Raw genomic sequence first — 115,343 nt, 5'->3', positions numbered from 1 at the left:
GTTCATGAAAACCTCATCATCATTGGCAAATTCAGACAGCAGCATTCTGTGGAGGTCTCCTTTATTGGACATATCTGAAATCCCTCCGATGGGCTGTTCTCCGGGAGAAAGGTGTCGCATAGGAATTCTCAGACCGCTCCAGATTCTTTTGATCAGGCTTCCTACCTGAAACGTTTTGGGCTCTTCAATTAACTGCTGAACAAAATCTTTATCGGTTTCTACAGTTGTTTCTTCTTCTACGACTTCGTTATCCAACTCCAGTTCATCCAAGTGATCCCGCATAGCATCAACAATAGACTGGGCTGTCGGAAATTTTTCATTCAGGAGATTGAGTGTACTCAAGTCCCTGTTAATGGCTGAAGGACCGGCATATTTTTTTTCAGCACTTGCGGTCAGCATATGAGGTCTTCTATAGTAATGCGTCAGGATCATTTCTGCCTTTCCGGGAGCTGTCCTGTTGTGGGAATCCTGGAAGAGTGTCTGAAGCAGTACAATTCTGTTCTGGCCCTGTTTATAGATTTTATTTAATGATTTCAGCTTTTCAAGGAACGCAATGCTCTTTTCTGCTGTAAAATCAAAATTTCCGATGCTATGAAAATTGGCGGTATGTTTCAAAGGGCCCGCAAAATCGGTATAACCATCCTGCATTGCATATAAAACCATCAGCAATGCTCCAAACGGAGGCCATCCCTGTGGCTGAAGTTCTTTGAGGATCTCCATGACATAAGGTCTGTAGGCTATAGCCCCAACACCGGGAATAGAGATGAGGTTATAATCATGGTATCCGGAATCTCCGGCGACATCCTCGTCGGTTTCCCACTCCCAAAAGTAGTTTTCGTATGACTGGAAATATTCGGTTAAATCCATTCTTTCGTTTTTTCAGTAAGACGGAATGAACTTACGGACAATGGCCGAAAATCTCCCTTTTTAATGGAAAGATAAGTGCCGTCTTCGTTCCACAGTAACCATTTGTCTGACTCTTTGTTATATTGCTGCTGTAAAAGGGAACTCAAATTTTTAAATTCAAAGTCAAAGCCTGCGGGTAAAAGGTGCCCGTCTTTGGTCCAGTATGTCTTTCCGGGCAGGCTCAGCAGTGGCGTTCCAAGGAACAATGCTTTATCACTAATAACTGTCCATTCAAGTTTTTCCAGCTTAAATTTCGGCTGTACCGGAATACTTTCTTTTATGTCTTCAATTATACTTAATAATGCCACGACAGCATGTTCTTCATTCCCTAGCTTTAATCTCACCTCAACTTTTTCGCTGATTCCGAAATAATTATGGTTCGAAGCCGGAAAAGTAAGGTGTAAAGCTTTATCTATCGGTGACCAAAGTAGGGCCGTTCTCATTTTCTTACTTGGTACCAGTGCCTCTTTTTTGAATAAAAGTCCTTCCCGTAATTCGTATAGCATAAAACCAGGCAGCTGCTGGATCTCTGCGGATATGACCTGTTCCTCAGTGAAACCTTTCAGCCAAACTGTTGCGTCGTCTACTGCAATCTGTACATTTTTCCAGTCCCGGATAGCACCCAGAAAATCTTCATCAGCCCGGGGAAGTTCTGCCCAGAATTCTTTTACACACTTTGAAGGATCTTCTGCCATAAGCTTTCAATTTCTTGCTGGATATATTGCTTCTGCTCCGGATTTCTGATCCAGTCGCAACGGGTCTGCAGGTATCTCAATTTATCTTTGATTATGTTCTGTTCTTCAAAACTCAACGTTCCGCTGTTCCATTTTTCCACGAGAATTTTTACGTCCTTCATCACTTCCTCCGGATTCGGAGTTTTGTTCTGCATTGCCTGTGGATGGGATTTCGGGTTATCGTCTTTTTCAATGGTTCTGTTGATGATGCCTTCCAGAATTTCTATCTGCTCTTCTGTGTCCCAGATATGCTTCAGTACCCAAAGGTCGGAAAGCACAGCTTCATTTCTTCCGCAAATAAGGGCGCTTGCTGCGATCAGATTCTGAAGTTTTACGGCTCTACGGTCGGAAATGGTAATTCCTGTATTTCTCAGATTGATAATTGTATTTAAATAGACTTCGTAAATAGGCCTCAGATCCATGGTTTTGCACAGGTTCTGAAGTTCCCTGATCTCATCTGCATGAATTTCAGGAATATTGGTTTCCGTTTGGTTTTCCAGCTTTCTTCCGGCCAGAAGTACCTGCTGAAGCAGTTCAGGATTTACGTAATCGACATTAATTCTAACCAGAAAACGGTCAAATAATGCGTTCAGGGATTCATCTTCCGGAAGTACATTACTGGCACCAACGAACATGAGGGCCGGGAGATGTTTTGTTTCTTTTCCTCTTTTGAAGATTTTTTCATTCAAAGCGGTCAGCAGTGAATTCAGGATTGCAGAGTTGGCATTGAATATCTCATCGAGGAAGACCAATGAAGCTTCGGGCATCATGCCTTCGGTGTTGGTGAGAAGTTCCCCTTCCTTTAATTTACGGATGTCAAAAGGACCGAAAATTTCGTTCGGCTCTGTAAATCTGGTAAGTAAATATTCAAAGTTTTTTCCATCCTTTACTGTTTTTGACAGTGTTCTTACGATGGCCGATTTTGCAGTCCCGGGAGGTCCATACAAAAAGGCGTTTTCTTTAGCCAAAAGGCATATTCCAAGCAAGTCTACGACATCGTTTTTTCCTACGAAAGTATCTTTTACGTAGTTGAGGACGGTATTCAGTTTTGTAATATTTTGTATCATTAATTTTCTTCGGTTATTATTTTTAATTCTCGCCAGAATATCTCTTTATACAGCCCGAATTCTGCTATAAGCAGTTGATTAATATAGGGGATTTCAGCCAATTCATAGGCTTTTTTTTCTATGATTCTTTCGAGGTATAATTTCCGGTATGTTTTGTCTTTAAGTTCTTTTTCCCAGTTTACTTTTTCCAAATTAAGGTTATATCCTATCCCGGAATAATGAAACTCGGTAAGAATATCTTCCAGAATCTTCACCAACGGATCGTGAGGATCAACAGTATGCAGCAAAGATGTTATCTGGGGAAGAAATCTTAATGACAGATCAGCAGATAAAACAAAGGAAGTATCGGGTGTTATTTTCAGCTTTGGGATCAGCTTATCCAGATTGTTTGCTGTGTTTTCACGGATAAGATAGAGCTGTGCACTGTAATAAAGGATTTTCGCTGCCCAAACTGCAGCTTCTTTATGGCAATGGATTTCTGTAGATAAAAATTCCAGTCTTTCTTTTTCAAATTCTGCTTCAAAATAATCACCGGCTTCCTGTTCTTCTTTTTTTGAGATCTCATGCAAATTTGAAAAAACGGTAATACAGCCGCTTTTCCGAAGCAGAAAAATAGTGTCTAAAAATGGTGATCTGGTTTCCATCATCTAACAAAAATAAAACTATTTTGCAGAGAATAAAATTTTTTAGGTGAGTGATTGGCAGCTAAATAATCTTTACGATAAATAATTCACAAAATGCCTATTAATTATGACTTAGATATTTGATGTTGTATTTTTACTCTCACAGATTTAGCAGATGGCGTTGATATTTGCTCCTGTGAAAACCTATTTTACAAATCAATCTGTTATTTCGATAATATTGTTTTCGGGATCCAGAATAACACTTTCATAATAGCCGTCGCCTGTTGTACGCGGTTCTCCGGCTATGGCGTAGCCGTCTTTTCTTAAAATTTCTGTCAGCTCATCTACTTTTTCTTTGCTGCCTGTCGAAAATGCCAAGTGAATCATTCCATATTGCTGAGCGTCGTAAGAATTTCCGCTTTCCTGGATATCCGGTCTGCTCATAATCTCAAGACGGCATCCATTGTCAAAGCTTAAAAAATAAGACTGAAACTGTTTTACAGAATTGTGGTATTTTTCATTGGAAACAGCTCCAAAATATTTTTGATAGAATTCTCTGATCTTTTCCAGATCTTTTACCCAAAAAGCAACATGCTCAATTTTCATTATGATTATCTTTTACTTTGCTAAAGTAAGGAGGAGATTCTTCAAATACTTCTTCTGTGTTATTCTTTTTTGAAACTGTATTGGCAATACTAAGCTTATTTTCTCCCACAGATTTCACAATGATTCAATCTAAAAGTTGTTATCTTTGTCGCTTCAAAATAACATTATGAGTATTCACATCAGTGCAAAAAAAGGAGAAATTGCCAAAGTAGTATTGCAGCCGGGAGATCCGCTTCGTGCACAATATATTGCTGAAAATTATTTGGAAAACGCTAAACTGGTCAGCAAAACAAGAGGAATCTTTTATTATACCGGCCTTTATAAAGGTAAGGAAATTACTGTAGGCGCCAGCGGAATGGGCTTTCCGAGCATCGGGATCTATTCTTTTGAATTATTTACAGAGTATGAAGTAGATACCATCATCAGGATCGGAACTTGCGGAGCTTATACAACAGATCTTAAGCTTTTTGATATTTTAAATATTGAAAATGCAGCGAGTGAAAGTACGTATGCAAAGTATGCATGGGAAATTGAAGATGAGATTCTTCCTCACCAGGGAAATATCTTTGGGACGATCAATGAAACTGCTCAGGAGCTTTCTTTAGCCACTAAAGCCATCAATGTACACAGCAGTGATATTTTCTACAGAAAAGACCCGAATGTACCTGCTATCGCTACAAAATACAACTGTCCGGCAGTAGAAATGGAAGCTTTCGGATTATTCGCAAATGCACAACATTTAGGAAAAAATGCAGCGACGATCCTTACGGTAACCGATATTATTCCTACCCACGAAAAAATTTCTGCTGATGAAAGAGAAAGAGCCCTTAAACCAATGATGGAACTGGCTTTGGAATCGGCGATAAAAAGTCTTTAATAGAAAAACTAAGTTGCAAGTTTGCAATTTGACCATAAAAAAGAGCTTTACCTGATGAGTAGAGCTCTTTTTTATAGTTTGAAAAATTTTCTGGTGATTTTCTTCCAGTAGGTAATCTTTTTATGCAGGACAATTTATACTTCATTCATTGATAAATACTTCCAGAAAACCGATCATGTGTTTCCCACCGTGACTCCAGCGAATCCCGTGACCTTCTTTTTCTCTGGCTTCAAAAACAAGCTCATGCTTGTAATGATAGAAAACGTTCCACCAGGTTCTGTTGTCCAGAATATAGCTGATCTTCTCCATAACTTTTTCCTGTTTCTGCAGGTTATTTCCCTTAATTTCGCCCCAAAATTCATCCTCCATTCTTCCGATATGCTTTTCCCAGGCTCTCTGCGCAATGGTAATTTCACTGTTAAAAGGTTTCCGGCAGGCTTCAAGCAAAATATCCTTCAAAGGCGGAACAGCATTTTCGTCACGAATGCTGGCAGAAGTCAGGCGCTGTCCTAAAATATTCAGCCAGTGTTCTAAGGGAATTAGTTCAAGATGAGCTGCTTTTACCTCATCAGTATCATTGCTTTGAAATATATCGATAAAAAGATTAAAACTTTCTTTTCTGTCTGTTTTAATTTCTTCGTTAAAATATGGCAGCTCCCATTCCATGCTGTTGTTCTGAAATTTCAGGATATTATTTTCCATGGTTTGCAGGTGCTCTCCGGCAAGAACAGCCCGATATTTTTCTTTCCATGAATCGGAAATCAGTGGAATATAGGGTTTAAACATATTCATTTACAGACAATTTTAAAAGATTGACATCCAGATTTTCTTCTATGATCAAATATCCGATAAGATTGAACCATTCCCCACAGTTATCCAGTATCCATGCATCTGAAGATGCTGCTATCCGTGAGTTTTCTGTTAAAAATTTATCCGGGCTGTACTCCAATCCGGCTTCCCAGTTGAGGCTGTTTTCCTGAGCAAAATCAAGAATAACTTGCTTGATTCTTCCGCTGTTGGAAACCGGTTGATCAAAAATCCAAACTAGCTTTTCAAGGCCGGCTTTGTGGAAAAATTCTGCAACAAGTTCCACTGCTCTTTGAGTCTGGTTTACTCGCTTATAAGTTCCGTAAACTCCTGAAAGATCACGTACACATCCGTCTAATCCCTCAAAGACATAGGCTCCCGAAAGCAGGCTTTCCAATAAAATCAATATGTTGAAGCCATCCAAGTAAACGACTTTATCCTTCAGGGCCGATATTTCCAGCTGTCTGATTTTTCTATTCGTAATTTGCTCTTGCGATGCAGAAGCCCCACGTAGGGCCTGGATCTGACGTGTTTTCAGTTTATACCGATTTCCTACGAGTTCGGAGGAAGCTCTTTCAGGATAGTCACGGCTCAATAAATACAGCATGTCCTGAACTGCCATTTTCAGCTTATCAACCTGCTTTTCTGAACCGAACAGCAAATCATCGGCTGTATTTTTTCCACGGTTTCTGTTATTCATCCTCAAAAATAGTTTTTTTAGGCGGATATAATTAAGGCCGTCTACCTTTATCATTATATTTTCTATTGATTTACCAACATCTTGAATGTGGGGTTATACATTTTACAACAAAAGAGATATTTCGTACAACATTTTGATTTTCATAAGAGATATGTTTGCACTGAATAAAAATATCAATTATGAATATATTGAAAAAATTATGTTATCTGTTTACAACGGTCTTTATGTCTGCTGCATTTGTATCCTGTTCTGATGATGATATGACTGCGGAACAGCTCACTCCTTCACAAGTTCTTTCTTCTACTCCGTGGGAAACTACAGCAGCCAAAGATAAAAACGGAAATTCTGTAGCTTTGACAGATGCAAATGTAGCAGGCTTCGTAGGTTTTGCTTATTTTAAAGCTGATGGAAATTTTGCCATCTACAGCCTCAGCGATATCTTAAGATCCAGAGGAACATGGTCTGTGGATCCAGAGGGAAAAACCAGGGCTATTACAGCGCTTAATCCTGACGGAACTTCGATTTTTAGCCGTACTGTAGATATTCTTGTATTGAACAGCAATGAATTCACCTACAGAATTCATACAAACCCAAATGATCCTTCTGTTTATTATGATATCATCCATACAAAAACAGCCCATTCCGAACCAGCGAACGGACAGCTTGCTCTGGCTTCTACCCCTTGGGAAACTACAGGTGCAAAGGACAAGAACGGAAGTCCGGTAGCTTTAACGGATGCAAGTGTAGCAGGTTTTGTGGGCTTTTCTTATTTTAAAGCAAACGGCACCTTTACGATTTACGGATTGAATAATATTCTGAGATCTCAGGGAACATGGTCTATTTCTCCGGACGGAAAGAAAAGAACGATCACAGCCCTGGATGCAAATGGAAATGTGCTTTTTACCCGGATTGTTGATATTCTTGTTCTAAACAACACGGAATTCACCTACAGAATTGCTCCTGATGCTGGTAATCCTTCTGTTTATTATGATATTATCCACACAAAAGTGGATCACCTGGAACCATAAATGTTTTTAAATTAGTGGTTGATCATGAATGTAAAACCCCGGCCCGAATTCGGGCCGGGGTTTCTTTTTAACATACCTATGATCGTTTGATTCAATAAAATCATTGGAGCAGAATTTCAATTGCTTGATTTTACATAAACTCTTCCCACCATTTTTTCCAGGTTATTTCTCCCAGCTGATCGAGATCTACTTTTTCTCCAATCATAGGAAGTGTAACAGGAATACTTTTTTCTTCTGCATATTTTGAAACGAGTTCCAATGGCTCAAACCAGGGATGCTGGGCTAATTTAAATTTAGAATTATGGACAGGAATAAAGTTTTTAGCTTTCAACTCCTGCACTTCTTTGATGATCTGTTCAGGAAGACTGTGAATGTAAGGCCATTTTTCATTGTACTGACCACATTCCATTACCGCAAGATCAAACGGTCCGTACTTCTCCCCGATCTCTTTAAAGTGATCTCCGTAACCGCTGTCACCGCCTAAGAACAATTTTTTAGATGGAGTCTGTAATACAAAGGAAGTCCACAGGGAGATATTCCGTGTCAGGAGTCTTCCTGAGAAATGTCTCGCAGGGGTCAGTGTAATTATGAAACCATCTGCTAAATGAATGCTGTCCCACCAGTTTTTCTCAATAATTTTCTCGGTATCCCAGCCCCAGTACTCGAAATGCTGCCCTGTCCCCAGTCCGCATATAACCTGACCTACTTTGTCTTTGAGAGCCTTAACAGTGGAATAATCCAGGTGATCCCAATGATCATGAGAGATCAGAAGGAAGTCTATGTCCGGTATATCTTCCGGCTTGTAATGATCTGATCCGGAAAAGGCCTTTATGGAACCCGGCATTGGTGAAGCGTTGCCACTGAAGACAGGATCTACAAGGAATTTTTTGCCATCGATCTGGATAAAGTAAGAGCTGTGTCCGAACCATACAAGAACATTTTCTTCAGGCTTAAGGTTTTTCAGATCTGTGATCACAAAGGGAATGGATGATTTAGGACTTGTATTCTCTACTTTGCATAGTACCTGCAGGAGCAATTTGGTCATGCTTTCTCCTTCCAATAACGCAGGTGTGGGAAGTATATTCTGAAATTTTCCGTTGGTATAGTTAGTCAGCGTACTGAAATAGGTCTTTCTTTTTTCGTTGGGAAACTGTCCCATTTGCTTCTTTAAATTCATGCTATTATTTTTGGTGCTCTGAATCCTGGTCATTGAGATTTAATCAGATGAATAAATATAAGAATAGATTTCTTATTATATGAATCAACGAATAAAGGGAGTATTTTACTTTATATGGCACAATCTTCTTTTACACAAGCTCTCCTAACTTTAAAGTATAATTTTCATAAAAACTTAATCATATGTGAATTTTTTATTTATTTTTCAGATGTGATGTAACAAACCTCCTGTAATAACTGTCTTATTGGTGAAATATCACTTTGAATGAAAATAATTATATCTTCCGCTGCATTATTAATAGGTTCTTTAACATTTGCGCAAGTAAAAAATGATACCATCAAAGAGAAGGAAAATCAGATTGAAGGCGTTACGTTAACGGCAAGAAAACCGACTGTAGAATCTAAGGTGGACAGAACGGTGTTTAATGTGTCCAACAGCTCTATCCTTGCAGGAAATACAACCTGGGATGTCCTTAGAATGACACCGTTGGTGAGTATTGATAATAATGATGCTATAAAAGCGGAAGGTGAATCGGTGACGGTTTATATCAACGACAGAAAATCTGTTTTTACAGGGAAAGAACTAAAGGAATACCTGAAAACCATTCCTGCGGATAACCTGATGAAAATCGAGGTGATTACAAGTCCGTCATCCCGTTATGAAACAGCCGGATCGGTCATCAATATCGTGCTTAAAAAGAGAGATGATGAAGGAATGAAAGGCAGTATAACCTTCAATAACAGACAGAATACTAAAAACTCTCAGTATACGAATCTTAATCTTAATTATCATAAGAAAAATTTCACACAAACCTTTGTCGGAAGCTACAGCGACAATACATGGGCACAGAAAAGCCTCTACATTAACTCGCTGTATAAGGATAATGACGTTACCCAAACCAACAATGAAAGTATAAGCAGAAATAAAAGTCCTTCTATTTCCTCAACATCGGAATATGAACTGAATGATAAAAATAATATAGGACTTATCCTTGAATATTATCAGAGCAAAAGTTCCACAACGTCAGATTCTGACTTCATCAGATCGAAAAATGATGTGCTGTTTGATTCTTATCATCAGGATCAGGATGCTACAGGACGATACCGCACACTGGGAACGAATGTTTTTTATAAATATTATGATAAAGAGAAAAACAGGATATTGGATGTCAATTTAGGTTCCAATTACAATTCTCAGGAAAATACAAATGAGTTTTTAAAAACATCCAACATAACACCAACAGTAAGCCTGCTAGGCTTGAATTCTCATGAACAGACCCGAAACTATTATCTGAAAGTAGATTATACCCAACCGCTCGGAAAGGGCGGAAACTTTGAAGTAGGTGGAAAAATGGATTTCAACAACAATGTGATCCCGAATAATCTGTCCGGGAACAATGCCGAAAATCTCCGTCCGAACGATGTTTTTCACTATGAGGATAATATCAATTCCCTGTATGTGAACTACAGCAAAACCTTCTTTGAAAAGCTGGAAACAAGAGTGGGAGTCCGTTATGAACATATCGATTATAAAATGAGACAGGATGTAGCCGGTACGGAAAGAAAAGATTCTTACAGTACTTTACTTCCCAATCTATTGGTAAAATATTCTTTTTCGGATAAATACGATCTGAGTCTTACTTATAACCGTAATCTCTGGCGTCCATGGTATTCGGAATTTAATCCTTTTCTTGTTCCTACCAATGACGGAACGTACTCTCGCGGAAACATGGACCTGGAACCTAACCCCAGCCACAGGCTCTATATGAAATTCGGGATTCTGAAAAAATATTTTCTTTCAGCAAGATATATGTATACTGACAGGGATTACTGGACATCCATTGCGGAGGAAAATGGCAGAACGGTTAGCCTACCTGCCAATTTCAACGGAAAGGTGCAGAAATATTATCTGTTTGCGAATACCAACCAGACTTTCCTGAAAAATAAAATGAACGTGAATGTAGGAGTTGGATGGTATTATATCGACAATCATGATTTCAACGAGGTTAATGACCTTAAGGGTAAAAATTACATAAGCTATCTGGGTGCTTCAGCTAATCTGTCGTACACCAACCTGTTTAACAAAAATATTAACTTAAGTGCATGGGCAGAGCTTTCCAACCAGAACAACGGAAACTCATATGCGAATAAAACAAATATTTTCCACAATATCTCTGCGACCAAAATATTCCCTAAAACACAGATGGAGATAAGTCTTCAGCTGATGAATATTTTCAGCAGACCCAATTTTGATTCCACCAGCTTCAGCCAGGTCGGAACTACCAGAAGTTCTACAAGATCCGACTGGTATGGGTTTTCACTTACTTTTGTGAAACGTTTTGGAAATCAGAAGGTGAAAGGAAATACCAAGACGGATGTGGAGAAAAGCAGCGGTGGAGGTAAATAGGCAAGAAAATCAGTGCTGACAGTCTGTTTGCAACAGATAAAATAACAAGAATAACAGCTAAAAAAGACACTTGCATTGATGTAAGTGTCTTTTATTATGCATGAAGAATAACCCTTAATTCAGGATTTCATTCATCTGTGTTAAAATAATAGGTTTTCCATCCGTCACTACAATGGTATGTTCGTGCTGTGCCATATAACCGCCTTTGTTCCCTACCATAGTCCAGCCGTCATTGAGCTCTAGAGCTAGGTTTGAAGATGTTGAAATAAATGTTTCGATGGCCACCACAGAATTCTTTTTGAACCGTCTGGAATCGAAACGGTTTTTATAATTAAACAGCTCATCAGGTTGCTCATGTAAGCTTCTCCCAACCCCGTGCCCGGCAAGATTCTTAATAACTTTAAAACCTCTTTTTTGGCTTCAGTTTCCATGAGAAATCCAATATCAGCTATTTTCACACCTCCTTTTATAGAATTGATGGCTTTTTGTAAAATATCTTTGGAAGCATTTACCAGTTTTTGGTGGGAATTAATATCTTTTCCAATAACAAAAGAACCTCCGTTATCTGACCAATATCCGTTAAGTTCTGCTGAAACATCAATATTAATCAGATCGCCTTCCTTCAAAATCCGTTGATCAGTTGGAATTCCGTGGCAAAATTCATTATCCACACTGATACAGGTCCAGCCCGGAAAACCATACGTTAAATAAGGAGCTGATTTTGCACCAAAGTCTGAAAGGATCTTCGCCCCGTACTCATCAATTTCTTTTGTCGTCATACCGGGTTGGGCATAATCAATCATCTCTTTTAAGGTATAGGCTACAGCTTCACTCACTTTCTGCATTCCTGCCAATTCATGTTCATTCGTTATTGACATTGTTATTTCTTTTGGTTATACGTGGAAAATATTTTTCAGGAGTTCAATACCCTTTGAAAACGACAAAGTTAAGGATTTGAAATATTATTTACCACGCGTATAAGTTCATAATTTCCACCACAGAGCCAAAACAAATATTCATATATAAAAACCTATTGAGATTGAAACTAATAAAAAAAACCGTCTCACCTTTGATGGTGAGACGGCTTCCTGTAAAAATATCAACCAATATATTTTAGTTAATAGGCATAAAAAGGGATACCTTCTGATACATAATTAATTGGAGTTCCGGGATAAGTAGAATAATAATGATCTCTTTCACTTCCACTATAGAATTGATAAATAGGTTTTTTTGAACTATCCATTGTTGCATAAAATGCAATTCCTTCATAGGCATAGTGGATAGGCGTTCCAGAATGAGTAGAATAATAGTGATCTCTTTCACTTCCACTGTAAAACTGATAAACAGGAACAGTATTCGGAGCTTTATAGCTATATGCTTTAAACTGCTCGCCTTCAGCCTGATAATTATAAGGTGTTCCAGGAGAAGTTGCGAGGTAATGATCTCTGTCGCCAGGACTATAAAAACCGTAGACCGGAACAGGAATATAATCTAAGAAAACTTTATTATCAATCAGATATTGATTAACATATGCCTGAAGCTGAGCTTTTTTAACCGGGTCTTTCACCAAGTCATAAATAAATACCAGCCCATTGTTTCCAAAATCTACCAAAACAGCATTATTTACAGTAGAACTGTTTTGCCAGTTGGCAATATTGATTTTAGGATTGGATTGGTCCAGGTTCAATTCACCGATCAGGCCTTTTGAAGGATCTCCTCCTCTTGTTCTATACGATAATTTCCTGGAGAAGTTTTTGTGTGATTCCGCTGTATTTACATCATTCTCTACGTTGACATCAAAGATACCTTTCATCCCAACTTTAACACCGATTCTGGCTGCACGTTCACGGGATTCATTAGTTGTTTCAGATTGGAATATAACATCCATTTTAGCACCCGTATAAATGTCTACCGTTACGTGTGTACCATAATCCTGGACAATTTGCTGAGGTGTTTTTGTCTGTAAATCCTGCGTAAATTCAGGAGTCAGGTAGTCTCCCAACATATCTGTTGTTGCATTGAATCTCAATCTTCTTTGTTTGATTAAAAGATTGTAACTTCCATAAATATATTTTGCATCAAACTTATTGGTGTTAGTCACTGCAGAATTAAAGCCTACCGAAAGTGTTTTCTTAAATAATGGGATACCAGCCGTTACATCTACTTTGGTCGACACCATTTTAGAATAGGATTCAGCATTTTCACCATACTCTTCAACATAATCTTGTGAAAGTGTATTTTCAGCAACCAATCTGGGACCTTGCTCAGCTTTGAATCTGTCAATATCAATTACTTTAAAACCTGCTGCACTCGCATTTGCATATTCACCCGCGGCATTATAACCGTGTCCCAGAACATCATATTGCCCATCACCTGCAAATTTTCCGGCGGCTATACGACTCTCTTTTCCAGGATTCTCAGATATCACTTCAGTATTCAACTCTTCCGAAGAACATGAAGCCATGAAAAGCAACAGCAATGTGCTGAAGCAAAGTAAAATTTGTTTTTTCATAGTTATTAAAATTTTCAACAAAAGTAATATTCAACACATGGTGAAAAAAGTAAAACAATATGATATATATCACTAATTAGGGATTTTAAAAAGCTCATGAAAGGCCATTGTAAATGATAAATAGAAACAGCTTAATTAATCGGTAACATATATATCTTCAACATTTACTGTCTGTTTAAATTTTAGGCATGCTCTAAATGTTTTTAAAAATTTGATATATATTTATCTAAAATTTACACATGTTAGAAAATTTCGAATTCTATCTTTTTTTGGTTCTGCTCATCACCATGCTTATTATGCTGGCGAAAAAAATTAAGGTCGCCTATCCTGTCTTGCTTGTGTTGGCGGGGCTTTTAATAAGTTTTATTCCGGGCGTACCACCCATAAAAATAGAACCGGAATTAATATTTATCATTTTTTTACCGCCCTTATTGTATGAAGCAGCCTGGTCAACTTCATGGAAAGAACTTTGGCGATGGCGCAGAATTATTTTCAGTTTTGCTTTCGTAGTCGTGTTTTTCACCGCGTTATCGGTTGCCATTTTCGCTAATTATTTCATCCCGGGATTTTCTTTAGCTCTAGGCTTTTTATTGGGTGGAATTGTTTCTCCACCCGATGCAGTAAGTGCCGGTGCGATTTTAAAGTTTGTAAAAGTACCCAAAAGACTGGCTTCCATTCTAGAGGGCGAAAGTTTACTGAATGATGCTTCTTCTTTAATCATTTTTCGGTTTGCCATGATTGCTGCTGCAACCGGACAATTTGTATGGCATGAGGCAGCAGGAAGTTTTGTTTGGATGTGCATTGGCGGTGTAGGAATAGGACTTATCATCGCATATATTTTTCTGAAAATGCACAAGATTTTACCCACCGATTCAAACACTGATATTTTACTGACTTTTATTGCGCCCTTTTCGATGTATCTGGCAGCAGAACAGCTTCACGCCTCCGGAGTTCTGGCGGTGGTTAGTGGCGGCTTATTCCTCTCTTACCGCAGCCACGATTTTTTGAGCAGTGCCTCCAGAATACGCACTGTAACCGTTTGGGAAAGTTTTTGCTTTTTGCTAAATGGAATTGTTTTTATGCTTATTGGCTTAGATCTTCCCGAGATTGTTTCCGGTTTAGGTGACACCGATATTTACACAGCAATCGGTTATGGAGTTGCGGTTACTGCAGTTCTGGTTATTGTAAGAATTTTTGCCGGCTATGCAGCAGTGATTACAACCTTAATTATGAGAAATTTCATCACCGTTGCAGATGCACAATCTCCCGGCTGGAAAACGCCCATGATCATTGGCTGGACGGGAATGAGAGGCGTAGTCTCTCTGGCTGCTGCACTTTCAATTCCCATGACTTTAGATGACGGAACACCTTTCCCACAGAGAAATCTGATTCTTTTCATCACATTTGTCGTGATTCTTTTAACATTGCTTGTTCAGGGACTTACGCTTCCTTTTTTATTAAAAAAATTCCCACCTATAGACCGTGATTTTGTAAGAAGCGAAAAGGAAATCGATTACGAAATTCAGAACAGCCTTGCCCAAGTGGCCGTTGATAAAATTCGTAAAGATTATGCTCATAAAATAGAAAGCTTCCCGGCATTAAAAGATCAATTACAGAAATACGAAAAACAACTGAGCAGTTCCGAAATTATCATTAATTACACTGAGTACAGAAATATTTATATTGACATTCTTGAAACTCAAAGAATCTGGCTTATTAATAAAAACCGCGAAGAACTTTTGCTGGATGAAGAAATCATCAGAAAACATCTTCGCTTACTCGATCTTCAGGAGGAAAGATTGAATATGAAAAGTTAAATATTCCTCCATAGAAAAATAAAAACCGTAATACTCTAATAAAAGTATTACGGTTTTTTGTTGTGGTCCCACCTGGGCTCGAATATTTTTTATTTTTCCCTTTATTTATTGGGATTTCAAGCAATTATTTTTACAAAGGGGAAAGTATAGGGGAAATATTCCATTATTAATTAAATATTATTTTGAATTCATCATAATAACGGTTGTGGATTTAAAACGAATATTTAGTAATTAAAAATGTAGTCATTTTTTCAACTTCTTCCTATAAATAATTTTAGTTTGTATTAACTAAATTGTCCTACTTTAATAAAAACATTGATAGATGATTCATATCTTTGTTATTAGCAATTAATATGTACACTTTTTATGGATATAAAGGAAATTTTTGAAAATAAAATTAAAATTGAGGCAAAAGTTATGTCAATCGACAGCCTATTTTATAATCCTGACCGAGTTAAAAATACAGACTTCAGTCCATCGTACCAAAGGAACTATGTTTGGGATGATGAAAAAGCAACATATTTTATTGAAAGTATTTTACTTGGTACTGAAATTCCACCGCTTGTATATTTTAGAAATTCCGATAAAATAGAGGTTATCGACGGGAGACAGAGATATCAGACGATTTTAAGATATAAAAATAATACTCTGAAACTTAAAAAAGGTGGATTACAAAAACTAGGTAATTCAGGGGTTGCAAATATCTTTTTTAAGGATATTGATATGGAACTACAGGATCTTTTCCGTGATACAAAGTTAAGAATCATTGAATTTAGTTTTCATTCCAGAGAGGGAATAAATGATGATATTGAGGAAATTGTAAAAAAGGAAATTTTTAAAAGATATAATTCTGGGATTACACCTCTTAAACCTACCGAAATTAATAATGCGGTCTACTTTGATGATGATGTAAACTCATTTTTTAAAAGAAAATTGCAAGATGATGAAATTATTTATAGGAATATTTCCAATATATTTCATTTTGAGAAAAACAATATTGAGGTCATGTTAAAGCTAATAAGACAGCTTTTGGTACAACATGAAATTCCCATTAAATATTATTCAACAAAAAAACAAACAATTATATCAAAATTTTATGATGGATTGTTTGATAAAATTGATATTTCACAAATAGAACATATTTATGCTAGCTTCATAAGCAAAATTAATTTATTAACTCGAATAAAGGAAGAGTTTAATAAAGTTACAGATCAAACATATAACAGGCTAATATCGGAATCCCTATTTTGGGGGTTATCTATTCTAGAAAATGAAGAAGTTGAACATTCTAAGATTAATAATAACAATTTTATAAAAGACATTGTAAGATTCGTAATTAATAATATAGCAGTTTTTGATACTTATAGAAGTTCTTTTTCAAAAGAGCTATATAGTAGATATTCTTCTCTTGCATCATTTCTCGAAACACGTTTCAATTTAGATCTAAAAATTTATTTAGATTACTCCTTAGACTTTAAACAACGTAACAAAGATATTTCTCCAGAAAATGAGGAAAGAATAAGCTTTGATGAATTAAGAATTAATAAACCCGAACCATCTTCAATAGCAATTATGGATGTTTGTAGGCAAATGGAACGGCAAAAATTTCTTATCCGTCCACCGTATCAAAGAAATGAAGTTATAAATCAAAAAAAATCTTCATCAATAATTGAAAGTATTATTTTGGGTATAAAACTCCCTCCGATATTTGTTTACAAGAGAGAAGATGGCATTTCCGAGGTTTTAGATGGTCAACAAAGATTGTTAAGCATATTAGCTTTTATGGAAAAGACATATCTTGACGAGAATAATAAGATTAGGAAATCAAATAAAAATGGCTTTACTTTAAATCTAAAAAACCAAATCCTTAAAGACTTGCATGGAAAAAAGTTTCAAGCACTAAGTACAGAAAATCAAGAAAAAATTAAAAATTTTGATCTTTGGGTAATAGAAATTGATTATAAAAATAATAAAAACTTTGAACCAGTTGATTTATTTGTCAGACTAAACAATAAGCCTTACCCAATCAAAGATGACACATTTGAAATGTGGAACTCATATATATCAAGAGATATTATCAGTACTATAAAGTCTGTTCATCACAACCATTCACCGTGGTTTTATTTTAGAAAAAATAATTCCAGAATGGAAGATGAAAATATATACACAGCCTTAGCATATTTTCAATATTGCTGGAATAATAATATCGATTACACTTTAGATTTATTCAATAATTACTATCCTGATGAAATTGATATATACAAAGTTGGAAGTAAAATAAATTTTAGAGTAAAATCCAAGGTCGAAATCACACGAGTCCTAGAAAATATAGATGCCAAAGAAGATTTTATCAAGGCAATAAACTATTTAGAGTTTGATTTTATAAAAAAATTAAAAATACTATTAACTGATGACGATCAAAGTTCAAACTTAATTCTCAGTAAAAATCTTGATGAGATATTTATGATTGGAAATGCTAGAAGAACTCAACAAAGTTTCTATGCATTATGGTATTTTCTGTTTGATATACCTATACAAAATATCATCAACAACAAGGCGGATATACGTAATTATCTCAAAAACTTATTCGCAAATATGAGTAGTATTAAAGATAAATCTACTTTCGAAAAAAATGTGAAGAATTTTAAAAATAAATTTTATCAGGAAACTTATACAACAAACAAAATCACTGCATATCTGAAAGAAATTGCTCACATTAATTTGGGACTTATGCCTCAAAGAGATATTGATGATAACAAAAATCTTCACCCATCAATTAATTATAAATATTTATATAACCTTGACTTTAAAAACCTAAAAATTAATGAGGGAGATTTAAGTCAAATAAAAATAGATGAAGATTCGAGTTTAAGAAATATTTTTGATTCAAAATCAAAAATACTTTTATCAAGAATTTATAACTATACAGATCGTTTTAATGTTGCTCTGGTTAATGAAAAACTTGCATTTAGTAATCAAATAGTAGGTATTGTAGTTCATAGGGTTTCTATATTACAAGAATTTATTTTGGCACTACTAAGTAGTAAGTACTATTATTTTAGATATTTCAAAAACAAAATAAGTGGTACAAACTCAAATATTATTCAATTAACTATGTCAGATATTAATAATATTGAAATACCTATATTGAGCATAGATGAGCAAAAGCCCTTCAAATTAATAACTGATTATATAAAAAACAGTGAATTAAATTCTAAAATTAATTTATTTTATAGAAGAGTTTTAGATGCTATGGTTTATGAAATATTTTACAAAAACGAATTTGAGGGTTTAAATATAAACATCATAAAGTATATAACTGAACTTACAGATATTAGCAGCCTAGATTACATTGACATACAACAAAATATAATTGATTTTTATGAAAAATTAAGTAGTCCTCAGCATTTATTAGGTGCACATTTAATTCAAATAATGAATATTGCAAATCTTAATGATATTGAATCTAGTTTATAATTATGGAAAAAAGGATCACAAAAATTCATTTAAATAATTACAAAGGTTATTTTGGCGAATATGAACCAATTTCATTAAATAATGGTGAAAATGTATTAATATATGGAGAGAATGGTAGCGGAAAAAGCTCTCTATATAAAGCAATAAACCATTTCTTTCTAAGTTCAAGAGATAATTCAATTATATTTGCAAAAAATAAACATAAAGACGGAGAAGATGGAGAAATAAAAATTGAATTTTCTGATTACGACATTATAAATTCAAAAGTTATTGAATCGTCGGAAGTAAGTTACAATTTCACAAATAATACCTCAACCAATAGGATTCAATTTATTCAAGATGCTGCTTTAATAAAAGGCTTCCTTGATTATACTGATTTATTAAAAATATACTTTAATGACGATCCTAATCCTAACTTATTTGAATTAATTGTTTTAACAATTTTAGGAGATCATATACCAGTCAGTAGTGGAGGTAATTTTAAATTTAAGGAAAGATGGAATCAACTTCAGGATGATTTAAAATTGAATTGCTATACCCGAAATGATGCAATACATAAAACCGCGCTTAATCTTTTACCTACATTCGAAACACATCTTAAATCAACTCTCGATGACATTTTCGAAAAAACAAATTTATATCTACAAAAATATTTCATTGATTTTAATATTGAACTAGGCTACGATTTATTACCATTAAATTTCCATTATGAATATTATAAATCTGATTGGTATACCGATGCTGATCTAAAGTTAAAAGTTAAAAAAAATGGTTTGGATTATAATGACGGCTATAGTGATTATCTAAATGAAGCTAGACTTTCAGCGATAGCAATTTGCATGTATCTATCATCTTTAAGCATAACAAATAATAATTTTGATATTAAAATTTTATACTTAGATGATGTATTTATTGGTCTTGATTCAGGGAATAGAATTCCTATTTTGAAAATATTACAAGATGATTTTTCGCAATACCAAATTTTTATTTCAACTTATGATCGTCATTGGTTTGAACTAGCGAAGCGTCAATTTCAAATTTTCAGTGATAAATCTTGGAGCTATTTAGAAATTTTTGTTGGACATGATATTGACGCCAATGGAATTAAAATTAATAAACCTATTATAAATAAAGGAAAATCTTATTATGAACGTGGAACCAACTATCTACATCATGATACTCAACCTGATTATCCTGCTGCTGCAAATTACTTCAGAAAAGCTTTAGAAGAATTACTCGGAACTGAATTACCTAGCTATGAATTAGTTGACAATGAATTTACAAGAATACCAGAGTATAAACTAACTAAGTTAATTACTATTTGTCATGATTTTTTAAAAAAGATAAACAATAGCACACTTCATATTGATACAATCAACAGTCATCTCTATACTCTTTTGCACCCATTATCTCATCATGAAATAACTACACTTATCTATAAAAGAGAATTAGAATCAGTTGAATATTCATTTTATAAACTGAGAGAACAGCTAAAAACTTTAGAGATAAATAAAAAATATCAATGTATAAAAGGTAAAAATAGTCGTTTAAGAATGGGGTTTACTATAAGTGCACAACCTCACCAAATTTTTTATTACGAATTTAAATTGCAAGAATCTTTATTAATATATAAAAATGCTAATGGATCTTTGGGAATTACAAATTCGAAATGCAATATTATAAAACTTGAAAGCATAACCGATGGTAGATCTACATACAAAAGAGATATTAGTAAAAAAGACAAAAATTATTATTATAAATCCATATCTGAAGCTATTAATAAAACCCACCATCACATAGTTAATGTTAACAAGCACAATATTTCTTTACCAAGTAATGAAATTGATTTGATAGAACATTATAATGGGACTGCATGGGAGCCCCTCCAAAATATTACGATTTGGAAACAATAGATAATAGATAAAGATTTAAAATTTTATGCAAAATTCCATTAACACAAATTCACATAACATTATCTTGTTATTAAAATTTGGGCAGGAAAAATATATGAAAGATCTATTTTACAATGGTGATCTTTTTTTCAACTCTATTCAATTTTTCAGAAAATTTGAAGACAATGAATTAAGAGGAGATAAATACGAAGGAGTAAGTTCTATACGAAATTTACCATCAGGTACAATTGAAATTCCTAAATTAAATTACAAAGGAAATTATATTTCAATGCACCTGAGAGAATCCTATGAACATGTTTTAGGAAACATTTATAGTTTGTATTGTATTTCTTCTCATGGTTGGAAAAACCCTAATGATGTCAAAATTGATCGAAGAAATAAAGATTTTGGATCTCACTGCGTAATGATCAAAGATCTCCCTAAATTCATGAGTTTAATTAAAGCAAAATTAGGTGAAATGCAATTAGATTTCGAACATGGATTAATTGATTATTATGATAGGGAAAAAGTAAATAAGAAAATTACATTATTTGAAAAACCATTAGAATTTGAGTATCAAAAAGAATTTAGATTTTATATTCATCGTGAATCTGAAGATCCTATAAAAATATCGATTGGAAGCTTGGAAGAAATTGCGGAATTACATACAACTAAAGATATAGTTGAAACATTGAAACTTCAGAATAAAAGTCCATTATAGAGAACATTAAAAAAATATTAAATGGTAAAATTGGTAACAGAGGGAAACTATAAAAAAATTATAAAAAATCCTGAAAAATATGGCATTGAAATGTCTTTTTCCCAAGAAGAAAAAGCATACTCGTTAGATAGAGAAACTATTTCTGAAATGTTCCATGGTGCATATGCTAATTTTGCAAAATTAAAAGTTGATGAAAAATATTTTATTGATATTAAATCAGTCTTCAAAATAATCTGCGAATTGGAGAAAGTTTCTCTAATTGACAAGCACAATTCAATTTCAATTGAAAATATTAGAACATTTTACATTAAGGATTATTACCTCATCACTAGAGATAAATTCAATGGAAATATCAAGCATAAAATATCAGATTTTTTGGTAAGTTGCGGACATATAAATAAGGGTAGGCTGGAAAATAGAGGTCTGTACTCTACACAAAATTCTTACAAATCCTATCAATACTATAATGGTATAAAAACCCCGAAAGATCTATTTCATCCAATAAAATTAGGAATTAATGACACTTTCCTTTCTAATCAATTTGCTATCGACAACTTTGAATTACAATCAAACATTATCATTCAGGATTAATTAAATTACGAATAAATGAAAAATGTCATAATCAGAAAACTAATTATGACATATTTTATTTAATGGTCGAAAATTCTCTTTTAAATACCATAATAGGAAAATATATTACTAAAAAAAGAACATCGAAATTTGCCTTATTAATTAACGTCATCATGGTTATTAATTTGGCTATAGCTTGAAAAGTAAATCAATTAGTGAGCTATTGCAAATCCCCTATCTTATTCTTTAAACGATAGCCCAATATTATTTTACTTGATTAAACAAGAAACTTCCTTGCTTCCTTATACCCTATTCCTATATATTATATTTTATACCTAATTTAAGTATTATATTACTCTTTATACTAAGAGCTTCTGAGTAATGAATCAATTTTCTCGTCTAATTTAGCTCGAAATTCTTCCTTGAAACCATGTCTGAATTTGCGCTCATAATTATTATAAAAGTCTCTGTACTCTTTTTTAAATTTTGATTGCTTTTCCTTCTTCATCTGAGGCAACAATTCCTCGAAAAAAACATCTGGTGTAATATTTTTAATTCCTTGAAATTTCAATAGATTATCCATCGGCTTTTTTTCTTCGCCTTTAATCAGATCCATAACTTCTGGAGATACGACATCAATAAATTTTACCTTTTCATATAAGTGTGCTATCGAATACAAAAGATGATTCCAATTATCTTTTATTTTAAATAGATTGTTAATCTTATCATCAAAATTTTTATTGTAAAATCCACTTACTTTATCAACTTTTAACTCAAATCTTAAGAAATAATTTTTCTTAGTTACCTTATCTTTTAATTTTTTCTTGTTTTTGGATTTAACGAACAATTCATTGTTATTTTCCATTTTTACTATTTTATCATAGAACGAAACTGAAAAATTACTTCCAATAAAACTTACTCCGTTTTCACTATATATATTTTTTTCGGTCAGCCCCTCAAAACTTTGAAAGCAACTTAATATACCTTTCATTTTTACGGGTAAGCGAAGAGTTACACCTAGTTCAATTTGGGTAATTCTAGCTTTCCATAATAATTTATTATTTATTTGAAATTCTTTGCCATATCTATTAATTATTCTCTCAAACGATTTAGAGGCTAAATCGCCCAATACTCCAATTCCATACCAATCCTTTCTGATATTTCTGTGAATAATTAATTTATTTTTGACATTATAGTCCACATTTGGTAATCTCTTCGAGATTTTATATTGAACATACTGAATATATAAATATTTGCTATACTTACTGGGCAAAACTCCCATATCGTCATTCGATTCATCTTCGTTAATATCATCATCTTGAATATAATTATTCCGATAAGTATAAACAATATCACCGTTTTTATTTGGTTTATTTTTAAAGAATTTTTTACTAAGAATTTCCTCGCTTAATGCTGCATTATCTACAACAAATTTTATTCTATCAACCATTTTTTATTTATTTAAGAATTTTTCAACATCGATTTTTTTTACATAAATTTTCGCATTAGGTTTTTTCTGAATGGTCTTTAGTCCCATATCTTTGTATCGGTAAAAAGTTTTGTGACTAAACCCAAAATGCTCACAGGCTTCTTTCACTGTCAATAATTCCTTAAAATTACATTTTTCATTGATAAGATTTCTGAGCTGCTTAATTTCTTTTTTTAATTTTCGATTTTGTTTGAATACATACAATGCTAATTTTTTATCCATTGCCTTAATTTTTTTTGTTAAACAGTATTTATTTTAATTAACTGCAGTAACATTAAAACGATAGTTATTTCATATAGTCATTTGATACCAAAAACAGAAAACATTGATTTTCAGTAACAAAAATTTCATATTAAAAAAGCGACCAAATGATCGCTTTGTCATATTATACCTAGATAAGGCTAATTGGCTATTATAAGCTCAATAAATAGAGAAATCAACAAAAAAAATACACTCAATTAATTTTTTAGGTAGAATCTTAGTGAGTATCAATCCAAAAGAAATATTTAAACATTCTTTCTTTTATCCATAAGGTAATTTAAATTCCATATTAATTCGCATCACCTTTAATTACATCATCTAATAAATAAACTTTATACAAATGATTCTTACCACAATTACAATAGTCCGTGGTTGTTAATTCAACAATAACATATTTATCATTTACATATTCAATATCAATAGACTCAAGATGTTTAAGGTTTTTATAAGTATCTTTTAAGTCATTTTTTAAAAAAGCAAAATTTAATAAATAATCATAATTATAGATAGGTGGGAAAGCTATAACTGTAGTCATTAAAAATATAAAAGCTATTTTGACAAAATTATTATTACTAAAAAGAAAATGAAAATTGGGGCGTATTTGACTTATTGTAGATAAAAAATAGATTACCAATACACCAATAGGAGAAGCAAGTACAGCGAAGAAAATATTAATTAAATTAAATTCTTTTTTTAGATTTCTGAACGCATTTACAAATACATAATTATCCATAACATAATCTTCAATTCCAATCAAGAAAAGAAGTATACTTAAACTTAAAAGAAACATTCCTATTGAATAAATTTTAAATTTCTCAGATAGTAATAATAGCATATAATAAAGCCTAATCCAGAGATAAAATATAATAAATAATAATGTTGTCATTATAATTATAGCCAATCCATCAGGAATAACCTGAGAAACAGAAAAGAATCTCACCATCTCAGGCTGAATCATAAATAACCTAAGCAACTGTTCTAACCCTCCTAATACAGAAGGGATAACTACAATTAAAGCTATGTTCTCTTTAATTAGAGTATAAAAGTTTCTGACATCTAATCTGAACCCTAAAAACCTCTCAATCCAATTCATAATTATTTGTTTTCAATAAATTTATAAATATTTTGAGTTAGTTTTTCAATGGCTTCACTTTTACTTAGAATTTCCCAAGAAAATTCTTTCTTTGCTACTAATTCACTTAATGCCCTTTTATTCTTTAAAGTCCCTATATTGCCTTTCTCGCCTACTTCATATTCAGACTGATTTAAAATATATTTTCCATCAATTTTTCCCATATTAGCCCTGATTTCATTTAAGAACTCTCCAATATATCTTGTAGAATAATCACTACTATTTACATTTTTTAGAGTTTCATTGATTCTTTCTTTAATTATCGAATCATCTCTATTAACAAGGGTTTTATTACATAGTGAAATTAAAACATCTTCCCAAACTTCGTTCGGTAAAAAATTTTCGATTTCTCGATGAGTTCTAATTATTTCGGGATAAAAATTATTAGATTTAGCACTTTCTATTCTAGCAAGTCTCTTTCCTTTACTAGAATCTGGGTCTACATTATCACTATCAGCAAGCAAGAAAATTCTATTTGATAATGACATCGCTTTAATGTTATTTATTATTTTTTCTTCTTCAATTTTTGTTTCTTCCCCATCTACACCTTCATCAAAGAAATAATGATCTAAATTAGTACCAGCATATTCAAAAAATGCAAAATCAATATCTTCTTTTGGAAATCTTTCCCCAATGTGATCATAATAAGATTTTAAAAAACCTTTAATATAAAGTCTATCAGAGACTCCTTCAACCCAAATACTTGAATTTGCCATAAATACAGATGAATTATTTACACCTATATTTTTTAAAACATCATTGTCTCCTGCATTAACATTTTTAATTATTAATTGTTTACCTTCAGAATCTAATTTTGAATAAAATGAATAAATAGAAATATCATTTTCTTCAAGAGTCAAATCAAGAAAATGATTAGAGTGGGTAGAAATAAAATAAGTAATATTTTTCTCTTTCAGATTAGGATTAGAAGTGATTTGTTCTAAAAATAATCTCTGCATTCCTGGATGAAGATTTATTTCAGGCTCATCTATAAAAAAATACGAGTTCTTCTCTGCCATGAAAATTTTATACATCAAAACTATTAAGGATTGAATGCCATCTCCTAGCTGATATAAATATAAATCTCCCTCTCCTTCAATATGAATTCTTATATTTTCTCGACTTTTATCTCCACTTCTGCTATAATCCAAATTAAATTCTGCGACAATATCTATTTTTTTTTCGTTAAAAAAGTACTTACCTACAAAATCTTCAAAATTACTAAACAACTCTCTATTATATCTATCAGAGTTTCTAGCATTTAATATATCTTTATACAGATCAATTCCAGTAAAAATATTTACATTTTCCTCTAAACCATAATTTTTCTTTAAAGTTTGCAAAAATATATCACTCTCAATCTTATGATATTTGTAAGCATCCCTTCCGTATTCATCTTTTACTAATTCTCCTTGTTCAAATAAAGAATGGGCAGTTCTTAGAGTAGGTATATAATAAAAATTAGGCTTTATTTTTTCAGCTATTTTTGCTTCACTTCCAATTCTATCAATGAAGTATAGCATACTTCTAAGAGATTCAAAGTCTCCAATTACACCAGGATATTTTTTCAATTTAGACATCCTTTTTTGAGACCTATTATAGCTATCAATTTCCGAATTAATATTCCTAAAAACGGTTTCATCAAGGATGATCAATTCTTGCAGAGACATAATATCTCTCATAAACTTACTCTTCCCACTATTATTCGTTCCTATAAAAATATTTATATTATTTATATAAGGGAGATATTCTAAGGGCTTAATTTGATCGTTTTCTTCAAGATAATAACTATCTGATTTCTCAAATAGTAAAGTTTTCCAACTTTTCATAGTTTAGTTTTTTTATTATTAGCTTTTTACAATTGGCTAAATTTCAATAGTAAAAATTAATTAAAATTTCTTAATGGTCAAATAAATTTATTAAAGTAAGTTTTAAAATGATATTCGAGACATTCCAAATACTCAATGACATATTCGTTATCAAGATATTTTTAAATAATATCGTAAAATAAATTTTCAGCATTTTTAAAACATTTCACTTGTATTGCTTAGTCTCTAATAGACTTAAAAGTTGCGATTTCCTCTATTATCAGGACTTTTCCCCTTTCGGACTTCATAGTGCCTTTTTAGATACCCTTACTTGCTTCTTCTTGCATTCTGACTTATGCTTTTACTTGATTATTTCAGTGCCAAAATATCATGTTTTTACTTGCTTTCCTCTTGTTTTATTTTTCCTTTCAAACCTTATTTGTAATATTTGATTTTCTCAGCTTTCATAAATCCCTCCAAATTTCTGAAGGTGATTTTATCAGTTCTTTCAGCATTTTCTAATGCCTCCTTTTTACTTTTTTTACAATTGGGAGAATCTAAATCCACCTCTTTATCATTTTCATTGTAAAACTTATCAATTCTATATAATTTGAGATTTCCATAATTTTTATAAATACCACGGTATCTGATCTGCCATGCGCATTTATTATCTAAAAACCAATCCTCTTTTTTTACAGCTCCGAGCAAAACTCCTTTTTCATCAAAATAAAAATCCTGCGAACTATTCCAGTCACCCATGCCCCAAAAGCTATCAGATTTGCTGATGTAAATTATCTTATTATTATTTTTAATGATTCTATATGACATCATGATTTCACTATCGTCGTCCTCATTCTCATTATTAGGGTTAGTTTTTTTAAGAGTACCGTTAATCAGTTTATAATAGCTTAGGATTTTATCGGGATTATTTTCTATTATGTTATTGGCAAACTTCTCAGCTTCTTCGAGTTCCTGATTAATATTTTTCTGACTAAAAATTAGAACATAACTAATGAATGCAATGAATGTTATTAATTTTTTCATGATTAATTGATTTGTATTGAATCTCCCTGCTGATTGGGAGCGTTAATTTCAGTTTCAGAGTGCTGGGATACTTTATTTTTTTCTCTAATTTTAGCTTGTTCTTCATAATAATTATATCCCGTACTAGGTTTATACCTTTCGACCCTTGTTATATCAGTTCTTTTGGAATCGTGATCTGTGATATTTTTATTTTGCTTATTACTGAAGTTATCCTCTGCCAGGTTTTCATCACTGAAAAAGACTTTTGTAAATCCTAAAAACCCGTAAGCCGTAATTAGGTTTTCTTTGGAATCCTCGTTACGATACTCCAGTTTTCTTACCAAAACAAAATCTTCCTCATATATCCCAAGATTGGAATACCCTTTTTTAGAAAGTGTATTGGAAATAAAGTTTTGGGAATATTTCTCCGTCATTTCTTCTCCTAAAAAGAAGTTTTTCATCGTTTTAAAAATCTGAGGTTTTTGTAGTAATATTTTATCAACAATAGCATTCTGCATTTTAGCCCGATCAGGCTTTAAGAAAAAAGCAGAAACACTAAACAAGATGATTACACCAACGATTATATAAAATGAATAACTTTCTCCCGATTGTATTTTTTGAGTTATGTAAAGGTCATTTACAGCCTTTTTATTAACATCTTTATCACCTAAATCCCGAACCTCATCAGGAAACATGATCGAAATATCCCGTAATATCTCTAAGGCAAGATCATTATTGTATTGTTCAACGATTTTAGGAATTCTGAAGAGGTCAATAATTGCCCAGATAAAACAACCTCCTGCGGTAAGGATATATAATATCAGCCAACCCCATTTTTTAAGATAGGCGTAGTGCCATCCTAAAAGAAACCAAAGTAGGTAAGATATTCCTACAGATTTCTTTCGTCTTTCAAATTCGCTAATGAAGATTCGTTGTTGTTCTGAATTCAGCTCTCGAAATTTTTTCTGAATCAGATAAGAAAAGTTTCCCATGATTATTAGTAACCATTCAGTTCCAAAACGGCAGTTTAATTCATAGAAAAAGCGTGGAACTTTAAGCCAATCCGTACAAGAGGTACCGCTAAGAACCCGATAACCAGATATGACTTATCGCCCACGCCAATAGATGACACGGGCGTAAGCCTATCGAATTTGGTTATCTAAGAAGTTTAGCGGTTTTCCTGTACCAATGCGATAGCTTACGCTTTTATGTTAATTATATTTTTATCTTCTACGAAATTACGATTTTTTACCGTAACTAAAGTTTTTCATAGCATCTCTAAGTATGGAAAAATTAGAATTAGTATATATTAAAGTATTGGAAATATTTTTATGACCTAATAATTTACTAACTAAAGGCAAAGGAATATTGTACGAATTTACTAAGCTACTCCCAAACGTATGTCTGGCGAGATGAAAATGAACTCTTTTATTAATCTTAGCTAAATAAGCTAAATCCTTTAATTTATTATTAATAGTCTGATTAGTGATACTGGGGAAAATCTTCTCATCTTTCTTTTTACCGATTATATATTTACATAAGACCTTTTTAGCTTGTGCGCTAAAAGGAACTTTTAAAATATCATCAGTTTTCTTTTGAACGATTGAAATTACCGAATTATTTAAATCAACATTTTTAACTAATAATTGATCACAATCACTAAATCTCAATCCAGTATAACAAGAGAATAGAAACATATCTTTTGTTAATTTATACTTTTTAATTTGTTCTTCATCCAATTCTAGATTTCTTAAACGTACGACCTCTTCCTCGTGTAAAAACTCATCATTCACTTTTGGACCTTTAAACTTAAAGTTATTATACGGAGAAAAACTAATTTTCTGCATTAAGTAGATTTGATTAATAATAGATTTCAGACATTTGTGCATGTTGTAAACAGCACCACCTTCTTTCAGTTCCAACTTTTTCAAATATGAATCAAAGCCTTTCACAAAATTATAGTCAATATCTGAAGTACAAATATTCGACTTATAACTTTTAAGTCTTTTTCTTAATAACGAATATTTATAAGATGTAGCTTCTTTAAGCCCTTTAGCTTTGACAATTTCATCAAAAAGTTGATAAAAATCATTGTCACTTTTTCCTTTGAAATACCGATCAATTAAATCAAACGTAATAGATACTCCTCCAGCTTCTTTTAAGCTACAATGCGCTTCTAAGTCTGATTTTATTTTATTCAACTTAACATTTAAACTTTTAAATCCTTTACCAATAGCTTTGGAGTTTTTATCATCCCAAAACTTAGGATCAATAGATTCTTTTAAACCTATCTTCTTTGAACGGGAATTAATGATGATTTGTAAAATCAGTGGATTTTCTCCTTTAGCATTTTGTTTATCAGTTCTTCTGACAATTTTGATTGAATAGTTATTCATAACGAAAATATTTGTTTGTTTATATTCTCAATAACTATAGTAGAGATTTTGAAGAAGAAAAAATCAGCTAATTTAGGTATAATATTTCAAATATTAAAATTTAATTTACTGAAAATCAATATTTTACGTTTTTATTTTTATTTTTCAACCTAAATTGACAATAGGTCATATTATACCAGAATCAGGTAATAGCATTTCTTTTGAAAATACTGCTGTTTAATCTGAGGGGGAAACGATAGGGGAAAGTCATCTTGGGAACGATGACTATTTTTGTCTACAAACAATAACTTATAAATATAAAAAAACCCCTAAAATAGGGGCTTCTGAAATTTTCGAAGAATTGTCTATCTTCAAAACCGTGGTCCCACCTGGGCTCGAACCAGGGACCACCTGATTATGAGTCAGGTGCTCTAACCAACTGAGCTATAGGACCTCAAAACTTGGTTAAATTTTGTGATTGCAAAAATAGCAAAATTTCTTTCACCACAAAACTTTTTATTGCTTTTCTTGACAAAGTTCTACAAGAACTCCATTCGTGGATTTTGGGTGCAGGAAGACAACTAATTTGTTATCAGCTCCTTCTTTAGGTTCTTCGGAGATAAACTGGAAACCTTCTTTTTTTAATCTTTCTACCTCTTCAAGGATATTTTCCACACTAAATGCTAAATGATGGATACCTTCACCTTTTTTATCAATAAATTTTGAAACAGGGCTTTCCGGATTACTGGCTTCTAACAGCTCGATTTTGCTTTCTCCCGTTCCGTAAAAAGAAGTAACTACCCCTTCTCTTTCCACACTTTCTTTTTTATAAGATTCTTTTCCTAATAATCTGGAGAAAAGGTCGTCTGAAATTCCTAAAGATTTTACGGCAATACCGATATGTTCTAGCTTCATAAATAGTAATAAATATAATTAAATCGTAAATTTGATGCCCGGAGCTGAATTTCAAAGGTATCAATTCAAACAAAAGTACTAAATTTGCATAACTTATGGAAAGTAACAGACAAAGAAAAGTAGCACAGATCATCCAGGAAGACTTCGCAGAGCTTTTCCGCAAACAGGCTTCAGAAAGCAAGCAGAGTATATTGATATCCGTTTCAGATGTAAAAATATCGGCAGATCTGGGTATTGCTAAAATTTATTTAAGCATTTTCCCGCAGGAATTCCGTTCTGCGGTGATGAAAGAAATTGAAGAGAATAAGCCTCAGTACAGAAATTTTATCGGCCAGAAAATGGCAAAACAGGTACGTATAATTCCGCAGCTTAACTTTTATCTGGACACCGCTCTTGATGATGTTGAAAAATTAGAAAGAGAACTAAGAGGCGAAGGCGACAATCCGGTTTTATAGATCTTGAAGAATATTGCATTTTACATAGCATCCAGGTACCTTTTGGCTAAAAAGGGAAGCACCGCCGTGACGTTTATTACGTGGCTTTCGGTAGGTGCCATGACGGTTGCCGTGACTGCAATGTTCGTGATTATTTCAGTGTTCTCAGGCCTTGAAACCCTGAACAAAGACCTGATTTCCAACCTTCACGCTGATCTCACCCTGAAAAGTATTTCAGGAAAAACAGTGAAAGATTTGGATAAGGTTACTACAGTTTTAAAAAACAACAAAGCAATCAGCAGTTTTTCCCGGGTCATTGAGGAAAAAGTATATGTCAATTATAAAGGCAAAGGTGATATTGCTTATTTAAGAGGAGTTGATTCCGCTTATATAAGAGTTAATCCTATTGATAAAGATGTATTCTATGGAACTTACCCAAGTTTCGAATTTTCCAATGAAGTATTGATGGAAACGAACCTGCACAACAGGCTTTCGATTCCCATAGATTCTACAAGCAACTACGCTACAATCTTTATGCCCAAGCCGGGAACAGGTATCATTAACAAGGAGGAAGACATCTATAATAAAAGAGACTTTCTCGTGACAGGAGTTTTTCCGGGAAAAGAGCAGCTGGACAGTTATATCATTGCACCAATAGAACTTACCGAAGAATTACTCAGCCTTCCAAAAAAATCAGCGTACCAGATTGTAATCAAATTAAAAAATCCAGAAAATGCTGATGCCGTAAAGCAGAGTCTTCTTACTTCATTGGGGAAGAATATTGAAATAAAAACCAAGGAAGAAGAAAATGCAGCATTCTGGAAGATGATCAATACAGAAAAATTGTTCATCTATCTCATCTTTGCATTGGTGATCTTCATTACGACCTTCAATCTGGCCGGAGCAATTATCATTCTTCAGCTTGACAAAAGAGAGCAGTCAAGATCCCTTATTTCACTAGGTTTTCCGATCAGTCATCTAAGAATGACTTATTTCTATACCGGACTTCTTATAGTGATTTCCGGAGTGATCTCTGGGTTAATTGCAGGAACCTTACTCTGTTATTTCCAACTTTATACGGAATTTTTCAGAGCTAATGAAATACTCCCTTTCCCTGTAAAAATCGTTGGAAAAAATTATCTTATTGTAGCATTTACCGCTTCCCTATTCGGAATTATCATTTCGTGGTTCTTTTCCAAAATCAGCAAAGACTATATTACTAAAAGTTAACATATCCCGTTTGAAATAAAATCAGTCCATTTTCAATTTTTTGTACCTTTACGGCCCAATTTTTTTTAAATGAAACGAATTTTATCTTTTTTTCTGCTGGGTATTATGTTTATTTTTGCTTCAGCACAGGCTCCTCCCGGTTATTATAATGCAGCTGCCGGACATACGGGTGCTCCACTTAAAACTGCACTTAAAGGCATAATTGAGCAAGGCCATCAGGACAATGGTTACGGTGGCTTATGGACAGGCTACGCAACGACTGATCGTGACTTTTTTTACGAAAATGACGGAACTATTCTGGATATTTATTCTGAAAAGCCAAACAGTCCGGACCCTTACACATACACTCTAGGTACAAACCAATGTGGCAGTAGTGGGTATAACAACGAAGGAGACTGCTACAACAGAGAGCATATCGTACCTCAAAGCCTGTTCGATGAAGCCAATCCAATGGTATCAGATATTCATTTCATCCGCGCAACTGATGGAAAAGTGAATGGTATGAGATCAAACTACCCGTTCGGTAAAGTAGAAATTGCCTCTTTTACATCAGAAAACGGATCTAAACTCGGAAATTCAATATCTCCTGGATATGGAGGAACTGTATTTGAACCTATCGATGCTTTTAAAGGTGACGTAGCCAGAATGATCTTCTATTTTGTTACGAGATATGAAGCTGGACTTCCAGGTTTCAGTACCGGGAATATGCTGGGTGGATCTACCTATCCGGGGCTTCAGCCATGGGAGCTGAACCAGCTTTTGATATGGCATGCAATAGATCCTGTTTCTCCTGAAGAGATTTCCAGAAACAATGCATCTTATACTTATCAGGGAAACAGAAATCCATTTATTGACAATCCTTCTTATGCTGAACAGATCTGGGGAACACCGGTTATAGATACGCAGGCTCCAACTGCTGCCACTAATCTTATTACTCAGAACCCAACTTCGAATACTATTTCTTTAAGCTGGACTTCTGCTACAGATAATATTGGTGTTACAGCTTATGATGTTTATGCTAATGGAATACTGAAAACTACAGTTGCAGGAACTACAGCAACTGTTCAGGGACTATCACCGTCTACTACTTATACCTTCTATGTCATTGCTAAAGACGCTTCGGGAAACTCTTCTCCACCAAGTAACAATGCAAATGGAACTACGTTGGCAGGACAGCCTGGAAATACCAGCTGCGGGACAGAAAACTTTTCAAACATCCCTACCGCAAGCGGATATGGAACCAGAACATGGACAAACGCTGGTATTACATGGATTGCAACGGATGCTAGAACAGACGAAACCATTAACGGAAAAGCAATTACTATCAGAAACGGAAACTTAACAAGTTCATCCATTTCAGGAGGAATTCAAAGTTTAACCTTAACCACTCAGCTGAAATATTCAGGAACTGCCGGAAATCTTACCGTTCAGATAAACGATGTAAATGTAGGAACTATTCCTTTCAGTACAGCACAGACCACTACCACGATCAACAATATTAATGTAAGTGGAAATGTGGTGATTAAAATTATCAATCCATTACCTCAAACTGGAAACAGAGTGGCATTAGATGACCTTACATGGACATGTTTAGGTACATTAGGAACCTCTGATGTTAAGAAAGACAAGTCTGAATTCACCATCTACCCTAACCCGGTAAAAAACAACGAATTATTTGTAAAAGGTGAAAACTTAAGCAAAATCTTAAAAGCTGAGATCTATGACCTTTCAGGAAAACTGATTGAAATAATTGCAAATCCGTTTAAAGATTCAGATAAGATCAATATTAAAGGACTTACTAAAGGAAATTACATTCTGAAAACAGACCGTTTTTCTACAAAATTCATTGTAGACTAAACTGTAAAAAATATTTGATAACAAAGACCGATTTATTCGGTCTTTTTTTTATTTTTGATACATGGATTCCAATAAAAAACTAGGACTGATAGGAAAGAATATTTCCTATTCCTTTTCTAAAAAATTCTTTGAAGACAAGTTCCAGAAGCTGATGCTGAAAGACTTTACTTACGATATTTTTGACCTGAATGAAATTAATGAAATAGAACATCTCCTTACCGATCCGGAGCTTTTAGGGTTCAATGTTACCATTCCTTACAAGGAAAAAATTGTTGATTATCTTGACGAACTCAGCGATGAAGCAGAGAAGATTGGTGCAGTCAATTGTGTGCTGATCAGAGATGGTAAAAAAACAGGTTACAATACTGATGCTTTCGGTTTTGAAAAAACACTTTTGCTCCATAAAAAATCCCATCAGGACAAAGCATTGATTCTGGGAAACGGAGGTGCCGCAAAAGCTGTGAAATATATTATGGATAAGCATGGAATTCCATCAATTACCATTTCCAGAAATTCCGAAATCAATTTTAAGAATCTGGATAGCGAAACGGTCCTGAACCATAAGATCATCATCCAGTGTACTCCTGTAGGTACATTCCCGAATGTGGAAGACTGCCTGGAATTCCCTTTTGAAGGAATCACCCCGGAACATCTGATTATTGACCTGATCTACAACCCGAACTACACTCAATTCATCATTAAAGCCTCCGAAAAAGGAGCCAAAACAGTTAATGGTTATTATATGCTTGAACAGCAAGCAGAAAAAGCTTGGGAAATTTGGAATTTTCAAAAAAAATAAACTAAATTAGTACCTTAATTGGCTTTACTGCTATATACAAAAGGATATTAACGCCACTCACATAAAAGATTTGCTATGATTACAGAAAACAATCTTTCTGAAAACGAAGAAAACAAAAATTCTAACGAACTATCTCCAGAAGAAACACCCGAAACACCTGTATCTCATGGTGAAAGCACTCATGAAGATGATGCAGAACACCTGGAAGAGGATCATGCTGATGATATTTCTCTGGCTGATGCTTTAAAAGAAATGGAAACCATCATCAACTCGGCTAATGCCGGCGAGAATTTCAAAAGATTCAATCAGTTAAAAGAAAAAGCAAATCATTACATTCATGATGAGGTGGAAGACAAAAAGCATGAATATGTAGAAGGCGGAAATGCTCCTGAGAATTTCAGCTACGAGCATCCTTTACAGTCCAAATTCTCTGCTTTAGTTAATATTTTCAGGGAAAAACATGACAGCTACCAGAAATCTCAGGATGAAGAGCAGAAGAAAAACCTGGATCACCGTCAGAGCATTATAGAAAGACTTAAAAATCTTTATACCAATTCTGAACCAGGAACCAATCTCTTCAAATCCATTCGTGAAATCAAAGAAGAATGGTCAAAAGCCGGCCAGGTTGCAAAATCTGAATTCAAGATCCTTAATAATAATTATTTCCACCATCTGAACCAGTTTTATCAGATGCTGGACCTGAATAAAGAATTTCTGGAGCAGGAATTCAGTCATAATTTAGAGAAAAGACAGCACATCATTGCGCGTGCTAAAGAACTGGAAAGTGAGCCTGTAATTCAGAAAGCCCTGAACGAGCTTCAGTATCTTCACAAGCTTTGGAAAGAAGAAGCTGAACCTGTAGCAGAAGAATTCCGTGAAAAAACATGGGAAGAGTTCAAAGAAATCTCCAACAAGATCCACGAAAGAAAATCTGAACTTTCTGCAGCTATTGAAGGTGAACAGAATAATAATCTTGAAAAGAAAAACCAGATCATCGCAGAGATCAAAAAACTGTCTGAGCCTTCCGAAACTCCTAACCACAGCTACTGGCAGAATTCCATCAAAAGAGTTGAAGATCTTCGCACAGAATTTTTAAAAACAGGAAGCGTTCCAAGAAAACTTTCCAATCAGAACTGGAATGATTTCAAAACAACACTCAGAGCTTTCAATACAACAAAAAATAACTATTATAAATCGCTCAAAGGTTCTCAGCAAACCAATCTGGAAGAAAAATTAAAACTGATCCAGACTGCTCAGGACAATATGAACAATGAAGAATGGGACATCGCCGTTCCTCTGTTTAAAAAGCTTCAGGAAGACTGGAAAAAAATCGGGCACGTTCCAAAGAGCATGACCAATAAAATCTGGGACGAGTTCCGTGATGCATGCAATACGTTCTTCAACAATTACAGAGAGAAAAACAATGCTTCCAACGATAACTGGAAAGAGAACTATAAGCAGAAAAAAGAAATTCTTGAAGATCTGAAAACCGTTTCCAATGACGAAGGCAGTATTGAAAGAATTGAAGCAATAAAAACCGCCTGGAACAATATCGGAAAAGTACCCAGAGACAAAATCTCAATCAATACCGAGTTCAACAGAACGTTAAGAGAAAAGCTGAAGCTGAATAAGATCAACGAGCTTGAGCTGAAAGAGGAAGGCTTAACGGAAAACCAGCTTACAGACAAGGCCAGAAAGATCAAGAGCCAGATTTCTGATCTTGAAGGTGAGATTGTAAAACTTGAAAATAACCTGGCATTCTTTAACAAGCCGTCAAGAGAAAATCCTCTTCTTAGAGATACGTTCAATACAATCGACGAGAAGAAGGCTCATCTGGAAACTTTAAGACAGAATCTTCACAATATCATTGCCGGAGATTAATCTATTAAACAATATAAAAAGGCGGAGCAAAGAAATTTGTCTTCGCTTTTTCTTTTTACATTATGAACAACGACGAATTATACATAAAAAGATGTATTGAGCTTGCTCAAAAAGCACTGGGCAAAACCTACCCCAACCCTCTTGTAGGCAGCGTGATCGTCCATAACGGAAAAATCATCGGGGAAGGATACCATCATAAAGCCGGAGAAAACCACGCTGAAATTAATGCGATCAATTCTGTAGAAAATAAAGATCTTATACCGGAGTCTACTATCTATGTTTCATTGGAGCCGTGTGCCCATTACGGAAAAACGCCGCCATGTGCTTTAAAAATTAAAGAACTTGGTTTCAGGAAAGTTGTCATTGGCGCTATGGATTCTCATGATAAGGTGAACGGCAAAGGAAAAAAAATCATTCAGGATGCAGGCATAGAAGTTGTTTCAGGAATACTGGAAAAAGAATGTATTGAACTGAATAAAAGATTTTTCACTTATCATGAAAAGAAAAGGCCATACATCATTTTAAAATGGGCAGAATCAGGAGACGGGTTTTTAGATAAAGATTTTAAACCAACAGCTATTTCAAATTCTTTGGTCAATCAATTTGTACATCAACTAAGAGCGGACGAACATGCTATCTTAATTGGGACACAAACTGCTTTAAATGACAATCCAAGTTTGACCGTAAGAAATGCTGAAGGAGTAAACCCTGTCAGAATTCTTATTGATTTTGATTTAAAAATTCCTGGCAGTTTCAATATTTACAATAGTGAAGCAAAAACACTGGTTGTAAACTCTGAAAAAAAAGGTACCGAAGGGCATATCCAATTTATTAAAATTAACAGGGATAATTTCATTCCAGAACTACTGGAAGCACTATACAATGAACATATACAGTCTGTTATTATTGAAGGCGGCCTTTTTACATTACAGCAATTTATTAATGCTAACCTTTGGGATGAAGCCATTGTCATTAAAAATGAAAATCTGAAACTTGAAAACGGAACAAAAGCGCCAGAATTTAATTATATCGCTAACAGAATTGAAAGTTTGAGAGATAATACAATATCAATTTTTAAAGCAAAATAAAATCATTTTATCACCGTCAATTGAAATAATTTATTTACATTAGTTTTACAAAAAAATAATACTATGAAAAATCTAAAAAAAGTTTCAAGACAAGAACTTAAAACAGTTCAGGGTGGTATTTCTCCTCAATGCTGTTCTTACTATCCGCCTTCATTACAAAACTGCTGTGCAACTCCATCAAGTATGAGCTGCCCGCCACCGTGGATAGAAGGAACATTTCCATGTTAATATTAAATCGTACAAATTAATCAAACAAAAATATTACCATGAAAAATTTGAAAAAAGTATCCCGAGCCAATATGAAAAGCATTAAAGGAGGTGTTTTTGTAACATGTACATTACCTAATGGAGAACCTACCAGATGCAGAGACAAGTGTCCTCAGGATTTTTGCGGCCCAACAAGCTATATGTGCCTGATCCCAATCGATCTGTGCGGAGCTGAAATTTAAAAATAAGATTTTACATTTAAAAAATAGATAAGCCGTCAAGATTTGACGGCTTAATTTATGATCATGATGCAGAATATTAAAGCATTTTATACTTTTGCATTTATAAAGCCGGCTATAATGACGTTCGAGTATAAAACCATAGAAAAACCCATAGAGAACATTTTATTAAAAGAAAAAGGAAGCAAGTTCATCGGATTTGCCTTTCCAGTCAATAACGAAAGGGAGCTGAAAGAAGCATTGGAAAAAATCCGGACCGAACATCCTAAGGCTACCCATCACTGTTATGCATTCAGAATGGGCCTGGAAGGTGAAAACTACCGGGCAAATGATGACGGAGAGCCATCCGGAAGTGCCGGTCTCCCGATTTACAATCAGCTTTTAGCCCATGAAATCACCAATGTTCTGGTTATATCGGTCCGTTATTATGGCGGAACAAAACTCGGCGTTTCAGGACTTGTAAAAGCCTATAAAGAATGTGCAAAGATTACCCTGGAAGAAGCCAGTATCATTACAAAAGAGCTTGAAACAGAAATTGAAATCCAGTTCAACTTCAATCAGCAGAATACTATTTTCACTCTACTCTCTAAATTTGATGCTAAGGTTTTGAATTTTGATGCCGATGAAAACTGCATCCTCACCGCTTCTTTAAAATTAGCCCAAAAAGAAAGCATCTCGGATAAATTATCCGAGATGCAGTATGTTTCATTTGAATTTAAAGATTAATTTCTTCTTCCGCCAAGAAGTAACGAACCCCAATAAAGAAGCTGAGCCAGCGATCCGAGTGCTGCCACAACATAAGTTCTTGCTGCCCATTTCAAACTGTCCTGTACCCCGACAAATTCTTCCTGAGTAACTGTTCCTGTATCCCTAATCCATTTCATTGCTCTGTTACTTGCATCATATTCTACAGGAAGAGTTATAAAAGCAAAAAGTGTAGTCATCGCAAACATTGCCACACCTATCGCCAGAACTGTGGTATTTCCATTTGGATCATCGATTGATCTTGTTGCTGCCATGATCCCGATCCCTGCGATAAGGACAAACTGCATCAGATTTGAACTTATATTAACTACAGGAACCAGTTTTGAACGCAGATTCAGCATCGAATATCCTACCGCATGCTGCACTGCATGTCCGCACTCATGTGCTGCCACTGCAGCAGCAGCCGCATTTCTTTGCATATAGACTCCTTCTGAAAGGTTAACAGTTTTATCTGCCGGATTATAGTGGTCCGTCAGCTGACCGGGAACAGAAATTACCTGTACATCAGTGATTCCGTTATCTCTCAGCATTTTTTCTGCAATTTCTTTTCCTGAAAGCCCATTTCTAAGATGTACATTGGAATAGTATTTAAATTTCGATTTTAATCTGGACGAAACCCACCAGCTTATCAGCATTGAAAGACCGATAATGATATAATAACCCGTCATTTTATATAGATTTTTGTGTTTAAATTTTAAGCATAATGATGTAAAAACTGTGCCAAAGTATTACATTTTATTATCTATATTTGTTCTCTAATTATCCTTTTATCTATGTCTAAAGTTTCAGTTATTGAAGTGAAAAATCAAAGCGATTTAAAAAAATTCGTAAGGTTTCCAATGGATCTTTATAAAAATAACCCTTATTATGTCCCTTCCTTTATCAAAGACGAATTTAAGATTTGGGACGCAAAAGAAAATCCGGCTTTAAATTATTCAAAATCCAAGCAGTTTCTTGCCCTAAAAGATAATAAAGTGGTTGGCAGAATAGCCGTAATCATCAATCACAAGGAAGAAAAGGAATTAGGCATCAAAAAAGTACGTTTTGGATGGATTGATTTCATTGATGATAAAGAAGTCTCTCAGGCACTGATTCAAAAAGCAATAGATTACGCTAAGGAAAACAACATAGACAAAATTGAGGGTCCAATGGGCTTCACGAATCTTGATAAAGCAGGAATGCTTACCATGGGTTTTGATAAGCTGGCCACCATGATAGGAATCTATAATCATGAATATTACCCAAAACACCTGGAAGATCTTGGACTGACCAAAGAAAAAGAATGGGTGGAATATGAAATGAATTTCCCAAAGGTTTTACCGGAAAAAGTAGAAAAATTCAGTGGGTTAATTGCACAGAAATACAAACTTAAAGTCCTCAATTTCAAATCAAAACAGGAGATCCTTCCGTTTGTAGAACCTATGTTTAAGCTGCTTGACGAAACCTATAAGCACCTTTCAACCTACACTCCTATTTCGGACGAACAGATACAGACTTACAGGGAAAAATACTTTCCTTTTATAGACAAAAACTATGTAATCTGCGTAGTGGATGAAAATAACGAATTGGTTTCATTTGCCATCACAATGCCTTCTTATTCAAAAGCGTTACAGAAATCTCAAGGAAAGCTTTTTCCTTTCGGTTGGTGGCACTTCTTACAGGCAGGAAAGAAAAATGACCGTGCGAACTTTTACCTGATCGGAATTCATCCCGAATATCAAAGACGAGGTGTTACCGCCATTATATTCAAAGAAATTTTTGTACGTTTTACCAGCATGGGAATTGATTTTGCCGAAACCAATCCCGAACTGGAAGAAAATAAAAGCGTTCAGGTGCTTTGGCAGGACTACAACCCAGTCAATCACAAAAGAAGAAGAACCTATTCATTAACGATTAATGATCAGTGATAAAATGAGTTATTAGTGACTTATTTTAAACCGGAAGCTGATAACTCATACTTTCCGCTTTAAAAATGTACCTGAAAGCCTGAATTCTTTTCGTAAATTTACCCTATGAAACCACATCTTATTGTTTTTGCTGTTCTGATTGCAATATTTATCGCTTACAACTTCTTCTTTCAGATCGAAGACGACCGGATGAATACCGTAGTTAATATAACACTTGCCAGCATTCTTTTTGGATACATATCGTTCATGGCCTACTCTCTCCTCAAAAAAATGAAGAAATAAGTGCTATTTTTATTGATTCTAAATTACCGCTTTTCCCTATTTTAATCCCACTTTTAAGCTTATTAATTTCATGCTTTCTTGTTTATTCGCTAAATTTGCAAATTGAGATAATAATGCAAAAATGAATTTACCTGAAAGTTATATTCCAATCCTTATTCAAGCAGGTGTAGCTATCGCATTCGTAGCCGTTTCTTTGCTTGGAGCCCATTTTCTGGGACCAAAACAGAAAAAAGGAAATTCTGTAAAAAACCAAAGCTGGGAATGTGGAGTTCCTGTAGAAGGAAATGCGAGAACGCCATTCTCCATTAAATATTTCCTGACGGCGGTATTATTCGTGCTTTTCGATATTGAAATCGTATTTTTTTATCCATATGCTGTAAACTTCAGAGAATTCGGAATGGAAGGCTTCCTTGCTGTACTTACATTCGTGGCAATTTTCTTCATGGCATTTTTCTATGTCTGGAAGCGCGGTGCATTAGATTGGGATAAATAAAGAATAGAAATTTTAAATGACAATTTTAGATCAGGAAAATTAGAGTTAAGTTAACATTAACACCAATTTAGAATCTAAATTAAAATCATTAAATCAAAAAAAATGTCAGATCAAAAACCAGTAATAAGAACAGATGCACCTGCTCCCGAAGGATTTGAAGGAGAAGGGTTTTTCGCAACGAAACTGAGCAGTGTAATCGGGATGGCCAGAAAATTCTCTCTTTGGCCGTTACCATTTGCAACCTCTTGTTGTGGTATCGAGTTTATGGCTACCCTAAACCCAACGTATGACGCTTCAAGATTTGGTATGGAAAGAAACTCTTTCTCACCAAGACAGGCGGATATGCTGATGGTTTGCGGAACTATATCTAAAAAATTAGGACCTGTCCTAAAAGAAGTCTACACTCAGATGGCTGAGCCAAAATGGGTGGTTGCTGTTGGAGCCTGCGCTTCCAGCGGTGGTATTTTTGACACCTACTCTGTTTTACAGGGAATCGATAAAATTATTCCGGTTGACGTTTATGTTCCGGGATGCCCTCCAAGACCGGAGCAGATTATTGAAGGCGTAATGCAGGTTCAGGCTTTGGCAGAAAGCGAAAGCATCAGAAGAAGAGATATGCCTGAATACCAAAAATTGTTAGATTCTTACAACATTAGCAACTAAAACGGAAATGACGAACGAATTTGTATTAGAAGCAATCACAAGAGAATTTCCGGAATCTGTAATCTCTAGTTCAGAGCCTTATGGAATGTTAACTATTGAAGTAAAAAAAGATGATATCAAAAAGATTATTCATTATCTGAAAGATTCATCGTTGGGATTCAATTTCCTTACCGATATCTGCGGTATCCATTATCCTGAATTTCCGGACAAGGAAATCGGTGTCGTGTATCATCTGCACAATATGATGGCTAATGTCAGATTACGTCTGAAGATCTTTATGTCCAGAGAAAATATCGAAGTAGATTCTCTTGTAGATTTATTTGCCGGAGCCAACTGGATGGAAAGAGAGACGTTTGATTTCTACGGAATTAAATTTAAAGGACATCCTGACCTGAGAGCGATCCTGAATATGGAAGATCTCGGATACCACCCGATGCTGAAGGAATACCGTCTTGAAGATGGTACCAGAACAGATAAGGATGATAATATGTTCGGAAGATAAAAAAATATAAATGATTAATGATGATTGGTTTATGATCAATTATCGCTTATCGATTATCAATTATATATTATGAAAGATAACTCATTATCTAATATACTTAACCAATACGAAAGTAAGGAACAGATTGACGGGCAGCTTTACACCCTCAATTTGGGACCTACCCACCCTGCAACCCACGGGATCTTCCAGAACATCTTAACGATGGACGGAGAAAGAATCCTTCACGCGGAGCAAACAGTAGGCTATATCCACAGAGCATTTGAAAAAATTTCTGAAAGAAGAAATTATTCTCAGATCACTACTCTTACCGACCGTATGAATTACTGCTCAGCACCAATCAATAACCTTGGCTGGCACATGACAGTAGAAAAGCTGATCGGCGTTGAAGTTCCAAAGCGTGTGGATTATATGCGTGTTATTTTAATGGAATTGGCCAGAATCGGCGATCACCTGATCTGTAACGGGGTAACCGGGATGGACTCAGGAGCTATTACAGGTCTTACCTATATGTTCATCGAAAGAGAACGTATTTATGATATGTACGAGCAGATTTGCGGAGCGAGAATGACGACCAATATGGGAAGAATCGGAGGTTTTGAAAGAGATTTCACCCCAAAATTCCATGAGTTATTAAAAGACTTCCTGAAAACCTTCCCGCCAAGATTTAAAGAATTCTGTACTTTATTGGAAAGAAACAGGATTTTCATGGACAGAACCATCGGAGCAGGAGCAATTTCTGCGGAAAGAGCTTTAAGCTACGGTTTTACAGGTCCAAACTTACGTGCGGCAGGCGTGGATTATGATGTAAGAGTTGCGCAGCCTTATTCTTCTTACGAAGATTTCGATTTCATTATTCCGGTAGGAACTGCAGGTGATACTTATGACCGTTTCATGGTTCGTCAGCAGGAAATCTGGGAATCCCTTAAAATTATCAATCAGGCATACGACAACCTTCCTGAAGGACCATTCCATGCGGATGTTCCTGATTTTTATCTTCCTGAAAAAGCAGATGTTTATCAGAAAATGGAAGCTTTGATCTACCATTTCAAAATCGTTATGGGAGAAACCGATGTGCCAAAAGGAGAAGTTTATCATGCTGTAGAAGGCGGAAACGGAGAATTAGGTTTCTATTTAGTGAGCGACGGAGGAAGAAGCCCGTACAGACTTCACTTCAGAAGACCATGCTTCATCTATTACCAGGCATATCCTGAAATGATCACAGGTTCTGTAATTTCAGATGCGATTGTTACGATGTGTAGTATGAATATCATTGCGGGGGAATTAGACGCATAATAAAAATTATAAATTTTGGATTATGAATTTTAGATTAATCCAAACTAATATAAAAATTGAAATTTTTTAGAATTCAAAATCTAAAATTCAAAATTTAAAATTTAAAAAAGTGAGCGAAACAATAGCTTTTAAACCGGAAAGTTTAGAACAGGTACACAAAATTATCGCAAGATATCCTGAGGGAAGACAAAAATCTGCTCTTCTTCCTGTACTTCACTTAGCACAGAAAGAATTCGGAGGATGGTTAGACGTTCCTGTGATGGATTATGTTGCTGAATTATTAAGTATTAAGCCAATTGAAGTATATGAAGTAGCTACTTTTTATACCATGTTCAATATGAAGCCGGTTGGTAAATATGTTTTGGAAGTATGCAGAACGGGGCCTTGTATGGTTTGCGGAAGCGAAAAGATCCTTGATCATATCAGAACCAAGCTGAATATTAAAGACGGAGAAACTACTGAAGACGGTATGTTTACCCTAAAACCTGCTGAATGTCTTGGAGCCTGCGGATACGCACCAATGATGCAGTTAGGAAAATTCTTTCATGAAAATTTAACGATAGAAAAAGTAGACGAAATCCTTGATCTTTGCAGACAGGGACAGGTTGCTTTAGATTAATTAAAATATACGATGAGTAAAAAACTTTTACTTAAAGATGCACATATAGAAGGCATTCGCTACTTTGAAACTTACCGCAAACAGGGAGGTTACACTGCAGCAGAAAAAGCCTTGAAAATGACCCCCGATGAAATTCTTGAAGAAGTAAAAGCTTCAGGACTTCGTGGACGTGGTGGAGCTGGATTCCCGACAGGAATGAAATGGAGCTTTCTGGCCAAACCGGAAGGCGTGCCAAGGCACCTTGTTGTGAATGCTGATGAATCTGAACCGGGAACTTTCAAAGACAGATATCTGATGGAATTCCTTCCTCATTTACTGATCGAAGGAATGCTTATATCCTCTTTCTGTTTAGGTTCAAACGTTTCTTATATCTATATCCGTGGAGAATACTCATGGATTCCTGATATTTTAGAAGAAGCGATTGAAGAAGCCAAAGCAGCAGGATTTTTAGGTAAAAATATCATGGGAACCGGCTTCGATTGTGAAATTTACGTTCAGAGAGGAGGAGGAGCATATATCTGTGGTGAAGAAACTGCATTGCTTGAATCTCTTGAAGGTAAAAGAGGAAACCCAAGATTAAAACCGCCATTCCCGGCTGTAAAAGGACTTTGGGAAAGACCAACGGTGGTTAATAACGTGGAATCTATCGCAGCTATCGTTCCGATCATTGATATTACAGGAGCAGAATACGCTAAAATCGGGGTAGGAAGATCTACGGGAACGAAATTAATTTCGGCTTGTGGAAACATTAACAAACCTGGAGTGTATGAGATCGACATGACCATTACTGTTGAAGAATTCATCTATTCTGATGAATACTGCGGTGGTATTGCCAACGGGAAAAAGCTAAAGGCTTGTATTCCGGGAGGAAGCTCTGTTCCGATTGTTCCTGCCAACCTATTATTAAGAACCGTAAACGGAGAACCAAGATACATGAACTATGAATCATTGGCTGACGGCGGTTTCGCTACCGGAACAATGATGGGTTCAGGAGGTTTCATCGTTTTAGATGAAGATCAGTGTATTGTGGAGCACACCATGACTTTAGCGAGATTCTACAATCACGAAAGTTGTGGACAATGTACACCTTGCCGTGAAGGAACAGGATGGATGTACAAAATCTTGAAAAAAATTGAAAAAGGAGAAGGAAAAATGGAAGATATTGACCTTCTTTGGGATATACAGAGAAAGATCGAAGGAAACACGATCTGTCCGTTGGGTGATGCAGCAGCTTGGCCGGTTGCAGCAGCAATTCGCCATTTCAGAGATGAATTTGAATGGCATATTAAAAACCCGGAATTATCACAAACACAAAATTATGGATTGGCAAATTATGCAGACCCAATTCCGGCTGTTGAAAAAAATGCGTAGTTAAAAAATTGATGAAGAAGTTATTGGTTGTCGGCTTAATGATGTCGGGACTTGTTGCTTTTGGGCAAGTAAAAAAAGATACATTAAATAAAGAATATAAACTGGAGGTAGCTCCTTATAAAGATAAAACTGAAAAGAAACAGAAACCCAATCCTTTGAGCAAGAAAGGACAAGTGTTTGTTTTCTTTGGCTGGAACAGAGGAGCTTTTAGTAACTCGGATATCCATTTTACCGGAAACGGTTATGATTTTCAGTTGAATAATGTACAGGCAAGAGATAAACCTACAAAATTTGGGATCGTTTATTTTGATCCAAGCTGGTTTACCGTAACGCAGTACAATTTCAGAATAGGATATTTTATAAAAGATAACCTGGCCCTTGTTTTAGGAATCGATCATATGAAATATGTAATGAAGCAGGACCAGACGGTTGATTTTTCAGGAACAATTTCAGATCCTAAATATGCAGCGATGGTACATAACGGACAGGTAAATCTAGCAGATACAGAGTTCCTTACTTTCGAGCATACAGACGGACTTAATTATGAAAATTTAGGTCTTGAGAAATATAGAAATCTTATTCATAAGAAAAATATAGATTTGGTATGGTCTTATGGAGCAGGAATCGGGGTAATGTTTCCTAAAAGTAATGTAAGGCTTTTTGGGAATGAAAGAAGTGACCGTTTTCACGTTGCAGGGATGGGAACCGACCTTAGAACCAGTCTTAACATGGTTTTCTGGAAAAACTGGATGATCAGAGCAGAGGCAAAAGCAGGATATATCAATATGTGGGATATTAAAACTACATTAAATAACAAGCCGGATAAAGCCCGTCAGGATTTTGTTTTCGGACAGGTCCTTGCAGGAGTCGGATATACATTTAACACGAAGAAGTATAATTAAAATATAGCTTAACGCCTTAAAAGCATAAGCGAAAGCATAGAATATGAGCGAAGAGGTTAAAAAATTCAAAATAACTATAGACGGACAGACTACTGAAGTTTTGCCTGGAACTTCTATTTTGGAAGCTGCCAGACAAATCGGTGGAAAGTCTGTACCTCCTGCAATGTGCTATTACAGCAAATTGGAAACCAGCGGAGGGAGATGTAGAACTTGCTTGGTTGAAGTTTCAAAAGGATCGGAAGCAGATCCGCGCCCTATGCCAAAATTAGTCGCTAGTTGCAGAACTAACGTAATGGACGGTATGGAAGTAAAAAATCTTTCGTCTGAAAAAGCTCAGGAAGGAAGAAAAGCCGTTACCGAATTCCTATTGGTGAACCACCCTCTGGACTGTCCTATCTGTGACCAGGCTGGGGAATGTCATCTTCAGGACCTTGGCTATGAGCACGGAAATCTTGAAACCAGAACCGAGTTTGAAAGAAATACTTACGAAGCAGACGATCTTGGTCCGAATATCAAGCTGAATATGAACCGTTGTATTCTTTGTGCAAGATGTGTATTGGCTGCAAACCAGTTAACAGGTGAAAGAGAGCACGGGATTCTATTCAGAGGAGATCATGCCGAAATTTCCACCTATTTAAATAAAGCTTTGGATAACGACTTCATCGGAAACATTATTGATGTTTGCCCGGTTGGAGCCTTAACAGACAGAACTTCCCGTTTTGCAAGCAGAGTTTGGTTCACAAAACCAATGAATGCTACCTGCAAATGTGATAAATGTTCAGGAAAAGCCGTAGTTTGGATGAAAGGTGACGAAATTGTAAGAGTTACTGCCAGAAAAGATCAGTGGGGAGAAGTGGAAGAATTTATCTGCGACACTTGCCGTTTTGAAAGAAAAGAGCTTTCTGACTGGAATATTGAAGGTCCTAGACATATCGACAGACACTCAGTAATTTCATTGAACCACTACGAAAAACCTAAGGATGAGCTAAGAATTTTAGACAATCCTATGGCGAAAGAAATCAGTGAAAAAGACGAAAAATAATTAATCTTTAAGACATCAGATTTCAGACATCAGACATCAGATTTTAAATCTGAATCTGGCAACTGACATCTAGTATCTAAATTAAAATAAAATGGATTTACTAACATTTAAAATTATACTTGTACTGGCGCTTTTCCTGTTGTCTCTTACAATAGCGGCCTACTCTACCTGGGCAGAAAGAAAAGTAGCGTCTATCATGCAGGACAGAATTGGTCCCAACAGAGCCGGACCTTTCGGATTACTGCAACCTCTTGCCGACGGTGGAAAGTTTTTCTTCAAAGAAGACTTTACCCCTGCCAATGCTGAAAAGTTCCTTTTCGTATTGGGGCCTGCTTTGGTAATGTTTATATCATTAATCACAGGAGCGGTTATTCCTTGGGGTAAAACCTTGAATTTTGGTGGAGTTTCTTATGATTTACAAGTAGCAAATATTGATGTTGGTGTACTTTTCATCATCGGAATGGCTTCCATCGGTGTATATGGAATCATGATCGGAGGATGGGCTTCGAATAACAAATATTCATTATTAGGTGCTATTCGTGCTTCTTCGCAGATGATCTCTTACGAACTGGCGATGGGATTAGCATTGCTTTCTATTATCATGATGACGGGAAGTTTGGATTTAAAAGAAATTACGGAAAGTCAGACTAATGGAAAGTTATGGGGAGTTATTCCTTGGGTTTCCGGTTTAAACTGGAATATTTTCTATCAGCCGATTGCCTTCCTTGTATTTTTTGTAGCTGCTTTGGCAGAAACCAACAGACACCCTTTCGATTTACCTGAATGTGAATCTGAACTGGTAACAGGATATTCTACGGAATATTCTTCCATGAAACTGGGATTATATATGTTCGGTGAATATGTGAACATGTTTATCTCCAATGCTTTTATGGTTGTTCTTTTCTTCGGTGGTTATAACTATCCTGGAATTGAATGGGTAACTCAGAACTGGGGTGAAAACGCTGCAGGAATTTTGAGTATCGTAGCATTCTTAACAAAAACGGTAATCGGAATTCTGATCTTTATGTGGATCAGATGGACGCTTCCAAGATTTAGATATGACCAATTGATGCACTTAGGATGGAAAACTCTGATCCCAATGGCATTAGTAAACCTATTGATTACAGGTGCTGTAATTTTAGCATTTGCCAACTAGAATAATTTGAAAATGAGATGATGTGATGATGTGATAATATGGTGATGCGGGAACAAAAGCCCACTTCCATCTTCTAACATCTAACGTCTAACATCTAACATCTATAATTAAATGAAACTTACAAACAGATCAAAAGTTGTTTCCAAAAAAGAAATGACCCTTGCTGAAAAAATCTACCTTCCTGCTATTTTTACAGGGATGGGGATTACATTTAAGCATGCTGTAAGAACCGTGATAAAAGGTGCTCCCGCAGTATATTCATATCCGGAAGTACAGAAACCGAGAACTACCATCTGGAGAGGTCAGCACGTTCTGAAAAGAGACGAAGAAGGCAGGGAAAGATGTACGGCTTGCGGACTTTGTGCTGTAGCCTGTCCTGCAGAAGCCATTACCATGACGGCTGCAGAAAGAACAAAAGAGGAAAAAGGTCTTTACAGAGAAGAAAAATATGCATCAGTATACGAAATTAATATGCTGAGATGTATTTTCTGCGGGATGTGTGAAGAGGCCTGTCCAAAATCTGCTATTTATCTTACAGACAGATTAGTGGATGTAGAAACCAACAGAGGATCTTTCATCTATGGAAAAGATAAATTGGTTGAAAAAATAAATGAAAGGATTGATATTACGACAAGACAGTCCGAGAAACAAAAAAATGCGGTAAAATAATGGATCAGTTTTTATTTTTCTTGGTGGCGTTTTTAGCAGTGGCTAGTGCAGTATATTTTGTATTTGCAAGAAATCCTCTCTATGCTATTCTGTCATTAATTGTTACGATGTTTTCAATTGCGGGAATGTACATTCTTCTGAATGCCCAGTTCCTTGCAATCATTCAGATTATAGTGTACGCAGGAGCCATCATGGTATTATTCCTTTATATCCTGATGATGCTTAACCTTAATAAACAAGACGAAAGTAAGAAGAACAATACTTTAAAATTTGTTGGAGTTTTTACAGCCGGCCTTTTATTAATTGGAGTTTTAGGCGTATTCAGAGGTGTTCAGGACAATCACATTGTTGTTGAGAATGTAGACAAGGGTGTAGGTCTTACTAAAAATCTGGGCAGACTTTTGTTTAATCAATATGTTTTACCGTTTGAGCTTGCTTCTATCCTGATTTTGGCAGGTATTGTAGGTGCGGTATTAATCGGTAAAAAAGATTTATAAAATTATGGGAGAAGTAAATACATTTATACAAAGCGTCCCTCTTAACTATTTCATCATTCTTTCCTCAGTATTGTTTTCTTTGGGAGTATTGGGAGTATTGTTGAGGAAAAACGCTATTGTTATTTTGGGCTGTGTAGAGCTTATGCTGAATTCTGTAAACCTTTTATTAGCTGCTTTTTCAGCCTATAAAGGAAACGGAGACGGACAGCTTTTAGTTTTCTTCATTATGGTGGTAGCCGCCGCTGAAGTAGCGGTAGGTCTGGCAATTATTGCTATGCTGTATAGAAATACCCGTTCTGTAGATGTTAGTATATTTAATAAATTAAGAGGATAAGGAATGGAAAATTTAGTGTATGCAATAGTACTTTTACCACTTTTAGGGTTTCTTATTAACGGTTTATTCGGAAAAAATCTTCCAAAAATATTTGTAGGCTCTCTGGCTACAGCAATGGTTTTCGGATCATTCTGCATCGCAGTAAGTCTTTTCATGAAATTTGATTCTGAAAGCCAACCGATCATCGTAAAAGCATTTGAGTGGTTTACAGTAAACGGGGTTCAGATCAATTTCGGATTCCAGATCGATCAGCTTTCTTTAATGATGGTGATGATCATCACAGGGATCGGTTCATTGATCCATTTATATTCTATTGGATATATGAGCCACGATAAAGGTTTCTATAAGTTCTTTACTTATCTGAATCTTTTCATCTTCTCCATGCTGCTTTTAGTAATGGGAAGCAACTACCTGATCCTGTTCATCGGATGGGAAGGTGTAGGTCTTTGTTCTTACCTGTTGATCGGATTCTGGTATACCAATGAAGAATACGGTAAAGCAGCAAGAAAGGCTTTCATCATGAACAGAATTGGTGACCTTGCATTATTGATTGGTATCTTTATGATCGCTGCTCAGACTAATGCGGTGGATTACCTTACGGTAGCACAGAACTCTTCAAAATTTGAATTAGACGGAACAGTAATTATCTTTATTACAGCCAGTTTATTTATCGGGGCTACCGGTAAATCTGCTCAGGTTCCTTTATATACATGGTTACCGGATGCGATGGCCGGTCCTACTCCTGTATCAGCGTTGATCCATGCGGCAACGATGGTAACGGCAGGTATTTATTTAGTGGTAAGATCAAACTTCTTATTTACTTTGGCACCTACGGTTCAGGGAGGAATTTTATTCATCGGATTCTTAACAGCTGCTTTGGCAGGATTCTATGCACTTCGTCAGAACGACATCAAAAAAGTATTGGCTTACTCTACCGTTTCACAGCTTGGATTTATGTTCATTGCTTTAGGATTGGGAGCTTATACTACAGCGATGTTCCATGTAATGACACATGCATTCTTTAAGGCTTTATTATTCCTTGGAGCAGGTTCTGTGATCCACGCGATGAGCAACGAACAGGATATGCGTTTCATGGGAGGTTTGAAAAAATACATCCCAATTACCCACGCTACTTTCCTTATCGGAACATTGGCAATCTCAGGTTTCCCTTTATTATCAGGGATGATCTCAAAAGACGAAATTTTAGTAGCAGCTTTCGCTAAAAACCCTGTTTACTGGGTGATTTTATTTGTTTTAGCGGCCATGACTGCCACCTATATGTTCAGACTGTACTACCTGACGTTCCACGGAGAATTCAGAGGTACGGAAGATCAGAAACATCACTTACACGAAAGCCCGTCTAATATGACCCTTCCGTTGATCGTGCTGGCTATCCTTTCTGTGCTTGGAGGTTTTATTAACCTTCCTCACTTCATCGGACATGGTCATTATGCGAAACTAATGGAATGGCTGAAGCCTGTTCTTACAGAGCAGAGCTACAAACAAATGGAAGCGACTCTTTCGGGAGTTCCGTTTGGAACTGAAATGATCTTATTAGGGGCTACAGTGCTGATGTTCTTCTCCGTATGGTTTATCGTAAAAAATACCTACGTGAAAAAGAAAAAAATGGCTCTGGCAGAAGAAAGCTATACCGGATGGGAAAAACTTTCTGCTAAGAAATTATATGTAGACGAACTTTACAATGCATTGATTGTAAAAACTGTTGAAGGATTAGGACGCGGAGGAAAGATGTTTGATAAAGGGATCTTAGACCGTTTTGTAGACTTCGTGGGCGAAGGCGCTGAAGACAGCGGAAAAGCGATGAAGCGTATCCAGAACGGAAATGTAGAGACTTATATTCTTATCATGTCTTTAGCAGTGGGAATTATACTGATTGTTAACTTTATATTACAATAATGTCTGGTTTATTATTAACATTATTACTATTACCTCTAGTAGGTTCGGGATTAGTTTTTGCATGGAAAAATAAATCCAGCAAATATTTGGCGTTGGGAATTGCATTGATCCAGATGCTTATTACTTTCTACATCACGGCGGATTTTGATTTTAATCCAACGGTAGACAGTGTACTGCAGCACGAGATCAATTATCCTTGGTCGCAATTCATTAAAAGCTCACTTCATTTCGGAATAGACGGAATGAGTCTGCTTCTATTATTGCTGACCAATATTTTAACGCCGATCATTATTTTATCATCTTTCAACGAAAATGTAAGCTACAGAAATACATTCTACGGCCTGATTCTGCTGATGCAGTTCGGTCTTGTTGGGGTGTTCACTTCTTTAGACGGGCTGTTGTTCTATATTTTCTGGGAAGTAACTCTTATTCCTATCTGGTTCATTGCCGGACTTTGGGGCCAGGAAAACAAAAGATTTGAATTCACTACGAAGTTCTTCGTTTATACATTCGTTGGGTCATTATTTATGTTAGCCGGATTGATCTATGTGTACAATCACTCTGCATCATTTGCTTTAACAGATTTATACAATGCTCAGCTTAACGAGGTACAGCAGACAGTGGTATTCTGGTTTATCTTCTTTGCATTCGCAGTGAAGTTACCGGTATTTCCTTTCCACACATGGCAGCCGGATACGTATACTTACTCTCCTACTCAGGGATCCATGCTTTTATCAGGGATCATGCTGAAGATGGCAGTGTACGGTGTCATCCGTTATTTACTTCCTATCACTCCGCTTCCAATTGCCGGAATTTCGGGACAGATCGTCATTATTTTGGCCATCATAGGAATTGTTCACGGTGCGCTTATCGCAATCATCCAGTCAGATATGAAGAGAATTATTGCGTATTCTTCTTTCTCTCACGTAGGGTTAATGGTGGCAGGGATCTTCTCTTCTGCTGTGATCACTTTAAGAGGAACATTTAATATTGAAGGAGCTGAAGGAGCATTGGTTCAGACTTTTGCCCACGGTATCAACGTAGTTGGATTGTTCTACTGCTGTGATATCTTATACAAGAGATTTAAATCAAGAGACATCAGACAAATGGGAGGTTTGGCGAAAGTTGCCCCTAAATTTGCCGTGTTGTTCCTGATCATTATATTAGGTTCAATGGGTGTTCCATTGACTAACGGATTCATCGGAGAATTTATTTTGCTGAAATCGGTATATGATTTCAACGGTTTGGCAGCAGTAATTGCTGGTCTTACGGTAATCCTTGCTGCTGTATATTTATTGAGATTCTACGGAAAAGCAATGTTCGGACAGGGAAATGATGCAGTATTAAGTTCCGTAAAAGACTTATCTGCAGTAGAATTTTCCGTATTGGCAAGTATAGCGGTTTTTGTGATTGTATTTGGTATTTTCCCGCAACCGATAATCGATATGGTGAATAGTTCGCTGACGTTTATCTACACAGCGATGGCCAGCTAAAAAAATTAAAAGATTTAAAAATTAAAAAATTAAGAGATCAGAGAAGAGTAAAAGAAAAGAGACAAGGAGATTAGAGACAGGAGATTATTCCACTGAACTTTAAACCTTGAGCTTTAAACTCTCAACTCAAAATCTCACATCTCAAATCTATATTATGAGTGTTTTAATTATTGTTTTCCTAACGGCAGTTATTGCGTTATTTTCAGGAGTTTTCGAACAGGGAAAATTCGCAAGATACATTGGGATTTTAGGATTGATCGTCGCTTTATATGTAAGCTTCTTACCTGAATGTGCTTTCTTCGAAAAGTACAGACACATGTATGAATATACTGCAAATACAGCGTTATTCACCAAAATATCTATTGTAACAACCTTATTGTTATTCTTCCTGGGAGGTTTTGCGTTCAGCAATCACAGAAGCCACCAGTCGGAATTATATGCACTGATGCTTTTTGCATTATGCGGAGGAATTATTCTTTTTGGATTCCAGAATATGGTTACTCTTTTCTTAGGGGTAGAAATCCTTTCCATTCCGTTGTATGTAATGGCGGGAGCCAACAAAACTGATTTAAGATCAAACGAAGCTTCGATCAAGTATTTCCTGATGGGTGCTTTTGCAACAGGTTTCTTACTGTTTGGAATTGCATTTATCTACGGAAGCACCGGAAGTTTTGATTTATATAAGATCCAGGATTTCGGAGTTAAAAATCCTAAAGACGTTATGTTCATTTTAGGAGTTCTTCTTATTCTTTGTGCCCTGGCATTCAAAGTAGCATTAGCACCTTTCCACATGTGGAGTCCTGATGTATATTATGGAGCTCCTTCACTCATCACAGCATTTATGGCGAGTGTGGTAAAGATCTCAGGATTTTTTGCTTTATTCAGATTAATGACCATCGGGTTCGGTGGTGTTACTGAAGAATGGATTAATGTGTTTGGTGTATTCCTGATCATCACACTGCTTTTAGCTAACGTTATGGGTCTTGCCCAGACCAATGCAAAAAGGATGCTCGCCTACTCTTCTGTTTCCCACGCCGGATATATCGGGTTGGTTTTCTTCGGAATGACGAGCCTTTCTACTTATAATTTAGCATTCTATTTATTTGCTTATGCTTTATCAACCGTGGGAGTTTTCATGTGTTTAATTTATGTTGAAAAATTAAAAAGAGAAACCTCTTTCGGAGCTTTCAAAGGATTGGCAAAATCTGAACCTCTATTAGCCACAGTGGCAGCAATCTCTATGCTTTCAATGGCAGGAGTTCCGCTGACAGCCGGTTTCATGGGGAAATTTGCTTTATTCTCCCAGGCAATGAATTCAACGCACGGAGTTTTCTTAGTATTGGTAGCTGTATTAGGTTCTGCAGTATCTATTGCCTACTATTTAAGACTGATTATTTCAATGTTCTTCTTCAAAGATTCTACATTTAAATCTTCAGAAAAAGTAACCCTTACTTATAATATCGTAGCGGTATTTGTCATTGCTTCAATTATTGTGTTAGGAGTTTTCCCTGATCTGTTTGCAAGACAGTTCGGATTATAACATCCCAATATAAAATATATAAAAGCACAACTTTTTCAGTTGTGCTTTTTTTGTTACCAATAAGTGCAACGGCTCCGTCTATCTTAAAAATCAAATGAATGTTTTTTAAAGCCATATCTATCCTTGCGTTTAATTTAAGAAACTGCAGAGTTTTTCATAAAGAAAAAAAGTAACAGATAATGCTTTACCTATATCCGGATTTTGTTTAGGAAAAATAACAAAAGCCCTTATAAATGTGCCTTTCACTAATTTGCAATGCAGTTGGAAGTGATCTTTTTTTCATAACTTTACTTTAAATTTCAGCCATTGGCCAACCTTTACAAAAAAGACGCTCCATTTCAGGTTCTTATATCATTCAAAAAATATTTGGATGTGCTGGAACATATCCGTTACAACGACCGTTTGGAGTATAGAGTTAATTATGCTGAATCTTTAATTGAAAGGACAAAAAAATTTCCTGAGCTAAGAGAAGGATTTCTGGATGAAGCCCTTCTCAAAAAACATGAAGACCTCATCAGGCAGATTCTTGCAGACCTCTTCCCTACCGGCCTTACACACAATGAGATCAAAGCGGCCAGTGTTCCGCTTTCCAAGACCACTTTCAACTATACCGAAAGATTTAAAGGTATACTTAAAGATGCAGGAAAGGACTTTGAAATAGCGCTGAGGAATATCGGAGACGATGAATTTTATGTATTCTGCTGCTGTCTCATCCTGCAGAGCTATTTCAAAAGAGACATCAGGAGTAGCATGCCTCTTTATTATGATATTCCGAACAGACTGGGAATCATGAAACATTATAAGATCACAGTCAACTCAGATTTTACAGAAATATATCCTACTGAAAACGCAAAAATCCCGTCCGATGATGTGCTGGATATGCTGTTGGAAAACCTGGACGATTTTAAACTCTGGAAGAAATATTTCCCTTCAAAATCATGGGTTTTAAAAGGCTTCACGATTGTTTCCCTGGTAGACTGTACTTCTGAAGTGGCCCTGTCCGACCTTAAATCGAGCATGATAGAAATTGATCCTGAGGATTTGAGCCCGGATGAAAATCTTGTGGAAATTTTTAAATCCTATTTCGATGTCCCGGAACTCAATTTCGGGCTTATGCTTTTCGATAAGAAAGATCAGAAACTCGGCAAACTTCCAATCTACGAAAATGTTTTCACCCATCATGTTCTGGATTTCTGGATCAATGCATTTGATGAAGAAACCCGGAAAAATACTTTTACCAATTTAAATCATAATTCCAGGCCGATTGTCATCTCGAATGTTGAAAATCTGGAGGACAACATCAAAGAACTACCTTCTTTCAGTATTTTAAGAGACAACAATATCAACAGCTTCATGGTAATCCCGATCATGAAAGATAACGAGCTTTTGGCCATCATGGAATTTACCTCTCCGCAAGCCAATAGTTTCAACGGTTTAAAGCTGAAAAAAATGGAATTTTTCACCGATATGATCCTGTTCTCACTGAACAGATTCAGCTTTGAAAAAAACTACCAGATAGAAGCCATCATCCAGCGTGAATATACTTCCATCCACGACAGCGTGGTCTGGAAATTCAGAAATGAAGCCGAAAAATATTTCAATGCTTCGTTGGGGAAAAAAATGTATACGCTGAAACAGATCTCCTTCAAAAACCTGACACCCTTGTTTGGGTTCTCGGATATCCGTTCATCTTCAGAAAAGCGTTTTAATCTGATGCTTGAAGACCTCAACCAACAGCTTGAAAGCCTTCATGATATTTTCACACTCATCAATTCCGATTCAGAAAAATACCTTCTGGCTCTTGATGTTTTTGAAAATGAACTGAACAACGAGATCAAAGCTGATACGGAACAACGCCTTCAAAGGCTTTTGAGAGAGGAAATCCACCCTTACCTGCAAGGAAAACTGGAACTGAAAACCGACAGGGAAATAAAAAATAAGATCAAAGATTATTTTGTACAGGTTTTTACCCAAACCGACCTATTTTATGCCAAGAGAAAAAATTTAGATGATTCTATAACGCTGGTCAACAGAAAATTGGCCGATATGCTGGATGAAAGCCAGGTCAAAGCCCAGCAGATATTTCCGCACTATTACGAGAGGTTTAAATCTGATGGTGTAGAGCACAATCTGTATATCGGACATACTATTGCTCCGGATCTCAGCTATACCTCCAAAGTAGTCCACAAATTAAGATACTGGCAGCTCAAGACAATCTGTAGCATGGAACGCGAATTCCAGACCTTTAAAAAAAACCTGCCGATACAGCTTGATATTGCATCACTGCTTTTCGTCTATAACGAGAAGATAGATATCCGCTTCAGAATGGATGAAAAACGTTTTGATGTAGACGGTGCCTACAATTCGTATTATGAAATTGTAAAAAAACGCCTGGACAAAGCCCATGTCAAAGATTCTGCGGAAAGGATTACCTGCCCCGGAAAAATTACCATCGTTTATTTCGGTATGGAAAACCAGAAAGAATACCTGGAGTACATCAATAAGCTTCAGAAAAAAGGAATTCTGCAGAATGATATAGAGTTTTTAAAAGTGGAAGATCTTCAGGGAATTACGGGATTGCTGGCATTGAGGATCTCTCTTACCCAAGATTAATGATTAATCTATAAAATAAGAATCCGGTTTTTTAGCTCACCCTGTGGCATTCCCGCCTGCCCGAAAAAGTACTCAATCGTTCTACACATACTGTTCAGCACAAGAGCTATCAATGTAAAATAGTAGGATTAAGATGTACTTTTATAATCGAAAATCTTTCCTTAAAAAATAGATCAGCAAATATTAAAATAACACCCAGCTTAACAACAATTTTCTCCAATACGGAGCCTCTCCGTATAAACAACATTTTCAGTTAATTGTACGCTGTCTTACAATTTGTATTTATTTATATTAAAGCGAAAGAAAAGCATAGGCGAAAGAAAGTACGGAAATAATAATTCCTGCCATAAATATCTTATAGGTTACAGATAAAAGCTTGTATTTCCTGTCAAGAACTTTCCCCAAAAAATAAAGGTCTTTCACCATAGAATCATAAATATAATCTCTGTCTTTGATCAGATCTTTCATAGCATCATGATAATCATTGAACAGCATTTGATGAAAGTTTCCAAAAAACAGCAGGTTTACTTTTCTGTCTGCAATATCCTGAGCCGTAAAATTGGTTTTGGTCACATTCGGTTTTGTGGACAGGATCGCAAATATAATGGTCAGAACACTTGAAGTAAGCAGGACAAAACTAGGAATGATAAGGTGCGCATTCTTTGGGGTATCCAATTTAGGAACCAGTACGGAAAGACAAACTGAAATAATGATGGCATTAACCGAGAGAAGAATATTCGCCTTACTGTCAGCAATATCGCTTAGCCTTGTGTGATTGTTCAGCGTTACTCTGAACAGGGTATCTACGCTTCGGTCAGATTTTGGATCTTTGGGTTCTTTTTTATTATCTGCATTTTCTTTTTTATCCTCTTCCTTTTCAAGCTTTTTTTCTATTTTCTTTATATTTTTCTTTTTCAGAGGTTCCCAGTTCTCCTTGGCATATTCCGTGTAATAATGATGTTTATTTTTCAGCATTTCAAGATTTCCGGCGTTCCATTCGTCATTGGAGAAACATTTTACGTTGGTAAGCTCCCATTCTTTTCTCAGCGCATCGGAAATATCATTATAATCGTGGCTGGCAAAATGACTGCAGTCCGCATCTTTTACAATCTTTTCCAGAAGGTTTTGCGGTTCATAGGTAATTTTAGTAGCCAAGATTAATTGAGAAACATCCTCAATAAAGCTTTCAGGATAATTTTCCTGCTTCAGAAAATCGGTAAGGATGGCCACTCCTTTTTCTTCATGATTCTGTGCACATTCTACATAACCTGTATCATGGAACCACAATGCTAAAAGCACCTTTTCCTGATCCTCTTTGGAAACAGGTGTATTCCGCATGATCTCTCCGGCCTTATTTACCGTGTAGGTCGTGTGAATAAAATTATGATAAAAGTATACAGAAGATAACTTATCTTTGAATAAGATTTCTACATAATCTTTAGCTTTGTGTAAAATATTCATCCTGAATTTTTGTTAATGTAAATTTATGAATTTATCCTTTAAAACTCATTTAAAAAAAACTTCTATTGCCTTTCGAACAGTATTGTCTGCAGGAGTTCTCTATTCATGCGCAACATATAACGTAAAAAAGGGTAAAAACTTATTTGAAGTTAAAAATTCTGATGTAAAATCTGAGAATGATTTTAAAGTTTTCCTGATCGGGGATGCCGGAAATTCAGATGATCCTCAGGCTCAGAACACCTTAAATTTACTCAAAAACAAACTGGATTCGGCAGACAGCAACTCCATGCTGATCTTTCTGGGTGATAATATCTATCCCAACGGATTGCCTAAAGAATCTGATAAAGATTATGCACTGGCTAAGCAAAAACTGGAAAACCAGCTTACCATTACCAGAAATTTCAAAGGAAAAACACTGGTTATTCCTGGAAATCACGACTGGAACAGCGGGCTGGACGGATTAAAGGCTCAGGAAGACCTGGTGAAAGCCTATTTTAACGACAAGAAAGCTTTTCTCCCTAAAAATTCCTGCGGAATTGATGATATCAATCTTTCGAAAGATATTAAACTTATCGTCATCGATAGTGAATGGGCACTTGTAAACTGGGATCAATATCCCGGAATCAATAAAAACTGTACGATTAAAACGCGTGAAGATTTCTTCACAGAGTTTAAAGATCTTGTTACCAAAAACCAGGATAAAAGGATTATTGTTGCCTTGCATCACCCTGTGATCAGCAGTGGAACACATGCAGGATTCAATTCTGCAAAAGCCCATCTTTATCCGTTGAAAAGTAAGATTCCGGTTCCGGTGGTTTCAAGTGTGATCAATATTTTGAGAAGTTCTTCAGGAGCAAGTTTAGAAGACATTAATAATCAGCATTATGCAGATCTAGCCAACAGGTTGAAGAGCATCGTTCAGGATAAGGAAAATATTATTTTTGTTTCCGGGCATGATCATAACCTGCAGTATCATGAAGAAAGGAATATCAGGCAGATCATCAGCGGCGCGGGTTCTAAAACGGATCCTGCCACTATTGCTGAAAAAACTGATTTTTCCTACGGAGGAAGTGGATTTGCCGTTCTGAATATCAGAAAAGACCAGAGTACTGATGTAGAATACTTTTCAACAAAAGATAACAGCATTAAAAAGCTTGCCCATATTTCTGTGATCTCAAAACCGGATGTTTTTGTGAATAATTATCCAAAAGATTTTCCGGCCACGGCCACTTCAAGCATTTATCCGGTAAAGCTTACCCAAAAAGGACCTGTTTATCGTTGGCTTTGGGGTGAGCATTACAGGAAGTATTACGGAATTCCAATTGAGGCGCCTACGGCAGACCTTGCTTCCCTGAATGGCGGCTTTACCCCTTTCCGGGAAGGTGGAGGAAACCAGTCGAACAGCTTAAGACTGAAAGCGGCAGACGGGCAGGAATTTGTGATGCGGGGCGTGAAAAAAAGTGCCGTCCGTTTTCTGAATAATATGGCTTTCAAAAAGAGTACTTTCGGGAATGAGCTGAATAATACGTTTCCTGAAAAGTTTCTGCTTGACTTTTATACGACCACTCATCCGTTTACCCCATTTTCAGTAGGAAACATGGCTGATAAACTCGGCATTTTCCATAGTAATCCGAAATTATATTACATTCCGAAGCAATATACTTTGGGAGAATATAATAAAAATTATGGCGATGAAATGTACATGATTGAGGAACGCTTTTCTTCTGATCCTAAAACGCTGGCTTGGCTGGACAATGCTAAAGATATTGTTTCTACAGATGATGTTCTAAAAAATTTCACCAAAAACTATAAGTATTCCGTAGACCGTGAATCGTACATAAGAGCAAGAATCTTTGATATGCTGATTGGCGATTGGGACAGGCATTCGGATCAGTGGAAATGGGCGGAATACCAGGATGGTGACAAAGTTGTTTACAAACCGGTCCCGAAAGACAGAGATCAGGCTTTCAGCCGATATGACGGCGCTGCTTTCAAGCTCATTATGAATGTTCCGGCTATCCGTCATATGAAGACCTTTAAGGAAGAGATCAAAAATGTAAAGTGGATGAATATGGAGCCATATCCTTTGGACCTTATCTTTTTAAAAGGATCTTCACAGGAAGAATGGACTGCGCAAGCAAAATATATCCAGGAACATCTTACTGATGCGGATATCGATGATGCATTCAGCAATCTTCCTAAAGAAGTAAAGGATGAAACCATTGCTGATATCCAGCGTAAATTAAAAATCAGAAAAACAAAGCTGCAGGATTACGCTGCCCAATATTATGATGTGCTGCAGGAAAAGGTTCCTCTTGCCGGGACGGTGAATCCTGATAAGTTCGTCATTACAAAAACGGCCCATTCTATCAATGTAAAGCAGTATAAATTAGATAAAAACAAAGAGAATCCTGAATTGGTTTTTGAAAAAACGTATGAGGATTCCAAAACAAAGGAGCTCTGGATTTACGGTCTTGAAGATGATGATATTTATGAAGTGTCCGGAGAAGGAAGACCTAAGACGAACATCAGGCTGATTGGCGGTTACAATCATGATGTTTATAATATTGCGGACGGAAAAAGTGTGAAGATTTATGATTTTAAAAGTCAGAAAAATACATACAACGGCTCCGGAACAAAAAATATTTCTGATGATTACGACATCAATACTTACAATTATAAGCATCCGAAATATAATTTCTATGCCGGTTATCCGAATGCTGATTACAATCCGGATGATGGTGTGATCTTAGGGGTTCTGGCTAATTATACGGTTAATAATTTCATCCGCGCCCCTTATACCCAAAAGCATAGTCTTAAATTAAATTTTTATACTGCAACCGCAGGATTTAATGCGGCTTATAAAGGAATTTTTAAAAAAGCAATATCCGGATGGGATTTCAATCTTGATGCAGCTTATACAACACCCCGTTTTTCCAAGAACTTCTTCGGATTGTCTAATGAAAGTGAATACGACAAGGAGAACACGGAAAGAGAATACAACAGGGCAAGAATTTCCAAGTTCAATTTCGCCCCTTCTATCTCTAAAAAGAGCTGGATGAACCTTCAGCATCAGTTCCAGTTGACTTTTGAGGACAATAAAGTACAAAGAAACGGTGACCGTTTTGTAGACCAGTCACCTGATGTGAGACCTGAAGTTTTCAAAAGCCAGCAGTTTGCAGGGGCCAATTATACCTTCAGCTTCAAGAATCTGGATAATAATGCCTTTCCTACTTTAGGACTGGAATTACTGATGAACGCAGACTGGAAAACTAATCTTTCCGATACCAACAAAAATTTCTTTACCCTGAACGGAACACTGACGATAGACCACAGGCTTGACAAAAGAGGAAATTTTGTGTTTGCAAATTCCAGCAATGCGATGTGGATCAGCAATAATAATTTCGAATTTTACCAGGCAGCAAGCATTGGTGGCAACAATGGGATGAGGGCTTTCCGGAATGACAGGTTTTCAGGTAAGTCTTATTTCACCAACAATTCTGAGGTCCGCTGGGATTTCGGAAGGGTAAGAAATAATATTATTCCTGCCAATATGGGTGTTCTGGTTGGATATGACATTGGACGTGTCTGGAATGACGGTGAGAATTCTAAAAAGTGGCATCAGTCCGTAGGAGCAGGATTCTGGATGAGTGTTGTAGAGATGTTTTCCGCAAGACTGAATTATTTTTATGGCTCTGACGGAGGAAGGATTTCTGCGGGAGTAGGAATGACTTTTTAAATTTTTCTTATTTATATTTAATTCTATATTAATTATACAAAAGAGGGACAAAAAATTGTCCCTCTTGTTTTTTATTAATGCCAGATATAAGCTTTTGCAGCTGACATTATTTAGTTTTGGAGTCAAATTCAAATCTATATACATTTCCTCCTGTTTCCTTATCTTTTTCGTCTGCGATCAGCAGAGTTTTATCATCCAGGAAAACAACAGCTTCTTTTTGCGAATTATGATTTAAAGATACTTTCTCAATTTTAGCAGTATTAAAATTATCTGCGGTAAATCCGGAAAGCACATGAATATTTTTATGGGTAAGCAGAACGATTTTATCATTGTTACTGTTGATGGCTGCCGAAGTGATGGCAGCATCGCTGTACTTCCCTGCAAGCTTAAGCTTCCCTATCAATTTGGCTTCAAAATCGCCTTCTTTATTAGGAATCTGGAATACAAGGAAAGTTCCGTCAAAACCTTTGCTTCTGTTTTTGGTGAAGAGATAAAAGTTTCCGTTCATTTCTACGAAAGCTTCACAGTCATATAGCCAGTTCGATTTCTTTGGAGGAAATTCAGTTTGTCCTTCATAATGAAATTTTGTAGTCTGAATAGCTTTTGTTGTTTTTTGAGAAGCATCCTTCAAATCCAGTTTTAAAATGGCCAGATTCTGCCTGTTATTATCATTATTTCCAAAATCACCAAGGTAAATATTTCCCTGGGCATCTTTGGTAATATCTTCCCAATCATTGTTTTCAGCATTTTCTACCAGAACATCTGTTACCAGCTTGCCCTGCTTATCCAAACCGTAAACTACATTTTTATTTCCCTGGTCTTCTATCGCCCAAATGGTATTTTTATCCTGAGACAGAACGATTCCTGAAACTTCTTTCAATTTTTTCGGCAGAGTAAATTCCACTGTCAATTCATCGGTTTTATGAGTGTCCTGAGCTTTCGGATTACAGCTCCACAATAAAAAAGCGGATAAGGTAAGAATACGCAACATAGCTATTTTTTTAATTTTTTAAACTGAAAATACGAGTACCGTATATTTTTCTCTAAGGTATTAAATAATCTTGTTGATAACGAGATCTGTTTTTGGGTTCCATCAATCGTTAAGAATTAATCGGTTTGCAAGATCAAAGAACACGATGAGCCATGCAAAACCTATTCCAATAAGGATTCTCGGAATACTTCTATGTCAGGGCTTTACTTATGACAGCAGTTTTGCTTTTTCCCACAATACGTCCATTTCTTCCAAAGACATGTCGGCCAGCTTTAGATTTGATTCTTCTGCCAGCACTTCCATTTTCTGGAATCTTGAGATAAATTTTAAATTGGTCCTTTCCAGCGCAGAATCCGGATTCAGTCCTGAAATTCTTGCATAGTTGATGAGTGAGAAAAATACATCGCCCAACTCCAGCTCTTTTTTATCTAGATCAGTTTCTGCATGGAATTCCTGGATTTCTTCATCTACTTTTTTCCATGCATCTTCTGCATCATGAAATTCAAACCCAATTCCTTTTACTTTATCCTGAATCCTGTAGGCTTTTACCAAACTCGGAAGGCTTTTCGGAACACCGCCCAAAATAGATTTATTCCCTTCTTTCAGCTTCAGCTTCTCCCAATTCTGCTTTACTTCTTCTTCATCTTTTACTTCTGTATCACCATAAATATGAGGATGACGGAAAATTAATTTCTCGTTTAAAGAATTGATAACATCTGCAATATCGAAACTTTCTTTTTCCGACCCAATTTTAGCATAAAAAACAAGATGAAGCAGAACATCACCCAGCTCTTTTTTGATTTCCTTTAAATCTTCCTGCAGGATAGCATCCGAAAGCTCGTAGGTTTCTTCAAGAGTCAAATGACGGAGCGACTGCAGGGTCTGCTTTTGATCCCACGGGCATTTTTCGCGCAGATCGTCCATGATGTCTAATAATCTTCCGAAAGCTTCTAGTTTTTCTTGTCTGGTATTCATAATTGAGAATTCAAAGTGATGCAAATTTAGGGTAAATCTTTAATTATAAAGCTTAAGAGTTTGTCTTAAAATAAAAACCCTGTCAAATAATCTTGACAGGGCTTATATTTATAATTCAGGATAATTATCCTTTCTTAGTGTGTGTACTTTTTGGAGCTGCTTTGGCTGCAGAAGTAGCTTTCACTTTTGGAGCTGCAGGCTTTTCTGCTTTTGGAACTGCTTTTTTAGGAGCTTCTTTTTCAATGCTCACTTCTTCCTTTGCACCATCCAGTGTTTCAGGCTCTGCTTTTACGAAGCTCTCAGGAGTAATGTATCCTGCTTTCTGAAGAAGGTTATACCACTGAGCCAATTTCTTGATATCTGAAGCATATACTCTTTCTGTATCATAGTTAGGAAGAGAAGCTGTCATGAATTCTTTCAGAACATCGTCAGAAGATTTGTGAGAAATCGTTTCTTTATAATCGTAGTTTTTAGCAATATTTTCAAAAACCTCGAACAAAGGAACTTCTTTATCAAATGTAAACATAGCGATATTATCCAATAAACTCACCTGACTTGAGTTCCCAATGCTAACTTTTTTCTTAGTCGTAACATCTTCAATGATAAAACCGTTTCTTAGTTGAGAAACTAATTTGAAAAGTCCTGGCTTTCCAGAAATTGAAATTATTTTTTCTAACAGCATAATTTTATTTTTTGTAAATTCTGCAATCAGCACTTGGCTTTTTGCTTTTATTATTTTGTTTTTTAATCCTTGTTTAAATTACTTTGGAAATCTCATTTTATAGCTGATGCTTACATCACCCTGTGAGATTTTTGCCAGCTTACCTTTTACGAGTTTCTTCTTCAATACGCTCAGGTGGTCGGTAAACAGCACGCCTTCAATATGATCATATTCATGCTGAATTACGCGGGCTCTAATATCGGAAAAAGTTTCTGTATGTTTTACAAAATTTTCGTCATAATATTCAATAACGATCGTTCCTTTTCTCTTCACGTCTTCTCTTACGTCCGGAATAGAAAGGCATCCTTCATTAAATTTCCATTCTTCTCCGGATTCTTCAAGAATTCTAGCGTTGATGAAAACTTTTTTAAACTCAGCCAGCTCGTCTTTGATGTCTTCATAATCTTCATCATCTGCAAGCGGAGTCACGTCGATCACAAACAGGCGTAAGTCCAACCCGATTTGCGGTGCTGCAAGTCCTATGCCATTCGCACTGTACATCGTTTCGAACATATTATCTATAAGTTCCTGTAAACCGGGATAATCTTTGTCTATATCTTTTCCCACTTTTCTCAAAACAGGATCCCCAAAAGCTCTTATCGGTAAAATCATCTTATTCTTTGTTCTAAAAAATTCTGCAATATAATCGTTGCGCTTACTTTATCTATTAACCCCTTTTCCTGTTTCTTTTTTTTGCTTTTTCCACTTTGGGAGATAAAAAAAGAAGCCATTTTGGAGGTAAACCTTTCGTCTAAACGGTGGACCGTGATAGCTGAAAATTCTTTCTGAAATTCTTCAATGAATTTTAAAATATCTGTCTCCACTTCGGAAACATTTCCTTTCAAATCTGTAGGAAGGCCTATTACCACATCATCCACTTTGTTTTCAGTGAAGTATTTTTTTAAAAAATCCATCAAAAACCGGGTCTCAACGGTATCCAGGCCGCTTGCAATAATCTGCATATCATCTGTTGCAGCGATACCGCAGCGTGCCTTTCCATAGTCTATTGCAAGGATCTGTCCCATAAGTGTGCAAATTTAGTAAAATTTAATGATTTTATTCATAACGCAGTTTTTTTATAAAAATCATGTTTTATTCCATTATTTTTTTTATAATTTTAATCTTCCAAAAAAACGAAAATATGAAGAAACTCATCCTCGTAAGACATGCAAAAAGCGACTGGCCGGAAGAAACGGAGGACTTCGACAGACCTTTGGCAGACAAAGGATTGAAAGATGCTATGAACATGTCCAGATTCCTGAAAAGCAATAATATTTCTATTGATCAGTTTGTTTCCAGCCCGGCTGTACGTGCCCTGAATACGTGTAAAATCTTTAACCAAACTTATCAGCTTAATGTCTCTACAGAGGATAAGCTTTATAATCCCTCGGAAAGAAATTTTGAATCTGTGATCTATGACCTGGATGACAATGTGAGCTCTGTTGCTCTTTTCTCTCATAACAACGGAATTTCCAATTTTGCGAATTCCATTTCAGAAGATATTTTCCATTTTCCAACCTGTGGAGTTGCCGGTTTTGAAATAGACTGTAATTCATGGTCTGAATTTGATGGCGCCAAGAAAAAACTCCTGTTCTTTTATGAGCCGGGGAAAATATAATTATATCTTTCTATCTGCTTCTATTCCTTTTTTGGTGTGCTAGAAAGGAAAAGAACTATATTGATATATATTGGGGCTAAAGCCAAATTTTATTCATAAAAAAGCGGGCTAAAGCCCGCTACTATTGAATTATCTATTTTTTAGTTTACAATTTCACCTCATCATCTGCCTACTTTCTCTTAAGATCAAGATCATCAAAATCAAAGCTGAAATCTGTAATATCTGATATTGGTTTTAGCTTTGCAGACTCTGCTTTTCCATTTTCATTATAATTGAAAATAATATAGGCATCGGCATCATAGCTTCTGTCATCCCATTTTATAATGAAGGAATTACTGGAATAGGGAAGCAGCTCGCCTTTTAATCTTGGAGAGTTCTGGCAGGAGATTCTGTAGGTATTTCCCTGTTGAGAAATTTCTACATCTCCAAACCATTGGTCATTATACTTTCCAACAAACTGTTCGGCTTTCGGCTGAAGATTTTTTTCTTTTTTAAAGGCTTCTGATTTGGCGAAAGCTTCTTTTTTCTGCTTATCATATTCAGCATTTACTTTTGCCATTCTTTCACCATAGGTTTTCAGCCAGTTTCTGTCTGCTACTCCAAGATAAGAGTCTTTAACCGTGTTAGTAATTGTATTAAAAGCGGCCCCGGATTGTTGGTTTGTTAATACTACAATTCCCAATTTCAGGTCCGGAATCAGTGTAAATTGGGTAACAGTTCCTATTAAACCTCCCGTATGCTGAATCTGTTTGTGTCCTTTCACGTCACTCAGGAACCATCCTAATCCATATCCGTAAAAGCTTGTATCATAAGGATTTTTTAAAGCAACCCTATCTGGGATCTGTAAGCTCCATAACTGTTGTACGTTTTTATCTGAAACCAATTTTTTGCCGTCCTTAGTTGTAAAATTATTTAAAAGACAGTCAGCCCAGATGGTCATATCCTTAATATTACTCATAATTCCTCCTGCGGCATTTCCTGTTTCATTCCAGTCGTGGGGAACAGCAACAGCTTTCCCATCTACAGGGGCATGTGCATCGATTTTATTTGATACAGCCTTAGCTCTGCTGTAGCTTCCGAAGCTGGAGGTCATTCCGACAGGTTTCATAATTCTCTGCTCAATAAATTCGGCCCAGCTCAGACCGGAAATCCTGTGGATCACTTCTCCGGCTACGATGAACATAATATTGTTATAGTCCAGCGTCGTTCTGAAGGGATTTTCAGGTTTCAGATATCTTACATTGTGAACGATATCATTCACTGTCAGGTTTCCACCTTCAGGGAAGAACATCAGATCGCCTTGCCCCAAGCCTAATCCAGCTCTGTGCGTTACAAGATCTTTAATGGTTACGTTTTGGGAAACATAGGGATCATACATTTGAAATTCAGGGATGTATTTTGAAACTTTATCGTCCCAGTTTAATTTTCCTTCATCGGCTAAAATAGCCAGTGCAGTACAGGTAAACCCTTTTGAATTGGATGCAATTCCTACCAATGTAGTATCATCCATAGGTTGTTTGGTAGTTAAAGAACGCTGTCCGAACCCTTTGGAATAAATTACTTTTCCATCTTTTATGATTCCCACCGACATTCCCGGAACATCAAAGGTTTTTAAAGTATTCTGGATCAGTTCATCCAATTTCTTTTCTTCAACCTGGGCATTGAAAAGTCCTATTGCTAAAAGAAAAAGTAAAAGAGAAAATTTCTGCTTCATTTTTTAAATTTTCTCAAATTTAGTAAATATTAGGCGATGCCGGCTTCTCCTGTAAAACTTTGTGTATTTAAAATAATCTGATCCTTAAAAGAAAATAAATCTTTCCTAACTTTGCAAAAAAATTTCAGATCTTAATGACAAAAATTCTTCTCCTTTCCGATTCCCATTCTTATATAGACGACAGGATTTTAGAATACGCCCGTCAGGCTGATGAGATCTGGCACTGCGGGGATTTCGGAAGTATGGAAGTGATTGAAGAACTGGAAAAAATAAAGCCTCTAAAAGGGGTTTACGGTAATATAGACAACGCGAAGATCCGCGCCGAGTTTCCTGAAGTAAACCGTTTTTTCTGCGAAGATCTTGAAGTTTTGATGATCCATATCGGTGGATATCCCGGAAAATATACACCGCTGACGAACAGGGAAATTTCTACAAAGGCTCCAAAGCTGTTTATTTCAGGACATTCTCATATCCTGAAAGCTATGTTTGACCAAAAGAACAACCTACTGCATCTGAATCCCGGCGCCTGTGGGAAACAGGGATGGCATAAGACAAGAACAATGATGCGTTTCGTAGTGGAAGGTGAAGAGATCAAAGATCTGGAAATCATTGAACTGGGACCTAAGATTTAATTTTGAAATAATAAAAGAAGGAGCAAAATACATGAAAATCGGGGACAAAGTTTCTGTAGTAGATGAGGATTTAAACGGGATCATTACTTCCGTGAACGGCAATATTGTTGTTTTTAAGGACGAATACGGATTTACCTACCAATATCCGAAAGAGAAATTGGTTCCGAAAAACGCAGAGCTTTATGAAAATATCCGGGTAGTCAGAAAAGCGGAACCGAAGAAAGTAACTTCCAAAAAACATCAGAAAAATCATATGGTTCTGGATCTGCATTTTCATAATCTCGTCAGAAATCCCAGTGATTACGACAGCTTTGAGAGGCTCTTTATCCAAAAAGCGAAATTAATAGAAGTTCTTGACTTCTGTAGAAAGCATCATCTGAAGAGGCTGGAGATTGTTCACGGTATTGGTGACGGAACGCTGCAGAGAATGGTTATGGATGTTTTGGAAAGCCAGAGAGATATCGATTTTTATAATAAGGAAATACTTCATCATCAATCGGGTGCCGTTATGATAGAATTTCACTAAATTTGCAGCAATTGAAATATGAACGTACTTAATTTACTTTTTACCAAAGACGGATTAATCTACCAGATTGCAAAAAATAAAAGCATTCAGGAAGAAAAGTCTTATTTCGTTACTGAAGAAACTCCGGAGAACCTTATTGAAGATAAACTGGATGAAATTCTTCTTAAACAAAGGTTTGACGAAATCCATGTGATCTCGGCACTGAACCATTTCACCCTGATGCCTGAAGGGTTTTCTGAGCATGAGGCAGGATTTGAGCTGATTGCATTCAATGCTCCGGCTGACAGGGAAAAAGAAGAGCTCATGCTTTCTGTCAATAAGAAATTCGGGGTACAGTTTTATTATACATTTCCTAAAAACTTTTACAAAAAAATAAAGGAGCTGGCCATTCCGGTTCATTTTAATTTCTCGGGAGAAAAGTTTTTGAATTCACTCAACAATAAAAACAATAAGGAGATTCACATTAATCTATACCATAATCAATGTGAGTTTTTTGCTATTGATAACAAAAAAGTTATTTTATACAACAATCTGGATGTGAATTCTGAAGTAGATTTCCTGTATTTCGTGATGTTTACACTCAGTAAAATAGGTTTTGGAATCAATGAAACCAACTTTTATGCCTATGGCGAAACCACGGAAAATGAAACCTTCATTTCCGAACTTCAGAAATTCGTCAAAAATATGAGAATTGTTTTTGACAATATTCCCAATAAGAATTTTATACTTAATTAAAAGGGACCAAGAATTAGGGATGAGGGCTTAGGCCCGACATACCTTCCCTGATCCCTAATTCCTATCACCTAAACCCTAAAAAATATGTTCAGAATAATCTCAGGCAAGTGGAAAGCCAAAAAAATAGCCGCTCCTAAAAATTTTGATGTAAGACCTACTACAGATTTTGCCAAGGAAGCGCTTTTCAGTATCCTGGAAAACAAATATGATATGCAGTCGATTTCCGTACTTGATCTTTTTGCAGGTATTGGCTCCATCACTTTCGAATTTGCGTCCAGAGGATGCCAGGATATCACTTCGGTTGAGCTGAATCCAAAGCATACCAGCTTTATCAACGCTACGGCTTCAGAGCTTGATATGTCACTGCAGATCAATGTTCAGAGAGGTGATGTTTTTGACTGGCTTAAAAAGTTCAGAAATAAAAAAAGTTTCGAGATCATATTTTCCGATGCTCCATTTGAAATGGAAGAGAAGAAGTATTACGAGCTATTGTCTTTGGTTCTCAACAATAAATTCGTTAAAGAGAACGGCGTTCTGATTGTAGAACATCAGAGCAGAATGAAGCTGGAGCATCCCAACCTAATAGACACCCGAAAATACGGAAATGTAAGTTTCAGTTTTTTCGAAGCGAATAAAGAAAATAATCAGGAAATTTAATTCCTGATTATTTTTTTTACGGAAAGATCCGGTGCAGCAATTCCCCAGTTTGTAATAGCTTCAATGACGGGCAGCAATGTCTTTCCAAAATCCGTCAGTGTATATTCTACCATTAATGGTGGTTTTTCAGTATATACCTTTCTGTTGACGATATGATCTTCCTCTAGCTGTTTCAGCTGCAGGCTTAATGTTCTTTCAGTGATGGTAGGAATTAATTTCCTCAGTTCATTATATCTTTTGGCGCCGTCTGTAAGATGAAATAAAATGACAGCTTTCCATTTTCCTCCTATAAACTTCATGGTGACGCTGGTGCAACACGGGTATTCTTTGTTATCTATTGTGTACATTCTATACTATCCTTTTTTACCGTTATTGCAAAGGTAATAAACTTAAATTACTTTTGTAACTATAAAAATGATAGTATAATAATTTATGAACTTTTTAGAACAAATGAAAAAAAGATATACTGTAAAAAAGTATAATCCACAGGAAAAAATCAGTGCAGAACAGATTGCAGAATTGAAGGAAATCCTTAATCTGAGTCCTTCTTCGATCAACAGCCAGCCATGGAACTTTATTTTCGTTAATAAGCCTGAACTTAGAGAACAGCTGGCAGAAGCGTCTTATTTTAACAGGGAAAAGGTATTAGACAGCAGCCATATCATTGTATTCCAGGTGATAAAAAACCCTAAAGATTTTGAAAAACAGATCGAAGAAAATCTTCCTGAAGGTTCGGTTAATTACTACAAGAATATGGTAAAACCACAAGGCGAGGCTGGCATCCGGGCGTGGATGGGACATCAGGTTTATCTTTCACTGGGCATTCTTCTTTCAGCATGCGCTGCTATGGGAATAGATTCCACTCCGATGGAAGGTATTGAAACTGAAAAATATGACGAAATCCTTAAAAATGATTCTTATGAAACACTTTTTGCAGTAGCCATCGGGAAAAGAGACGAAAATGACAGCAATCATTCTGAAACGACTCCTAAAAGAAGGCTAAAAAGTGAAATGGTTATTTTAGAGTCTTAACAGTCAGACTTCATTTAAAATAAAAGCTGTTTCAGGTGAAACAGCTTTTTGTATTATAATACTTTCAATTCCAGGTCTATTGTCTTCCCAAAGAATTTCTTAGAGATCTTCTCAAAATTTTTCGTCAGATCCGAAAGGTAAAAATGATAATTCGGCTTTGGATTATTGTCATTCAGAAGATGGTATTTATCCAGTATGATCTTCAGGTGATTGGCCACAATATTTGGAGAATCAATCACACGGACCCTGTTACCATAATATTGCTTAATCTCATCGATCAGCAAAGGATAGTGTGTGCATCCTAGAATAAGGGTTTCAATATTTTTAAGCTTATTATTGCTTAAATAATTGTAAATGATGGCATGTGTAATCGGATGGTTCTTGAAGCCTTCTTCAATAGCAGGAACCAACAACGGAGTAGCGAGCTCATCAACCTTGATCCATTTATTATGTTTCCTGATGCTTTTCTTATAAAGCCCTGAATTGACAGTTGCTTTTGTAGCAATAACTCCAACATTATTGTGGATCTCATACGCTACTTTTTCAGCAACGGGATTAATAACGTCTATGACAGGAACTTTTCCATTCACAGACTGCATGACCTCGTTTAAAGCATTTGCTGTAGCCGTATTACAGGCAATAACAATTGCTTTACAGTTCTGCTGAAGCAGAAAATTGGTGATCTTGGTAGAATATTCTATAATCGCATCCTTCGACTTTTCACCGTACGGAAGGTGTTTGGTATCTCCAAAATAGATCAGGTCTTCGTGGGGAAGAAGCCGTTTGATCTCTTTGGCTACGGTAAGTCCTCCTACTCCGCTATCGAAAATACCGATAGGCTGGCTTGGTGAAAGATGGGAATAATCTTGCTTTTTAGTTTTCAAGTGAACTGAAATTTTATACAAAAATACGAAGATTTTAGATTCCGTATTCTAGATTGTGGACTTTATTATTGAAATACTAAGCAAGTTAAATTCTTAAACTTTTAGTTGATCAATTATAATTTAACTTTAGATAGGAATTTCATAATTATGCTTCGACTACGCTCAGCATGACATCTCTAATACTAATTTAATTTAAAATCAGCTAACATTATCATTCTTAAACATAATCAAAATATGTTTAAGAATGTTTTACTTATACTATAAATAAATCCGAAGCAATTCCATCCGCCATAAACCAATGTTTTTCCGGGATTTTCAAATGATTGTTTTCAGTGATTAAAATACCTTCTTCCATTTTAGATTTTATCTCATTTTGGAAATGTTCAAGAATCTTATCATTGAATTTATTCCTCAGGCTTTCAAGATCTACTCCCCAAATTGTCCTGAGACCAATCATAATCATTTCATTGAACTGATCATGCTGTGAAAGCAGCTCTTCTTCTTTGGCCAGAATTCCGGCATGAAGTTTTTTAATATACTGCTGATTATTGGCCACGTTCCAGCTTCTGACATCAAATCCGTTGTAAGAATGTGCGGAAGGACCGATTCCAAGATATTCTTTGTACTTCCAATAGGCAGAATTATGCCTTGAATAAAAGCCCGGTTTCGCAAAATTAGAAACTTCATAATGTTCAAAACCGTTATTTTTTAAGAAATCTGACAGATAATAGAACTCTTCATTCTGTTCTTCTTCTCTAGGACTGGCAACTTTTCCTTTCGAAATCCAGTTTTCTAAAGCTGTTTTGGGTTCAACAGTAAGGGCGTAGGAAGAAATATGAGGTACTTCAAGGGCAATTGTTTTCCTTAAATTCTCTTTCCAGATCTCCAGATTAGAAGTCGGTGAGCCATAAATCAGATCGATGCTTAAGTTTTCAAACCCGAAATCCTGTGCTCTTTTAATCGAATCTTCTGCTTCGGAAGCATTATGTGCACGGTTCATCAGTTTCAGATCTTCCTCAAAAAAGCTTTGGGTACCAATAGAAAGCCTGTTGACCGGAGATTGGGCAAGCTGCTTTAAAAAACTTTTGTCCAAATCATCGGGATTGGCTTCAAGGGTAACTTCAATATCATTGTCAAAACTGAAGTATTTCAGGACTTCATCGATTAGAGAATTGATTTCATCTGCTGAAAGAATAGACGGTGTTCCGCCTCCAAAATACAGGGATTTTAAACTTTTAGTCTGCAGCTCGTCTTTTCTAAGCCTGATTTCGGTCTTCATCGCACGGATCATTTCATCTTTAAAATTTAAAGAGGTAGAAAAGTGAAAATTGCAGTAGCTGCATTTCTGTTTGCAGAAGGGGATGTGAATATATATCATAAAAAAAGCCCTGAAAATTTCAGAGCTCAAATTTATTTAAATTAAATCAGATTAATATCTATATCCTCTATGATTAATAAAGTTATCAAAGTTATAACCTAAGCTGATCATAAAGCTGTTTCCTCCATAGGTCTGGATATCAGACATTCCAATGTTGTAGGTTGCTCCGATCATGAATTTATTAAATCTTACTTTAACAACCGGTGCAACCTGAAGCTGCTGGCTGTCAAATCTGTTCTGTACCGTTCTGTAGCTTACCCCGGCAGAGAATGAATTGATGTCATTAAAGAAAGTAGCCATTAGGTTATAGTCGATCATTCTTGTTGAATTGGTATTCAGGTTGATCAACGCTGATGGCGTTACGAAGATATTGTCAGCAAAATGCCAGTCATATCCTAAGTTTAAGAAGAATTTAATTGGTGAAGGCTCAATTCCGTTTACGATAGCCTTATCATTACTTAATGCGATATCATTTACAGAGATTCCTGCAAAGATATTTCTATAGGTAGCTGCTGCACCGAAGTTGGCATAAGCCATAAAAATATTTCCTTCTTTTCCGATCAACAAAGGATCGTAACCATCTTCAACGTTCACTGAAGTATAGTCGAAGTTCATATTATAAAATGAAACACTGGTACCGAAAGAGAACTGGTCTTTTCTGTCTCCCTCACTACTTAGTGGAATAAAGTATGAAGCTCCCGCTGTAATACCGCCTGCAGAAATAGGGCCATTGCTGTCTCTGAAAATAGAGAGCCCTGCTCCCACTCTGTCGAAAATGTTCCCGTTGATTCCTATAGACTGCGTATTTGGAGAATCGCTGAACTTGTCAAATTGTTTGTGGTAATTGGCATTAAGCTGCACGTAATCGGTCTTTCCGTACTGAGCTGGGTTGAACAGGAATTCACCATCCAAAAGATATTGCTGATAGTATGGTAGTGATTCTTGTGCTTTGTATGCATTTGACAAAAGAGCTAAACATACGATAGCATATAGTTTTCTCATAACAAATCTTGATTTCAATTCAACAAATATAAAAAAATTCTCAATATATTTTTAGTTTTCTAAATAATTTCTCCATTTTTTTACGGCATCCGCCATATCTTTGGGCATTGGGCTCTCAAAATATAATTCCTTTTTAGTGGTTGGATGTATAAACCCTAAAGTATGGGCATGGAGTGCATGTCTAGGAAGAATTTCAAAAACATTTTTTATAAACTGCTTATACTTAGGCAGATTCACTCCTCTGAGAGGCGTATGCCCTTCATATCTTTCGTCATTAAACAAAGTATGGCCAATATGTTTGAAATGAGCCCGGATCTGATGCGTTCTTCCTGTTTCAAGTTTACATTCTACCCAGGTCATATATTTAAATCGCTCTAAAACTTTATAATGTGTCACGGCGTGCTTTCCGTGGCTTCCATCCTCATAAACGGACATCTGCATCCTGTTTTTGGGATGCCTCCCGATATGGCCTCTTATTGTACCCTCATCTTCCTGAGGGTTTCCCCAGACAAATGCCCAGTATAATCTTTTTGTAGTTCTGTTAAAAAACTGTTTCGCTAAAAAGCTCAATGCATATTCGTTTTTTGCGATCACCAAAAGGCCGGAGGTATCTTTATCAATCCTGTGGACAAGCCCCACTCTGTCCAGATCAGATTTCTCCCCGCTCTTTTCAAAATGGAAAGCCAATGCATTTACCAATGTTTTGTCCCAGTTTCCATGACCAGGATGCACCACCATCCCCGGTTCCTTATCTACTACTACCAGATCATCATCTTCATAAATAATATTTACAGGAATATCCTGAGGAATGATCACATTTTCCCTCGGCGGATGGGCAAGAAGCACCGAAATCTGGTCACCGGGCTTCACACGGTAATTTTGTTTTACCGGAGCTCCGTTTACAACCACATTTCCGGCTCTGCAGGTCTGTGAAATTTTATTCCGTGAAGAGTTTTGTCTGTATATTAATAAGAACTTATCAATTCTTAACGGCTCCTGGTTTTTATCGACTTTGATATTAAGATGCTCATACAGTCCTTTATTTTCCTCATCAATATCGATGTTCTCCAAACTGTCGGAATCCAATAATTCTTCATCTAAAAAGTCTTCGTTATCTTCTGCCATTATTTTATTTTTTTACGCAAAAGGCCTCAACATTTTGCAGTTGAAGCCTATATTTTATATAATAAACCGTGATTATTCTACCACTACTTTTTTAGCCTTTGGCTTTTGGACCGGCTGCTGTGTTGCATTTCCTGTCGTTGTTGCCGGCTTACTTCCCGAACCCTGGCTGCTTGTTGCAGTGGATTTAGGTTTTTCTGTTACCGTTCCTGATGTCTTGGCTCCGGTAGCTGTACCGGTTTTGGCTGGTTCAGTCTTTGCCGGTTCAGGTTTAGGAGTTTCTTTTTTGGGTACAGGCACTACAGGTGGATCATAGCTTGGTTCCGGATAGCTAGGAACTTCATCATAATGTACCGGAGGCAGTGATGTATCTACTTTCATTCGGTAAATAGAGTTCAGCTGTTCTACTTTAGCTCTAAGCTCAGCAGGTGTTCTCTTACTTGCCCAAAGGTCAATCTGCATTCCCTGGTCCCTTACATCTCCGGAAGCCGGATCCTGGTAATAAATAATATCAGATTCATCTTTACTTCCATCTTCGTGTTCTACCAGACCTACTTCGAATAAACTTTTTGCGATAACCGCTTTGGCTTCTTTTACGGAAAGACCTACCACACTAGGAATTGAAATATTTCTCATAGGACCTGAGCCTACTACAACATCAATCACGGAGAATCTCGGAAGACGTGATCCCGGATTGACTGCATTACCTTTATATAATACTCTTAAAAGAGCATCTTTCTGAATACTCGGTTCATAGATAGTATCACCTATTTTAAGACCCACCTGATCCAGTCTCTGGAAAGCCAGTCCTGAATATTTATTGATCACATCAGGAATCGTAATAGGAGCCCATGTTCTGGGATTAACTACAATTCTTACCAGCGATCCCGGTTTTACACGAGAACTTGATAGAGGGTGCATTTTCAAAACCTGGAAAGGTTTATATTTAGGATTGTACTCAGCACTGTCTACTTCATATTCCAGCCCGGTATCCTCTAATATTTTTACGGCATCATAAACCGATTTGTTAATGACATTGGGCACAGGAATTTCCTGACCGTGGTTGGTATGGTATTCCAGCCAGCGGAAAGTAAGCCACACTAACCCCACAAAAATACCGATGGCTACTGCTAAATTCAGTAAAACTTTCCAATTGAAAAGTGATTTAAGCATACTTAAAAATACTTTAATTATAACGGCAAATATAGCTAATAATTTTAAATGTACTTTTATTTAACACAATTCATTTCAATTTTAAAATTTCTGAATTTCCCTTATTGCATTACATAAAATGATTAAATTTGCCCTAATTGATACTATAATGGTTATGAGCAAAAAAAGTGTTGCCGTTGTCATGGGAGGCTATTCGGATGAATATGTGGTTTCCTTAAAAAGCGGTCAGTTGATCTACGATTCTCTGGACAGAAATCTATATGATGTATATAAAGTGGTCATCCTTAAAGATGAATGGTATTTTTTAGGAGAAAATGATCAAAAATATGAAATCAACCGCGGAGATTTTTCGGTGACATTAGATAGTAATGAAAAACTGAAATTCGATGCCTGTTTCAACATTATCCACGGAACTCCGGGTGAAAACGGGATCCTTCAGGCTTATTGGGATGCTATAGGGCAGAAATATACCGGTTGTGATTTCTATCAAAGCGCCTTAACCTTTAATAAAAAAGATACATTAGCTGTCTTGTCAAAATATGGAATTCCTTCTGCTAAAAGCATTTATTTAAGAAAAGGAGAAGACATCAATACAGACGAAATCGTTGAAACTCTTGGTCTTCCGGTTTTCGTTAAGCCCAACCAGTCCGGATCATCTCTGGGAATCTCGAAAGTAAAGGAAAAGTCAGAATTAATTGCCGCAACTGAAATTGCATTCAACGAAGATGATGAGATCCTGATTGAAAGCTTCCTGGACGGAATGGAAGTTTCTGTAGGCGTCATAGATTTCAAAGGTGAAACCATCGTTTTAGGAATCACCGAAATCGTACCGACCAATGAATTCTTCGATTATGAGGCCAAATATGAAGGAGCTTCTGAAGAAATTACCCCTGCAAGAATTGACGATGCAACCAGAATCAGAGTAGAGGAAATTTCAAAAAGGGCTTACAATTCCCTTGGCATGAGCGGTTTTTCAAGAAGTGAGTTCATTCTTATGGACGGTATTCCTTATATGCTTGAAATGAATACCAATCCGGGGTTCTCCCCTGCCAGCATTCTTCCTCAGCAGGCAAAAATTTACGGAATATCCATCACAGATCTTTGCGGAAACGAAGTAGAAAAAGCATTGAATAAATAATAGAAGTTAGAAATCAGAGGTTAGAGAATGATTGAAGACAGGAGATAGAGGTAACAGTACACTAAAACCCTCTACTCCGAAACTCACGACCTAACCAGTAACTCGCAAACCATAACTCATCATAACACGTAAAACATGAAAATTGCTGTTTTCCCCGGATCATTTGATCCTATTACCCTGGGACATTATGATATTATTGAAAGAGCGGCTCCGCTTTTTGACAAACTGATTATTGCGATCGGACAGAACTCCCAAAAAAAATATATGTTTCCCCTGGAAAAAAGAATGGAATTTATTCAAAATTCCGTCGCTGAATTTCCCAATGTGGAAGTTGACTTTTTTGAAGGACTAACAGTAGATTACTGCTTTGAAAAAGATGCACAATACATCCTGAGAGGCTTAAGAAATCCCGCCGATTTTGAATTTGAAAAAGCAATAGCCCACACTAACAGAACTTTAGCCCATAAAAAACTGGAAACCGTATTCTTATTAACCTCATCCGGAAAGTCTTTCATCAGCAGCAGCATTGTAAGGGAGATCATCAACCATAACGGAGAATATGAATTATTGGTTCCGGAAGCCGTCAGGGTAGAACGATAAGTAATGTGTAATAGGTAATGAGTAATTTGGGAAATATGGATTACAATCAAGTTTTTCGGGAAAGAACTAAAAATTTTTCCATTCTTGTGATTAAATCTTTTTCATCATTACCTTATTCAGATGATGTTTCGGTCATAAGAAAGCAAATTATAAGATCTTCTACTTCAGTAGCTGCAAACTACAGAGCTGTTTCAAGAGCAAGATCTGAAAAAGAAAAATTTGCCAAGCTCTGTATTGTTGTAGAAGAAATTGATGAAACTCAACTTTGGCTTGAGATCATTAAGGAACTCGAATACCTAAGTCCTGAAAAAATGATTCATTTAAAATCAGAATGTGAAGAACTTGTAAAGGTTATGACTAAATATAAGTTTAGATTATCCCAACTTTAAATGGCATAATTTTTATTACTCATTGCCCATTACCTATTACTCATACATATATGCACGAACAGTTCAATTTTGCCATAGAGGTGCTCGGAACCATTTCCTTTACGATGTCGGGAAGTTTTGCAGCAATGCAGAAACGTCTTGATCCGTTCGGGGTACTGATTATTGCATTCGTCACTTCTGTAGGCGGAGGAACTGTAAGAGATCTTCTCCTGGACATTCCTGTTTTCTGGATGCACGACCTTTTAACATGTGCACTGATTTTAGGAACAAGTATTTTCGCCATGGTCTTCAAGTCTATTGAAAAGAACTTCAAGGTAACCTTATTTATTTTTGACAGCTTCGGGCTGGGATTATTTACCATTATCGGAGTTCAGAAAGGATTGAATGCAAATATTCATCCCCTGATATGTATCGCGCTGGGAACCATAACCGGCTGTTTCGGAGGGATCATACGGGATATCCTCCTCAACAGGATTCCACTGATTTTCAGGAAAGAGATCTATGCTACAGCATGTATTGTCGGAGGATCTGCATTTCTTCTGATGACTAAGTTTATCCCGCTTTCCTATACATTTATACAGATATTCACCATTATCCTCATTGTCGCGATCAGAACTCTCGCTGTAAAATATCACTGGCAAATGCCCAAATTTTATGGGTATGATCAGAATTCTGAGATGTAGCAGTAATGTATTCACATATAATAAAAAAAGCACCTGAATTCAGGTGCTTTTTTAGTTTCGTATGCTATTCTTAGAAAAATTTTCCTCTCTGTCTCATATTCGGATTGTGCATGTGTTTCTGCATGGAAGGCATCTTCAGCTGGTCTTTCATCATTTTTATCTGGTCCGTCATCATTCCTGCAGTGTCTAATCTTTTAGCCTCATCCAGAAGCTTCTGCCCTTCCTGTTTTCTTCCTTTAGAAATGGCTGCTGCTGCAAGATTCAATGTTGCCATCGCTCTGTCATGCTTCATATTCAGACCATATTCCAAAGCTTTTTTCATTAAAGGCTCCACCTTTGCCGGATGCTCCTGAGCCTGGGTAAGTCCCTGCAAATAGTGAAAATATCCATATTGGGATTTATGAAGCTGCGCCTGATAATTGGTGATTCCGTTTAACCATTGTGCGGCTTTTTCCATATTCTGTTTTCTCAGCTGCCAGAAGGCTAGGAGAATATATTCATTCTTGATGAAAAGTATAATAGGCAGTGCTGCAAGAAGGAATACTACAATTCCCCAGCCCAGACTTCTTGTGAAAATCATCATATAAAGTCCTAAAAGGATAAGAACTGCTGCAATTACAATTTTTATGTACTTATTCATTGTTCAGTTTTAGAAAGTGCAAAGATAGAAAATTTACAGGTTAGAAGCTAGAGGTAAGGAGTTAGAATTTCATAACTATTCGCTCTTGATCCGTTCAAATGTCTGAAAGCAAAAATCATATTGATTTTTTTCATCTTTTTCATGGCAGATCTCTGCTATTTTTTTCCAGACCTTCGGATTGATCTTTGGAAAGAATGTATCGGCTTCAAGATCGGCCTTCACTAAGGTAACCTCCAATTTATCAACAATTTCCATAGTCTGCTCATAGATATTTCCGCCACCGATAATGAAGATGTCTTCATCAATCTTTTTGGCAAATTTTACCGCTTCTTTAATGCTTCCTACGATCAGGATTCCTTCTTCGAACCAGTTCTTCTTTCTGGAAATTACAATATTGGTACGGTTAGGCAACGGTTTTCCTATACTTTCATAAGTTTTTCTTCCCATAATAACAGGATGTCCGGAAGTCATATCTTTAAAGTGTTTCAGGTCTTTAGGAAGATGCCACAGCAATTTATTTTCAAAACCGATCTCGTTCTTCTCTCCCATGGCCACCACTATTGTTGTCATTCTAATAATTTTTTACAAAATTAGCACATAATTTGTATATTTGATTAGCACAAAAAATTAAAAAAAAATAAACTATGAAAAATAAAGGCTGCCTTAGCGCAGGAACTATCGGTATTGCACTGCTTATCATTGTAGGTGTAATATTCTTCTGGGGTAAAAACGGGTATAATAATTTTGTTTCGAAAGAACAGAACGTAAATTCCAAATGGTCTAATATAGAAACCGTCTATCAGAAAAGGGCCAATCTTATTCCCAATCTGGAAAGAACTGTTAAATCGTATTCTAAATTTGAGCAGGAAACATTAACCAAAGTGGTTGAAGCACGTTCCAAAGCAACTTCCATCAACATCGACCCTACGAATATGACGGAAGCTGATATGGCGAAATTCCAGGCTGCACAGGGAGAATTGTCCGGAGCATTAAGCAGGTTAATGGCTGTAGTGGAATCTTACCCTAATTTGAAAGCGGACCAGCAGTATATTAATTTCCAGAGAGAATTTACGGCGATAGAAAACAGCATCAGAACCGAAACGGTTTATTATAATGATGCGGCCAAAGATTACAATACAACGATTAAAACATTCCCGAATAATATTCTGGCGAATTTTACAAACTTTAAAGAAAAACCTTTCTTCAAGGCTGAGGCCGGTGCAGAAAAAGCACCAGAAGTATTTAAATAATGAGCCGTTTTCTGACAAATCAGCAGATCGCTTCCCTTGTGGAAGCCATACAGTCGGCAGAAGAACATTCTACAGGCGAGATCAGGGTACACATTGACTCGAACACGGAAACAGAGAATGCACAGACCGCATTTGAAGTTTTCAAAGAACTCTGTATGAATAAAACCGCCGACAGAAACGCCGTGCTTTTTCATGTCAATTTTGAACAGAAATATCTGACCATCATTGGTGACATCGGAATCCATGATAAAGTACACCAGTCGTATTGGGATCACCTTCACGACTATATCACTGCTGAATTTGCCAAAGGAAATTATTATAAAGCTTTAAAAAGCGGCATCCTGGAAACCGGTCTTGAATTAAAAAAATATTTTCCTGTAGAAGGAAAAAATCCCAATCAGCTGTCTAATGAAATTACGTTCTCTTAAACCTGTATTTTCATTCATACTCTTCTGCTTTTACACTTTTGTATCAGCACAGTACACGGTTCCGCCAAAACCGGCTGTTCTGTATCCTGTATTTGATGAGGCAGGTCTGCTCACACAGCAACAAAAAGACGAACTGAACAATAAGCTGATCAAATTTGCAGACTCTACTTCCACGGAAATTGAAGTGGTCATTATCCCTTCCACTAAAGGAGAAGATGTGAATTTTCTGGCAACCATGTTCGGAGAAAAATGGGGAATCGGAAAAAAAGGCGTGGATAACGGAGTTGTTTTCCTGATTGCTACTGAAGACAGAACCATGTCTATCCAGCAGGGCAGAGCCGTAGAGCAATACCTTACAGCTTCTGTTGCAGGGCAGATCCTTGATTACATTGTCACTCCTAATTTCAGGCAGGGGCAATGGTATGAAGGCATCAACCGAGGCACATCAGCGATCATGGAGGCTGTGCAGGGGAAATTCAAACCTATGGAAACCTCAGCACCTTCAGGTAATGGAAGTGCTTTTAAGATTCTTATTATCGCATTTGTCATCTTTATCATTCTGGCCTTTATCTTCGGAGGCAGAGGCGGCGGACGTGGCGGTGGTAATAATGACGACGACGATGTGATCATCACCAGAAGAGGACGCAGAAATTATCCCGGCGGGTTTTTCCCATTCCCTGGCAGCTTCGGTGGCGGCGGTTTTGGTGGCGGCAGCTCCGGAGGAGGCGGAGGATTTGGCGGTTTTGGTGGCGGAGGAAGCTTCGGAGGAGGTGGCGCCTCAGGCGGATGGTAATTTAAAAGATAACAAAATTCAATACAATCGGGCTGAGTGCCCGATTTTTTATTTAATATATCAAAACCAGGTCATTTCTTTGATTTATTTTAATGTTAAGTTTAAACTTTCGTATTAAAAAGTTAACAAAGCCTCACAAAATCTGTTTTTTATTCAATTTTTTTTTATTACATTTACTAAAAACAGGATTATGAAAAAGACGCTGGTAGTTTTTGCACATCCCTATTTAGAGCACTCCAATTCAAATGTGGAGCTTATCAATTTCTATGTCCGCCACCAGCAGTTTATCCTTAGAGATCTTTACGAGGAGTATCCTGATTTTCATATTGCCGCATTCAGGGAGAGAAAAAGACTAAAAAACTATGACCGCTTTATTTTTCAGTTCCCGTTGATATGGTTCGGAATACCTCCTTTATTAAGATTATGGATTGATGAGGTTTTTGACAGGGACTGGCTCAAAGAAGGAAAAACCAATCCGTTGGAAGGTAAAGAGATTTATATTCTGATAACAACCGGAGGAAAGGAAAGATCTTTCAGTAAAAACGGAACTTATCAGTATACCGTAGAAGAACTGATCAGCGGACTGATTGTATCCTTAAAAGTTTTCAAAGCCGACATCAAACATATCAAGATTGTTTATGAGGCCAATAAACTCAGCAAAAAAGACATTATTTTACATAAAAAAGAGTTTGCAGAACTACTTAACCAATAGCATATGGAGTCCAGCTTAGCAATGAATACATTAATTTTTCTGGGTGTAGCCATTATTATGGTTCCGCTGGCGAGGAAATTTGGGCTGAGTTCTGTTATCGGGTATATTTTAGGAGGTATCATCATTGGCCCATATGTTCTAAGGTTTACCGGAAAGGATGTTAACGACATTATGCACGCCAGTGAGTTTGGAGTGATTATGCTTCTTTTCTTGGTGGGACTAGAGCTGGAACCCCGGAAATTCTGGGAAATGCGTAAGAAAATCATGGGACTTGGCCTTACGCAGATGCTGCTTTCCATCTCCCTGCTTTTTCTGGTTTTCATCAGTGCCGGATGGAGGATAGATAAGGCCGTTGCCATTGCAATATGTTTTGCTCTTTCTTCCACAGCAATTGTATTGCAGACTCTACAGGAAAAGGATAACCTGAAAACCATGGCCGGGGAAGCATCTTTCTCTACCCTTCTGTTTCAGGATATTGCCGTAATCCCTATTCTAGCTATTCTTCCGATCATTGCCAACTATAAGGCAAGCGCTCATGACAATGATATACAGGTTCTGATCCAGAAACTCCCGGAATGGCTGCAGGCCGGTACAGTGATTTTAGGAGTTGCTATCCTGATTCTTTTGGGAAGATATGTATTTGTTCCTTTCTTAAGATATGTTTCAAAGTCGGGAATGACGGAACTGCTTACTGCCTCGTCACTGTTCCTTGTGATAGGAGTTTCTGAGCTGATGGTGGTAATAGGACTTTCGCCGGCTCTGGGAGCTTTCCTGGCCGGGGTAATGCTTGCCAACAGTGAATTCCGGCATGAGCTGGAAGCACAGATCGATCCATTTAAAGGACTGCTTTTGGCTGTATTTTTTGTAAGCGTAGGCTCTACGATCAATTTTAATATTATCCAACAGGATCCTCTGTTTATTTTTTCTACTGTTTTTACAGTATTGGCCGTAAAATTTGTAGTTCTCTATGCCATCGGAAAGTTTTTTAAGATTGATACCCCGCAGAGTTTATTTTATGCATTTGCTCTTTCCCAGGTGGGGGAATTTGCTTTTGTCCTGATCAATTATGCTTCGGATCTTTATCTTTTAAGCCCGGAACTCAATGCACAAATGATGGCTGTTACTGCGATCACGATGTGCATCACTCCTATCCTCCTGATGATAAACGACCGGTTCATTACCCCTAAATTCATTAAAGAAATTCCTGATGAACAGAGTGATTTTAACATTCTGGACAACAATGTAGCTCAGAAGAAGATTATCATTGTTGGTTTCGGACATTTTGGAAGCACGGTGGGACGTCTTTTAAAAGCCAATAAAATTTCAGCAACGGTTCTGGACAGGGATTCCGATCGTGTAAAACTGTTGAGAAGTTATGGTTTTAAGGTTTATTACGGAGACGCTACAAGAATTCCCATCTTAAGGGCTGCAGGAATTGAAGATGCAGAAATCCTGGTTCTCTGTCTTGATGATCCTGATGATAATAAATTCATTGCTGAACTGGTCCGGGAACATTATCCGAAGGTGCGGATCTTTGTAAGGGCAAAAAATAGAATTGACGCCTATAATTATCTCAACAACGGTATTGAAAACATTTACAGGGAAACATTAGGAACCGCAGTAGATATGGCTGTAGATGTTCTTCATGAAACCGGCATGAGAAAATATGCGGCAAGGCGTATGGGGCAAAGATTTATGGCCATAGACAAAGCATCTATCAGAAGGCTGGCCAAAGCAAAGGATGATGACGAGATCCTATTGTTCACCACAAAAGAAATCCTTCAGCGTGAGGAGGAATTACTGGCTTATGACAATCTTAATTTTGACAATAAAAATTGGGAAGATTCCTCGTCAGTAGATGAAGAAAATGACGAGGAAATTCCTAATTGATTTATTGAATACTGACGCTTCCGCCACTGCTTTCTTCCTTGGTTACATTTTTAAGCTCGCCCTTTTTAGAAACATTTACACTTCCGCCTGAAGAAGCTTCTGCATGCAGTGAGGAAACAGCACTGATCTCAGCGCTTGCTCCGCTGGATGCCTCAGCTTTTACATAATCGGCAATAACTTCTTTTCCTGAAATACTACTGCCTGATGAGGAAGTAATATCTGCATTTTTAGTTTTTCCTGAAATAGTAATGCTTGCTGCTGATGAGGCATCAACATCAAGATCTACCGCCCACACCTTTCCGCTGAAGCTGCTGCTGCTGTCTGCCGAAATATCCAAATCATTGGCTTCCAGATCTCCGGAAACGCTTGCTGCGCTGGATATTTCAACATTCATTTTTTCCTGTGTGAATTTATCTTTTATGGCAACGCTTGCTGCAGAATTGGCAACAAGTTTAGAAAAATCTTTGGTGTAAATCTTGGCTTTCACATTATGACTGTTCATAACCCTGATGCCACGCTTATAATGGATATGAAGCTTTCCTCCACTGTTCTCCACAAGAATTTCATTAAGGATATTTTCCGGAGCAGAAATGACAACTTTTTCAGTTTCGGATTTAATTATCTCAGCATCAATAGCCTGGGAAACTTCTATTTCGTCAAAATCTCCGTTAAATACTTTCTCTTTGACCGGACCATTATCTGTGTCGATCACTTTATCTACCCATCCGTTATCATTATTACGGTCATTATTTTCATGGTTTCTTCTATCATGTTTTTCGTTGCATGAGGTTATCAGCGCGAAGGCTGACAATACAAAAAGAGTTGTCGATTTCATGTTTACTGCTTTTATAAATTAAGTTTTTAATATCTTTATACTTTAATAACAACTAATTTATGAAAAATATTTCATCGGTATTGTTAATTTCTGCGCTGGCACTTAATCAATCTTGTACTACAATGAAGAAAACCGATACTCAACAGGAGGCTCCGGTTACCGATCCATCCTTATCTTCAAACCCTTTTATGAAGAAAAGCAAGCTTCAATATGAGGCTCCGGAATTCGATAAAATTAAAAATGAACATTTTAAACCTGCTTTCGATTTTGGATTAAAACAGCACGATGCTGAGATCCTGAAGATCGCCAACAATCCGGAAGCCCCAACTTTTGAAAACACTATTGTAGCTCTTGAAAAAAGCGGCGAGGTTTTAAAAAGAGCCACTATTGTATTTTCCAACCTTACAAGCGCCAATACAAACCCTACTCTTCAGGCTTTGGATGAGGAATACGCTCCCATTTTTGCAGCACATTCTGATAAAATGTACCTGAATGAAAATCTATATAAAAGAATCAAGTCCATTAAAGAAGACGGCTTAGATTCCGAAGGAAAAAGACTTGTACAGTTTTACAAACAAAATTTTGAAATTGCAGGAGCAAATCTTTCTTCTGCTGATAAGGAAAAATTAAAGCAGATCAACCAGGAATTGGCTTCACTTTCTACGCAATATGCCAATAAATTATTGGAAGCAAGAAAGCAGGGAGGTGTATTTTTCTCTGATGCTAAAGAACTTGACGGGCTTTCTGCCGACGAGATTGAAGCTGCAGCCACTGATGCTAAAACTGCAGGACAGCCGGGAAAATATCTTCTTGCGTTGCAAAATACTACGCAGCAGCCTCTTCTTCAGAATCTGAAAAACAGAACTACAAGAGAAAAACTGTTCAAAGCGTCTTGGCTCAGAGCTGAAAAAGGCGACGGAAACGACACCCGTGAAACTATTGAAAAATTAGCTAAACTGAGACTTAAAAAAGCTCAGACCTTAGGCAAGAAAAGCTTTGCTGAATGGAAGCTCCAGGACCAGATGGCTAAAACACCTGAGGCAGCCACCAAGCTGATGAACCAGATCGCCACTCCCGCAGTGGAAACGGCAAAACGTGAAGCAAAAGATATTCAGGATCTGATCGATCAGCAGAAAGGTGGTTTCAAAGTAGAACCATGGGACTGGAATTTTTATGCCGAGCAGGTAAGAAAAGCGAAATATGATCTTGATGAGAACCAGATCAAGCCTTACTTTGAAGTGACTACTGTTCTGGAAAAAGGTGTTTTTTATGCTGCTGAAAAATTCTTTGGACTTACTTTCAAAAAAAGAACTGATCTTCCGGTTTACCATCCTGATGTGGTAACCTATGAAGTTTTTGACCACGATGGAAAATCTATCGCAATCTATTATCTTGATTTCTATACCAGAGATTCTAAAAACGGAGGTGCATGGATGAGTAATTTTGTTGAGCAGTCTTATCTTTTAGGAACAAAACCTGTAATCGTAAACTGCTATAATTATCAGAAACCGGCTCCTGGAAAGGCATCACTGATTAGCTACGATGATGTTTCTACAATGTTCCATGAGTTTGGACATTCCATTCACGGGATGTTTGCAAGCCAGAAATACCCATCACTTTCAGGAACAAGTGTTCCTAGAGATTTTGTGGAATTCCCGTCTCAGATTAATGAGCACTGGGCTTTAGATCCTGTTGTTTTAAAAAATTATGCAATCCACTATGAAACAAAACAGCCGATTCCCCAGGCTTTAGTTGAAAAAATTAAAAAAGCATCTACTTTCAACCAGGGATATATGACAACAGAACTTGTTTCTGCCGCAGCTCTGGATATGGACTGGCATACTGTAACCAATGAAAGCCAGCTTATTGAGGTTCTTGATTTTGAAAAACAGTCATTAGCCAGCCACGGGTTCACTTTAGCTACCGTTCCACCGAGATACCATACTCCTTATTTTGCTCATATCTGGGGTGGCGGATATTCGGCAGGATATTATGCTTATCTATGGTCTGAAACCCTTGATAATGATGCATGGGAATGGATTAAAAACAACGGAGGACTGACAAGGGAAAACGGTGATCGTTTCAGAAAATATATTCTTTCTGTAGGAAATTCTGTAGATCTTAATCAGGCATTCAGAGATTTCACAGGTCATGATCCGGATATCAAGCCTTTATTAAGAAACAGAGGTTTTATAAAATAATTTGTATAGAGAAGCATCCGATTGGGTGCTTCTTTTTTTGCTGAAGCCGTGGAATGATTGTATATCTTATTTAAATGGGCTTAAACCCATTTTTACTGAATAAATTAGTTTTTGAGATGTTCCTTATGTCATGGGCTAAGGCCGGTTCTATCAATAAAATCTTTATTTTTGTGGTTCAAAAATAAATTAAATATGGATTGTCCCTGCTGTTCAGGAAAATCGTACGAAGAATGCTGCCAGCCTTACCACAGCGGAGAAAAACATGCCCCTACTGCAGAAGCACTGATGCGTTCCCGCTTTTCTGCATTTGCGATTCCGAACGGAAAATACCTGATGGAAACTACATATCCGGCCAAAAGAAAATTTCACAATACAGAAGATCTGCAGGAATGGGGAGAAATTAATGAGTGGACAAAACTGGAAATTATAGATAAACCTTCTTCCAGCAAAGTTGAGTTTAAGGCCTTTTATACTGATGAAGAGGGCCACAAGCAAATCCATCATGAATTATCAAAATTCAAAATGATTCAAAACCGATGGTTTTATGTAAGCGGGGAGTTTTTAGAATAAATAAAAAAATGTCCGAAAAAATCCGGACATTTATTATAGTTTAGTGAGCTTCTGTTCCGTCAGCTCCATGAGCGTGACCGTGAGCCAGTTCTTCTTCTGTCGCAGGACGTGTATTTATAATTTCTACCTGGAAATCTAACACTTTCCCAGCCATTGGATGGTTAAGGTCTGCTATTACTGCTTCAGGTGTTACCTCTAATACGAATGCCTGGAAATTATTTCCCTGACCATCAGACAAAGGCAGAATAGCTCCCAAAGGCGGCGTTCCTGATTCCTGAAACATATCGATAGGCAACTGCACGATTGAGTTTGGATCTTTTTCTCCGTAGGCTTCTTCTGCCTGAATGATAAAAGCAGCTTTATCACCGGCTTTCAAACCCAGGATATTTTGCTCAAACTTTGGAATCATTCTTCCTACCCCATATAAAAATGTAAGAGGATTTTCTGCTGTTGTTTCTTCTACAAGAATCTTACTTCCATCTTCTTCGATCGTGTGAAGTATGTAACTTACTGCTACAACATGGTTGTTTTCAATTGTCATATTTTTTCTTTTTTTCGTGATATTTTTTCACGATTAACAGCACAAATATACTATTTTTGAAATGATTGACTGTGAGAAAGATATTTAAAAACAAAAATCTCAATACAGTATACCTTATCACTTCCCGTGCTTTGTTTCGTTTCTTTTTTTCTGTCTCAATACATAGAGATACAGGCTTTCTACCTTGGCTCTGGCCCAATCTGTTTTTCTTAAAAATTTCAGAGAGGAATTAATACTCGGGTTATCTGTAAAACATTTGATGTTGATCTGCTCGCCAAGCTTCTCGAAGCCTTCGTAGTATTCTATCAGTTCTTCAAGAATGGCATCGAGTCTTTTTCCGTGTAAAGGATCTTTGGACTGTTCCTGCATTGTTATTTTTTTGTAAAAGTAGAATATTATATGTTGATATGGAAATCTCACCTTGTATCTCGGAAACTGCTTATCAGAAAACAGTAAATTCAATCGCAATTATTTCAAATATTTCCACCTTCTTTTTTTACATTTTAATAATAAAAAAGACAGCAATTTCTTTCAGTAAATGATTCTTCACCGGTTATAAAATAAACCTCCGCAAAACAATCAGCGGAGGTCTTTTTATAATTTATAGATCCTGAATAACCGGTTTTACATTTTCACCGAACAGTTCAATGGATTTCATCATAATATCGTGAGCAGGATCACCGATATCCATATGACCGATGAATCTTGTAATTCCGAAAATTTCTTTCATGTAAGCAATTTTATCCGCAACTTCTGTGGGGCTTCCAATAAATAAAGCACCTTCTCGTGCTCTTCCGCCATCATACTGCATTTTGGTATAAGGAGCCCAGCCTCTGGTTGCCCCGATTCTGTCCATCTGAGATTTATAGTTATTGAAATACCCGTCCACAACAGCCTGATCATTACTTACAAAGGTGTGCGAATGAATGGCAATCTGCATTTCGGATACATCGTGTCCTGCTTTTTGATATTCCTGTTTATAAAACTCTACCAGATTCTTAAACTGTACCGGCATTCCTCCAATGATAGCTACCACTAAAGGCATTCCTAATTTTGCAGCGCTTAAAACAGATTGTGGAGTTCCGCCTACCGCTCTCCAGATAGACAGCTTTCCGTCGTTTTTTGCTCTTGGATAAACAGTCTGGTTCTGCATCGGTGCACGGAGCTTTCCTGACCAGGTTACATTTTCCTCTGAATTGATCTTTAGCAGCAATTCTAATTTCTCATCAAAAAGCTCTTCGTAATCATTCAGAGAATAGCCGTAAAGCGGAAAAGATTCAATAAAGCTCCCTCTTCCTACAAATATTTCAGCTCTTCCGTCTGATATCAAATCTAATGTTGAAAAATCTTCATATACTTTTACCGGTTCTGAAGAACTCAAAACCGTAACACCACTTGCCAGCTTTATATTTTTAGTGATACTTGCTGCTGCTGCCAGTATCATTTCCGGTGACGAAACTGCATAATCCGGACGGTGATGCTCTCCCATCGCAAAAACATCAATTCCTACCTCATCCATCAATTTTACCTGATCCAGTATTTCACGGATCTTCACTCCTGCATCTCTATATTTTCCGGTTGCCTGATCAAAAGCCAGATCACCAAACATTCCTATTCCTAATTCCATATTTTCAGATTTTAGATATACAAAATTACCATTATGAAACATTAGAAACGTTGATGTTTGTTAAGATCCGATCATGGCTCTATTTCCAGAAATTAAAAAATCAACAAAATATCATGGAAGAAAAAAAATAATCCTGCTTTTTTTCAGATTTTCAATAACAATTCATATCATTCAATTTAAATTATTTAAATTATTAATTATCAACGACTTACGCGTTTGTAAATGAAAATTAATTGTATATTTGTCTCGTAATTAAAAAAATCAAATAATGAAAAAGTACATTTTAATTGTATGCCTTTCTTTAGCCGGCATATTTAAAGCCCAAACTTCAAAAGAATTAATAGGCAAATGGCAACTAGTTGAGGCTCAGATTAACGACCAACCGAAGGATATAAAATCTACCTTTGGGAGTGATACGGTATTTCAGAATTTTAAAGAAGATTCAAGTTTTGAAGCAATTATCGGAGGGAAAACCAATAAAGGAAAGTGGGAACTAACGAAGGAAAATGATGTGCAGATTTTGAATATAACAGCTGGAAAGAATGTAACAAAATTCAAGGTTGATTATTTCGATGCAAACAAAAGAACAATTTCTCTCGTAAACAAAGGAAATAAGATTTCTTTGACTTATAAAAAAATCTAAGGAGATTATCTTTAATAAAAAATCCAGCCAAGGTGGCTGGATTTTTTATTATTATTTTTTAAGATTCTGATCAAAGTAGTCTGTAATCTTCTGCATCAGGTGGACTCTGTCTTTCCCGATTACGTTATGCGGATGTCCCGGATAGGCAAAGTAATCCAGCTGAACTCCGTTATCTACTGCAGCCTTAATAAATTTAATGGAATGCTGCCACACTACCACATCGTCCTGTGCACCGTGGATCATCAGTAATTTTCCTTTTAAATTCTGAACTTTATCCAACAGATTAGCGGTAGCATATCCCTGAGGATTTTCCTGCGGTGTATCCATATATCTTTCACCATACATGATCTCGTACATTTTCCAGTCGATTACCGGACCTCCGGCAACACCCACTTTGAAAACATCAGGATGGCGAAGCATGAAGCTTGTCGTCATAAATCCACCAAAACTCCATCCATGAATCCCCATTCTCTGAGAGTCTACATAAGGAAGAGACTTTAAATAGTCTACCCCTTTCATCTGATCGTTCATCTCCGTTGTTCCCAGGTTTCTGAAAACAGCCTGCTCAAATTTCATTCCACGGTTGGCAGAACCTCTTCCGTCCATTGTGAAAATAATATATCCGTTTTGAGCCATGTATTCGTACCAAAGGTTTCCTGATGCCGGAAAAGTATTGGTCACCAGCTGAAGATGTGGGCCGTTGTACAGATAAACAATTACCGGATATTTTTTATTGGCGTCAAAATCTGTCGGGAGAATGATCTTTCCGTAAAGTGGCGTCCCGTCATCAGCTTTTAGTTCTACATTTTTAATTTCAGGTCTCTGATAATTTTTCAGCGTATTTTCTGCTGTAAGAATGTTGGTTGACTTAGCAGTATTGGTATTGATAATATTCACAGACCTTGGTGTACCTGCATTAGTATAGGTATCATAAAGATAATTTCCGTCGCTGCTCAGGATTCCTGTGTGTACACCTGACGCATCGTCCATCCGCTGCATTTTAAAATTCGTCCAATTGATCTTATATAAATGCTTTTCAAGAGGTGTTTCTTTGGTAGAAGTGAAATAAATCTCCTTTTTCTTTTCATTAAAACCTAAAATATCTGTTACCAGCCAGTCTCCTTTGGTGATCTGGGCAACCAATCCTTTTTCCAGGCTATAGTGGAACAGATGATTGTATCCTGTTCTCTGGCTCTGCCAGATAAAGTCTGTATTGGAATTCGGGAAGAAAGTAAGCGGATGTTGAGGCTCAACATATTTATCGCTGGTTTCTTCAAATAAAGTTTTGATTAAATTTCCTGTAGCTGCGTCGTACTGGTTCATTTTTAAATGATTCTGCCCACGGTTCAGAACGCCTACAAAAATATATCTTGAATCCGGGCTCCACGTAACAGCTGTTAAATACTGATCTTTTTCGCCTTCAATTTTCAGAAAAGTGGTTGACTGATTTTTGATATTATAGACTCCCAAAGTAACTTCGTGGGATTTCTGCCCTGCCATCGGATATTTGATGTTGTGGTTTACAGCCGGAGTTACAGACCAGTCAATAACAGGGTAATCTGCTACCATCGTCTGATCCATTCTGTAAAACGCTACAGCTTCTGAATTCGGTGCAGGGAAAATTCCTGTATCAATTCCGAATTCATTCCGGTGAACTGCTGCTCCTCCGTTGATGATATTTTCATCAGAATCATTGGTTACAGCTATTGTTTTACCATTTTTGCTGACATATAAATTATTCTTTACGGTGAAGGCAAAAGTCTGGTTATCTCCGAACATTTTCATATTGGAAGCGTTCTCATCGACTGCAGCAGACGTTTTTACTTTCCAGTCGTTTCCTGATTTTTCGATCCAGAACATTTTGTCGTTTGAATTAAAATAACCGTTTGAACCGCTGGTAAACTTAATCTGTGGGACAGCCTTCAGTTTAGCATCAGAGAATGTTTTGTTCAGCTGAGTCAAAGACACTAAAGTATCCTGCTTACTGGTCTTAAGATCGGTGATCAGATAACCGCCTTTCACAGCCTGGATATAAGATTTACCATCCGCAGCCCATGAAAACTGGGAAATATTTTTCACGGCAAGATTCGTTCTCAGTCCATTTACAGCCTCCGCCATTGTAAATTTTTGGGTCTGCGCGATTGCAGAACTACCCAAAACCAGCATCAATAAAGAAAATCTATGTAATTTCATCGTATAAAATTGAATCCATCAAAAATAAGAAATAAAAGTCATCCGTTAATAAATGTTAAATAAAACATTCATAAAACAGGATTAATGCATTGATAAAAATAAATTCTTAACTTAATGGTAGGAGAATTAGAGTGAATGGTGAAGTGTCAATAGTGAATTTTTATATCTGCCATAATCCACTATTTACTTGCGAAGCAAATTGACTATTTGACTATTGACATAAAATTAGAGTTATTTCATTTCTTAACCTAAGTCAATGACTTATATATGTTCTCCGTCCTACATTTGCAGTATTAATAACAAACAAAAAATACAATACAATGGCAACAAAATGGAACCTAGACCCAACGCATAGTGAAATTACTTTTAAAGTAAAACACATGATGATTTCTAATATTAAAGGAAACTTCAGAACGTTCAATGCTGAAATTGAAGCTGAAGATGATACTTTTAGCAACGCTAAAACAACGGCTACCATCCAGACTGATTCTGTATTCACCAATAACACAGACAGAGACAACCACTTAAAATCCGCAGAATTTTTCAATGCAGAAGAATATCCTTCCATTACATTCGAATCTCAGGCTTTAAATGATAAAGTAACAGGAAACCTTACGGTAAACGGTATTACAAAACCAATTACTTTAGATGTTGACTTCGGAGGAATCAATGTTGACCCGTGGGGAAATACGAAAGCAGGCTTTTCTTTTGAAGGCAAGATCAACAGAAAAGATTTCGGACTGAACTGGAATGCAGCTCTTGAAGCAGGAGGTGTAATGGTAAGCGACGAAGTGAAAATTGCCGGAGAATTACAGTTTGTAAAACAGGCATAATATAAAAATGAGTTTTGGATAGTCTCTTCAAAAATATCTAAACCAGTTAAAACATAAAAAGGTTCAGGGATTTTTCTAAAAGCCTTGGACCTTTTTTAATACTTTCAACTTATGAATCTTAATGATCTGCAAAATATCAGCGCCAATTTTGGAAATACCCAAAGAATGCCCGTTTTATTCCTCGGGCATGGCTCGCCGATGAATGCTATTGAAGAAAACCAGTTTGTACAGGGATTCAGGAAAGCAGCGCAGGAGATTCCTAAACCTAATGCCATACTGTGTATTTCTGCACATTGGTATACACAGGGTACTTATGTTACTGCGATGGATATGCCAAGAACGATCCATGATTTTGGAGGTTTTCCAAAAGCTTTATTTGATGTAGAGTATCCTGCTCCGGGAAATCCGGAACTGGCAAAAAAAACAGCTGAACTTTTATCACCTGTTTTGGTAGAGGAAGATCATAATTGGGGATTAGATCACGGCGCATGGTCGGTGATTAAACATATGTATCCGGATGCTGATATTCCTGTGATCCAGCTGAGCATAGATTATACCAAGCCTCCGCAGTATCATTTTGATCTTGCCCAAAGGCTGAATAAGCTTCGTGAAAAAGGAATCCTGATCATCGGAAGCGGAAATATTGTGCATAACCTTCGCCTGATCGACTGGAAAAATATCGATACGGTAGGCGCCGGCTGGGATTGGGCTGTGGAAGCCAGAGAAAAGACAAATAACTGGCTTCTGAACGGAAATTTCCAGAATATTATAAATTATCAGAAACAGGGAACATTTCTTCAATATGCAGTTCCTACACCGGATCATTATCTTCCGTTGATCTATACATTAGGCTTAAAAGATCAGGCTGAAAGTCTGTCTTTATTTAATGATGAACTGATTGGTGGATCATTAAGCATGACCAGTGTAAGGATAGGATAAGCTATTTCACAGTTTTTATCACTAAGAACTCTTCCTGCAGCTCTTTTTGCAATTGACGACAATATTGAGATTAAAAAAAGGGAATATCACCAATCCGGACAGCTCATCAACGAAGGTGATTTTCAAAGAATTGAAAATATATTCTGATTGATAACCAGCTGGGAGACCGAGATATTCCCTGATCTTTTTACTTAAAACAATTATTGTACAGCTGCCAGGACATTGATGTTTCCATAGCCGTAGCTTGAATTCACCGTTGGATAATACGTGGCAGACTGTCTCATTTTATTGAGTACCTGATCTCGTGTCCATGAAGGGTTTTTAGCCCAGACAAGAGCGGCAATTCCGGCTGTAGCAGCCGTTGCTACTGATGAACCGCCCACATAATCTGCCTGATTGTTATAATAACTTAGAACCGGAACGGTATTCCCGTTGGCTCTTTCCATCTGGAAAGTAAAATCAATCTGGCTGCCTGAATGGCAGACATCACATTTCTGGTTGGAAGTTCCTTCTTTTACTCCGGTTACAGCCTGTGTTTCAGACATGCTTGCCGGAAAAATAACGCCCACAAAATTGGTAAAACTGGTAGAAGTTCCTCCCGCACAGAAGATCAGCTTTCCTCTTGAATAAGCATACTTTACCCCGTCTTCGATCTTTCCTACCGAGAAAATATGTCCCATCGACATGGAAATGATCTTTACACTGGTATTATTAGCCAGATCCGTAAATGCTGTTTTTACTCCGTTTTGTTCGCTGGAAGTTTCCAGCACCACATTGGAGGCCGCACGGTAAGTGATGAGATTCGCGTTGTAGGCAACTCCTACAGGCAGTCCTGCATTATTTTTTGGTGCCGCCATCACAGAGGCCATCTTCGTTCCGTGTCCGCATTGGTCAGCCGGACCGTCTTTAGTGGATCCGTTGACATATGATCCAAATTTACTGATTGTTCTTCCGGAAGATGCTCCCGTATTAAAACTGCTTCCCAGCAATGTCTGTTCGGGGGAAACTCCGGTATCAATAAGTCCTATGGTAACTCCTGCTCCGGTACTGTAGCTCCATGCATTTGGAATATTATGCTTCGTAAATGCCCATGGTACCTTGGCATTGGGAGTGGTGGTGGAATAATCTGCAACATTTAAAGCCGTTGATTCAAATCCGCATCCCGATGAACCACTGCTGGATTTTGCATTGGGATTAAGACTGTTTTCTATTTCAAAATAATGATAATCTCCCGGCTCCACATATCGGATATTTTTCATCTTTCTTAACGCTGTAATGGTTTCTTCTTTGTCTATGACAACATCCATCTGATTAAGATACTGATCGGAAGAAATCAAAAATCTCTTCTGCTCAACACCTTCATATTGCTGGATCAGATCTAAAATTTCTGCTTCCATTGCTTTGTTGTCAGGAGAAAGGCTTCTGTCAAAATCATTCTTTGAAGAGCCAAATCCGATGGATACCATTCTGTTTCCTCTCAAAATCGCACTCCAAAGCAGATGATCTGAAGCATTTTTCCAATTGAAAGATCCGGTATTCTTGATCGTGCTGTTAATTTCTGCATTGATCTGCTTTCCCGTCAAAGGATCCTTCTGAACAGCTTCAATTACAGGATTTTCGTTCTGCAGTTCATCTCTGGTACATGAATTCAAAACAAAGAACAGTGCTAAGAGGTAAAATACTCTTTTTTTCATAGTTTTAATTTTATGGTTTGGAACCACAATATAACACTTTGACGTGATTTAAAAGCTTAGAAAAAATGAATTTAGTATTATCTGAATATTAATAGTTGTTTCTAATTTTTGAAAAGTTTACAATATTTTCTCATAGCATACACTATTATCAACACCAATATATTGCCCGTAATTAAGAATCCTTATATAGCCGCATTTTTCATACAATGCAATAGCTTCAGGTTGCTTAATCCCTGTTTCCAGCACACATTTTTTATATCCTTCTTCTTTAGCCCAGCTTTCCAGCTCATTCAATATTTTGGAAGCAAAACCCTTCCCTCTTTTTTCTGTATCCGTATACATTCTTTTTATTTCTACAGTATCTTCAGAAAAAGGCTTGAAGGCACCGCAGCCCACCGCTATATCATCAGAGTAAGCTACCACACAATTTTTAAGCATGTCAATGGAGTTGAACTGGTGATAAAATTCATGATCTTCTCCATCACGTACAGCAAGATCGGCATCCAGGAGTTTGACTAAATTCTGGAAATCTATATTGGAAGAATCTGTTCTTTTGGTAGTCATTATTTGTTTGATTTAAAGCTTTAATATGATTTAAGAGTAAGCTCAAAATTACAAAAGCTTCCCCTGTGAGAGGAAGCTTGGGTTTTATTTGCTTTTAATTCATTTGAATTATGCGTCAACATTAAATTTTCTATCGTTGATCAGCTCTGCAATCGCCAGCATATCTTTTCCTATCAATCTGTCGTCTTCCAGTTTTTTAACTTTAGAACGGATGATGGCAAAATTCTCTTCAATAATTTTCGAACATTTGGAAGGTCTTCTGAATTCTAATCCCTGCGCTGCAAACATTAATTCCACAGATAAAATATTAACCAGATTTCCTAAAACCTGATTGAATTTTCTACCGGAAATACTTCCCATAGAAACATGATCTTCCTGTCCTAAGCTTGTTGGGATAGAGTCAGCCGATGCCGGGAAACACAACGTTTTATTTTCCGTAACCAAAGCCGCTGAAGTATATTGAGGAATCATAAATCCTGAATTCAGTCCTGAGCTTTCCGTCAGTAATCTTGGAAGTCCGTATTTTCCCTCTAATAATAAATAACTTCTTCTGTCTGAAATATTTCCTAATTCAGCAGCTGCCAATGTAGCATAGTCAAGAGGAAGTGCCATCAGCTGTCCATGGAAGTTTCCTCCGGAAATAGATTCTTCAGCGCTTAAGACAATTGGGTTATCTGTCACAGAATTCAGTTCTGTTTCAGCCATCAGTTTAAGATGTTCAAAAGCATTTCTGCTGGCACCGTGCACCTGAGGAACACATCTCATAGAATAAGGATCCTGAACTCTTTCACAGTCTTCATGCGCTTTCATATTTTCTGAACCTTTTAAAAACTTCACCATTCTTGCCGCTACTTTTTTGCTCCCCTCGAAAGGTCTGATCTCGTGAAGTTCTTTTTTGAATGGACTTTCAGAGCCCCTATAGGCCTCAATACTCATTGCAGCAGTCATATCCGCTAAGTTTAATAAGTATTCAAATTTCTCCAGACCTTTGATTGCATGAGCCAGAATAAACTGAGTTCCATTGATCAATCCTAAACCTTCTTTCGGACCTAAGGCTAATGGCTCAAGGCCATGTCTGTCCAAAACTTCCATAGTTTCAAAAATCTGATCTCCTTCCCAAACCTGTCCTAATCCGAGCAACGGAAGTACAAGATGGGCAAGAGGCGCCAAATCCCCTGAAGCCCCTACTGAGCCCTGTTCCGGCACTACTGGAATAATATCTTTTTCAAGCATCAGAATCAGCCTTTCAATCACTTCCAAAGAAACCCCTGAAAATCCTTTAGACAAAGCATGAACTTTAGCAATAATCATGATTTTGGAAAATTCCTTGTCTATAGGCTTTCCTACTCCTACCGCATGAGAAATGATAAGATTGTACTGCAGTTGAGCAGTTTCGTCAGCTGATATCTTAGTATCACAAAGCGGTCCGAAACCCGTATTGATCCCATAAACACATCTATCGGACTCTACTATTTTCTGAACGTTTTTCTGGGATTTTAGGATCTGTTCTTTGGCTGCTTTATTAAGTTTAGCTTTATTTGGCTTTTTACAGATTTCCAGAACATCATGGAAAGTAAAAACATCTACACCGTATATCATTTCTAAAAATTTGCTTAAAATTACGGATTTAACCATAATTGGAAAAGCTAAATCTCACAGTATTATGTTTTTCTTTTACCAGGAGGTAAATATTCCAAAGAAGAGATTGAAAAAATGGAAACCTATCTCTTTAATGAAAGCTTTAATAGGTCTTCTCGCAGAAGACATCAACTCTATTAAAAAAACGGAACCTCATAAAGGTTTAAATCATATCATTAAGCTGCAGAAAAAACGCTGCAGTTTTTGTTCTTTTAAATCCCGGATGGATTCCGTAATTTTGTTGTATGAATCCTTCTTTAGAATTACAGCTCAAAACTTTACCATCAGAACCGGGCGTTTATCGTTATTATGATAAAAACGACCAATTGCTGTATGTAGGAAAGGCCAAAAATTTAAAGAAAAGGGTTCTCTCCTACTTCAATAAAAATCTTCCCGGCTACCGTATCAAAATAATGGTAGGAAAGATCGTACGCCTTGAAACAACTATCGTCAACAGCGAATATGACGCGCTTTTACTGGAAAACAACCTGATCAAGGAACACCGTCCTTTTTACAATGTATTACTGAAGGATGATAAGACATATCCATGGATCTGTATTAAAAATGAAAGTTTTCCAAGAATTTTCCTTACCAGAAATGTAATCAAAGACGGATCTGAATATTATGGGCCTTATGCCAAAGTGCGCCCTGCAAAGATTTTGCTGGATACCATCAAACATATTTACAAGCTAAGAACCTGTAATCTTAATCTTTCACCTGCTAAAATTGCAGAAGGAAAATACAAGGTGTGCCTGGAATATCATATTAAAAACTGTGAAGGTCCCTGTGAAGATCTGGAAAGCAAGGAGGATTATGATGAAAAGATCGATGCCATCCGAGGAATTATCAAAGGGGATTTCCGGAAAGCAAAAGAGTATCTGGTGAATCAGATGATGAAAATGGCTTCCAATCTTAAGTTTGAAGAAGCACAGATCATTAAGGAAAGACTGGATATCCTGGAGGATTATCAGGCTAAAAATACGGTCGTAAATCCAAATATTGACGATGTAGATGTTTTTGGAATGACCAGCGATGAAGCGGCCGCTTATGTGAATTTCTTCAAGATCAGAAATGGAAATATCATTCAGAGTTTTACCACGGAAATCAAAAAGATCCTTGAGGAAACGGATGAAGATATTATGGAAGAAGCTTTGATCGAGATCCGCCAGAAGTTTAGCTCTGATTCTAAAGAAGTATTGTTACCATTTCATCTTTCTGTGGAGATCCCGAATGTAAAGCTAATTGTTCCAAAAGTGGGTGATAAAAAAAGGATTGTGGAACTTTCGGAGAAAAATGCGAAGGAATACCGTTTAGAAAAATTAAAGCAGGTCCAGATTGTAGATCCGGAAAGACATACAAACAGAATCATGTCCGAAATGCAGAAATTACTGAGAATGCCGGTGGAGCCCAGACATATTGAGGGTTTTGATAACTCCAATATCCAGGGGACAAACCCTGTTTCTGCGTGTGTGGTTTTTAAAGACGGAAAACCAAGTAAAGCTGACTACAGAATTTTCCACCCGAAAACAGTAGAAGGAGCCAATGACTTTGCCACGATGGAAGAGGTGATTTACCGCCGCTATAAAAGAATGCTGGATGAAGGGGAAAACCTACCGCAACTGATTCTTATAGATGGAGGAAAAGGTCAGCTTTCGTCCGCTGTAAAAAGTTTAAAATTATTGGGTCTTTACGGCAAAATCACGATTGTAGGAATAGCAAAAAGGCTCGAGGAAATTTTCTTTCCTGAAGATTCTATTCCTTTATATCTGGATAAAAAATCGGAAACATTAAAGATTCTACAGCGGGTAAGAGACGAAGCGCACCGTTTCGGGGTAAAACACCATAGGACGAGAAGAAAAAACTCTACCATCAAATCTGAACTGGAAGAAATTCCGGGTGTTGGAGGGAAAACAATTGAGCTTTTGCTTTCTAAATTGAAGTCTGTTAAGCGAATCAAGGAATCGAGTTTGGAAACTTTGGAAGAGATTTTGGGGAAAAGTAAAGCCAGGATTATTTACGACTATTTTAACAGCAACATCACATAAACAAATATAAAAGGCTCTTTTTTAAGAGCCTTTTATATAGTTATTTTTTAATGACCTTACCCAAATGTTCTCCTTTTTCAGTTTTTACTCGAATGAAATAGATACCTGAAGAAAGATCTGATACATTGATCTTATCATTAGTGTTTGTTACATTCTTTATCAATTTTCCGGCAGCATCAAACACTTTCACTGTTTCGATTTTATAATTTCCTTTACTCTTTACCGAGAAATATTCTACAACAGGATTAGGATAGACCTGAATATCTACATTGGTGTTTTTTTCGGCTGTTCTACGAATATCATCAGTTGCTAAATATACCGGCAGAGTATCCGTAACTTCGTACAACTCACTACCATGATTTTTTGTTGCAATGGAAAGATATAATCTTTCTCCATCTGTTGCTATTTTTTCTATATTTTCGTTAGGCAGCAGTTGATTGTCATCATTGATTACAAAAATGTCCATCGGCATTGTATTGGAGACCGTACCATTGGTTTTCCATACTTTCTGGGAATCCCCGTTCAGGAAGTACAGATAGTTATTGGCACAGATCATTTCTTTTACAGAAGATAAATTGGAAGATAAACTGAACGTACCGCTAGCGGTCCCATCCGTTCTCCAAAGCTGAGTACTATTGTTATTGGTAAAAAACAACTGGTTTCCGCATTTTTTAAATTTAGTTTCGCTAAAAAAATTACTGCTTAAGATTTCAGTAGTTCCTGCTACAGTGCCATCTGTTGAGTGAAGACCGGCGAAATATCCTGTAGTAATATACAACAGTTTATTATTTAAAACTTCAGTTTCTCTGGAAATGTTAGCATCACCAAAAGGTATCGTATAATCTTTTAATAGAACCGCAGAAACCTGATCTCCATCTGAAGCCCATAGTTCATTTTGGGAAGAGCTTGAATAATTTTCCTTTCTTTTTGTGAAGAAAAGTTTGTTATTAAAGCTTTTTAATACCTTTATATCACCATCTCCTCCATTCTGATAACTAAACTGAATGGCTTTTGAAGTTCCGGCAGACGTACCGTCGGATTTCCAGATTCCCAGTTTTCCATTTTCTTTGGCTATGAAATAGGCAAACCCATTCAGAACCGCTGTTTGTGAATCCGTGTTATACATGCTTCCCATATCATCCGTCGAAATATCTTTTACCAAAACCGCAGTATCTGAGGTATTATCAATTTTCCAAAGTTCGGTTCCCAGTACATTGTTGTATCCGGAAAATAGTAGGACATTGTCATTTAGATTGACATAAAAAGATTTATCATAGGTTGATGTACCTGTAGATGTAGACAATGCCACTGAATTTGCTGCTGTACCATCTGTCCTGTATAATCCATTCATTGGGTTAGGACTTCCGTTTTTGGTATAAAAATAATTTCCTACTTTAAAGAAAGTATCATTAGGACTGGAAAACATTCCTACAAATGAAGATCCTCCAAAGTTGGAAAGTCTTTCAAGCTGGTTAGTATTTTTGTTTCTTTTATACAACTGCCTATTGTATTCGCGATCAGCAGCAACAAAAATGAGTTCATTGTTCAGAACATCGAAAGAATGTGGTGCAGAACTTTCAAACCGGCTGATATCAGTGGCTAAAGAAGAATTTTGAGAAACCGGGTTTACGGAGAATAGCTCTGTTCCATTCTTTGGATTATATCCTGTAAGATAAATTTTAGAATTCAGATCAATAAAGCTGTTGTTATAAGGCATCCCGATATCTGTAATTTCAAATGTCTGAGATGAGTTTCCATTCGCTACCCAATACCTGTTGCCATAATTTGGTTTAGTAAGGATCAAATACTTGCTATTTGAACTTTTTCCATATAATTCAGTTTCAGGTGGGGTATTGAATAAAACAGTTCCTGCTTCGGTACCATCTGTTTCCCAAACATAATCACCGTAAGCCGGACTTACTCCATTGGCATTACTGTCAAAATATATTTTATTGTTAAGCCTTATAAATTTGCTGTTCGCCATAGAACTTGTATTTCCCGGCATTATATTTTTCAGCATCTTGGTTCCTGCAGAAGTTCCGTCGGAGATCCAAGGTTCCATGCCTCCTGCATCGGGATCAAATCCTTCAAATATAAAATAGTTATCCGCAGAAATTCCATTCAAACGTGGGACCCGTAAAGGTTTTACTGAAACTGTTCCGGCTTCAGTTCCATTACTTTCATAAAGTGCATACTCAGTTCCCTGATTAGCAATGAAGTAAAATTTATTATTAAGAAGTAATATATTGAAATCTCCTGAAATACTTCCGCCTGCATTAGGGGCAATATCTTTCAGCATAACAGTACCGGCTAGAGTACCGTCCGATTTCCAAATTTCTTTTCCATGAACTCCGTCATCAGCCCCTAAGATCAATTCATTATTAAATGAAAACATTTTAACATCCCCGGAATATACAAAAGTTTTCACTTTCAACAACTCCTTTGAAACTGTGTCATATGACCACAATTCATTTTGTACATAATAGAAAATTTTATTTCCGGCGACAACGAGATTACCTATAGAATAGTTTGAAATAAGATCTTTCTCTTTCATCGTTCCGGCAACAGTTCCGTCTGTTGCCCAGATCTGATACCCTGAAAAGCTTTGTTGGGCAATAAAATATACTTTTCCATTTACTTTTACAAAAGATGGAGAACCGGACACACCACTGTTCTGACCCGGAAAAATATCTTTCAACAATAAAGATTTTTGAGTTACAGAATTAAAGCACCATAACTCTCTTCCTTCATCACTAAATCTTGTAGCTGGAAAAATGATCAGATCATTCAGTTGAATTAAATTGCTAGGGTCACTGGAAGAGCCGAAATTTATTTCATGCAGCTTGGCATTGAATACATTTTGTGCACTTGAATATATTGATAGAGATACCAATAGAGAAGCATAAATTTTTTTCATTAATAATAAGGTTAAATCCTTAATTCATCTTTACGTCTGAGTTAAGGATCATTATTGTGTTATTTTATAATCGGTAATTATTTTGCTGAAAATACTTCTTTAGAATATTCTCCGTTAGACTGCAGCATATCAATCACAATATTCCCGTTTTCGTAATATCCGATAGTATAAGTTCCATCCGAAAGTTTTACTCTAAAAACATCCTTTTTGGAAGAAGTTTTAAAAACAGCAAATGGTACAGAACTTCCATTGTCTGTCAGGATAAACTGATTGGTATCCACCTGAATTTTCTGAAGGTTTACCTTACCGTTGGTATATTTCCCGGATTTATTCTCGGTAACAGGTGCAGATGAATTCTCTTCACTTTTTATCACGATATTTTCTTTTGGACTTTCATCCTTTGTAACCTGAAGATTTGCCACCGGATTTGAAGCTGGAAGTGAAGCCAGAGACAGCTTGAGAGCATCCTGATAGCCTTCTTTATATTCTTTAATGTTCGAACTTCCTTTTGATGAAAATACCACACTTCCCTTACAGTCTTTAAACTCAAGCTCTACTTTATTTCTCAGAAAACTGCTTTTATTAAGGATATTACCCACGGCAAAACTGCAAGAGTTTTTTTCAATCTCCGAAGGCCACTGGTCTTTACCTTCCTGGACAACTACGTATCCTTTTGCTTTTAAAGCTTTGGCTAAAGAATTATCGAGATCATATGATTCTTTCTCGAAATCTTTAAAGGTCTGAGGAATAGAAATATATTTATAATCAGAAACTTTCTGTCCGAAAACAGCAGTTACTGCCAACATAAACGTGAGTACCGAAATCTTTTTCATTGCTTTTAAATTAATTCAAAGTTAATCATTTCTGAATGCTCCCATATCTAATTTAAGGGAGAAAAAATTAGAATAGAAGTTAGATCCTCCAATCCCTGAATTGGTGATCGCATAATCCAGTGTAAGTCCTCTGTATCTTATCCCAAGGCCGGCGCTCGGCTGGAAAGAAACTTTTCTTTTAAGGTCTTCAATGTCTGTAATAGACTGGAATCTGTTAATTCCAAGCCTTACAAAGATCATTTTCTGATATCCAAGTTCAGCACCCGCATAAGGGGTTATACTTGCAAAATCTGTAGATATCAAAGCTGCTGTTTTAGCAAAATCAACATTAATCCCAGCTTCCGGCAATACATACACACTGCTGTTGATATTGAATATTTTACTTGCTCCTACATTCAGCTTAGGCATCGTAAGTTCCATTTTATCTTTTGGCGCCGGGTTGAACTCTTCGCCATTTACAACCGTTGAAAGTTCTCCCTGATTAACACTCCAGAAGTTTACCGTAGTCGTTGCATCACGCAGCATTCCCCCGAATTTCCATCCGTTATCAGCCTTATAAATAGCTCCTATATCAAACCCAAAACCGTAACCGCTTGCAAATTTACCTACATTTCTATAAACAATTTTAGCATTTACCCCTACATCCAGTTTGGTATTTCCTGCCGGGTTGAAGGCATAGGAAAGAATAGCAGCATAATCAGACTGGGAAAATTTTGTGATTTTATCATAATCAATATTACCTTCAGCATCGATCATCTGGGTTGTATTCAGGATATTCTCTACTCCCAATCTTACTATTGAAACCCCAAACACACCTTCTTCCAGGACTTTTGCATAAGCCAAATAATCATATTTCGCAATAGATTCAAAATATTCTGCGTGCATTGCTGCTCCTTGCCAGTCCCTTTCAATAGCCATTAAACCAGCCGGGTTCCACATGGGTGAATATACATCATCCTGGTTGGAAATTACAGCCCCTCCCATTGCCAGACCTCTTGCTCCGGCTCCGATATTTAAAAATTCATTGGAATATTTTCTTATAATCTGAGATTGAGACAGCCCAAACAGCAGTGAAAATGCAAGTAAAAAATATTTCTTCATCATATAAATTTGATGCTTAGTTAAAGTTTTTTTGTTTTCTGGCTTTTATTAATCCATTTACAATAATAGCCAATATCATAACGCCTGAAGCTACATAAAATATAGGACTCATTTCTTCTGATTCTCCAAAGATAAAAAAAGCTAGTATAATTCCGTAGACAGGTTCTAAATTAACTGTTAAAATTAGAGTAAAAGGCGAAATATATTTCATAAGCTTCACCGATTCCAGCATCGGAAAAGCTGTAAAAACGCTTGCCAGTAAGCATATTAACGCCAGATCTCTGTAGTTTATTTCATTCATTTGAAAAATCTGTCCTGTAAACATATAAAATATCGCCAGAACAAACCATCCACAAAAAATCTCATAGAATATAATATTTCCTGAGCTCGTTTTCCCAAACATTTTACCGTTAAAAACAGAGAAAATAGTTCCGAATACTGCACACAGAATCCCGTAGATGATACCTTCTTTAAAATGAAATTCGGTTTTAAAAATTAATAATATACAGGCAACAATCACTACCCCCATTACAACTTCTGATATATCAATCTTTCTTTTAAAAATAACAGGCTCTAATATGGAGGCAAATAACGTAGAAAGAGACAGGCAGCTTAATGCTATAGAAACATTGGAAACTTTGATGGAATAAAAAAAGCAATACCAGTGAAGTGCCATAGCACAGCCTATCCCAGCAAGCTGAAAAAATATCTTCTTTGAGACTTTAATGCTCTCCTTTTTATAAATCCTGATAAATACAAATAAAAATACAGCAGCAAACAGCATTCTGTAAAATACAAGGATCTGGGCATTGGCATGAATCAGTTTTCCCAAAATTGCAGTGAAACCCCATAAAAAAACAATTAAGTGCAGCCTGAAAAGTGCTAATTTTTGCATATTTTAACTTCTGTAAATTTTTAACAGGCAAATTTACAAATAGGCTTTTACAAATCTGATAAAAAAACAAATAATAGTTTAATAAAAAAATACTTAATACGTATTCGCCTTATTTTTCCCAAATAATTATTTGCAAATTAGCTAAAAAAGAAGGATCCTATGAAAATTTTATATCAATAAAAGAAGTTGCAATTCATAGAGTGTCTTTTCTTGATAAAAAATTATAAATTTAACTGATGATACTCAATAAAGATATTAGAATTAAAACAGATCGGATGATATTGCAGCCTGTAGAAGAATCATATGTTGACGATATCAATACATACTTCACTGCAGAAGTTACAAGGTATATGCCTTTTAACCCGGATGGAAATAGAAATGACATTCTAGCTTTCGTAAAAGAATCAAAAAAGTTATTATTAGAAAATACAGACCTGGTAATGGTGGTACTTGATCATAATAATAATTTTATGGGTTGCTGTGGTATCCATAATATAACAGAAGAATCGGTAGAACTTGGATTATGGTTAAAAAAAAGCGCACAAGGCTTTGGGTTGGGAACAGAAATAATAGCGAGTCTTATTGAATTTTTAGAAAATAATTTTACTTTCAAATACATCATGTATCCAGTTGATCAGGAAAATATAGCCAGTAGGAATATACCTGAAAAATTAGGCTTTGTTCCTTTCAAAAAATATCAAAAAAATAAAAGCTCATCATCATTTCTCAATATTGTAGAATACAGAAAATATTATTCAGTTTAATATTTTCAACTTATTTCCAGTCTTCAATATATACGCAAAAAAACCCTGAAAATTTATTCAACGTTCAGGGCCTTCAAATAATAAACTATTAAAAAAATAAACTAGGAACTTAGAGTAATTAGCAAGGAATATTCTTCCTTTTACTCTGAAGTAAAGTTAGAAAAAATATCAGTAATTTGAAAATATTTTTTTGTTAAAAATTTCACAATTTTCTGAGAACCAATATATTAAACACTTGCTTTACTTCAAACGTCATTCATTATAAAAATAGTATCTTTAGCCGTAAAAAATTGAAATTTTATGGACCTTGAATTTAATAAACGGGAAGATCAAAATAGATTAAAATTATCTGATATCAATCAATTGCTCGCTGAAATAAAAAAAGGAGGCGGTGAAAAAAGGCTTCAAAAGCTTCGTGATGAGGGAAAAATGACAGCAAGAGAAAGAATTGAATATCTTCTCGACAAAGGTTCAGATTCCATAGAAATCGGTGCATTTGCCGGTTATGAAATGTACGAAGAGCATGGCGGATGTCCTTGTGGAGGAGTTGTGGTAGTGATGGGATATGTTTCCGGCAGACAATGTCTTGTTGTTGCTAATGATGCTTCTGTAAAAGCCGGGGCCTGGTTTCCTATTACCGGAAAAAAGAATCTCAGAGCACAGGAGATTGCTATGGAAAATAAGCTTCCTATCATTTATCTGGTAGACTCTGCAGGTGTTTATCTTCCTATGCAGGATGAGATTTTCCCTGATAAAGAACATTTCGGAAGAATTTTCAGAAATAATGCTAAAATGAGCGCTATGGGAATTATCCAGATCTCGGCTGTTATGGGCAGCTGTGTAGCTGGAGGTGCTTATCTTCCGATTATGAGCGATGAAGCAATGATTGTTGATAAAACCGGCTCTATTTTCCTTGCCGGAAGTTATCTTGTAAAAGCGGCTATCGGAGAAAGCATTGATAATGAAACCCTGGGAGGAGCTACTACGCACTGTTCAATTTCGGGAGTTACAGATTATAAGGCTAAAGATGATAAGGATGCTTTAGACAGGATCAAAACCATCATGAAATCTATTGGAACTAATGAAAAAGCAGGATTTGACAGAATAGAAAGTTTTCCTCCAAAGGAAAATCCTGATAATATTTTTGGAATTGTTCCTGTTTCCAGGACAGAACAGTATGATACATACGAAATCATTAAATGCTTGGTTGATAATTCAGAATATGATGAATATAAGCCGGATTATGGAAAAAGCATCATTTGCGTCACAGCCAGAATTGACGGCTGGTCTGTAGGAATTGTAGCGAATCAGAGAAAGCTTGTAAAGAGCGGTAAGGGTGAAATGCAGTTCGGTGGCGTTATTTATTCGGATTCTGCCGATAAATCAACAAGATTTATTGCCAACTGTAACCAGAGAAAGATTCCTTTAGTTTTTCTTCAGGATGTTACAGGATTTATGGTAGGTTCAAAATCTGAACATGGAGGTATTATCAAAGATGGTGCTAAAATGGTGAATGCCGTTTCCAATTCAGTGGTACCAAAATTTACAATTATTACAGGAAATTCTTATGGAGCAGGAAACTACGCAATGTGCGGTAAAGCTTATGATCCCAGATTAATTGTAGCGTGGCCTTGGGCAGATCTTGCTGTAATGGGCGGATCGCAGGCAGCAAAAGTTTTGGTGCAGATTCAGGAATCCACTTTAAAGAAGCAAGGTAAAGAGATCACTGAAGAAGAACATAATGAGATTCTGAATACGATTACAAAAAGATATCAAAAACAGACAGAAGCTACTTATGCTGCTGCCAGGCTTTGGACAGATGCTATCATCAACCCTACAGATACAAGAAAATGGATCTCTATGGGTATTGAAGCTGCCAATCATTCTCCTATTACTGAAAAATTCAATCTGGGAGTTATCCAGGTTTGATCATATTGGTTTTCCTAAAAATAAAAAGATGTGGAATGGATTTTCCACATCTTTTGTTTTTATCCTGTTGAAATTTTTGAATTCTAAGAAAAGAACACTCCCGTTCTGAATCTCTCTTTATTCAGTTTTTTATTAACTGCCAGCCCCCAAAGAATAAACTCTTTTAAGAATAAAATATCTTCTGGCAAAGTATCCGGTTGGTATTTTTTAATGATCTGGTCAAGAGGTGCAATTCTGTTAAGAGATTTTGCATAGACTTCATCCGAAGATTCATCAGTAATTTCCAAAGAGCCGTCGTCTTCCAAAAACCAATCCGTAATCTGGCTAAACGGTCCATCAATACTCTTTTTCTCCAGCTTTTCCACTTTTGGAAAATAAAATGCGAATAAAGTTCTGATTGCATTATCAATTAATAACTGAGCAACTGCTTCCGCGCCTTCCTGTTCGCCCTCATATACCAACTCCACTTTCCCTGTAATCGCAGGAATTATACCTACAAAATCACTTAATCTTACAGATGTTGTTTCATCACCCGTTAATAAAGACCTGCGTTCTGCAGTACTTAATAGATTTTCAAAAGCAGTGATACTCATACGTGCGCTCACTCCGCTTTTTGAATCTACATATTCGCTGTCACGAGCTTCAAAACCAATCTGCTCCAAAAGATCTTTAGCCAAAGAAGGAACATATACTCCATTTTTCTGACGTCCGTCTAAGCTGGATTCATACCTGGTAATTTCTCTTGCAATATTGATGTTTTCAGGATAATGTGTCAAAATCTGCGATCCGATACGGTCTTTCAGCGGAGTCACAATACTTCCTCTGTTTGTATAATCTTCAGGATTCGCTGTGAAAACAAACTGAATATCCAAAGGCATTCTCACCTTAAATCCACGAATCTGTACGTCTCCTTCCTGCAAAATATTAAACAAGGAAACCTGTATCCTCGCCTGAAGATCCGGCAATTCATTGATGACAAAAATACAACGGTTCGCACGCGGAATCATTCCGAAATGAATCACACGGTCGTCTGCATAAGAAAGTTTCAGATTGGCAGCTTTAATAGGATCAACATCACCGATCAGGTCGGCAACAGTCACATCCGGAGTTGCCAGTTTTTCGAAAAATCTTTCATCACGGTGAAGCCATTCTATCGGAGTATTATCGCCTTCTGCTTCAATTAATTCTTTTGCAAAACGAGAAATTGGGTTGAATGGATCATCATTAATTTCGCTTCCTGCAACAAAAGGGATCCATTCGTCCAACAATGAAGTCATCATTCTTGCCAGCCTAGTTTTTGCCTGACCCCTTAATCCTAATAAATTAATATTATGCCGGCTTAGAATGGCATGCTCCAATTGAGGAATAACCGTATTTTCGTATCCGAAAATTCCTTCAAATACAGATTCTTTATTGCGAATTTTACTTTTTAAATTATCTCTTAATTCGTCTTTGATATTTTTTGATATGTATCCTGATGCTCTTAATGAGCCTAATGTTTTTATAGTTGGCTTTTCAGTCATTTTATTTAAAATCTGATTTATTAACTTCTTGAAATATATCTTTATGAATAATGAATTTTAGCGAATTCTTTTTTTACGGTTAGTTTCATAATCTTCAAAAATCATGTGGCCTAATCCATTAAGTCCTGTATAAAAAGCTTTCCCTTGATTGGCTTCTGTAAATTCACTCACAAATTGCTGTAAATAGGGATCCTGCGCAATCATAAAAGTAGTAATTGGAACATGTAGTCTTCTGGCCTGAGACGCCATATTATAACATTTCTGAACAACATATTCATCTAAACCATAAGAATTCATGTAGTATGTACCATCTGGCTGACGAACGCAGCTTGGTTTCCCGTCGGTAATCATGAAAATCTGTTTGTTGGTATTTCTTTTTCTCCGTAAAATGTCCATCGCCAGTTGAAGTCCGGCAACCGTATTTGTATGGTAAGGTCCAACCTGCAAATAAGGTAACTCCTGAATTTTAACAGGCCATGCATCGTCTCCAAAAACAATAATATCCAAAGTATCTTTCGGGTAACGTGTTGTAATAAGCTCTGCAAGCGCCATAGCCACCTTTTTGGCTGGAGTGATGCGGTCTTCTCCATATAAAATCATGCTGTGGCTGATGTCGATCATCAAAACCGTACTCATCTGAGATTGATGAATACTGTCTTCAACAATTAAATCATCTTCAGTAAGATGAAAATCTCCGATTCCGTTATTGATCTGGGCATTCTTAAGACTTTCGGTAATAGAAATTTTCTCTACCGGATCTCCAAAGTTATAATTACGAAATTCCCCTGTTGTATCTTCCCCCGTTCCGCTTTTATTGGTTTTATGATTTCCGTTTCCACTTTTTCCAAGGTTCCCGAATATTTGATTAAGCGCTTGTTTACGAATATTTTGTTCCATTTTTGCGCTCAGGCGAATTCCACTTCCACCATTAGGATCTACTTCTTCACGGATATATCCTTTCTTTTTAAGATCTTCAATAAAATCGTCAATAGTGTATTCCGGAGTAGTAAGCTGGTATTCTTCATCCAACATTCGAAGCCAGTCAATCGCTTCATCAAAATCTCCCGAGGTATGGGTTAACAAATCCGTAAAAATTTCCAGCAGTCGATCAAATACAGATAGTTCTTGTGCCTTGTAAGTTTCAAATCTGAACCCTCTCACAATATGCTCTTTCATGAAATAAAGTTACAACATAAATAAAAGGCCTTTAAGAGATTTAATCTATTTTAATTTTTATGAATAAAAATAATCTTGATTAATATTGAGAATATTTTAAGATGGGAGATAATAAGGTAACCACAGATTACTCATATTTCCACAGAGATTGTAGATAGGGTTTATTGCTTATTACTGATCATTTATCTTTATTTTGAGTATATAACAAAAAAAGTCTCATACAATCTGTGTTGTATGAGACTTTTAATAAAAACTGGCGGCGGCCTACTCTCCCGCTTGTCGC

Annotated in this window: 106 protein-coding genes, 1 tRNA gene and 1 pseudogene (1 of these 108 running past the window's edge); 59 read left to right on the top strand and 49 right to left on the bottom strand. The window is 36.4% G+C overall.

All coding sequences use genetic code 11. The features are described from left to right. The 5 genes from ACMGDK_RS15350 to ACMGDK_RS15330 form a co-directional block, all read right to left on the bottom strand. Positions 1-867, bottom strand: the start of a protein-coding gene (locus tag ACMGDK_RS15350) for a hypothetical protein (protein ID WP_436808762.1). Its footprint begins 1,515 nt before the window's first position; the window shows 867 of its 2,382 coding nt (coding positions 1-867); it begins with the start codon at positions 865-867; its stop codon lies beyond the left edge, outside the window. Next, on the bottom strand, positions 858-1,601 hold the full coding sequence (locus tag ACMGDK_RS15345) for a hypothetical protein (protein ID WP_436808761.1): 744 nt from the start codon (positions 1,599-1,601) through the stop codon (positions 858-860). The genes ACMGDK_RS15350 and ACMGDK_RS15345 overlap by 10 nt, the downstream gene beginning before the upstream one ends. After that, positions 1,574-2,707, bottom strand: a complete 1,134-nt coding sequence (locus ACMGDK_RS15340) for an AAA family ATPase (RefSeq protein ID WP_436808760.1) — start codon at positions 2,705-2,707, stop codon at positions 1,574-1,576. Before ACMGDK_RS15340 ends, ACMGDK_RS15345 begins: the two co-directional genes overlap by 28 nt. Continuing rightward, positions 2,707-3,354, bottom strand: a complete 648-nt coding sequence (locus ACMGDK_RS15335; protein WP_436808759.1) for a conflict system bpX4 domain-containing protein — start codon at positions 3,352-3,354, stop codon at positions 2,707-2,709. The genes ACMGDK_RS15340 and ACMGDK_RS15335 overlap by 1 nt, the downstream gene beginning before the upstream one ends. 192 nt (positions 3,355-3,546) lie before the next feature. Beyond that, entirely contained in the window at positions 3,547-3,936 is a 390-nt protein-coding gene (locus ACMGDK_RS15330) for a VOC family protein (protein ID WP_436808758.1), read from the bottom strand. Positions 3,937-4,102: 166 nt separating this feature from the next. On the opposite strand from ACMGDK_RS15330, the gene deoD reads away from it, so the two are divergent. Beyond that, the gene (gene deoD, locus ACMGDK_RS15325; protein ID WP_436808757.1) at positions 4,103-4,813 is read left to right on the top strand and encodes a purine-nucleoside phosphorylase; all 711 of its coding nucleotides are present in this window, start codon (positions 4,103-4,105) and stop codon (positions 4,811-4,813) included. A gap of 141 nt (positions 4,814-4,954) precedes the next feature. Here the strand turns inward: deoD and ACMGDK_RS15320 are convergent, their stop codons facing one another. Beyond that, positions 4,955-5,605 carry a tRNase toxin domain-containing protein gene (locus ACMGDK_RS15320; RefSeq protein ID WP_436808756.1) on the bottom strand — a complete coding sequence of 217 codons (651 nt, stop codon included), beginning with the start codon at positions 5,603-5,605 and terminating at the stop codon, positions 4,955-4,957. After that, the gene (locus tag ACMGDK_RS15315; RefSeq protein WP_436808755.1) at positions 5,592-6,320 is read right to left on the bottom strand and encodes a DUF434 domain-containing protein; all 729 of its coding nucleotides are present in this window, start codon (positions 6,318-6,320) and stop codon (positions 5,592-5,594) included. The genes ACMGDK_RS15320 and ACMGDK_RS15315 overlap by 14 nt, the downstream gene beginning before the upstream one ends. A gap of 179 nt (positions 6,321-6,499) precedes the next feature. Here ACMGDK_RS15315 and ACMGDK_RS15310 point away from each other — a divergent pair, with 179 nt between their 5' ends. Continuing rightward, the gene (locus ACMGDK_RS15310) at positions 6,500-7,348 is read left to right on the top strand and encodes a DUF4822 domain-containing protein (RefSeq protein WP_436808754.1); all 849 of its coding nucleotides are present in this window, start codon (positions 6,500-6,502) and stop codon (positions 7,346-7,348) included. Positions 7,349-7,478: 130 nt separating this feature from the next. On the opposite strand, the gene ACMGDK_RS15305 is transcribed toward ACMGDK_RS15310, so the two are convergent. Then, positions 7,479-8,525 (bottom strand): MBL fold metallo-hydrolase, encoded by a 1,047-nt coding sequence (locus ACMGDK_RS15305; protein ID WP_436808753.1) that lies wholly within the window; start codon positions 8,523-8,525, stop codon positions 7,479-7,481. Between the two features lie 264 nt (positions 8,526-8,789). On the opposite strand from ACMGDK_RS15305, the gene ACMGDK_RS15300 reads away from it, so the two are divergent. After that, entirely contained in the window at positions 8,790-10,931 is a 2,142-nt protein-coding gene (locus ACMGDK_RS15300; RefSeq protein WP_436808752.1) for an outer membrane beta-barrel protein, read from the top strand. A gap of 114 nt (positions 10,932-11,045) precedes the next feature. Here the strand turns inward: ACMGDK_RS15300 and map are convergent. After that, positions 11,046-11,809, bottom strand: a pseudogene (gene map / locus ACMGDK_RS15295) (type I methionyl aminopeptidase). Between the two features lie 239 nt (positions 11,810-12,048). Next, entirely contained in the window at positions 12,049-13,443 is a 1,395-nt protein-coding gene (locus ACMGDK_RS15290) for an MAC/perforin domain-containing protein (protein ID WP_436808751.1), read from the bottom strand. 239 nt (positions 13,444-13,682) lie between these two features. On the opposite strand from ACMGDK_RS15290, the gene ACMGDK_RS15285 reads away from it, so the two are divergent. From ACMGDK_RS15285 to ACMGDK_RS15265, 5 genes are all read left to right on the top strand, one after another. Beyond that, the gene (locus ACMGDK_RS15285; protein WP_436808750.1) at positions 13,683-15,260 is read left to right on the top strand and encodes a Na+/H+ antiporter; all 1,578 of its coding nucleotides are present in this window, start codon (positions 13,683-13,685) and stop codon (positions 15,258-15,260) included. A 366-nt stretch (positions 15,261-15,626) separates the two neighbouring features. Further along, a complete protein-coding gene (locus ACMGDK_RS15280; protein ID WP_436808749.1) occupies positions 15,627-18,737 on the top strand; it encodes a GmrSD restriction endonuclease domain-containing protein in 3,111 nt (1,036 codons plus the stop codon). 2 nt (positions 18,738-18,739) lie between these two features. Next, positions 18,740-20,650 carry an AAA family ATPase gene (locus ACMGDK_RS15275; RefSeq protein WP_436808748.1) on the top strand — a complete coding sequence of 637 codons (1,911 nt, stop codon included), beginning with the start codon at positions 18,740-18,742 and terminating at the stop codon, positions 20,648-20,650. A 94-nt stretch (positions 20,651-20,744) separates the two neighbouring features. Beyond that, positions 20,745-21,350, top strand: a complete 606-nt coding sequence (locus ACMGDK_RS15270; RefSeq protein WP_436808747.1) for a hypothetical protein — start codon at positions 20,745-20,747, stop codon at positions 21,348-21,350. A gap of 21 nt (positions 21,351-21,371) precedes the next feature. Next, positions 21,372-21,941, top strand: coding sequence for a hypothetical protein (locus ACMGDK_RS15265; RefSeq protein ID WP_436808746.1), 570 nt, complete (start codon positions 21,372-21,374; stop codon positions 21,939-21,941). 343 nt (positions 21,942-22,284) lie between these two features. Here the strand turns inward: ACMGDK_RS15265 and ACMGDK_RS15260 are convergent, their stop codons facing one another. From ACMGDK_RS15260 to mce, 9 genes are all read right to left on the bottom strand, one after another. Next, positions 22,285-23,370 (bottom strand): hypothetical protein, encoded by a 1,086-nt coding sequence (locus ACMGDK_RS15260; RefSeq protein WP_436808745.1) that lies wholly within the window; start codon positions 23,368-23,370, stop codon positions 22,285-22,287. 3 nt (positions 23,371-23,373) lie between these two features. Then, positions 23,374-23,631: a helix-turn-helix domain-containing protein gene (locus ACMGDK_RS15255; protein WP_436808744.1), complete on the bottom strand. Its 258-nt coding sequence runs from the start codon at positions 23,629-23,631 to the stop codon at positions 23,374-23,376. 328 nt (positions 23,632-23,959) lie between these two features. Beyond that, a complete protein-coding gene (locus tag ACMGDK_RS15250) occupies positions 23,960-24,763 on the bottom strand; it encodes a hypothetical protein (RefSeq protein ID WP_436808743.1) in 804 nt (267 codons plus the stop codon). 2 nt (positions 24,764-24,765) lie between these two features. Further along, positions 24,766-26,631 carry an AAA family ATPase gene (locus tag ACMGDK_RS15245; RefSeq protein WP_436808742.1) on the bottom strand — a complete coding sequence of 622 codons (1,866 nt, stop codon included), beginning with the start codon at positions 26,629-26,631 and terminating at the stop codon, positions 24,766-24,768. Between the two features lie 414 nt (positions 26,632-27,045). Continuing rightward, the gene (locus ACMGDK_RS15240) at positions 27,046-27,654 is read right to left on the bottom strand and encodes a hypothetical protein (protein ID WP_436808741.1); all 609 of its coding nucleotides are present in this window, start codon (positions 27,652-27,654) and stop codon (positions 27,046-27,048) included. Positions 27,655-27,656: 2 nt separating this feature from the next. After that, the gene (locus ACMGDK_RS15235) at positions 27,657-28,625 is read right to left on the bottom strand and encodes a TM2 domain-containing protein (RefSeq protein WP_436808740.1); all 969 of its coding nucleotides are present in this window, start codon (positions 28,623-28,625) and stop codon (positions 27,657-27,659) included. A 246-nt stretch (positions 28,626-28,871) separates the two neighbouring features. Next, the gene (locus tag ACMGDK_RS15230; protein ID WP_436808739.1) at positions 28,872-30,029 is read right to left on the bottom strand and encodes a tyrosine-type recombinase/integrase; all 1,158 of its coding nucleotides are present in this window, start codon (positions 30,027-30,029) and stop codon (positions 28,872-28,874) included. Positions 30,030-30,388: 359 nt separating this feature from the next. Then, positions 30,389-30,462 (bottom strand) — tRNA-Ile (locus tag ACMGDK_RS15225). A 62-nt stretch (positions 30,463-30,524) separates the two neighbouring features. Further along, positions 30,525-30,923 carry a methylmalonyl-CoA epimerase gene (mce, locus tag ACMGDK_RS15220; RefSeq protein ID WP_436808738.1) on the bottom strand — a complete coding sequence of 133 codons (399 nt, stop codon included), beginning with the start codon at positions 30,921-30,923 and terminating at the stop codon, positions 30,525-30,527. 95 nt (positions 30,924-31,018) lie between these two features. Here mce and rbfA point away from each other — a divergent pair, with 95 nt between their 5' ends. The 9 genes from rbfA to ACMGDK_RS15175 all read left to right on the top strand — a co-directional run bounded on the left by rbfA (position 31,019) and on the right by ACMGDK_RS15175 (position 39,384). Then, positions 31,019-31,378, top strand: a complete 360-nt coding sequence (gene rbfA / locus ACMGDK_RS15215; protein WP_436808737.1) for a 30S ribosome-binding factor RbfA — start codon at positions 31,019-31,021, stop codon at positions 31,376-31,378. A 3-nt stretch (positions 31,379-31,381) separates the two neighbouring features. Then, positions 31,382-32,587 (top strand): ABC transporter permease, encoded by a 1,206-nt coding sequence (locus tag ACMGDK_RS15210; protein WP_436808736.1) that lies wholly within the window; start codon positions 31,382-31,384, stop codon positions 32,585-32,587. A gap of 69 nt (positions 32,588-32,656) precedes the next feature. Then, positions 32,657-34,444, top strand: a complete 1,788-nt coding sequence (locus ACMGDK_RS15205) for an endonuclease (protein ID WP_436808735.1) — start codon at positions 32,657-32,659, stop codon at positions 34,442-34,444. Positions 34,445-34,505: 61 nt separating this feature from the next. Beyond that, entirely contained in the window at positions 34,506-35,243 is a 738-nt protein-coding gene (locus ACMGDK_RS15200) for a shikimate dehydrogenase family protein (RefSeq protein ID WP_436808734.1), read from the top strand. 75 nt (positions 35,244-35,318) lie between these two features. Next, entirely contained in the window at positions 35,319-37,124 is a 1,806-nt protein-coding gene (locus ACMGDK_RS15195) for a DUF349 domain-containing protein (protein WP_436808733.1), read from the top strand. 62 nt (positions 37,125-37,186) lie between these two features. Next, on the top strand, positions 37,187-38,212 hold the full coding sequence (ribD, locus tag ACMGDK_RS15190) for a bifunctional diaminohydroxyphosphoribosylaminopyrimidine deaminase/5-amino-6-(5-phosphoribosylamino)uracil reductase RibD (RefSeq protein ID WP_436808732.1): 1,026 nt from the start codon (positions 37,187-37,189) through the stop codon (positions 38,210-38,212). 63 nt (positions 38,213-38,275) lie between these two features. Continuing rightward, positions 38,276-38,440, top strand: coding sequence for a bacteriocin-like protein (locus tag ACMGDK_RS15185; protein ID WP_436808731.1), 165 nt, complete (start codon positions 38,276-38,278; stop codon positions 38,438-38,440). Between the two features lie 38 nt (positions 38,441-38,478). After that, positions 38,479-38,661, top strand: a complete 183-nt coding sequence (locus tag ACMGDK_RS15180; RefSeq protein WP_436808730.1) for a bacteriocin-like protein — start codon at positions 38,479-38,481, stop codon at positions 38,659-38,661. Between the two features lie 63 nt (positions 38,662-38,724). Next, the gene (locus ACMGDK_RS15175) at positions 38,725-39,384 is read left to right on the top strand and encodes an IMPACT family protein (protein ID WP_436808729.1); all 660 of its coding nucleotides are present in this window, start codon (positions 38,725-38,727) and stop codon (positions 39,382-39,384) included. On the opposite strand, the gene ACMGDK_RS15170 is transcribed toward ACMGDK_RS15175, so the two are convergent. Then, complete coding sequence (locus ACMGDK_RS15170; protein WP_436808728.1) at positions 39,381-40,091, bottom strand: zinc metallopeptidase; 711 nt, start codon at positions 40,089-40,091, stop codon at positions 39,381-39,383. The two genes, ACMGDK_RS15175 and ACMGDK_RS15170, sit on opposite strands and share 4 nt — an antisense overlap. A 105-nt stretch (positions 40,092-40,196) precedes the next feature. On the opposite strand from ACMGDK_RS15170, the gene ACMGDK_RS15165 reads away from it, so the two are divergent. The 18 genes from ACMGDK_RS15165 to ACMGDK_RS15080 all read left to right on the top strand — a co-directional run bounded on the left by ACMGDK_RS15165 (position 40,197) and on the right by ACMGDK_RS15080 (position 58,716). Next, positions 40,197-41,330, top strand: coding sequence for a GTP cyclohydrolase (locus ACMGDK_RS15165; protein WP_436808727.1), 1,134 nt, complete (start codon positions 40,197-40,199; stop codon positions 41,328-41,330). A 105-nt stretch (positions 41,331-41,435) separates the two neighbouring features. Next, on the top strand, positions 41,436-41,612 hold the full coding sequence (locus ACMGDK_RS15160) for a hypothetical protein (RefSeq protein WP_436808726.1): 177 nt from the start codon (positions 41,436-41,438) through the stop codon (positions 41,610-41,612). A 121-nt stretch (positions 41,613-41,733) separates the two neighbouring features. Continuing rightward, positions 41,734-42,105: an NADH-quinone oxidoreductase subunit A gene (locus tag ACMGDK_RS15155; RefSeq protein ID WP_048502955.1), complete on the top strand. Its 372-nt coding sequence runs from the start codon at positions 41,734-41,736 to the stop codon at positions 42,103-42,105. 102 nt (positions 42,106-42,207) lie between these two features. Beyond that, on the top strand, positions 42,208-42,768 hold the full coding sequence (locus ACMGDK_RS15150) for an NADH-quinone oxidoreductase subunit B (protein ID WP_054512956.1): 561 nt from the start codon (positions 42,208-42,210) through the stop codon (positions 42,766-42,768). Between the two features lie 7 nt (positions 42,769-42,775). Continuing rightward, entirely contained in the window at positions 42,776-43,270 is a 495-nt protein-coding gene (locus ACMGDK_RS15145) for an NADH-quinone oxidoreductase subunit C (protein ID WP_436808725.1), read from the top strand. 69 nt (positions 43,271-43,339) lie between these two features. Continuing rightward, entirely contained in the window at positions 43,340-44,563 is a 1,224-nt protein-coding gene (locus tag ACMGDK_RS15140) for an NADH-quinone oxidoreductase subunit D (RefSeq protein WP_436808724.1), read from the top strand. Between the two features lie 109 nt (positions 44,564-44,672). After that, positions 44,673-45,182 (top strand): NADH-quinone oxidoreductase subunit NuoE family protein, encoded by a 510-nt coding sequence (locus ACMGDK_RS15135; protein WP_040996940.1) that lies wholly within the window; start codon positions 44,673-44,675, stop codon positions 45,180-45,182. A 12-nt stretch (positions 45,183-45,194) separates the two neighbouring features. Beyond that, the gene (gene nuoF / locus ACMGDK_RS15130) at positions 45,195-46,553 is read left to right on the top strand and encodes an NADH-quinone oxidoreductase subunit NuoF (RefSeq protein WP_116012816.1); all 1,359 of its coding nucleotides are present in this window, start codon (positions 45,195-45,197) and stop codon (positions 46,551-46,553) included. An 11-nt stretch (positions 46,554-46,564) separates the two neighbouring features. Continuing rightward, complete coding sequence (locus tag ACMGDK_RS15125) at positions 46,565-47,455, top strand: hypothetical protein (RefSeq protein ID WP_436808723.1); 891 nt, start codon at positions 46,565-46,567, stop codon at positions 47,453-47,455. Positions 47,456-47,498: 43 nt separating this feature from the next. Continuing rightward, a complete protein-coding gene (locus ACMGDK_RS15120) occupies positions 47,499-48,497 on the top strand; it encodes an NADH-quinone oxidoreductase subunit G (RefSeq protein WP_436808722.1) in 999 nt (332 codons plus the stop codon). Positions 48,498-48,588: 91 nt separating this feature from the next. Further along, positions 48,589-49,653: an NADH-quinone oxidoreductase subunit NuoH gene (gene nuoH, locus ACMGDK_RS15115; protein WP_436808721.1), complete on the top strand. Its 1,065-nt coding sequence runs from the start codon at positions 48,589-48,591 to the stop codon at positions 49,651-49,653. Positions 49,654-49,764: 111 nt separating this feature from the next. Beyond that, entirely contained in the window at positions 49,765-50,322 is a 558-nt protein-coding gene (locus ACMGDK_RS15110; RefSeq protein WP_116012812.1) for a NuoI/complex I 23 kDa subunit family protein, read from the top strand. Then, positions 50,322-50,819: an NADH-quinone oxidoreductase subunit J family protein gene (locus tag ACMGDK_RS15105; RefSeq protein ID WP_034703568.1), complete on the top strand. Its 498-nt coding sequence runs from the start codon at positions 50,322-50,324 to the stop codon at positions 50,817-50,819. Before ACMGDK_RS15110 ends, ACMGDK_RS15105 begins: the two co-directional genes overlap by 1 nt. A 4-nt stretch (positions 50,820-50,823) precedes the next feature. Continuing rightward, positions 50,824-51,153: an NADH-quinone oxidoreductase subunit NuoK gene (gene nuoK / locus ACMGDK_RS15100; protein ID WP_099765818.1), complete on the top strand. Its 330-nt coding sequence runs from the start codon at positions 50,824-50,826 to the stop codon at positions 51,151-51,153. Positions 51,154-51,156: 3 nt separating this feature from the next. Beyond that, positions 51,157-53,070: an NADH-quinone oxidoreductase subunit L gene (gene nuoL, locus ACMGDK_RS15095; RefSeq protein ID WP_436808720.1), complete on the top strand. Its 1,914-nt coding sequence runs from the start codon at positions 51,157-51,159 to the stop codon at positions 53,068-53,070. Continuing rightward, entirely contained in the window at positions 53,070-54,563 is a 1,494-nt protein-coding gene (locus tag ACMGDK_RS15090) for a complex I subunit 4 family protein (protein WP_436808719.1), read from the top strand. The genes nuoL and ACMGDK_RS15090 overlap by 1 nt, the downstream gene beginning before the upstream one ends. Positions 54,564-54,717: 154 nt before the next feature. Next, positions 54,718-56,103 carry an NADH-quinone oxidoreductase subunit N gene (locus ACMGDK_RS15085; RefSeq protein ID WP_436808718.1) on the top strand — a complete coding sequence of 462 codons (1,386 nt, stop codon included), beginning with the start codon at positions 54,718-54,720 and terminating at the stop codon, positions 56,101-56,103. Positions 56,104-56,409: 306 nt separating this feature from the next. Continuing rightward, positions 56,410-58,716 (top strand): GAF domain-containing protein, encoded by a 2,307-nt coding sequence (locus tag ACMGDK_RS15080; protein ID WP_436808717.1) that lies wholly within the window; start codon positions 56,410-56,412, stop codon positions 58,714-58,716. Positions 58,717-59,007: 291 nt separating this feature from the next. Here the strand turns inward: ACMGDK_RS15080 and ACMGDK_RS15075 are convergent, their stop codons facing one another. Further along, positions 59,008-60,177 carry a Pycsar system effector family protein gene (locus ACMGDK_RS15075; protein WP_436808716.1) on the bottom strand — a complete coding sequence of 390 codons (1,170 nt, stop codon included), beginning with the start codon at positions 60,175-60,177 and terminating at the stop codon, positions 59,008-59,010. Between the two features lie 25 nt (positions 60,178-60,202). Between ACMGDK_RS15075 and ACMGDK_RS15070 the strand changes: the two genes are divergently transcribed. Beyond that, positions 60,203-63,916, top strand: coding sequence for a metallophosphoesterase (locus ACMGDK_RS15070; protein ID WP_436808715.1), 3,714 nt, complete (start codon positions 60,203-60,205; stop codon positions 63,914-63,916). Positions 63,917-64,022: 106 nt separating this feature from the next. Here the strand turns inward: ACMGDK_RS15070 and ACMGDK_RS15065 are convergent, their stop codons facing one another. The 5 genes from ACMGDK_RS15065 to ruvX form a co-directional block, all read right to left on the bottom strand. After that, positions 64,023-64,907 carry a hypothetical protein gene (locus ACMGDK_RS15065; protein WP_436808714.1) on the bottom strand — a complete coding sequence of 295 codons (885 nt, stop codon included), beginning with the start codon at positions 64,905-64,907 and terminating at the stop codon, positions 64,023-64,025. Between the two features lie 207 nt (positions 64,908-65,114). Further along, positions 65,115-65,882, bottom strand: coding sequence for a nucleoside triphosphate pyrophosphohydrolase (gene mazG, locus ACMGDK_RS15060; RefSeq protein ID WP_436808713.1), 768 nt, complete (start codon positions 65,880-65,882; stop codon positions 65,115-65,117). 124 nt (positions 65,883-66,006) lie between these two features. After that, positions 66,007-66,564 (bottom strand): DUF5606 family protein, encoded by a 558-nt coding sequence (locus tag ACMGDK_RS15055; RefSeq protein ID WP_436808712.1) that lies wholly within the window; start codon positions 66,562-66,564, stop codon positions 66,007-66,009. A gap of 78 nt (positions 66,565-66,642) precedes the next feature. Further along, positions 66,643-67,215, bottom strand: coding sequence for a peptide deformylase (def, locus tag ACMGDK_RS15050; RefSeq protein WP_306846554.1), 573 nt, complete (start codon positions 67,213-67,215; stop codon positions 66,643-66,645). Further along, on the bottom strand, positions 67,212-67,628 hold the full coding sequence (gene ruvX / locus ACMGDK_RS15045; protein ID WP_436808711.1) for a Holliday junction resolvase RuvX: 417 nt from the start codon (positions 67,626-67,628) through the stop codon (positions 67,212-67,214). The genes def and ruvX overlap by 4 nt, the downstream gene beginning before the upstream one ends. A 116-nt stretch (positions 67,629-67,744) precedes the next feature. Here ruvX and ACMGDK_RS15040 point away from each other — a divergent pair, with 116 nt between their 5' ends. Next, complete coding sequence (locus ACMGDK_RS15040; protein ID WP_436808710.1) at positions 67,745-68,221, top strand: SixA phosphatase family protein; 477 nt, start codon at positions 67,745-67,747, stop codon at positions 68,219-68,221. Between the two features lie 169 nt (positions 68,222-68,390). On the opposite strand, the gene ACMGDK_RS15035 is transcribed toward ACMGDK_RS15040, so the two are convergent. After that, the gene (locus ACMGDK_RS15035; RefSeq protein ID WP_436808709.1) at positions 68,391-69,935 is read right to left on the bottom strand and encodes a serine hydrolase; all 1,545 of its coding nucleotides are present in this window, start codon (positions 69,933-69,935) and stop codon (positions 68,391-68,393) included. Between the two features lie 134 nt (positions 69,936-70,069). On the opposite strand from ACMGDK_RS15035, the gene ACMGDK_RS15030 reads away from it, so the two are divergent. From ACMGDK_RS15030 to ACMGDK_RS15015, 4 genes are all read left to right on the top strand, one after another. Then, on the top strand, positions 70,070-70,567 hold the full coding sequence (locus tag ACMGDK_RS15030) for a metallophosphoesterase family protein (protein WP_436808708.1): 498 nt from the start codon (positions 70,070-70,072) through the stop codon (positions 70,565-70,567). A gap of 31 nt (positions 70,568-70,598) precedes the next feature. Next, positions 70,599-71,093, top strand: coding sequence for a Smr/MutS family protein (locus tag ACMGDK_RS15025; RefSeq protein ID WP_436808979.1), 495 nt, complete (start codon positions 70,599-70,601; stop codon positions 71,091-71,093). Between the two features lie 18 nt (positions 71,094-71,111). Continuing rightward, on the top strand, positions 71,112-71,828 hold the full coding sequence (locus tag ACMGDK_RS15020) for a DUF3822 family protein (protein WP_436808707.1): 717 nt from the start codon (positions 71,112-71,114) through the stop codon (positions 71,826-71,828). 84 nt (positions 71,829-71,912) lie between these two features. Further along, complete coding sequence (locus ACMGDK_RS15015; RefSeq protein ID WP_436808706.1) at positions 71,913-72,485, top strand: RsmD family RNA methyltransferase; 573 nt, start codon at positions 71,913-71,915, stop codon at positions 72,483-72,485. Here the strand turns inward: ACMGDK_RS15015 and ACMGDK_RS15010 are convergent. Next, complete coding sequence (locus ACMGDK_RS15010) at positions 72,482-72,832, bottom strand: winged helix-turn-helix transcriptional regulator (protein WP_034729961.1); 351 nt, start codon at positions 72,830-72,832, stop codon at positions 72,482-72,484. The genes ACMGDK_RS15015 and ACMGDK_RS15010 overlap by 4 nt on opposite strands. An 85-nt stretch (positions 72,833-72,917) precedes the next feature. Between ACMGDK_RS15010 and ACMGDK_RS15005 the strand changes: the two genes are divergently transcribed. Then, positions 72,918-73,517, top strand: a complete 600-nt coding sequence (locus tag ACMGDK_RS15005; protein ID WP_436808705.1) for a nitroreductase family protein — start codon at positions 72,918-72,920, stop codon at positions 73,515-73,517. Between the two features lie 53 nt (positions 73,518-73,570). On the opposite strand, the gene murI is transcribed toward ACMGDK_RS15005, so the two are convergent. The 5 genes from murI to ACMGDK_RS14980 form a co-directional block, all read right to left on the bottom strand. Beyond that, positions 73,571-74,401, bottom strand: a complete 831-nt coding sequence (gene murI, locus ACMGDK_RS15000; RefSeq protein WP_116014406.1) for a glutamate racemase — start codon at positions 74,399-74,401, stop codon at positions 73,571-73,573. 253 nt (positions 74,402-74,654) lie between these two features. Then, positions 74,655-75,779 carry a radical SAM family heme chaperone HemW gene (gene hemW, locus ACMGDK_RS14995; RefSeq protein WP_436808704.1) on the bottom strand — a complete coding sequence of 375 codons (1,125 nt, stop codon included), beginning with the start codon at positions 75,777-75,779 and terminating at the stop codon, positions 74,655-74,657. 51 nt (positions 75,780-75,830) lie between these two features. After that, a complete protein-coding gene (locus tag ACMGDK_RS14990) occupies positions 75,831-76,781 on the bottom strand; it encodes a PorP/SprF family type IX secretion system membrane protein (protein WP_436808703.1) in 951 nt (316 codons plus the stop codon). A 51-nt stretch (positions 76,782-76,832) separates the two neighbouring features. Continuing rightward, positions 76,833-77,906 carry an RluA family pseudouridine synthase gene (locus tag ACMGDK_RS14985; protein ID WP_223560467.1) on the bottom strand — a complete coding sequence of 358 codons (1,074 nt, stop codon included), beginning with the start codon at positions 77,904-77,906 and terminating at the stop codon, positions 76,833-76,835. Positions 77,907-77,978: 72 nt separating this feature from the next. Further along, positions 77,979-79,076, bottom strand: coding sequence for a PASTA domain-containing protein (locus tag ACMGDK_RS14980; RefSeq protein ID WP_436808702.1), 1,098 nt, complete (start codon positions 79,074-79,076; stop codon positions 77,979-77,981). A gap of 154 nt (positions 79,077-79,230) precedes the next feature. On the opposite strand from ACMGDK_RS14980, the gene ACMGDK_RS14975 reads away from it, so the two are divergent. The 4 genes from ACMGDK_RS14975 (at position 79,231) to ACMGDK_RS14960 (ending at position 81,886) form a co-directional block, all read left to right on the top strand. Then, positions 79,231-80,214: a D-alanine--D-alanine ligase gene (locus tag ACMGDK_RS14975; RefSeq protein WP_436808701.1), complete on the top strand. Its 984-nt coding sequence runs from the start codon at positions 79,231-79,233 to the stop codon at positions 80,212-80,214. A 135-nt stretch (positions 80,215-80,349) separates the two neighbouring features. Next, positions 80,350-80,814 (top strand): pantetheine-phosphate adenylyltransferase, encoded by a 465-nt coding sequence (gene coaD / locus ACMGDK_RS14970; RefSeq protein WP_436808700.1) that lies wholly within the window; start codon positions 80,350-80,352, stop codon positions 80,812-80,814. A 35-nt stretch (positions 80,815-80,849) separates the two neighbouring features. Then, the gene (locus ACMGDK_RS14965; RefSeq protein ID WP_436808699.1) at positions 80,850-81,203 is read left to right on the top strand and encodes a four helix bundle protein; all 354 of its coding nucleotides are present in this window, start codon (positions 80,850-80,852) and stop codon (positions 81,201-81,203) included. A gap of 50 nt (positions 81,204-81,253) precedes the next feature. Further along, positions 81,254-81,886, top strand: coding sequence for a trimeric intracellular cation channel family protein (locus ACMGDK_RS14960; RefSeq protein WP_436808698.1), 633 nt, complete (start codon positions 81,254-81,256; stop codon positions 81,884-81,886). A 70-nt stretch (positions 81,887-81,956) separates the two neighbouring features. Here ACMGDK_RS14960 and ACMGDK_RS14955 read toward each other — a convergent pair whose 3' ends face one another. Both ACMGDK_RS14955 and ACMGDK_RS14950 read right to left on the bottom strand, forming a co-directional pair. Further along, the gene (locus tag ACMGDK_RS14955; protein ID WP_307211019.1) at positions 81,957-82,526 is read right to left on the bottom strand and encodes a DUF2892 domain-containing protein; all 570 of its coding nucleotides are present in this window, start codon (positions 82,524-82,526) and stop codon (positions 81,957-81,959) included. Between the two features lie 75 nt (positions 82,527-82,601). Next, complete coding sequence (locus ACMGDK_RS14950) at positions 82,602-83,096, bottom strand: dihydrofolate reductase (protein ID WP_436808697.1); 495 nt, start codon at positions 83,094-83,096, stop codon at positions 82,602-82,604. Positions 83,097-83,170: 74 nt separating this feature from the next. On the opposite strand from ACMGDK_RS14950, the gene ACMGDK_RS14945 reads away from it, so the two are divergent. The 5 genes from ACMGDK_RS14945 (at position 83,171) to ACMGDK_RS14925 (ending at position 87,599) form a co-directional block, all read left to right on the top strand. Next, on the top strand, positions 83,171-83,776 hold the full coding sequence (locus ACMGDK_RS14945; protein WP_034703627.1) for a LemA family protein: 606 nt from the start codon (positions 83,171-83,173) through the stop codon (positions 83,774-83,776). Next, complete coding sequence (locus tag ACMGDK_RS14940) at positions 83,776-84,204, top strand: TPM domain-containing protein (RefSeq protein WP_436808696.1); 429 nt, start codon at positions 83,776-83,778, stop codon at positions 84,202-84,204. The genes ACMGDK_RS14945 and ACMGDK_RS14940 overlap by 1 nt, the downstream gene beginning before the upstream one ends. Continuing rightward, positions 84,185-84,997: a TPM domain-containing protein gene (locus ACMGDK_RS14935; RefSeq protein WP_436808695.1), complete on the top strand. Its 813-nt coding sequence runs from the start codon at positions 84,185-84,187 to the stop codon at positions 84,995-84,997. Before ACMGDK_RS14940 ends, ACMGDK_RS14935 begins: the two co-directional genes overlap by 20 nt. A gap of 190 nt (positions 84,998-85,187) precedes the next feature. Then, positions 85,188-85,709, top strand: a complete 522-nt coding sequence (locus ACMGDK_RS14930) for an NAD(P)H-dependent oxidoreductase (protein ID WP_436808694.1) — start codon at positions 85,188-85,190, stop codon at positions 85,707-85,709. 3 nt (positions 85,710-85,712) lie between these two features. After that, the gene (locus ACMGDK_RS14925) at positions 85,713-87,599 is read left to right on the top strand and encodes a monovalent cation:proton antiporter-2 (CPA2) family protein (protein ID WP_436808693.1); all 1,887 of its coding nucleotides are present in this window, start codon (positions 85,713-85,715) and stop codon (positions 87,597-87,599) included. A 1-nt stretch (position 87,600) separates the two neighbouring features. Here the strand turns inward: ACMGDK_RS14925 and ACMGDK_RS14920 are convergent, their stop codons facing one another. After that, positions 87,601-88,434 (bottom strand): head GIN domain-containing protein, encoded by an 834-nt coding sequence (locus tag ACMGDK_RS14920; RefSeq protein WP_436808692.1) that lies wholly within the window; start codon positions 88,432-88,434, stop codon positions 87,601-87,603. A gap of 59 nt (positions 88,435-88,493) precedes the next feature. Here ACMGDK_RS14920 and ACMGDK_RS14915 point away from each other — a divergent pair, with 59 nt between their 5' ends. Continuing rightward, entirely contained in the window at positions 88,494-90,635 is a 2,142-nt protein-coding gene (locus ACMGDK_RS14915; RefSeq protein ID WP_436808691.1) for a M3 family metallopeptidase, read from the top strand. Between the two features lie 192 nt (positions 90,636-90,827). After that, positions 90,828-91,205: a YchJ family protein gene (locus ACMGDK_RS14910; protein ID WP_436808690.1), complete on the top strand. Its 378-nt coding sequence runs from the start codon at positions 90,828-90,830 to the stop codon at positions 91,203-91,205. 40 nt (positions 91,206-91,245) lie between these two features. On the opposite strand, the gene ACMGDK_RS14905 is transcribed toward ACMGDK_RS14910, so the two are convergent. The 3 genes from ACMGDK_RS14905 to ACMGDK_RS14895 form a co-directional block, all read right to left on the bottom strand. After that, positions 91,246-91,746: an FKBP-type peptidyl-prolyl cis-trans isomerase gene (locus ACMGDK_RS14905; RefSeq protein ID WP_436808689.1), complete on the bottom strand. Its 501-nt coding sequence runs from the start codon at positions 91,744-91,746 to the stop codon at positions 91,246-91,248. Between the two features lie 117 nt (positions 91,747-91,863). Beyond that, the gene (locus ACMGDK_RS14900; protein WP_436808688.1) at positions 91,864-92,115 is read right to left on the bottom strand and encodes a VF530 family protein; all 252 of its coding nucleotides are present in this window, start codon (positions 92,113-92,115) and stop codon (positions 91,864-91,866) included. 232 nt (positions 92,116-92,347) lie between these two features. Continuing rightward, positions 92,348-93,373: an LLM class flavin-dependent oxidoreductase gene (locus ACMGDK_RS14895; RefSeq protein ID WP_436808687.1), complete on the bottom strand. Its 1,026-nt coding sequence runs from the start codon at positions 93,371-93,373 to the stop codon at positions 92,348-92,350. Between the two features lie 268 nt (positions 93,374-93,641). On the opposite strand from ACMGDK_RS14895, the gene ACMGDK_RS14890 reads away from it, so the two are divergent. Continuing rightward, entirely contained in the window at positions 93,642-94,016 is a 375-nt protein-coding gene (locus ACMGDK_RS14890; protein WP_436808686.1) for a hypothetical protein, read from the top strand. 51 nt (positions 94,017-94,067) lie between these two features. Here ACMGDK_RS14890 and ACMGDK_RS14885 read toward each other — a convergent pair whose 3' ends face one another. Beyond that, positions 94,068-96,209 (bottom strand): S9 family peptidase, encoded by a 2,142-nt coding sequence (locus ACMGDK_RS14885; RefSeq protein WP_436808685.1) that lies wholly within the window; start codon positions 96,207-96,209, stop codon positions 94,068-94,070. A 320-nt stretch (positions 96,210-96,529) separates the two neighbouring features. On the opposite strand from ACMGDK_RS14885, the gene ACMGDK_RS14880 reads away from it, so the two are divergent. Together ACMGDK_RS14880 and ygiD are read left to right on the top strand one after the other, a co-directional pair. Further along, entirely contained in the window at positions 96,530-97,042 is a 513-nt protein-coding gene (locus tag ACMGDK_RS14880) for a YceI family protein (RefSeq protein WP_436808684.1), read from the top strand. A 111-nt stretch (positions 97,043-97,153) separates the two neighbouring features. Beyond that, on the top strand, positions 97,154-97,981 hold the full coding sequence (gene ygiD, locus ACMGDK_RS14875; protein WP_436808683.1) for a 4,5-DOPA-extradiol-dioxygenase: 828 nt from the start codon (positions 97,154-97,156) through the stop codon (positions 97,979-97,981). Between the two features lie 200 nt (positions 97,982-98,181). Here ygiD and ACMGDK_RS14870 read toward each other — a convergent pair whose 3' ends face one another. From ACMGDK_RS14870 to hutH, 3 genes are all read right to left on the bottom strand, one after another. Beyond that, positions 98,182-99,675: a S8 family peptidase gene (locus tag ACMGDK_RS14870; RefSeq protein WP_436808682.1), complete on the bottom strand. Its 1,494-nt coding sequence runs from the start codon at positions 99,673-99,675 to the stop codon at positions 98,182-98,184. A gap of 117 nt (positions 99,676-99,792) precedes the next feature. Then, positions 99,793-100,239 (bottom strand): GNAT family N-acetyltransferase, encoded by a 447-nt coding sequence (locus ACMGDK_RS14865; protein WP_436808681.1) that lies wholly within the window; start codon positions 100,237-100,239, stop codon positions 99,793-99,795. Positions 100,240-100,347: 108 nt separating this feature from the next. After that, on the bottom strand, positions 100,348-101,838 hold the full coding sequence (hutH, locus tag ACMGDK_RS14860; protein ID WP_436808680.1) for a histidine ammonia-lyase: 1,491 nt from the start codon (positions 101,836-101,838) through the stop codon (positions 100,348-100,350). A 284-nt stretch (positions 101,839-102,122) separates the two neighbouring features. Here hutH and uvrC point away from each other — a divergent pair, with 284 nt between their 5' ends. Next, positions 102,123-103,922 (top strand): excinuclease ABC subunit UvrC, encoded by a 1,800-nt coding sequence (gene uvrC, locus ACMGDK_RS14855; RefSeq protein WP_436808679.1) that lies wholly within the window; start codon positions 102,123-102,125, stop codon positions 103,920-103,922. A gap of 40 nt (positions 103,923-103,962) precedes the next feature. Here uvrC and ACMGDK_RS14850 read toward each other — a convergent pair whose 3' ends face one another. The 4 genes from ACMGDK_RS14850 to ACMGDK_RS14835 all read right to left on the bottom strand — a co-directional run bounded on the left by ACMGDK_RS14850 (position 103,963) and on the right by ACMGDK_RS14835 (position 109,668). After that, positions 103,963-106,839: a T9SS type A sorting domain-containing protein gene (locus ACMGDK_RS14850; protein ID WP_436808678.1), complete on the bottom strand. Its 2,877-nt coding sequence runs from the start codon at positions 106,837-106,839 to the stop codon at positions 103,963-103,965. Positions 106,840-106,916: 77 nt separating this feature from the next. Continuing rightward, complete coding sequence (locus tag ACMGDK_RS14845; protein WP_436808677.1) at positions 106,917-107,672, bottom strand: hypothetical protein; 756 nt, start codon at positions 107,670-107,672, stop codon at positions 106,917-106,919. Positions 107,673-107,693: 21 nt separating this feature from the next. Continuing rightward, the gene (locus tag ACMGDK_RS14840; RefSeq protein WP_436808676.1) at positions 107,694-108,776 is read right to left on the bottom strand and encodes a putative type IX sorting system protein PorV2; all 1,083 of its coding nucleotides are present in this window, start codon (positions 108,774-108,776) and stop codon (positions 107,694-107,696) included. A gap of 13 nt (positions 108,777-108,789) precedes the next feature. Further along, positions 108,790-109,668 carry a DMT family transporter gene (locus ACMGDK_RS14835; protein ID WP_436808675.1) on the bottom strand — a complete coding sequence of 293 codons (879 nt, stop codon included), beginning with the start codon at positions 109,666-109,668 and terminating at the stop codon, positions 108,790-108,792. Between the two features lie 236 nt (positions 109,669-109,904). Here ACMGDK_RS14835 and ACMGDK_RS14830 point away from each other — a divergent pair, with 236 nt between their 5' ends. After that, the gene (locus ACMGDK_RS14830; protein WP_436808674.1) at positions 109,905-110,432 is read left to right on the top strand and encodes a GNAT family N-acetyltransferase; all 528 of its coding nucleotides are present in this window, start codon (positions 109,905-109,907) and stop codon (positions 110,430-110,432) included. 300 nt (positions 110,433-110,732) lie between these two features. Beyond that, entirely contained in the window at positions 110,733-112,361 is a 1,629-nt protein-coding gene (locus ACMGDK_RS14825; protein WP_436808673.1) for an acyl-CoA carboxylase subunit beta, read from the top strand. Between the two features lie 83 nt (positions 112,362-112,444). On the opposite strand, the gene ACMGDK_RS14820 is transcribed toward ACMGDK_RS14825, so the two are convergent. Continuing rightward, positions 112,445-113,884 carry an AAA family ATPase gene (locus ACMGDK_RS14820; protein WP_436808672.1) on the bottom strand — a complete coding sequence of 480 codons (1,440 nt, stop codon included), beginning with the start codon at positions 113,882-113,884 and terminating at the stop codon, positions 112,445-112,447. 57 nt (positions 113,885-113,941) lie between these two features. Further along, on the bottom strand, positions 113,942-115,060 hold the full coding sequence (locus ACMGDK_RS14815; RefSeq protein WP_436808671.1) for a vWA domain-containing protein: 1,119 nt from the start codon (positions 115,058-115,060) through the stop codon (positions 113,942-113,944). Between the last annotated feature and the right edge of the window lie 283 nt (positions 115,061-115,343).

Source organism: Chryseobacterium hilariae, from assembly GCF_051400735.1.
Lineage (GTDB): Bacteria > Bacteroidota > Bacteroidia > Flavobacteriales > Weeksellaceae > Chryseobacterium.
Note: the sequence above shows the minus strand (reverse complement) of the source record. Positions and strands in the feature narration are given on the sequence as shown.

What these genes read in the sequence shown, in the direction of transcription:
- ACMGDK_RS14815 (WP_436808671.1), bottom strand. Translation starts at nt 115,060, where the DNA reads ATGAAAGAGCATATTGTGAGAGGGTTCAGATTTGAAACTTACAAGGCA.
- ACMGDK_RS15010 (WP_034729961.1), bottom strand. Translation starts at nt 72,832, where the DNA reads ATGTACACAATAGATAACAAAGAATACCCGTGTTGCACCAGCGTCACC.
- ACMGDK_RS14830 (WP_436808674.1), top strand. Translation starts at nt 109,905, where the DNA reads ATGATACTCAATAAAGATATTAGAATTAAAACAGATCGGATGATATTG.
- ACMGDK_RS14885 (WP_436808685.1), bottom strand. Translation starts at nt 96,209, where the DNA reads ATGAAATTACATAGATTTTCTTTATTGATGCTGGTTTTGGGTAGTTCT.
- def (WP_306846554.1), bottom strand. Translation starts at nt 67,215, where the DNA reads ATGATTTTACCGATAAGAGCTTTTGGGGATCCTGTTTTGAGAAAAGTG.
- ACMGDK_RS14890 (WP_436808686.1), top strand. Translation starts at nt 93,642, where the DNA reads ATGAAAAAGTACATTTTAATTGTATGCCTTTCTTTAGCCGGCATATTT.
- ACMGDK_RS15315 (WP_436808755.1), bottom strand. Translation starts at nt 6,320, where the DNA reads ATGAATAACAGAAACCGTGGAAAAAATACAGCCGATGATTTGCTGTTC.
- ACMGDK_RS14865 (WP_436808681.1), bottom strand. Translation starts at nt 100,239, where the DNA reads ATGACTACCAAAAGAACAGATTCTTCCAATATAGATTTCCAGAATTTA.
- ACMGDK_RS15020 (WP_436808707.1), top strand. Translation starts at nt 71,112, where the DNA reads ATGAACGTACTTAATTTACTTTTTACCAAAGACGGATTAATCTACCAG.
- ygiD (WP_436808683.1), top strand. Translation starts at nt 97,154, where the DNA reads ATGAATCTTAATGATCTGCAAAATATCAGCGCCAATTTTGGAAATACC.
- ACMGDK_RS14850 (WP_436808678.1), bottom strand. Translation starts at nt 106,839, where the DNA reads ATGAAAAAAATTTATGCTTCTCTATTGGTATCTCTATCAATATATTCA.
- ACMGDK_RS14980 (WP_436808702.1), bottom strand. Translation starts at nt 79,076, where the DNA reads ATGCTTAAATCACTTTTCAATTGGAAAGTTTTACTGAATTTAGCAGTA.
- ACMGDK_RS14925 (WP_436808693.1), top strand. Translation starts at nt 85,713, where the DNA reads ATGGAGTCCAGCTTAGCAATGAATACATTAATTTTTCTGGGTGTAGCC.
- ACMGDK_RS15140 (WP_436808724.1), top strand. Translation starts at nt 43,340, where the DNA reads ATGAAAGATAACTCATTATCTAATATACTTAACCAATACGAAAGTAAG.
- rbfA (WP_436808737.1), top strand. Translation starts at nt 31,019, where the DNA reads ATGGAAAGTAACAGACAAAGAAAAGTAGCACAGATCATCCAGGAAGAC.
- mazG (WP_436808713.1), bottom strand. Translation starts at nt 65,882, where the DNA reads ATGAATACCAGACAAGAAAAACTAGAAGCTTTCGGAAGATTATTAGAC.
- ACMGDK_RS15110 (WP_116012812.1), top strand. Translation starts at nt 49,765, where the DNA reads ATGAAACTTACAAACAGATCAAAAGTTGTTTCCAAAAAAGAAATGACC.
- ACMGDK_RS14915 (WP_436808691.1), top strand. Translation starts at nt 88,494, where the DNA reads ATGAAAAATATTTCATCGGTATTGTTAATTTCTGCGCTGGCACTTAAT.
- coaD (WP_436808700.1), top strand. Translation starts at nt 80,350, where the DNA reads ATGAAAATTGCTGTTTTCCCCGGATCATTTGATCCTATTACCCTGGGA.
- ACMGDK_RS15340 (WP_436808760.1), bottom strand. Translation starts at nt 2,707, where the DNA reads ATGATACAAAATATTACAAAACTGAATACCGTCCTCAACTACGTAAAA.
- ACMGDK_RS14975 (WP_436808701.1), top strand. Translation starts at nt 79,231, where the DNA reads ATGAGCAAAAAAAGTGTTGCCGTTGTCATGGGAGGCTATTCGGATGAA.
- ACMGDK_RS14835 (WP_436808675.1), bottom strand. Translation starts at nt 109,668, where the DNA reads ATGCAAAAATTAGCACTTTTCAGGCTGCACTTAATTGTTTTTTTATGG.
- ACMGDK_RS15030 (WP_436808708.1), top strand. Translation starts at nt 70,070, where the DNA reads ATGACAAAAATTCTTCTCCTTTCCGATTCCCATTCTTATATAGACGAC.
- ACMGDK_RS14965 (WP_436808699.1), top strand. Translation starts at nt 80,850, where the DNA reads ATGGATTACAATCAAGTTTTTCGGGAAAGAACTAAAAATTTTTCCATT.
- ACMGDK_RS15065 (WP_436808714.1), bottom strand. Translation starts at nt 64,907, where the DNA reads ATGTTGCGTATTCTTACCTTATCCGCTTTTTTATTGTGGAGCTGTAAT.
- ACMGDK_RS15120 (WP_436808722.1), top strand. Translation starts at nt 47,499, where the DNA reads ATGAGCGAAGAGGTTAAAAAATTCAAAATAACTATAGACGGACAGACT.
- ACMGDK_RS15345 (WP_436808761.1), bottom strand. Translation starts at nt 1,601, where the DNA reads ATGGCAGAAGATCCTTCAAAGTGTGTAAAAGAATTCTGGGCAGAACTT.
- ACMGDK_RS15145 (WP_436808725.1), top strand. Translation starts at nt 42,776, where the DNA reads ATGACGAACGAATTTGTATTAGAAGCAATCACAAGAGAATTTCCGGAA.
- ACMGDK_RS15305 (WP_436808753.1), bottom strand. Translation starts at nt 8,525, where the DNA reads ATGAATTTAAAGAAGCAAATGGGACAGTTTCCCAACGAAAAAAGAAAG.
- ACMGDK_RS15180 (WP_436808730.1), top strand. Translation starts at nt 38,479, where the DNA reads ATGAAAAATTTGAAAAAAGTATCCCGAGCCAATATGAAAAGCATTAAA.
- ACMGDK_RS14880 (WP_436808684.1), top strand. Translation starts at nt 96,530, where the DNA reads ATGGCAACAAAATGGAACCTAGACCCAACGCATAGTGAAATTACTTTT.
- ACMGDK_RS15275 (WP_436808748.1), top strand. Translation starts at nt 18,740, where the DNA reads ATGGAAAAAAGGATCACAAAAATTCATTTAAATAATTACAAAGGTTAT.
- ACMGDK_RS14900 (WP_436808688.1), bottom strand. Translation starts at nt 92,115, where the DNA reads ATGCAGGAACAGTCCAAAGATCCTTTACACGGAAAAAGACTCGATGCC.
- ACMGDK_RS15245 (WP_436808742.1), bottom strand. Translation starts at nt 26,631, where the DNA reads ATGAAAAGTTGGAAAACTTTACTATTTGAGAAATCAGATAGTTATTAT.
- ACMGDK_RS15185 (WP_436808731.1), top strand. Translation starts at nt 38,276, where the DNA reads ATGAAAAATCTAAAAAAAGTTTCAAGACAAGAACTTAAAACAGTTCAG.
- ACMGDK_RS15175 (WP_436808729.1), top strand. Translation starts at nt 38,725, where the DNA reads ATGATGCAGAATATTAAAGCATTTTATACTTTTGCATTTATAAAGCCG.
- ACMGDK_RS14985 (WP_223560467.1), bottom strand. Translation starts at nt 77,906, where the DNA reads ATGGCAGAAGATAACGAAGACTTTTTAGATGAAGAATTATTGGATTCC.
- hutH (WP_436808680.1), bottom strand. Translation starts at nt 101,838, where the DNA reads ATGATATACGGTGTAGATGTTTTTACTTTCCATGATGTTCTGGAAATC.
- ACMGDK_RS15195 (WP_436808733.1), top strand. Translation starts at nt 35,319, where the DNA reads ATGATTACAGAAAACAATCTTTCTGAAAACGAAGAAAACAAAAATTCT.
- ACMGDK_RS15230 (WP_436808739.1), bottom strand. Translation starts at nt 30,029, where the DNA reads ATGAATAACTATTCAATCAAAATTGTCAGAAGAACTGATAAACAAAAT.
- ACMGDK_RS14905 (WP_436808689.1), bottom strand. Translation starts at nt 91,746, where the DNA reads ATGACAATTGAAAACAACCATGTTGTAGCAGTAAGTTACATACTTCAC.
- ACMGDK_RS15200 (WP_436808734.1), top strand. Translation starts at nt 34,506, where the DNA reads ATGGATTCCAATAAAAAACTAGGACTGATAGGAAAGAATATTTCCTAT.
- ACMGDK_RS15105 (WP_034703568.1), top strand. Translation starts at nt 50,322, where the DNA reads ATGGATCAGTTTTTATTTTTCTTGGTGGCGTTTTTAGCAGTGGCTAGT.
- ACMGDK_RS15320 (WP_436808756.1), bottom strand. Translation starts at nt 5,605, where the DNA reads ATGAATATGTTTAAACCCTATATTCCACTGATTTCCGATTCATGGAAA.
- ACMGDK_RS15155 (WP_048502955.1), top strand. Translation starts at nt 41,734, where the DNA reads ATGAATTTACCTGAAAGTTATATTCCAATCCTTATTCAAGCAGGTGTA.
- ACMGDK_RS15160 (WP_436808726.1), top strand. Translation starts at nt 41,436, where the DNA reads ATGAAACCACATCTTATTGTTTTTGCTGTTCTGATTGCAATATTTATC.
- ACMGDK_RS15330 (WP_436808758.1), bottom strand. Translation starts at nt 3,936, where the DNA reads ATGAAAATTGAGCATGTTGCTTTTTGGGTAAAAGATCTGGAAAAGATC.
- ACMGDK_RS14825 (WP_436808673.1), top strand. Translation starts at nt 110,733, where the DNA reads ATGGACCTTGAATTTAATAAACGGGAAGATCAAAATAGATTAAAATTA.
- ACMGDK_RS15090 (WP_436808719.1), top strand. Translation starts at nt 53,070, where the DNA reads ATGTCTGGTTTATTATTAACATTATTACTATTACCTCTAGTAGGTTCG.
- hemW (WP_436808704.1), bottom strand. Translation starts at nt 75,779, where the DNA reads ATGATATATATTCACATCCCCTTCTGCAAACAGAAATGCAGCTACTGC.
- ACMGDK_RS14945 (WP_034703627.1), top strand. Translation starts at nt 83,171, where the DNA reads ATGAAAAATAAAGGCTGCCTTAGCGCAGGAACTATCGGTATTGCACTG.
- ACMGDK_RS15280 (WP_436808749.1), top strand. Translation starts at nt 15,627, where the DNA reads ATGGATATAAAGGAAATTTTTGAAAATAAAATTAAAATTGAGGCAAAA.
- ruvX (WP_436808711.1), bottom strand. Translation starts at nt 67,628, where the DNA reads ATGGGACAGATCCTTGCAATAGACTATGGAAAGGCACGCTGCGGTATC.
- ACMGDK_RS15070 (WP_436808715.1), top strand. Translation starts at nt 60,203, where the DNA reads ATGAATTTATCCTTTAAAACTCATTTAAAAAAAACTTCTATTGCCTTT.
- ACMGDK_RS14840 (WP_436808676.1), bottom strand. Translation starts at nt 108,776, where the DNA reads ATGATGAAGAAATATTTTTTACTTGCATTTTCACTGCTGTTTGGGCTG.
- ACMGDK_RS15075 (WP_436808716.1), bottom strand. Translation starts at nt 60,177, where the DNA reads ATGAATATTTTACACAAAGCTAAAGATTATGTAGAAATCTTATTCAAA.
- ACMGDK_RS15255 (WP_436808744.1), bottom strand. Translation starts at nt 23,631, where the DNA reads ATGGATAAAAAATTAGCATTGTATGTATTCAAACAAAATCGAAAATTA.
- nuoF (WP_116012816.1), top strand. Translation starts at nt 45,195, where the DNA reads ATGAGTAAAAAACTTTTACTTAAAGATGCACATATAGAAGGCATTCGC.
- ACMGDK_RS15260 (WP_436808745.1), bottom strand. Translation starts at nt 23,370, where the DNA reads ATGGTTGATAGAATAAAATTTGTTGTAGATAATGCAGCATTAAGCGAG.
- nuoH (WP_436808721.1), top strand. Translation starts at nt 48,589, where the DNA reads ATGGATTTACTAACATTTAAAATTATACTTGTACTGGCGCTTTTCCTG.
- ACMGDK_RS15235 (WP_436808740.1), bottom strand. Translation starts at nt 28,625, where the DNA reads ATGGGAAACTTTTCTTATCTGATTCAGAAAAAATTTCGAGAGCTGAAT.
- ACMGDK_RS14820 (WP_436808672.1), bottom strand. Translation starts at nt 113,884, where the DNA reads ATGACTGAAAAGCCAACTATAAAAACATTAGGCTCATTAAGAGCATCA.
- ACMGDK_RS15310 (WP_436808754.1), top strand. Translation starts at nt 6,500, where the DNA reads ATGAATATATTGAAAAAATTATGTTATCTGTTTACAACGGTCTTTATG.
- ACMGDK_RS14895 (WP_436808687.1), bottom strand. Translation starts at nt 93,373, where the DNA reads ATGGAATTAGGAATAGGAATGTTTGGTGATCTGGCTTTTGATCAGGCA.
- ACMGDK_RS15040 (WP_436808710.1), top strand. Translation starts at nt 67,745, where the DNA reads ATGAAGAAACTCATCCTCGTAAGACATGCAAAAAGCGACTGGCCGGAA.
- ACMGDK_RS15035 (WP_436808709.1), bottom strand. Translation starts at nt 69,935, where the DNA reads ATGAAGCAGAAATTTTCTCTTTTACTTTTTCTTTTAGCAATAGGACTT.
- ACMGDK_RS15015 (WP_436808706.1), top strand. Translation starts at nt 71,913, where the DNA reads ATGTTCAGAATAATCTCAGGCAAGTGGAAAGCCAAAAAAATAGCCGCT.
- ACMGDK_RS15265 (WP_436808746.1), top strand. Translation starts at nt 21,372, where the DNA reads ATGGTAAAATTGGTAACAGAGGGAAACTATAAAAAAATTATAAAAAAT.
- ACMGDK_RS15165 (WP_436808727.1), top strand. Translation starts at nt 40,197, where the DNA reads ATGTCTAAAGTTTCAGTTATTGAAGTGAAAAATCAAAGCGATTTAAAA.
- ACMGDK_RS14940 (WP_436808696.1), top strand. Translation starts at nt 83,776, where the DNA reads ATGAGCCGTTTTCTGACAAATCAGCAGATCGCTTCCCTTGTGGAAGCC.
- ACMGDK_RS14935 (WP_436808695.1), top strand. Translation starts at nt 84,185, where the DNA reads ATGAAATTACGTTCTCTTAAACCTGTATTTTCATTCATACTCTTCTGC.
- ACMGDK_RS15085 (WP_436808718.1), top strand. Translation starts at nt 54,718, where the DNA reads ATGAGTGTTTTAATTATTGTTTTCCTAACGGCAGTTATTGCGTTATTT.
- ACMGDK_RS15250 (WP_436808743.1), bottom strand. Translation starts at nt 24,763, where the DNA reads ATGAATTGGATTGAGAGGTTTTTAGGGTTCAGATTAGATGTCAGAAAC.
- ACMGDK_RS14990 (WP_436808703.1), bottom strand. Translation starts at nt 76,781, where the DNA reads ATGAGAAAACTATATGCTATCGTATGTTTAGCTCTTTTGTCAAATGCA.
- ACMGDK_RS15270 (WP_436808747.1), top strand. Translation starts at nt 20,745, where the DNA reads ATGAAAGATCTATTTTACAATGGTGATCTTTTTTTCAACTCTATTCAA.
- ribD (WP_436808732.1), top strand. Translation starts at nt 37,187, where the DNA reads ATGAACAACGACGAATTATACATAAAAAGATGTATTGAGCTTGCTCAA.
- ACMGDK_RS15170 (WP_436808728.1), bottom strand. Translation starts at nt 40,091, where the DNA reads ATGACGGGTTATTATATCATTATCGGTCTTTCAATGCTGATAAGCTGG.
- ACMGDK_RS14950 (WP_436808697.1), bottom strand. Translation starts at nt 83,096, where the DNA reads ATGACAACAATAGTGGTGGCCATGGGAGAGAAGAACGAGATCGGTTTT.
- ACMGDK_RS14920 (WP_436808692.1), bottom strand. Translation starts at nt 88,434, where the DNA reads ATGAAATCGACAACTCTTTTTGTATTGTCAGCCTTCGCGCTGATAACC.
- nuoL (WP_436808720.1), top strand. Translation starts at nt 51,157, where the DNA reads ATGGAAAATTTAGTGTATGCAATAGTACTTTTACCACTTTTAGGGTTT.
- ACMGDK_RS14870 (WP_436808682.1), bottom strand. Translation starts at nt 99,675, where the DNA reads ATGAAAAAAAGAGTATTTTACCTCTTAGCACTGTTCTTTGTTTTGAAT.
- ACMGDK_RS14910 (WP_436808690.1), top strand. Translation starts at nt 90,828, where the DNA reads ATGGATTGTCCCTGCTGTTCAGGAAAATCGTACGAAGAATGCTGCCAG.
- deoD (WP_436808757.1), top strand. Translation starts at nt 4,103, where the DNA reads ATGAGTATTCACATCAGTGCAAAAAAAGGAGAAATTGCCAAAGTAGTA.
- ACMGDK_RS15290 (WP_436808751.1), bottom strand. Translation starts at nt 13,443, where the DNA reads ATGAAAAAACAAATTTTACTTTGCTTCAGCACATTGCTGTTGCTTTTC.
- ACMGDK_RS14955 (WP_307211019.1), bottom strand. Translation starts at nt 82,526, where the DNA reads ATGAATAAGTACATAAAAATTGTAATTGCAGCAGTTCTTATCCTTTTA.
- ACMGDK_RS15335 (WP_436808759.1), bottom strand. Translation starts at nt 3,354, where the DNA reads ATGATGGAAACCAGATCACCATTTTTAGACACTATTTTTCTGCTTCGG.
- ACMGDK_RS14960 (WP_436808698.1), top strand. Translation starts at nt 81,254, where the DNA reads ATGCACGAACAGTTCAATTTTGCCATAGAGGTGCTCGGAACCATTTCC.
- ACMGDK_RS15240 (WP_436808741.1), bottom strand. Translation starts at nt 27,654, where the DNA reads ATGAAAAAATTAATAACATTCATTGCATTCATTAGTTATGTTCTAATT.
- mce (WP_436808738.1), bottom strand. Translation starts at nt 30,923, where the DNA reads ATGAAGCTAGAACATATCGGTATTGCCGTAAAATCTTTAGGAATTTCA.
- ACMGDK_RS15055 (WP_436808712.1), bottom strand. Translation starts at nt 66,564, where the DNA reads ATGCTGTTAGAAAAAATAATTTCAATTTCTGGAAAGCCAGGACTTTTC.
- ACMGDK_RS15150 (WP_054512956.1), top strand. Translation starts at nt 42,208, where the DNA reads ATGTCAGATCAAAAACCAGTAATAAGAACAGATGCACCTGCTCCCGAA.
- ACMGDK_RS15025 (WP_436808979.1), top strand. Translation starts at nt 70,599, where the DNA reads ATGAAAATCGGGGACAAAGTTTCTGTAGTAGATGAGGATTTAAACGGG.
- nuoK (WP_099765818.1), top strand. Translation starts at nt 50,824, where the DNA reads ATGGGAGAAGTAAATACATTTATACAAAGCGTCCCTCTTAACTATTTC.
- ACMGDK_RS14930 (WP_436808694.1), top strand. Translation starts at nt 85,188, where the DNA reads ATGAAAAAGACGCTGGTAGTTTTTGCACATCCCTATTTAGAGCACTCC.
- uvrC (WP_436808679.1), top strand. Translation starts at nt 102,123, where the DNA reads ATGAATCCTTCTTTAGAATTACAGCTCAAAACTTTACCATCAGAACCG.
- ACMGDK_RS15005 (WP_436808705.1), top strand. Translation starts at nt 72,918, where the DNA reads ATGAACTTTTTAGAACAAATGAAAAAAAGATATACTGTAAAAAAGTAT.
- ACMGDK_RS15205 (WP_436808735.1), top strand. Translation starts at nt 32,657, where the DNA reads ATGAAACGAATTTTATCTTTTTTTCTGCTGGGTATTATGTTTATTTTT.
- ACMGDK_RS15125 (WP_436808723.1), top strand. Translation starts at nt 46,565, where the DNA reads ATGAAGAAGTTATTGGTTGTCGGCTTAATGATGTCGGGACTTGTTGCT.
- ACMGDK_RS14845 (WP_436808677.1), bottom strand. Translation starts at nt 107,672, where the DNA reads ATGAAAAAGATTTCGGTACTCACGTTTATGTTGGCAGTAACTGCTGTT.
- ACMGDK_RS15285 (WP_436808750.1), top strand. Translation starts at nt 13,683, where the DNA reads ATGTTAGAAAATTTCGAATTCTATCTTTTTTTGGTTCTGCTCATCACC.
- ACMGDK_RS15300 (WP_436808752.1), top strand. Translation starts at nt 8,790, where the DNA reads ATGAAAATAATTATATCTTCCGCTGCATTATTAATAGGTTCTTTAACA.